The following is a 111,907-nucleotide window of genomic DNA, read 5'->3' on the forward strand; positions in this document are numbered from 1 at the left end:
GTTGAGTTCTCAAGGAACGGACGCTTCCTTTGTACTCACCCGAGAGACTCTCTCAGGCTTTCCTCCGGGCAGTTTCCCTTCGGTCTTGCGTTTCCAACTCTACCAGATCCGTTTTCCGTTCCGTTTCCGGTTCGGAATTCATTTCCGGTGGCCGTTGGGGGCCTTTGCCTTTCGGCGTGTCCACTACGTTAGCGGATTTCCCTTGAGCCTCATAATCGAGTCTCGCGGATTCGAATTCGGGCATGCAGGCACGCCGAATAAGCCCCCGCTGAGGGGAAATCGTAGGTAGTGGTTTGGCCGCCTTCGGCTACTGGCAGATTGCCGTAACCGGGTCAAGCGGCTCGGGCTACATTACGGATCCCCCAGGGGCCAGTCAAGTTGAACGGCGGCGTGGCGCGTGCGGCCGATACGGGCTCACCGTCGGGTCGTTGACGGTCCAGTAGCGCCAGGGGTGGACGCCGCCCTCGCCGGCCACGCCCGTGCGCGGACCGTTCCGTACCTGGTCGCGTGGCGTGGGGGTGCCGGAGAGGATCGCGAGCGGGGAGTCCGGGGAGGCGCAGACGTCGGTGCCGTTCAGTGCGCGGTCCACGTCCAGGGCCGTGGCCAGGCGCGCCGGGCCTTTGGCCAGTTCCTTGTCGTTGCGGGCCGATAGTCGACGTTTACGCGCGAGGTCGGAGCCCTTCGTGATCTCGCCGGCGCGGAGCAGGACTCCGCTCGCGGTGCCTTCCGGGCCGCACACCAGATTGAGGCAGTGCCACATGCCGTAGGTGAAGTAGACGTACGCGTGTCCGGGCGGACCGAACATCACGTCGTTGCGGGCGGTACGGGAGCGGTACGCGTGGGAGCCGGGGTCGTTCGGGCCGTCGTAGGCCTCGACCTCTGTGAGGCGTAGCTCGATCGGGCCTTCCGCGGTGTTGCGGACGAGGACGCGCCCGAGGAGATCAGGAGCGACCTCCAGTACGGGCCGGTCGAAGAACTCCCGTGGGAGGGGCGTACGGTCAGGGGCCGCGATCATGGCGGCCGAGCGTAGTCCAACGGAGAAGTGACGGAGAAGTGCGGCCGATCGGCGTGGACGGGTAGCCCTCGGGCCCCGTTGCTTGCCAGGGTGAGCCGCGCGGAACCGGTCACCGGTCTATCGCGTTGGTAGAGATCAAGGATCGCGACAGGAAGACACGGGCCACGGGTGTGGCACGGGGAGGAGTGGAGTCATGGGGTTCAAGCGGCTGCTGGCGAGTCTCGGTGCGGGCGGTGCGTCGGTCGAGACGGTGCTGACCGAGGTCAATGTGGTGCCGGGTGGCGTCGTCCAGGGTGAGGTGCGGATCCAGGGCGGATCCGTGGACCAGGACATCGAGGGTCTGTCGGTCGGTCTGCAGGCGCGCGTCGAGGTCGAGGGCGCCGACCAGGAGACCAAGCAGGACATCGAGTTCACGAAGCTGCGCCTCGGCGGGGCGTTCCAGCTGCAGGCGAACGCGGTGCACGCGGTGCCGTTCGGGCTCGAGATCCCGTGGGAGACGCCGGTCACGACGATCGACGGGCAGCAGCTGCGCGGCATGAACATCGGTGTGACGACGGAGCTGGAGATCGCGCGCGCCGTGGACTCCGGTGACCTCGACCCGATCAACGTGCACCCGCTGCCGTCGCAGCAGGCGATCCTGGACGCCTTCATCGGGCTGGGCTTCCGGTTCAAGAGCGCGGACATGGAGCGCGGGCACATCCGGGGGACGCGGCAGAAGCTGCCCTTCTACCAGGAGATCGAGTTCTTCCCGCCGCAGCAGTACCGCGGGCTCAACCAGGTCGAGCTGAGCTTCGTGGCGGACGACCGCGAGATGGACGTCGTCCTGGAGATGGACAAGAAGCCGGGGCTCTTCAGCGAGAGCAGTGACACGTTCCGGTCGTTCGTCGTGGGGCACAACGACTTCCAGGGGACGGACTGGTCGGCCTATCTGCACCAGTGGGTGTCCGAGGTCGGCAGCAAGCGCAACTGGTTCTGACCCCGGTGCGTCGGCCGGTGGCGGCGCCGTCCACTGCCGGCCGGGCGGGGCATAGGCTCGGCACCGAGAGTTTTCGCCGATCAGGAGGTGCCGACGTGACCGACCTCAAGAGGCCGCCGCTTCCCCATGACTTCCATCCGCAGGTGCCGTCGTTCACGGTGGTGAGCGAGGACTTCGAGGCGGGTGCGGTACTCAAGGACGCTCAGGTCTACGCGGCCGGGAACACCTCGCCGCAGCTGCGGTGGGAGGGCTTCCCGGCCGGGACGAAGAGTTTCGCCGTGACGTGCTTCGACCCGGACGCCCCGACGGGCAGTGGGTTTTGGCACTGGACCGTGTTCGACATCCCGGTTTCGGTGACCGAGCTGCCGGCCGGCGCGGGCAGCGGCAAGTTCGAGGGGCTGCCCGCCGGCGCGGTGCAGGTGCGCAACGACTACGGGACGAAGGACTTCGGGGGCGCCGCGCCCCCGCCCGGTGACCCGGCCCACCGTTACGTCTTCACCGTGTACGCGGTGGATCAGGAGAAGCTGGGTCCCGACTCGGACGCCTCGCCGGCTGTCGTCGGGTTCAACCTGCGCTTTCACGCGCTGGCGCGTGCGCAGGTGATCGCTGAGTACGCGGCTTCCGCCGATAGCTAGCGTTCATCGTCTGTTTGCCCGTTCCCGGTCATGGAAGTGATCGGGGACGGGCATTTTTATTGCGTTGTCCATCTCGGCGCGCCCGGCCAGAGTTGATCCAAGCCCGCCACGGGGGTGGGCCGGGGACGTACGGGAGGTGGGCGAGATGCGGGACACGCTGGTACTGAACGCCAGCTTCGAGCCGTTGTCGACGGTGACGCTCAACCGGGCCGTCGTGCTGGTGCTGCAGGACAAGGCCGTCGTCGAGCAGGCCCACCCCGGACTCCGTGTGCGTGCGGCCGCCGTGGACATACCGGTGCCGCAGGTGATCAGGCTCTGCAGGTATGTACGGGTGCCTTTCCGAAGACAGGCTCCGTGGTCGAGGCGGGGTGTGCTGGTGCGTGACCAGCACCGGTGCGCGTACTGCGGGCGGCGGGCGACGACGGTGGACCACGTGGTGCCGCGGTCGCGTGGTGGTGCGGACTCCTGGCTGAATACGGTCGCCTCGTGCGCGGAGGACAACCACCGCAAGGCGGACCGGACTCCGGAGCAGGCGGGGATGCCGCTGCTGCGGGAGCCGTTCGAGCCCACGCCGGCCGACGCGATGCTGCTGACGCTCGGGCAGTCCGAGCGGAACGCACTGCCGGCTTGGCTGGCGCGTACGGCGGCGTAGGCGGGGATGCGGTGACGCACGGAAAGGCCCGCCTCCGGGGTGCCGGGGCGGGCCTCTTCGTCTGCGGGGCGGGGCGGTCGGGTCAGGCGGTCAGTCGATGGGGGGCTGTTCGCGGCGCTCGGCGCCCGCGGGGGCCGAACCGCCGCCCATCGGGCCGAAGTTGCCCATGGCGCCGGAGAGTCCCTTGAGTGCGTCGCCGATCTCGCTGGGCACGATCCAGAGCTTGTTGGCGTCGCCCTCGGCGATCTTCGGGAGCATCTGGAGGTACTGGTAGGCGAGGAGCTTCTGGTCGGCGTCGCCGGCGTGGATGGACTCGAAGACCGTACGGATGGCCTGGGCCTCGCCCTCTGCGCGCAGGGCGGCGGCCTTGGCCTCGCCTTCGGCGCGCAGGATCGCGGACTGCTTCTCACCCTCTGCGGTGAGGATCTGCGACTGGCGGATACCTTCGGCGGTGAGGATCGCGGCGCGCTTGTCGCGGTCGGCGCGCATCTGCTTCTCCATCGAGTCCTGGATGGAGGTGGGTGGCTCGATCGCCTTGAGCTCGACGCGGTTGACGCGGATGCCCCACTTGCCGGTGGCCTCGTCGAGGACGCCGCGCAGGGCCGCGTTGATCTCTTCGCGGGAGGTCAGGGTCCGCTCGAGGTCCATGCCGCCGATGATGTTGCGCAGGGTGGTGACGGTGAGCTGCTCGATGGCCTGGATGTAGCTGGCGACCTCGTAGGTCGCGGCGCGGGCATCGGTCACCTGGTAGTAGATGACGGTGTCGATGTTCACGACCAGGTTGTCCTGGGTGATCACCGGCTGGGGCGGGAAGGGCACGACCTGTTCGCGCAGGTCGATCCGGTTGCGGATCGAGTCGATGAACGGGACGACGATGTTCAGGCCCGCGTTCAGCGTGCGGGTGTAGCGGCCGAAGCGTTCGACGATCGCCGCGCTTGCCTGCGGGATGACTTGAATGGTCTTGATCAGGGCGATGAAGACCAGCACCACCAGAATGATCAGGACGATGATGATCGCTGACATCGCGTCTCCCGTGCCCTTCGTGCCGTCGTCGTTCCAGCGGGTCCCGCCGGAAGATCTTGAGGATCTTGCTGGTCGAGTCTGTCAGAACGGGCCCTGCGGCGTGGGGAGTTCAAGCCACCTCCCCGATCAGGTCACCATGATCACACAACGATCGCGGTGGCTCCCTCGATGTCGACGACGTCGACCTGACGGCCCGGCTCGTAGCTCGCGGAATCGTCGAGCGAGCGGGCGGACCAGATCTCTCCGGCCAGCTTGATGCGGCCACCGCTGCCGTCGACGCGTTCGACGACGACGGCCTGTTTGCCCTTCAGGGCCTCGATTCCGGTGGCGAGCACGGGCCGCCCGGCGTTGTGGCGGGCCGCGATGGGCCGTACGACGGCGATGAGCGCGACCGAGACCGCGGCGAAGACAAGGACCTGCATCACCATCCCGCCGCCGAGGCCGGCGGTCACGGCGCCCGCGACGGCGCCGGCGGAGAGCATGCCGAATTCGGGCATCGCGGTGATGACGAGGGGGATTCCGAGCGAGGCCGCCCCGATCAGCCACCACACCCATGCGTCGATGTCTGCCACATGGTCATGGTAGGACCGGGGTTACCTCCGGGGACAGGGTGCCGTGGGGGCGGCCCGCGCCGGGTCAGCCCAGCGGGAGGCCCTGCGCGCTCCAGCGTTCGCCTCGCTGCTCGACGACGAGCGGGAGGCCGAAGCAGAGGGAGAGGTTGCGGGAGGTCAGCTCCAGCTCCAGGGGGCCTGCGGCGAGGACCTTGCCCTGGCGGATCATGAGGACGTGCGTGAAGCCGGGGGCGATCTCCTCGACATGGTGCGTGACCATGATCATCGAGGGGGCGATGGGGTCGCGGGCGAGGCGGCCGAGGCGGCGCACGAGGTCCTCGCGGCCGCCGAGGTCGAGACCGGCGGCGGGCTCGTCGAGGAGGAGGAGCTCGGGGTCGGTCATCAGGGCGCGGGCGATCAGGGTGCGCTTGCGCTCACCCTCGGAGAGCGTGCCGAACTTGCGGTCCAGGAAGTCGCTCATGCCGAGGCGGTCGAGGAACGCGCGGGCGCGCTGCTCGTCGATGTCCTCGTAGTCCTCGTGCCAGCCGGCGGTCATGCCGTACGCGGCGGTGAGGACCGTCTGCAGGACGGTCTGGCGCTTGGGGAGCTTCTCGGCGAGCGCGATGCCGGCGACGCCGATGCGCGGGCGCAGCTCGAAGACGTCGGTGCCGGGCTTGCCGAGGGTCTCGCCGAGGATCGTGGCGGTGCCCTGGCTGGGGAAGAGGTAGCTGGAGGCGACGTTCAGGAGGGTCGTCTTGCCGGCGCCGTTCGGGCCGAGGATGACCCAGCGCTCACCCTCCTTGACCGACCAGGAGACCTGGTCCACCAGAGCCCGGCCCTCGCGGACCACGGATACGTCCACCAGCTCCAGTACATCGCTCATGAGCGCGTTGTCTCCCATTGCAGTCTCGGCAGTCACGTGCGTCTTGTGGACGCATCCCCATGGGAAAACCTACGCCACCGGTCGACCGGTCCAATCCATCGGCCGGTCTTTAGGGTGGAGCCCATGCTTTCGGAACCACGCTCAGGTCGGCTGGCCTCATGGGGAAATGCCCTTTTGGCCGGGTTTGTTGCTCCCGATGACGCCGCGCTCGCCATAGTCGGTGAGGATGCGGTGCACCGGGTGGAGGGGCTGCCGGGCGAGTCGGGGCCGGTTGGCCTGACACTCGCCATGGGGCGGCTGCGCACGCTGGGCGCGACGGGGCTGCGGGTGGCGCTGCCCGCGCCTGGCCATCCGCTCGGCCTGAGCGGTCCTCCCGAGTTCAACGCGCGCGCCCTCGACGCGGAGGAGGCCGTCGTGTGCCAGGGGGCCGCGCTCGGGCTCGTGCCCGAGGTGTACGAGGCCGGGCCCGCCGGCGACGTCCATGTCGACGTCCTGTGGCACTGCCTTCCCGTCCGGGAGGCGCCCCCGGCGGACGTGCCCTCGCTCGGTGAGGCCGAGCGGGAGCTCGCGGAGGCGCTGCGGGACGCGACGGCTGTGCTCTCGCGGCTCGACGTGGCCGGGTCGGGGCCGGTGGCCGAGGCGGCGGTGGACGCGTACCGGGCGCGGGCGGAGCGGGGGCGCGAGGTCCTCGCGCCGGGTTATCCGCCGCGCGCGGTAAGGGTGTTGGAGCTGGCGCAGCGCGTCGGGCTGCTGATCTCGGTGGCGCACGAGAGCGGGCACGGCGGGGCCATGAGTGCCTCGGAGATGGCGGCGCGGTCGGAGGCGCTGCGTCCGGTGGAGCGGACGGCCCGTCGGGCGCAGGTCGCGGCGTACAACGCGTTCGTGGAGGAGCGGGAGCGCGGGGGGCGGTGAGGTCGGGGTGCGCGTGGGGGCGGGGCGCAGAGCGCGGTGCGCGGGAGCTGGATGTGCGCCGGGCGCCGGAGCCGAGGACGCCGGAGCGCCGGAGCGCCGGAGCCGAGGTTGCCGGAGCGCCGGAGCTCGGTAGCGGCGTAACGCGCGCCTGAGTCGGGGCGCCGCAGCGCAGGCCGCTCCGGAGTCGCGCAACTCGCCGGAAGGGCCCCGCGGATCCGTGTCCGTGGGGCCCTTCCCGGGGGGTGTGTCAGTTGTTCTCGGAGGCGTTGCCGAACGTCGGGTTCAGCAGGCCGATCACGTTCACGGTGTCTGCGGTGGCGTCGACCCGCGACGGCGACGGTCAGGGCGGGGTCGGCGATGGCACGTACGGATCAACTGGCCCCCGGCCGGGCCGGAAACGGGACCGGCCCCCGGGGATACCCGGGGGCCGGTGGTCACTGGTGGACCCGATGCGTACGTCAGTGGTTGACGCCGAGGTTGCCGAAGGCCGGGTTGAGCACACCGATGACGTTCACGGTGTTGCCGACGACGTTGACCGGAACGTGGACCGGAGCCTGGATCACGTTCCCGGAGACGACGCCCGGCGAGTGCACGGCCTGGCCGTCCGCGTGCGCGTCGGTGGCGGAGGCCATACCGGCACCGGCGGCGACGAGCCCACCGGCGACCATCGATACGGCCGCGACCCTCTTCAGCTTCTTCACTTCTTGACCCTCCTAGGCGATCACTGCGACGAGCCGCCGCAGCACGCACTGGAGAACGCGGGAGCCTCGCGCAGGATGCGCCATCCGGGGGACATACACACGACAGTATGAATCTCAGCCCGGAGCGGAACCATCCGAATTGCCGTCCCCCTCGTCCGGCCAGGCAGAGCCGCATACCGTCCCGCAGCCGCGGCACGGTTCAGCCGGCCGCCCCATGGCGTACGGCCCACAGGGCGGCCTGGGTGCGGTCCGCCAGGTCGAGCTTCATCAGGATGTTGGACACATGGGTCTTGACCGTCTTCTCGGACAGGACGAGGGCGCGGGCGATCTCGCGGTTCGAGCGGCCGTCCGCGATCAGGGCGAGCACCTCGCGCTCCCGCTCGGTCAGGGAATTGCCTCTCCCCTGCCCGCCATTGGTCTCCTCCTGCGAGAGCAGGGCGCCGGCCACCTCCGGCTGGAGCAGCACATGTCCGGCGTGCACGGAGCGGATGGCGCCGGCCAGGGCGTCCGGGTCGACGTCCTTGTAGACATACCCGGCGGCGCCCGCGCGCAGGGCGGGGACCACGGTGCGCTGCTCGGTGAAGCTGGTGACGATGAGCACGCGCGCGGGGTTGGCGAGCTCGCGCAGCTTGCGCAGGGCCTCCACGCCGTCCATGACGGGCATCTTGACGTCCATCAGGACGACGTCGGGCTTCAGCTCCTCGGTGAGGGCGACGCCCTCGGCGCCGTCGGACGCCTCCCCCACGACCTCGATGTCGTCCTGGACCTCGAGGAACGTGCGCAGCCCCCGGCGGACGACCTGGTGGTCGTCGACCAGCAGCACCCGGATCCTGTTGTCAGCCACCGGGGACCTCCATCTCGATCGTGGTGCCCTTGCCGGGCTCCGATTCCACCGTCAGACGGCCGCCGACGCCACTGGACCGGTCGCGCATCGAGACCAGGCCGAGGTGGCGTCCCGCGTGCCGGACTGCCTTGGGTTCGAAGCCGCTGCCGTCGTCGGTGACGCGCAGGACGGCTCCGGGGCCTCGCTTGTCGAGCGTCACGCGGACGTGCTCGGCGCCGGAGTGGCGCAGCGCGTTGTGCAGCGCCTCCTGGGCGACACGGAGCATGGCCTCCTCCTGGGCGGCGGGCAGGGCACGGATGCCGCCGCACTCGAAGGTGACGTGGGCCGAGTGGGCGCGGTCGAGGACCTGGATCTGCGTGCGCAGCGTGGCGATCAGGCCGTCCTCGTCGAGCGCTGCGGGGCGCAACTCGACCACCGCGGCGCGCAGTTCGTCGGCGGCTTCGGCGGCCAGCTCGGCCACATGCTGCAACTCGCCCTTGGCGCGGGACGGGTCGCGGTCGACGAGGGCCGCGGCGGCCTGGGCGGTCAGGCGCAGGGAGAAGAGCTTCTGGCTTACGGCGTCGTGCAGTTCATGGGCGAGGCGCGAGCGCTCCTCGGCGATGGTGAGCTCGCGGCTGCGCTCGTACAGGCGGGCGTTCGTCAGGGCGATGGCCGCGTGCTGGGCGAGGATCGTCAGCAGCTCCTCGTCCTCCAGGGTGAAGCCGCAACCTCCTTGCGGCTTCGGGCACTTCTTGTTGGCGAGGAAGAGGGCGCCGATGACCTCGTCCCCGTCCCGGATGGGCAGGCCGAGGAAGTCGGACATGTCGGGGTGTGCGGACGGCCAGCCCTCGAAGCGCGGATCCTCGCGCACGTCGCCCAGGCGCTCGGTCTTCGCGTCGCGCAGCATCGCGGCGAGGATGCCGTGCTGGCGCGGGAGCGGGCCGATGGCCTTCCACTGCGCGTCGCTCACACCGTCGACGACGAACTGGGCGAAGCCTCCGTGGTCGTCCGGCACGCCGAGGGCCGCGTACTCGGCGTCGAGCAGCTCGCGGGCCGACGCGACGATCGTCTTGAGGACGTCGCGCACCTCGAGGTGTCTGCTCATGGCCAGCAGCGCGGAACTCACCGCGGAGAGGCCGGATCGTGGGCCGTGACTCATGACCTCAAGGTACCGGCGGGGTGTGACAGCGCGTATCGGGCCTGTGGCGGCCGCCTTCTGGTCCGGTGGACGTAGGGCGAAGGGCCCTCGTGAGGTGCGGCCCGCGGACGAGGCGCCGGGGGCTGGTCGGTTCCTACGTTGGAGGCGGATCGAAGCACGTAGGCAATAGGGCGGCCCGACGGGCCCGAGGGGACGGATGTCATGCCGGTGGCGATCATCACGGGGGCTTCGAAAGGACTCGGTCGCGCGCTCGCCGTGGCTCTCGCGCGGCGCGGCTGGGATCTGGTGCTCGACGCCAGGTCCGCGGCGGTGCTGCGGGAGGCGGCGGACGAGGCGGGGACGTACGGGACGCGGGTGGAGGCGCTACCTGGGGATGTCACGGACCCGGCGCACCGCGCGGAGCTGGTGGCGGCGGCGCGCGGTCTCGGGGGTCTCGATCTGCTGGTGAACAACGCGAGCGCGCTGGGGGCCGAGCCGCTGGTGCGTCTTGACGCCCTGCCGGTGGAGGGGCTGCGGCGTGCCCTTGAGGTCAATGTCGTGGCGGCGCTCGGTCTGGTGCAGGAGGCGCTGCCGCTGCTGCGCGGGTCGGCCGGGGGCGCGGTCGTGTCGGTGAGCTCGGACGCGTCGGCGGAGGCGTACGAGACGTGGGGCGGTTACGGCGCCTCGAAGGCCGCGCTCGACCAGCTGTCCGCGGTCCTCGCGGTGGAGGAGCCGGGGCTGCGGGTGTGGGCGGTGGATCCGGGCGACATGCGCACGGATCTCTACCGGGCGGCGGCGCCCCTGGACGACGACTCGGACCGGCCGCTGCCGGAGACGGTGGTGCCGGCGTTCCTGCGGCTGCTCGACGAGCGGCCGGACAGCGGGCGGTATGCCGCCCCCTCTCTTCTCCTGGAGGCACGGTGACGGTCGCGGTGCGGGTGCCGGAGGAACTGTCCGCCCGGGTGCCGGCGGAGCAGCGTGGGCCCGGCCTGGACCGGGACGCGGTGCGGCTGCTCGTTTCGCGCGGCACGGACGTCACGCACCGGGACTTCGCCGAGCTGCCGGGAGAGCTGCGGGCCGGGGATCTGCTCGTGGTCAATACGTCGCCGACGCTGGCCGCGGCGGTCGACGGGCGGATCGGGCACGCGCGCGTGGTGGTGCACTTCTCCACGCGTGGCGATGACGGTCGCTGGGCCGTCGAGTTGCGGGACCCGGACGGGCATGGCACCACGCGCCCGCGTGCGGGCGGTCCGGAGGGGACGGTGGCTGTGCTCCCCGGAGGCGTACGTCTCATCTGGGAGGAGCCGCTGGCGGGCGGCGGGGCGCGGTTGTGGTGGGTGCGGGTCGCGGGGGATGTGCCCGCGCTGCTGCGGCGCCACGGCAGACCCATCCGCTACTCCTATACGGAGCGCGATCAGCCGCTCTCCGTCTATCAGACGGTGTTCGCGCTGCCGTACGCCGACGGGGCGGGCAGTGCGGAGATGCCGAGTGCGGCGCGTCCGTTCACGGCGCGGCTCGTGGCGGAGCTGGTCAGCAGGGGGGTGCAGTTCGCGCCGATCACGCTGCATACGGGGGTGGCGTCGGCGGAGTCCCACGAGCCGCCGTATCCGGAGCGGTTCGAGGTACCGGAGGCGTCGGCGCGGCTGATCAACGCGGCGAGGGCCGGGGGCGGGCGGGTGGTGGCGGTCGGTACGACGGCCGTACGGGCCGTGGAGTCGGCCGCGGGGCCGGACGGGGCGGTGCGGGCGGCCTCGGGCTGGACGGATCTCGTGGTGACGCCCGAGCGGGGGGTGCGGGTGGTGGACGGGCTTCTCACGGGGCTGCACGAGCCTGAGGCCTCACATCTGCTGATGTTGGAGGCCATAGCAGGAGCCGAGGTAATTACCCGTACATATGCGGAAGCATTGGGACATTTTTACCTGTGGCACGAGTTTGGGGACCTCAACCTCATACTTGGCGATGAATCCGGTCACGTAGCGCGTTGCAGTGGCAACGCTTGGTGAGTTTGTTGCGTGCCCGATGTGAGCCCGCGCATAGGACGCACGTCACGTACGAAGGCGGCTAGGAATGAGCTGTGGGCGGCGACACCGGGGCAGGAGGGGCGAAACGGACCTCTACGGGGGCCCTGATCCACTACCTGGCTTCGTACGTCACATGATTGCCACGCAATTTTGCGGCCGCTAACAATGGCTCTCGTTGCTCGACAGCGTGGGCCACTACCCACAGCGTTCATGACCGAAACATGAGCGGTCCTGCTCTGGACCGGTGAGCGACTTCCCCGATTCGAAGAGGTCCTCCATGTCCAAGCTCAGCTTCTCCGGTCATAGTCCCCTGACGAAGACCCACAAGTACTCGATCGCCGGTATCGCCACGCTCGGCGCCGCTGCCCTCGCGTTCACGCTGGTGCCGGGCAACTCCCACGCGGAGGCCGAGACGATATCGGCGGCTCCGGTCGCCTTCGAGGTGGCCGCCGGCAAGCCCCAGATCAAGGACGTGCACGCCAGCGTCACCAACCAGCTGGCCACCGCCGACCAGCAGGCCAAGAACGCGGCCGCCAAGCTGAAGGCCACGCAGAGCGCCGCCGCGAAGGTCGACGCAGCTGCAAAGGTCAAGGCTGAGGCCGCCGCCAAGGTGAAGGCCGAGAAGGACCGTGCGGTCAAGGAGGCCGCCAGCCGCGCCGCCGCCCGCAAGCCCGTCTACGCGAACAACCTGGACGGCTGGATCCGCGAGTCCCTGGACATCATGAAGTCCAAGGGCATCCCCGGCTCCTACGAGGGCCTGCACCGCAACATCCTGCGCGAGTCCTCCGGCAACCCGAAGGCGATCAACAACTGGGACATCAACGCGATCAACGGCATCCCCTCGAAGGGTCTGCTGCAGGTCATCCCGCCGACCTTCACCGCGTACCACGTCCCCGGTACCTCGTGGAACATCTACGACCCGGTCGCCAACATCACCGCCGCCGCGAACTACGCCGCGGACAAGTACGGCTCGATGGACAACGTGAACAGCGCTTACTGAGACTCTCCCTGGACCTCAGGGTTTCTGTGAACGCCGAAGGGCGGCACCCCGCGCGGGGTGCCGCCCTTCATCCGTGCGCGGGTCGCGCTACTTGCGCATGACCTCCGGCTCGTGGCGGCGCAGCAGGCGCGCGACCGCGAAGCCGCAGACGACACCGAGCGCGATCAGGATCGCGAGGTTGATGCCCCACTGGCTCACCGAGTGCTCCCACAGCGGGTCCAGGTCGTTCGGGTGCGCCTGGTCCCACGGCGGCATGAGGTGCGCGAGGTCCAGCGTCGAACCGGCGCCGGCGATGGCCCAGCGCGACGGCATCAGCCAGGCGAACTGCTCCAGGCCCGGCGAGCCGTACACCTGGAACAGGATGCCGGTGAAGACGACCTGGACGATCGCGAACATGACCAGGAGCGGCATCGTCTTCTCGGCGGTCTTCACCAGCGAGGAGATGACCAGGCCGAACATCATCGACGTGAAGCCCAGCGCGATGATCACGATGCACAGCTCGACGGCCGGCGGCATCATCAGGCCCTCGGCGGGCAGGTCCCGCGGGAAGAAGCCGATGGCGCAGATGATCACGCCCTGGAAGGCCGTGACGACGCCGAGGACGATCACCTTCGACATCAGGTACGCCGAGCGGGAGAGGCCGGTGGCCCGCTCCCGTTCGTAGATGACGCGTTCCTTGATCAGCTCACGTACGGAGTTGGCCGCGCCCGAGAAGCACATGCCGACCGCGAGGATCAGCATGATCGTGCCCGCGTCGCCGTTGAACCGGGACGGCGGCTTGGGCGGTCCCAGGCCGAAGTCCGCGGGAATCACCGTGCTGACCACGCCGAGGACCGCCGGCAGGATCACCATCAGGCCCAGGAAGCCCTTGTCGGACGCGATCACCGACGTGTAGCGGCGGATCAGGGTCCACAGCTGCGAGCCCCAGCCCTGCGGCTTGGGCGGCTTCATCGCCTGCGGTGGCGGCATGTGTACGGACTGTGCGGCGACGGCGTCGATGTCCGCGGCGTACATCTGGTAGTGCTGCGAGCCCTTCCAGCGGCCCGCCCAGTCGTAGTCGCGGTAGTTCTCGAAGGCGGAGAACACGTCGGCCCAGGTGCTGTAGCCGAAGAAGTTCAGGGCCTCCTCGGGCGGACCGAAGTACGCCACCGAACCGCCGGGCGCCATCACCAGGAGCTTGTCGCAGATCGCCAGCTCGGCGACCGAGTGCGTGACGACGAGGACCGTGCGGCCGTCGTCGGCGAGACCGCGCAGGAGCTGCATGACGTCGCGGTCCATGCCCGGGTCGAGGCCGGAGGTCGGCTCGTCCAGGAAGATCAGCGACGGCTTGGTGAGCAGCTCCAGGGCGACGGAGACGCGCTTGCGCTGGCCACCGGAGAGGGAGGTGACCTTCTTCTCCTTGTGGATGTCCAGCTTGAGCTCGCGCAGCACCTCGTCGATGCGCTGCTCGCGCTCCTGCTCGCTGGTGTCCGAGGGGAAGCGCAGCTTGGCCGCGTACTTGAGGGCCTTCTTGACGGTCAGTTCCTTGTGCAGGATGTCGTCCTGCGGGACCAGACCGATGCGCTGGCGCAGCTCGGCGAACTGCTTGTACAGGTTCCGGTTGTCGTAGAGCACGTCGCCCTTGTTGGCGGGCCGGTAGCCGGTGAGCGCCTTGAGCAGGGTGGACTTGCCGGAACCCGAGGGGCCGATGACCGCGATGAGTGACTTCTCCGGGACGCCGAAGGAGACGTCCTTGAGGATGTCCTTGCCGCCGTCGACCGTCACCGTCAGATGACGGGCGGAGAAGGAGACCTCACCCGTGTCGACGAACTCCTCGAGACGGTCGCCGACGAGGCGGAACGTCGAGTGGCCGACGCCGACGATGTCGTTCGGGCCGAGCAGCGCGGAGCCGCCCTTGGCGATCGGCATACCGTTGACGTACGTGCCGTTGTGCGAGCCGAGGTCGCGGATCTCGTAGCGGCCGTCGGGCGTCGCGTGGAACTCGGCGTGCAGACGCGAGACCTGGAGGTCGGAGACCACCAGCTCGTTCTCGAGCGCACGGCCGATCCGCATCACACGGCCGAGGGCCAGCTGGTGGAACGTGGTGGGGCTGCGGTCGCCGTAGACCGGCGGAGCCCCCGCGACACCGCCGGGCCCCTGCTGGGGCGGGATGTTCTGCGCCTGCTGCGGCTGCTGCCAGCTCTGCTGGGCGGGCACCTGCTGCTGCGGCGGCGCGTTGTGTGCCCAGCCGGCGTCACCGCCCTGCGGCTTCTGGACCGGTACCTGCTGCGGGCGGGCCTGCTGCTGGGCCTGCTGCTGGGCCGCGGGCACGGCCGCGCCGGAGGCGCTGCCCGAGAGGTTGACCCGCGGACCGTCCGTCGCGTTGCCGAGGTGCAGCGTCGAGCCCGGGCCGATCTCCATCTGATGGATCCGCTGGCCCTGCACGAACGTGCCGTTGGTGGAGCCGTGGTCCTCGATGACCCAACTCCGGCCGCCCCAGCTGATCGTGGCGTGTCGCCAGGAAACCCTGGCATCGTCGATCGCGACGTCCCCCTGCGGATCACGTCCGAGGGTGTATGGCCTGGACGGGTCGAGCGTCCAGGTCCTTCCATTCAATTCCAGTACGAGTTCCGGCACTCCATGCCCCACTGAGTTGTCCCCCGAGCTAGCCCCCATCTTGGGGAGTCTAGGGATGTCGAACATCGTGGGGAACTATTTCAGGCGGAGCCCCCTGACCGAAAGTCGGGCCTTGCGGTGGGCCTTGTGAAGACTGCCTGCGCGCCTTCGCGCCCGCCCCGTTGACGGCGCCGAAACAGCCCCGGAGAGTAGTAAGCGCCCACAAGTGCCTACGGATCACGCGCGAATGGGACATCCGATACATCACGGCGCGGATCGGGGGCCCTGATGGAGACCGTTGTGCGGCGGAGCGGGCGCGAGGGCGTGCACTGGGGCGACGTACTGCTCTCCGCGGTCGCCTCCGTGAGCTGGGCGTTCATCGGGATGGCCGCGGTCGCCGCGGCCGGCCTCCATCTGCTCGGTGCGGATTCCGCGGGCCCGCTCGGCCCGATGACGGCCGCTGTGGTGGCACTTGGGGCGGGTGGGAAAGTCACGCCGTCGGGAGACGTCTCAGCCTTTGGACTGGAGGGCGCGCAGGCCCACACCGCGATCGATATCGCGCCGCTCGGCGTGGCTCTCACGGGCGCGTTGCTGCTCAGCTGGTTCTTCCTGCGATCCTTGCGTGGGGCGGGAGTTGAGGTCACGCCGGCCGAACTCGCGGCGCGCGTGGGGAGCGTGGTCGCGCTGTTTCTGGCGATGCTCGCAGGGCTTGCCTGGGCGGGTCACGACCTCATCACGATTGACGGCGGGAAGCTCGGACTCGACCGGATACCGGACGGGGACCTGCCGGGCGGCATCAAGGACAAGCTGCCGGGCGGCCTCGACCTCGGAGGGCTCCTGCCGGACCACATCGGCGGCCTCGTGGACGCGAAGGCGACCGTCGGGTTCACCGTCGAGACCGGAGCCTCACTGCTGGGCGGCGCCGCGTGGGTGATCGGCGTCCTGCTGATCGCCCTGCTCGCGTCGCGACGCACGCCGCTCCCGCGCTCCCTGGACGCGGTGCACCGGGTGGTCCGTCCCGCTGCTTCGTCGCTGGTCACGGTGTTACTGGTGGCTGTCGCCGCGGGGCTCGCGGCGGCGGCGTACGCGGTGATCGGCGACGACCATCCACGGCGGATCGTGGGCGCCGCGCTGCTCGGGGCACCCAACGGGGTGTGGCTCGGCATTCCCCTCGGCCTCTTCGTCCCCTGGGACGGCAAGGCGACGGGCGCACTCGCGCAGGCACTTCCCCATCCGGTCGACGAGCTGCTGCGGATGCGCGCGAACGAGCCGGTGACCCTGAGCCGTCTTGCCGAACTGGACGGCAGGGTATGGCTGTTGGCGTTCGCGATGGTTCTGATGATGGTGCTCGCGGGCGTGCTGACCGCCGTACGGACACCCGCGGCGGCCGGCGGGCCCGGATCGCCGCCGATGGGGGTCGTCGGCTTCGCCGGGAGGTGCGCGCTGCGGCTCGGGGCCGTCACGGCGCTCGGCCTGCCGCTGCTCGTGCGGCTGACGGACGTATCGGCGGACGCCTCGCTGTCCGTACTCGGCTTCGACGCCTTCGGGGCCGGGATCGAGCTGCACGGACATCTCGGCATGGCACTGCTGCTCGGGGCCGCTTGGGGAGCGGGGGCGGGTGCGGTGGGGGCGCTGCTCGCTTACGGGGCGGGGGCGGCGGGGCGACGAGCCGCTCCGGCCGCGCTGGGCGGGGGCGGCGTGGAGCCGGAGGGGCGGGCGGGGGCGCCGGGGGACGGTGCCGTCCGGACCGTCCCCCGGCGCCCCGTGCCGCCTCAGGAGGCAGGGCCGTATCGGCCGAGTACTCCGTACCGGGGGTCGCCGGACGGGACCAACCCTTATCTGAAGCCGCCCGACGAGCGGGCGGGCAATCGGCAGGACGATCTGCCGGACGATCTGTACGGGGCGCCGACGATGGTGGGACCGGTCAGGCCCCCGGTGCCGCCTCGTCCGCGGGGGCGGCCCGGGTCCGGCAAGGGCGGATGGCCCGTGCCGCCGCCTCCTCCTCCCCCGCCGCCACTTCCGCACTCGCCGCCGCCGTCGTCGCCATCTCCGTCGTCGCCGGAGGAAGAGGGGCCGCCGCCACCCCGGAGGGGCCCGCGCGGCTGAGCCGAGTGCGGGCGGTGGACGGCGAACCGGCCGGTCGGACTGGGCGTCGCACATGTCCGCCACGCGGACCATCGCCGCGCCGCGCGACGCGGGCCGGATAACGTGGGACCACCATGAGTGCTTCGCAGCCCCGCCACCCCGCTGATGTCCCGGTCGCAGTTCCGGACGACGTCCCGACGCTCCTCGTCAAGATATTCGGCAAGGACCGCCCCGGTATCACCGCCGGGCTCTTCGACACCCTCGCCGCCTACTCCGTCGATGTCGTCGACATCGAGCAGGTCGTCACCCGGGGGCGCATCGTGCTGTGCGCCCTGGTGACGGAGCCGCCCCCCGGTCTCGAGGGCGATCTGCGGTCCACCGTCCACAGCTGGGCGGAGTCCATGCGGATGCAGGCCGAGATCATCTCGGGCATCGGCGACAACCGTCCGCGCGGGCTCGGCCGCTCCCTCGTCACCGTGCTCGGCCACCCGCTGACCGCGGAGACGACGGCCGCCATCGCCGCCAGGATCACCGGCACCGGCGGCAACATCGACCGTATCTTCCGGCTCGCGAAGTACCCCGTCACCGCAGTCGAGTTCGCCGTTTCCGGCGCCGAGACCGAGCCCCTGCGCACCGCGCTCGCGACGGAGTCGGCGGCGCTCGGCGTCGATGTCGCGGTCGTCGCGGCCGGGCTGCACCGGCGCGCCCAGCGCCTCGTCGTGATGGACGTCGACTCGACGCTCATCCAGGACGAGGTCATCGAGCTCTTCGCGGCGCACGCGGGCTGTGAGGACAAGGTCGCCGAGGTCACCGCGGCGGCGATGCGGGGCGAGCTGGACTTCGAGCAGTCGCTGCACGCGCGGGTCGCGCTGCTCGCCGGGCTCGACGCGTCGGTCGTCGACAAGGTCCGCACCGAGGTGCGGCTCACGCCCGGCGCGCGGACCCTGATCCGCACGCTGAAGCGGCTGGGCTATCAAGTGGGCGTCGTCTCGGGCGGGTTCACGCAGGTCACGGACGATCTGCAGGACCGGCTCGGGCTCGACTTCGCCCAGGCCAACACCCTGGAGATCGTCGACGGCAAACTGACCGGCCGGGTCACCGGCGAGATCGTGGACCGCGCGGGCAAGGCGCGGCTGCTGCGCCGGTTCGCCGCGGAGGCCGGGGTGCCGCTCGCGCAGACCGTGGCGATCGGCGACGGCGCCAATGATCTGGACATGCTGAACGCGGCGGGGCTCGGCGTCGCCTTCAACGCGAAGCCCGTGGTCCGCGAGGCCGCGCACACCGCGGTGAACGTGCCGTTCCTCGACACCGTCCTCTACCTCCTCGGCATCACCCGTGAAGAGGTCGAGGCGGCGGACGCCCACGACGACTGACTCCGGCCGACGCGGACAGTCACTGATGCGGCGGGCCCCGGTACCCATGCGGTACCGGGGCCCGTCGGCGTATCAAGGGTCCGGCCGCCGGCCGACGGGTCACTTGGACGGTGCCCAGTAGTCGATGAGGGTGGCGGTGCCCGGTTCGAGGGACTTCCAGGAGCCGGTGAAGGACAGGACCGCGAAGGCGGAGGTCGGGAAGCCGCGCCGGGCCATCCGCTCCCCCGCGTCGCCCTCGGCCTGCCCGGAGAGGATCTCGGTGAGGCCCTGGATCCCGGGGTTGTGGCCGACCAGCAACGCGCTCCGCACGTCGTCCGGGGTCTCGTTCAGCACGGCGATGAGCTCACCGGGCGAGGCCTCGTAGATCCGCTCCTCGTACACCGTCCTGGGCCGGTGGGGCAGCTCGTGGACGGCGAGCTTCCACGTCTCGCGGGTCCTCGCGGAGGTCGAGCAGAGGGCCAGGTCGAGGTCGATACCGGAGTCGGCGAGCTTGCGGCCGGCGACGGGGGCGTCCTTTCGGCCCCTCTCGGCGAGCGGCCTCTCGTGGTCGGAGACCTGGGGCCAGTCCGCCTTCGCATGCCGGAAAAGGACAATCCTGCGGGGTTCTGCGACGCTCATGGGTCCCAGCTTCGCATGAAACCGGCCACGGGGCGCAGGGAGTTGACGCGCTCTACCGGCATGGGTGACGCGCCGTGCGGGCTGCTCACGGGGCTGTGCGCAGCACCGCCTGCTGGATGCGGTCGAGGAGCTGGCCGACCGCCGGGTCGCCTGTCGCGGCGTGCGCGTCGGCCGGGTTGGCTATCAGGAGCAGGAGCACGGCGAAGGTGATCGCGGGCAGGGCGATCGCCCACCACGGGAGCCTGACGTCGACGCCGCCCGCTGGGGCCGGGTGGGGCCGGGTGTGCGTAGGGGCCGACATGACGCCTCCGGGGTCCTCGAGATGCTCGGTGCCGTGGTCCGCGGTGCTCGCGGTCACATCTCGAATTTACGGAAGGTCAGGCCCTCAACCCATCAGGTGATCCACCCAGTTGACCCTGACACTGACCCCCTAGGGGTTGGTGGTGCCAGCACCACCGACGCCGGCCGCGAACAGGCCAGGGACCGCTGTCACGGTGAGGCGACGACCACGGTGCCGACCATGATCACGGTGAGGCGATGACCGTGATGATCACGGTGAGGCGATCGACGCGATGACCGCGATGATCACGGTGATGGCCAGCATCGCGCCGAGCACGATGAGGAGCTTCTTCTGGCCGTTCTGGGGGTTCGGGTCGAGCACAGGCGACATGCGGTCAGTCTCGCACCCTTTGCCCCGGCTCGCGGAGCCGGGGTGGGCCATGGCCGAAGTCAGACCGCCGCGGCCGGAGCGGCCTCGTCCTCGACCGTGCGGTTGCGTCCCGCGATGACGCCCACCACGATCTGCGGCACCATCAGCGCCGCCATGAGCGCGATCGGGACGCCCCAGCCGCCGCTGTGCTGGTAGAGCACGCCGACGAGCAGCGGGCCGGGGATGGAGATCAGATAGCCGGTGCTCTGGGCGAAGGCGGAGAGCTTGGCGACGCCCGTGCCCGTCCGTGCCCGCATGCCGACCATCGTCAGGGCGAGCGGGAAGGCGCAGTTGGAGATGCCGAGGAGGACGGCCCACGCCCAGGCGCCGCCGGCCGGGGCGAAGTAGAGGCCCGCGTAACCGGCGAGGCCGCACATGCCGAGGGCGATCACGATCGGGCCCTGACTGGGCAGGCGCGTGGCGAGTCGCGGGATGACGAAGGCGAGCGGTACGCCCATCGCCATGGTGACGGCGAGCAGCACGCCCGCGGTGCCCGCGGAGACGCCGGCGTCCCGGAAGATCTGCGCCATCCAGCCCATGGTGATGTAGGCGGCGGTGGCCTGGAGGCCGAAGAAGACGGCGAGCGCCCAGGCGGTGCGGCTGCGGGTGATGCGCAGGCCGTCGTCCCGCTGCGGGGTGCCGGCGGTGGCGCCGCCCTCGGTGCCCCGTTCGCGTGCGAGCGGGACCCACGGGACGACGGCGGCCACGGCGAGCGCGGCCCAGAGGGCGAGTCCGGTCTTCCAGCTGCCGCCGAGCGCGTCCGTCACGGGCACGGTCACGGCCGCCGCGAGGGAGGTGCCGAGCGCGAGGGCCATCGAGTAGAGGCCGGTCATGGAGCCCACGCGGTCGGGGAACCAGCGCTTGACGATCACCGGCATGAGGACGTTGCTGACCGCGATGCCCATGAGGGCGAGGGCGCTGGCGACGAGGAATCCGACGGTGGTGCCGGTGAACGGGCGGATGACCAGACCGGCGGCGATCGCGGCCATGCCGGCGCACACCACGGCGCCGGGGCCGAAGCGGCGGGCGAGCCGGGGCGCCATCACTCCGAAGATCGCGAAACAGAGCGGGGGTACGGAGGTGAGGAGGCCGGCGACGCTGCCGCTCATGCCGAGCCCGTCGCGCACCTCTTCGAGGAGGGCGCCGAGGCTGGTGATGGCGGGGCGCAGGTTCAGAGCCGCGAGGACGATGCCCACGATCATCAGGCGCACGGCCCACGCGCGCGTGGGGGCAGTCTTCGCTTCGGGTGCGCTCTCAGTGCGTATCGGGGTCTGCGTCATCGTCGGGGTTTCCTCACTGGCCATGACCCCATCTTAGAATCATGGGATGATTGGGTGTCCAATCGGTTTGCGTCACACTTGGCGCGACGCACCGCCCGCCCGCGCCCCTTCCCTGCCCGCCCCAGTCATCGAACCAAGGACCGTCATGCCGCTGACCTCCCCCAGGCGCTCGGCTCTCTCCGAACAGGTCATCGCCGGCCTGCGCGCCCAGATCTCGTCGGGCGAGTGGCCGGTCGGCTCCCGCATCCCGACCGAGCCCGAGCTGGTCGAGCAGCTCGGCGTCGCCCGCAACACGGTGCGCGAGGCGGTGCGCGCGCTCGCCCACAACGGCCTGCTCGACATCCGGCAGGGCTCGGGCACGTACGTCGTCGCTACCAGCGAGCTGGCGGGCGTGATGCAGCGCCGGTTCGCCGATGCCGACCCCCGGCACATCGCCGAGCTGCGCTCGACCCTGGAGTCCAGCGCCGCGAGCCTTGCCGCGCAGCGCCGTACGGAGCGCGACCTCAAGCAGCTCGACGCGCTGATGGTGCGCCGGGAGGACACATGGGCGTCGGGCGACGCGGAGGCGTTCGTGGCGGCCGACGCGACCTTCCACCTGGCGGTCGTGGCCGCGTCCCACAACGACGTCATGACAGCGATGTACGCGGACCTCGGCGAGGTCCTGCGGGACGTCCTGCGCGTGGACGTGGGCGAGGAGCTGAGGCCCGAGAACCACATGGACCACACGGGTCTGCTCGACGCGATCCGCGTGGGCGACGCGGAGGCCGCCGCGGCGGAGGCGGCGCGCTATCCGTTCCTGTGCCTGCCGGGCCAGCCCGCCGCTCACTGAGCGGAATCCCGAGCCGGGGTCCAGCGCTCAGCCGTCGACCTTGGCGTGGCTGATCCAGGCCGAGCGGACCTCTTTCCAGCACCGGCCGGTGAGCCGCACGGTCTCGGCGGCCTCGGCCGGGACCTGCCCGCCGTCGCTGTCTATGTCCCACCAGCGGTCGCACTCGACATGGAGGCTGACCGCGTCGGTCGCCGGATACGGGTTGTGGCAGTACGCCGTCACGTCCGAACCGGAGACGGTCACCCGGCAGTCCGCTCCGAAGGGTTCGGTCCTGCGGTCGTCCGGGCTGCCGGGCACGCGCGCGTGGGGCGCGGTCCGGACGGGGTGGGAAGTGGCGTCGTACGGCACCGCGAAGAGGAGTACGAGGGCTGCGAGTACCGGGGTACCGCGCTGAGAAAGGCGCACAAGGGGACCTCCTCGGCCGTACGGGAGAGGGGGAACGAACGCCTTCCCAGCCTGCGTGCTCTCCCGTCGCTCCCGCCCGGTCAGTAGGCCGAACGGGTGACGCCCCGCCCCCCGCGCGCTGCGGGGAACGGGGCGTCGGCCACGTACGGGTGATCAGGCGCCGATCGCGTGCAGACCGCCGTCGACGTGGATGATCTCGCCGGTGGTCTTCGGGAACCAGTCGCTCAGGAGAGCGACGACGCCCCTGCCTGCCGGCTCCGGGTCCTTGAGGTCCCACTCCAGGGGGGCGCGGTCGTCCCAGACGGCGGCCAGCTCGCTGAAGCCCGGGATGGACTTGGCGGCCATGGAGCCGAGCGGGCCCGCCGAGATGAGGTTCGAGCGGACGTTCTGCTTGCCGAGGTCGCGCGCGAGGTACCGGTTGGTGGCCTCGAGGGCGGCCTTGGCGGGGCCCATCCAGTCGTACTGCGGCCAGGCGTACTGGGCGTCGAAGGTGAGGCCGACGACCGAGCCGCCGTTCTGCATCAGCGGCAGGCAGGCCATGGTCAGCGACTTCAGGGAGAAGGCGGAGACGTGCATGGCCGTGGCGACCGACTCGAACGGGGTGTTGAGGAAGTTGCCGCCGAGGGCGTCCTGCGGCGCGAAGCCGATGGAGTGGACCACGCCGTCGAGGCCGCCGAGCTCCTCGCCGACGACCTCGGCGAGGCGGCCGAGGTGCTCGTCGTTGGTGACGTCGAGCTCGATGACCTTGGTGGGCTTGGGGAGCTTCTTGGCGATGCGCTCGGTCAGCGTGGGCCGCGGGAAGGCGGTGAGGATGATCTCCGCGCCCTGCTCCTGGGCCAGCTTCGCGGCGTGGAAGGCGATGGAGGACTCCGTCAGCACACCGGTGATCAGGACGCGCTTGCCCTCGAGAATTCCGCTCATGGTGATCAGTGACCCATGCCCAATCCGCCGTCAACGGGAATGACGGCTCCAGTGATGTACGAGGCGTCGTCCGAGGCGAGGAACCGCACCGTCGCGGCGATCTCCTCGGGCTGCGCGTAGCGGCCGAGGGGCACCTGCTTCACGATGCCCTCGCGCTGCTCGTCGGTGAGCGCCTTGGTCATGTCGGTGTCGACGAAACCGGGCGCGACGACGTTGAAAGTGAGGTTGCGCGACCCGAGCTCACGGGCGAGGGAACGCGCGAAACCGACCAGACCCGCCTTCGACGCGGCGTAGTTCGCCTGTCCCGCGGAGCCGAGGAGGCCGACCACGGAGGAGATCAGCACGACGCGGCCCTTCTTGGCGCGCAGCATGCCGCGGTTGGCACGCTTCACGACGCGGAAGGTGCCGGTGAGGTTGGTGTCGAGGACCGACGTGAAGTCGTCCTCGGACATGCGCATGAGGAGCTGGTCCTTGGTGACGCCGGCGTTGGCCACGAGGACCTCGACGGGACCGTGCTTCTCCTCGATCTCCTTGTAGGCCTGCTCCACCTGCTCGCTGTCGGTGATGTCGCACTTGACGGCGAGGAAGCCGGCCTTCTCCAGCTCGGCCGCGTCGCCCGAGCGGTACGTGATCGCGACCTTGTCGCCGGCGTCGGCGAATGCACGGGCGATGGCGAGGCCGATGCCCCGGTTTCCTCCGGTGACGAGAACCGAGCGGCTCAACGGATCACCCTTTCCCTAGCGGTCTGGTACATCGAAAACCTATCGGTACCGCCCTGGATACGGAGAATCGACCACCGACAGTGGCGCAGGAGAGTCGCTGTCGGGTCCCTACAGAAAAGTGTGGCCGCGGGGGCCGCGGACGCGACATGATCGGGGCCGGCCGGTGCCCGCACTCGGGAGCGGCCGGTGCCCGAGGCTCCTGACAGCGCTGACGACAGCGTCTCCGACAGCAGGGAGAACATCCGTGCCCCATTCGATCGATGAAGCCTTCACGGCGCTGCCGCTGCGGGCCCTCGCCGATGCCGCGCTGGCCCGCGCGCGGGCTCTCGGCGCCGACCACGCGGACTTCCGCCTGGAGCGGGTGCGCAGTGCGGAGCGGCGGCTGCGGGACGCGCGGCCCGCGGGCTCGTCGGACACCACGGACCTGGGGTACGCGGTACGGGTCGTGCACGGCGGCACGTGGGGCTTCGCGTCGGGCGTGGATCTGACGATGGACGCGGCCGCGAAGGTGGCGTCGCAGGCCGTCGCGATGGCGAAGCTGTCGGCGCAGGTGATCAAGGCCGCGGGTTCGGACGAGAGAGTGGAACTGGCCGCCGAGCCGGTGCACGAGGACCGGACGTGGGTGTCCTCGTACGAGATCGATCCGTTCTCCGTGCCGGACGAGGACAAGGCCGGGCTGCTCGCCGACTGGAGTGCGCGGCTGCTCGGGGCGGACGGCGTCGACCATGTGGACGCCTCGCTGCTCACCGTGCACGAGAACAAGTTCTACGCCGACACGGCGGGAACGGTCACGACGCAGCAGCGCGTCCGGCTGCATCCGCAGCTGACGGCCGTCGCCGTGGACGGGACGAGCGGCGAGTTCGACTCGATGCGGACCCTTGCGCCGCCGGTGGGCCGCGGCTGGGAGTACCTCACCGGGACCGGCTGGGACTGGGACCGCGAGCTGGCCGAGGTCCCGGAGCTGCTCGCCGAGAAGATGCGGGCGCCCAGCGTCGAGGCCGGCCTGTACGACCTCGTGGTCGACCCGTCCAACCTGTGGCTGACCATCCACGAGTCGATCGGCCACGCGACCGAGCTGGACCGTGCGCTCGGCTACGAGGCGGCGTACGCGGGCACCTCCTTCGCCACGTTCGACCAGCTCGGGAAGCTCAGGTACGGCTCCGAGATCATGAACGTGACGGGTGACCGCACCGCCGAGCACGGCCTCGCGACCATCGGGTACGACGACGAGGGCGTGGCCGGGCAGTCCTGGGACCTGGTCAGGGACGGGACGCTCGTCGGCTATCAGCTGGACCGCCGTATCGCGAAGCTGACGGGCTTCGACCGGTCGAACGGGTGCGCCTACGCGGACTCGCCCGGCCATGTGCCCGTCCAGCGCATGGCGAACGTGTCGCTGCAGCCGGACCCGGGCGGACTGTCGACCGAGGACCTGATCGGGGGCGTCGACCGCGGGATCTACGTCGTCGGCGACCGGTCCTGGTCGATCGACATGCAGCGCTACAACTTCCAGTTCACGGGGCAGCGGTTCTACCGCATCGAGAACGGACGGCTCGCCGGGCAGCTGCGCGATGTCGCCTACCAGGCCACGACCACCGACTTCTGGGGTTCGATGGCGGCGGTCGGCGGCCCGCAGACGTACGTGCTGGGCGGCGCGTTCAACTGCGGAAAGGCCCAGCCGGGGCAGGTCGCGGCGGTGTCGCACGGCTGCCCGTCCGCCCTCTTCAAGGGCGTGAACATTCTGAACACCACGCAGGAGGCCGGACGGTGAGCCCTATGAGTCCTCGGACGAACAAGCCGCACGAGATCGTCGAGCGTGCCCTCGCGCTGTCCTCGGCGGACGGCTGCGTGGTCATCGCCGACGAGACGTCCACCGCGAATCTGCGCTGGGCGGGCAACGCGCTCACGACGAACGGCGTGACCCGCGGGCGCACCCTCACCGTCATCGCGACCGTCGACGGCAAGGAGGGCACGGCCTCCGGGGTCGTCTCTCGCTCGGGAGTGACCGCGGCCGACCTCGAACCCCTGGTGCGGGCCGCCGAGGCCGCGGCCCGGGGCGCGGCGCCCGCGGAGGACGCCGGGCCGCTGGTGTCCGGAGTGCCGCACTCCGGCGACTTCACGGACGCGCCCGCCGAGACCTCGTCGGCCGTCTTCGCGGACTTCGCGCCGGCCCTGGGCGAGTCGTTCGCCCGCGCCCGGGCCGGCGGCCGCGAGCTGTACGGCTTCGCCAACCACGAGCTCGTATCCAGCTATCTCGGTACGTCGACGGGCCTGCGCCTGCGGCACGACCAGCCGAACGGGACGCTGGAGATGAACGCGAAGTCGCCGGACCGGACGCGTTCCGCGTGGGCCGGACGCTCGACGCGCGACTTCAAGGACGTCGACCCGGGCGCGCTCGACGCCGAGCTGGCGCAGCGCCTCGACTGGGCGCTCCGCCGCATCGAGCTGCCTGCCGGCCGCTACGAGACGCTGCTGCCGCCGACCGCGGTCGCCGATCTGCTGATCTACCAGCTGTGGTCGGCCGCGGCCCGGGACGCCGCCGAGGGCCGGACCGTCTTCAGCAGGCCCGGCGGCGGCACGCGCGTCGGCGAGCGGCTGACGGAGCTGCCGCTGACGCTGCGCAGCGACCCTAACGAGCCGGGCCTGGAGTCGGCGCCGTTCGTCCTCGCCCATGCCTCGGGCGACAGCGCCTCCGTCTTCGACAACGGTCTTCCGCTGACGGCGACGGACTGGGTGCGCGAGGGCGAGCTGGCCCATCTGACGACGACCCGGCACAGCGCGGGTCTCACCGGCCTCCCGGTGGCGCCGGCGATCGACAACCTGATCCTGGACGGGGGCGAGGACCGCTCCCTGGACGAGATGGTCGCGGCCACCGGGCGCGGGCTGCTCCTGACCTGCCTCTGGTACATCCGCGAGGTCGATCCGGCGACACTGCTCCTGACCGGTCTGACCCGGGACGGGGTGTACCTCGTGGAGGACGGCGAGGTGGTGGGCGAGGTGAACAACTTCCGGTTCAACGAGTCGCCCGTCGACCTGCTGGGGCGCGCGGTGGAGGCCGGACGGACGGAAAAGACGCTGCCCAGGGAATGGAGCGACTGGTTCACCAGGGCTGCGATGCCCGCCCTGCGGGTGCCGGACTTCAACATGAGTTCGGTCAGCCAGGGCGTCTGACCCCCATAGACTCGGCCATACACTGGCGAGTACTCACCAGCACTGTTCGACCCATCAGCACTGTTCAAGGAGACACACGACCGTGACGGACATCGTCGACGAGCTGAAGTGGCGGGGACTCTTCTCCCTGTCCACCGACGAAGATGCACTGCGCAAGGCGCTCGCGGACGGTCCCGTCACGTTCTATTGCGGCTTCGACCCGACCGCGGCCTCCCTGCACGTCGGCCACCTGGTCCAGGTGCTCACCGTCCGCAGGCTCCAGCAGGCGGGTCACCGTCCGCTGGCGCTCGTGGGCGGGGCCACCGGCCAGATCGGTGACCCCCGGCCGACCGCCGAGCGGACGCTGAACGACCCGGAGACCGTCGCGAACTGGGTGTCCCGGCTGCGCTCCCAGATCGAGCCGTTCCTGTCCTTCGAGGGCGAGAACGCCGCGACGATGGTGAACAACCTGGACTGGACCGCGGGCCTGTCCGCGATCGAGTTCCTGCGCGACATCGGCAAGCACTTCCGCGTCAACAAGATGCTCACCAAGGACTCCGTGGCCCGCCGCCTGGAGTCCCAGGAGGGCATCAGCTACACGGAGTTCAGCTACCAGCTCCTGCAGGGCATGGACTTCCTGGAGCTGTACCGGCGTTACGGCTGCACGCTCCAGCAGGGCGGCAGCGACCAGTGGGGCAACCTCACCGCGGGCATCGACCTGATCCACCGCATGGAGCCGGACGCCGTGGTGCACGCGCTGGCGACGCCGCTGATGGTGAAGGCGGACGGCACCAAGTTCGGCAAGTCCGAGAGCGGCGCCGTCTGGCTGGACCCGGAGATGACGACGCCGTACGCGTTCTACCAGTTCTGGCTGAACGTGGACGACCGGGACATCCCGTCGTACATGCGGATCCTGTCCTTCAAGTCCCGCGCGGAGCTGGAGGAGCTGGAGAAGGTCACCGAGGAGCGGCCGCAGGCGCGCGCCGCTCAGCGGGCCCTCGCCGAGGAGCTGACGACGCTGGTGCACGGCGCCGACCAGTGCGCCGCCGTCATCGCGGCGTCCAAGGCGCTGTTCGGGCAGGGCGACCTGGGTGAGCTGGACGAGGCGACCCTCGCGGCCGCGCTCTCCGAGCTGCCGCACGCGAAGGTCGACACGCTCGGCCCGGTCGTGGACCTGCTCGCCGAGGTGGGCCTCGTGGCGAGCAAGTCGGCCGCCCGGCGCACGGTGAAGGAGGGCGGCGCGTACGTGAACAACGTGAAGGTCGCCTCCGAGGACGCGCTGCCTGCCGCGGACGAGCTGCTGCACGGGCGCTGGCTCGTGCTGCGCCGCGGCAAGAAGAACCTGGCGGCGATCGAGGTCGTCGGCGCCTGAGCGCACAGGACTGAAGTCACGGCCGGAAGGGCGGCGCCGCACCTGGTGCGGGGCCGCCCTTCCGGCTGTGTCAGGCTCGCTGTTTGTTGCCTCGCATGGCCACCCAGGCCATGTCTCCCAGCCACACGATGACCACGGCTCCGGCCAGTTGGAGCAGGTGCCGGGTCCAGTCGATCCCCTTGGTGTCGTTGACACCGATCCAGGTGGCGACCGAGTTGCCCAGGACGCTGCCGATGATCCCGAAGACCACCGTCAGCCACAGAGGGATCTGCTGCTTGCCCGGAAGGATCGCCTTCGCGATCAGTCCGAGCACCAGACCCACGATGATCGCCCACAACCAGCCCATGTCGTCGCCTCCTCTGTGGCGCCCTGTGCGCATCTGCGCCCAGTCTCGGCTTATCCGCCATACGGCGCATGTCGGGCGCATCCGTACGCGGTACGGCGCAGCAAGTACGCGCAGGCCGGGCCCGCCCCGGTCTCGAACGCGGAGGAAGCCGGGCGTACCGTGGAGGCAGTCCGGACCGGGGAGAGTCCGGCATGGCAGGCAGGCGGTGGAATGTGATGCGGAAGCAGAGCAGCGGCGAGGTCTTCCGGATCACCGGGGCGAGGCAGGGCCTCGCCGACGACGTCCGCGGCAGGCAGCGCCGCTATGTCATCTCGATGTCGGTCCGCACCCTCGCCGTGATCCTCGGCGCGGCCCTGTGGAACGTGGAACGCCCGGTCGCGATCGTGGCCCTGGTACTCGGCCTGCTGCTCCCCTACGTCGCCGTGGTCATCGCCAACGCGGGCCGGGAGAACGTCCCTTCACTGCCGTCGACGTTCGTCACCGCGCCGATGCGGCCGATGCTCACACCGCCCGCCGCCACCACCCCCGCGGAATCCGTTCCGCAGGACCACACCGGCGCGCACGGTGAGGAGCGGCGTGATCATTCGGGCGACCGCGGCTGACCACCGGCGATCCGCAAAGCTCAAGAAAAGCTCAGATCAATCATGTAGTTCCGGTGCCGGTCGGCCGGTCCCCCATGACATACTTCGTACGCGCTCCGCATCCCCCGTCGGAGCGACGGACCGACGCCGGGCAGCTCCCCCCGTGGCTGCTCGGCGTCGCCTTTGTTTGGGCGCGTAAGTGTTTGGGGCGGTACCTGTGAGTGACGAAAACCCGATCTGTTCCGCCAAGGGCTGCCGCGTCGACGCGGTCTGGGTGCTCGCCTGGAACAACCCGAAGCTGCACACGCCGGAGCGGCGCAAGACGTGGCTCGCGTGCGACGAACACCGCGAGCATCTCTCCCAGTTCCTCGGCGTGCGCGGCTTCCTGAAGGACGTCGTCGCGCTGAAGGACTGGGAGTCCGGGGACCGAGAGGGCTGAGCGCCCCGGCTCAGCCGCCGATCGCGGACATCGGGCGCTCGGGCTGGAGGAACTTCGGGTCGTCCAGGCCTGAGCCGGCCTTCTTGCCCCACATGGCGAGCTTCCATATGCGGGCGATCTCCTCGTCCCCGCTGTCCGAGCGCAGGGCCGCGCGCAGGTCTGTCTCCTCACTGGCGAACAGGCACGTGCGCACCTGTCCGTCGGCGGTGAGCCGGGTGCGGTCACAGGCCGAGCAGAACGGGCGGGTGACGGAGGCGATGACGCCGACGCGCTGCGGCCCGCCGTCCACGAGCCAGCGCTCCGCGGGGGCGGAACCCCGCTCGTCGGAGCCCTCGGCCGTGAGGGCGAAGCGCGTGCGCAGGGACGCGAGGATGTCACCGGCGGTGATCATGCCGTCGCGCTTCCAGCCGTGCTGGGCGTCCAGCGGCATCTGCTCGATGAAGCGCAGCTCGTAGTCGTGCTCGACGGCCCAGGCCAGGAGGTCGGGCGCCTCGTCGTCGTTCAGCCCCGGCATCAGCACGGAGTTGACCTTGACGGGGGTGAGTCCGGCGTCACTGGCGGCTTCGAGGCCGGCGATGACGTCCTTGTGGCGGTCACGCCGGGTGAGCGTCTTGAAGACGTCGGGGCGCAGGGTGTCCAGCGAGACGTTGACCCGGTCGAGGCCGGCCTGCTTGAGGGCGGCGGCGGTGCGCTTGAGTCCGATCCCGTTCGTCGTCAGGGACATCTGGGGGCGGGGCTCCAGCTGGGCCACCCGCTCCACGATGCCGACGAGGCCGGGGCGCAGCAGGGGCTCGCCGCCGGTGAATCTGATCTCCGTGATGCCGAGCTGGGTGACGGCGATCCGGATGAGCCGGACGATCTCGTCGTCCGTGAGCAGATCGGGCTTGGCCAGCCATTGCAGGCCCTCTTCGGGCATGCAGTACGTACACCGGAGATTGCACCGGTCGGTCAGCGAGACGCGGAGGTCGGTGGCCACTCGGCCATAAGTGTCAATCAGCACGTGGGCCCCCTCTCCGATGCGGTCTGATAGAGCGAGCCTACGTGATGGGCCTGACATCAGGGGGCTCCCGATCCCACGGGAGCGGGACGGCCGCATCGTAGATCCATACGAGGGTCTGCGACGCGGCCGTCCGAATCCCGAGGTCAGTGGGCTCCCGTACCGGTGAGGGAACGGACTTCGAGCTCCGCGTACTTGCCGGCGTCCGCCTTCTCCTTGGACAGCACGGTGCCCAGCCAGCCGAGCACGAAGCCGACCGGGATCGAGATGATGCCCGGGTTCTCCAGCGGGAACCAGTGGAAGTCGACGCCCTTGAACATGGACGTCTTCGGGTTCCCGGAGACGACCGGCGAGAACAGCACCAGGAAGACCGCCGCGAAGAGGCCTCCGTAGATCGACCACAGCGCGCCCTGGGTGGTGAAGCGCTTCCAGAAGAGGCTGTAGAGGATCGTCGGCAGGTTGGCGGAGGCGGCGACCGCGAAGGCGAGCGCGACCAGGCCGGCCACGTTCAGGTCGCGGGCGAGGGCGCCGAGGCCGATGGAGACGACGCCGATGAAGACGGTCGCCCAGCGGGCCGCCTTCATCTCCTGTTTCTCGGAAGCCTTGCCCTTCTTGATGACGTTCGCGTAGATGTCGTGCGCGAACGAGGAGGACGAGGCGAGGGTCAGGCCCGCGACGACCGCGAGGATCGTGGCGAAGGCCACCGCCGAGATCGTCGCGAGGAGGATCGCACCCCACGACGAGTCGACCCCGCCGAGGTGCAGCGCGAGGAGCGGCGCCGCGGTGTTGCCCGCCGGGTTGGACGCGATGATCTCTTCCGGCTTGATGAGGGCGGCGGCGCCGAAGCCGAGCGCGATCGTCATCAGGTAGAAGGCGCCGATGATGCCGATCGCCCAGTTCACGGACTTACGGGCGGCCTTGGCGGTGGGGACCGTGTAGAAGCGGATCAGGATGTGCGGCAGTCCCGCGGTGCCGAGGACGAGCGCGATGCCGAGCGAGATGAAGTCGATCTTCGACGTCGAGGTGGCGCCGTACTTGAGTCCGGGCTCCAGGAACGCGGCGCCCCCTCCGCTGTTGGAGGCCGCCTTGCCGAGCAGGTCGGAGATGTTGAAGTTGAACTTCAGCAGGACCAGGAAGGTGAGCAGGAGCGTGCCCGCGATCAGGAGCACCGCCTTGACCATCTGGACCCAGGTGGTGCCCTTCATGCCGCCGATGGTGACGTACACGATCATCAGGACGCCGACGAGGGCGACGATGCCGACCTTGCCCGCGTCGGACGTGATGCCGAGCAGCAGCGAGACGAGGACGCCCGCGCCCGCCATCTGCGCGAGCAGGTAGAAGATCGAGACGACGATCGTGGAGGTGCCCGCGGCGGTGCGGACCGGGCGCTGGCGCATCCGGTAGGCGAGGACGTCGCCCATCGTGTAGCGGCCGGAGTTGCGCAGCGGTTCGGCGACCAGGAGCAGGGCGACGAGCCAGGCGACGAGGAAGCCGATGGAGTAGAGGAAGCCGTCGTAGCCGAAGAGGGCGATGGCTCCGGCGATGCCGAGGAACGAGGCCGCGGACATGTAGTCGCCGGAGACGGCGAGTCCGTTCTGGAAGCCGGTGAACTGGCGCCCGCCCGCGTAGAAGTCGGAGGCGTTCCTCGTCTGGCGGCCCGCCCAGACGGTGATCACCAGGGTGGCGAGGACGAACACCGCGAACAGGGAGATGATCAGCGGCCGGTGCTCGCTCGCCTCACCCGCGGCGATGACCTGCGTGACTGCGGAGCTCATGCGCCGCCCTCCATCCGGGACTTGATCGCCTCGGCCTTGGGGTCCAGCTTGGTGGCGGCGTGGCGGGAGTACCACCAGGCGATGAGGAACGTGGTCAGGAACTGGGCGAGGCCAAGGACCAGCGCGACATTGATGTTGCCGAAGATCTTGGTGCCCATGAAGTCGCCCGCGTAGTTCGACAGCAGTACGTACAGCAGGTACCAGGCGATGAAGGCGACGGTCAGGGGGAAGGCGAACGAGCGGTGCGCGTGTCGCAGTTCGGCGAACTCCGCGCTCTCCTGCTCCGCGATGAATTCCTCCGTGGAGGGCGGTGCGGGTCGGGTGCTGGAGCCGCTTTTCGACGGTGGCGGTGTATCGGTGGCCACGGAGTCTCCTCGCGGTGCGGGTGCGGCGGGTGAAACGGACATGTGGTTCTCAGACCTCACAGTGATCTGGATCACCTGGGCCGGGAGGCGATGCTAGGGCCACCCGGCATGATCCGACAGGGGGCCGGGATCGTGTGCATGCCCCCTGCTCAACGTCACGGGGGCACGCGCGCACCGGTTCAACCGCGTTGCCCAGTCATGCGTTTTCTTTGGGATTTCATTGCTGGCCTGCGAGGACCCGGGATACGTTCACCCGAGCACCACGCGTCATGTACTTGCCCGGGCACCAACTGTGTTCGGGCTTTTCCATATACGACGGATGATGTGGAGATCCCATGGCTCATCTGCGCTCCAGACGCCGGCTGGCGTTCACCCTGCCGCTCGGCCTCGCGCTCACCGCGTCCCTCGGCTTCCTGCCCGGCGCCGCGTCGGCCGCACCCGCCGACTCCCGTGCCGCCACGGCCGGTTCGGCCACCGCCGACGCCGGAGCACTCGCGTACGTCGTGAACACCGGGACGGACCACCGCACCCTCGCGTCCGTGAAGAAGGCGATCGCCGAGGCCGGCGGGACGGTCGTCGTCGCGTACGACAAGATCGGTGTGATCGTCGTCCACTCGTCCGCCGCCGACTTCGGCAAGCGGATCCGTGCCGCCAAGGGCGTGACCTCGGCGGGCGCGACGCGTACGTCCCCGCTCAAGGCGGCCGGCACGACGGACGAGGGCGCCGCCCAGGTCCTGTCGAAGGACGAGGTCAAGTCCCTTGCCGCGCAGGCCGCTTCAGGTGACGAACCTCTCGAGGCCGACCAGTGGGACCTGCGGGCGATCGGCGCCGACAAGGCCGCGAAGATCAACCCGGGCAGCCGCGACGTCACTGTCGGCGTCATCGACACCGGCGTCGACGACACCCACCCCGACCTCGCCCCGAACTTCTCCGCCTCGCAGTCCGCGAACTGTGTCGGCGGCAAGGCGGACACCACGCCCGGCGCATGGCGTCCCTACAACCCGGCCGAGGACTACCACGGCACGCACGTCGCCGGTGAGATAGCCGCGGCCCGCAACGGCATAGGCGTCGCCGGGGTCGCTCCCGGTGTGAAGGTCGCGGGCATCAAGGTCAGCGACCCCAACGACGGCCTGTTCTACCCGGAGAACGTGGTCTGCGCCTTCGTGTTCGCCGCCGACCACGGCGTCGAGGTCACCAACAACAGCTACTACGTGGACCCGTGGCTCTACAACTGCATGGACGACCCTGACCAGAAGGCCATCGTCGACGCGGTCAACCGGGCCCAGCTGTACGCCCAGGGCAAGGGCACCGTGAACCTCGCGTCCGCCGGAAACTCGGGCGACGACCTGGACTCCGACGCGATCGTCGACGAGTCCAGCCCCGACGACGCGACGCCGGTCACCCGGACGATCGACCCGCACACGTGCTTCGACGTGCCGACGCAGCTGCCGGGCGTCGTCACCGTCAGCGCCACCGGCGTCACGAACCTCAAGTCGTACTACTCCAGTTACGGCAAGGGCGTCATCGACATCGCCGCCCCGGGCGGCGACAAGTACGTGAGCCCCTCGGACACCCCGTCCAAGAACGGCCGCATCCTGTCCACGCTGCCGGGCGGTCAGTACGGCTTCCTCCAGGGCACGTCGATGGCGTCCCCGCACGCCGCCGGTGTGGTCGCCCTCCTGAAGTCGGCGCACCCGAAGGCCACCCCGGCGCAGCTCCAGGCCCTCCTCAAGGCGCAGGCCGACAACCCGGGCTGCCCGGACAAGCCGTACGACTGGGACGGCGACGGCAAGGTCGACGCCACCTGCGCGGGCGGCAGCCGCGTCAACGGCTTCTACGGCTTCGGCATCGTCGACGCGCTCGACGCCGTCAAGAAGTGACGTACCGACCCGCCGCCCCGCACCCCCGAACGCAACGAACCCAGGAGACACCATGACGGCGCCTCTCGCGCGCTCCCGTTCCATCCGCCGTTCGATAGCCGTCCCGGCCGGGATGGCCATGGCCACGGCGCTCGCGTTCCTGCCGAACGCGACCGCGTCGGCCGCGGGTCAGGCCCCGCAGGCCCCTCAGGCCCCGGTCGCCACGGACGGCCCCTCGCTCAGCTATGTGGTCAACGTGCGTTCCGGGCACGGCACTTCGGCCGCCGTGCAGAAGGAGATCACCAAGGCCGGCGGCACCGTCGTCGTCGCGTACGACAAGATCGGTGTCATCGTCGCGCACTCCTCGAACCCGGACTTCGCGAAGACGATCCGCAAGGCCGGCGGGGTCGATTCGGCGGGTGCCACGCGCACCGCTCCGCTGCCCGCCCAGTCCACGGCCGACCTCGGCACCCCGAAGGCGCTGACCGCCGCCCAGCTGGCCGCCACGGCCGGTCAGGCAGCCGCCGGACAGGACCCGCTGGAGCCGTTGCAGTGGGACCTGCCCGCCATCAAGGCGGACAAGGCGCACGAGAAGTCGCTCGGCAGCAGCAAGGTCACCGTCGCCGTGATCGACACGGGCGTCGACGACACCCACCCGGACATCGCGCCGAACTTCGACCGCGGGGCGTCCGCGAACTGTGTGTCGGGCAAGCCGGACACGACGGACGGCTCCTGGCGTCCCAGCGCCTCGGAGAGCCCGCACGGCACGCATGTCGCGGGTGAGATCGCGGGCGCCAAGAACGGCCTCGGCATCACGGGTGTCGCGCCCGGCGTGAAGGTCTCGGGCATCAAGGTGGGCAACCCGGACGGCTTCTTCTACACGGAGGCCGTGGTGTGCGGCTTCGTGTTCGCGGCCGAGCACGGCGTGGACGTCACCAACAACAGCTATTACACCGACCCGTGGTACTTCAACTGCACCGACGACCCGGACCAGAAGGCCCTGGTGAAGGCCGTCGCGCGGGCCTCGCAGTACGCGGAGAAGAAGGGCGCCGTGAACGTCGCGGCGGCGGGCAACGAGCGCTACGACCTGGCGTCCGACGAGATCACCGACCCGTCGAGCCCGAACGACACGACGCCGGGCGACCGGGTCGTCGACCCGTCCAAGTGCTTCGACATCCCGACGCAGCTGCCGGGTGTCGTCACGACCGCGGCGACCGGGGCGAAGGGCCTCAAGTCGTCGTTCTCCAACTACGGCCTGGGCATCATCGACATCGCGGCCCCGGGCGGCGACTCGACGGCGTACCAGACACCGGCGCCGCCCGCCACGAGCGGCCTGATCCTCGGCCCGCTGCCCGGCGGCAAGTGGGGCTACATGGCCGGTACGTCGATGGCGTCCCCGCACGTCGCCGGTGTCGCCGCGCTGATCAAGTCGACGCACCCGCACGCGTCCGCGGCGGCCGTGAAGGCGCTCCTGTACGCGCAGGCCGACGCCACGCCGTGCACCGACCCGTACGACATCAACGGCGACGGCAAGGTCGACGCGGTGTGCGAGGGCGGCAAGAACAAGAACGGCTTCTACGGGCACGGCATCGCCGACGCCCTGGACGCGGTGACCAAGTAACCACGTAGGCAGAGCAGTTCAGGTGGGCCGGACGGCTGCGTCCGGCCCACCTGTTTCGTTCCGCGGGCCGTGCGCGATAGTGCCCGCATGACACATGCACCGGTGGGTGAGGGAACGCGGACGGCCTGGACGGCTCTCGGCGGCGACCCGGCCCTGACCTCGCACATCGCGTCCGTCGTACGCGAAGGGGCACTGCCCGCGCGGCTGCCCGTGATCGACCTGGCGCGCGCGTGCGTGGGCGCGTGCTCGCTGGCCGCGGCCGAGCTGGCCGCACGGCGCTCCGGACGGCCGCTGCCGCGCGTGGTCCTCGACGACGGGGCACTGGCCACCGCGTTCGTCAGCGAGCGGCATCTGCTGATCGACGGGCGCGCGACGGTCGGCTTCGCGCCGCTGTCCCGGTTCTGGCGCACGGCGGACGGATGGCTGCGCACCCACGCCAACTATCCGCACCACCGCGCGCGCCTGCTGGCCGCCCTCGGGCTCGGCGACGACGCGTCCGTGGAGCGGGTCGCCGCGCTGCTCGCGGAGCGCTCGGCCGCCGAGGCCGAGGAGAGGGTGTATGCCGCCGGTGGCCTGGCCGTAGCCCTGCGGACCATGAAGGAGTGGGCAGCGCACCCCCAAGGGAAGGCGGTCGCCGGACGGCCGCTGCTCGACCGGGAGCGGCTCGACGACGCGGCGCCGCGGTCGCTGTCCCCGCTCACGGGGAACCCGCTGCTGCCCGCGTCCGGGCTGCGCGTCCTCGACCTGACGCGGGTCACCGCCGGTCCCGTCGCCACCCGCACCCTCGCCCTGTTCGGCGCGGACGTGCTGCGCATCGACGCCCCGCAACTGCCGGAGGATCCGGAGGCCCACGCGGACACCGGATTCGGGAAGCGGTCCACGCGGCTCGATCTGACGGGTGCGGCGGACCGGCGCGCCTTCGACGACCTCCTCGCGGGCGCGGACGTCGTCGTGACCGGCTACCGGCCCGGCGCGCTCGACCGGTTCGGCCTCGCTCCCGAGGCGCTGGCCGCCCGCAGGCCCGGGCTCGTGGTGGCGCAGCTGTCCGCGTGGGGCGCGTACGGGCCGTGGGGCGAGCGGCGCGGCTTCGACAGCGTGGTGCAGGTGGCCACGGGCATCGCGGCCGTCGAGGGGTCCGGGGAGCGGCCGGGGGCGCTGCCCGCGCAGGCCCTGGACCACGGCACGGGCTATCTCCTCGCCGCGGCCGTCCTGCGCGCCGTCACCGAGCAGCAGGACGAGGGCGGCACGCGCGCGTTGCGGCTGGCGCTCGCCCGGACCGCGCACTGGCTGACGCGGGAACTCCCGCACGGGCCCACCGCGGCCACAAAGGCGTACGACGCCGAGGACCCGGGGCACTGGCTCACGGAGACCGACAGTCCCGCGGGGCGGCTGCGCCACGCGCTGCCGCCGGCCGGTTTCGCCGGAGGGCCCGTCAACTGGGCCCGCCCGTCCGGACTTTGGGGTGCCGACTCGCCCGAGTGGCGCCCTGGCTGAAGCCGGCCGCTCGGCGGAATGCCACTGCACCAGTTGTTTTCCCGGCCTTGCCCGGATCTGTCACAGCTGGCGAAGATCTCGAGGTGAGTTCCCCGCGACCGACCACCGAGGTGCCCTCCCCCGCCGGGGACGCCACCGCCCCTCACGCCCGACGGCCCGCCGCCGGGCGGGCCGTCGCCGTGCTCGTCCTCGTGGCCGCCGCCGCGGTGATACCCCTGTTCGGGCCCTCCGCCGTCCTCGACGGCACGGGTGAGGCGGCGGCGCCCGGGGTCACCGGTGTGGCGCTCCTTCGAACGCTCCTGTTCGCCGCCCTCTGTGTGCAGCTGGGCGAGGTGTTCGCGGCGCGGCTGGCCCGGCGGGTGCCCGGGGCGCCGCCCGGGGACGGGCCGCGCAGCTGGTCGGCGTACGCGCCCTGGGCGGGGTTCCTGGCCGCGCTGGGACTCGCGTCGATCGTGGCGAACGGCAACCTCGTGCCGCATGCGCTCTCCGACCTGGACATCGCCGGGCTCTACGGGACCAGGGACGGCACCCTCGCCCTCCTTGAGGTCAACGCCTTCGTGGTGGCGGCCTTGTGCGCCCGCTCACGCCGCCCGGCGACCGCGCTCGCGCCACTGGCCGCCGTCGTGGTGGGCGAGGCGCTGCGCGTCCACCCGCCGGCCGAGCGCACGGCGTACCTGGGTTCTGCCCTGACCCTCGTCCATCTGACGTGTGCCGCGCTGTGGGCGGGCGGTCTGCTGCACGTCCTGCGGACGCTGCGCCGCTGGCGTACGACGGCTCCTGAGGCGGGGGCCGCGCTGCTGGGGCTCTACGCGCGCGTGGCGGCCGTCCTGCTCGCCGCCATCACCGCTACGGGCGTGTGCAGCACGCTGCGGCGGATGCCGGTGAGCACGGTCCTCGACCAGCTGGTGACGACGGCCTACGGGCGCACCCTGCTGGCGAAGGTGATCCTCGTGGCCGTCGTCTCCGTGCTCGCCCTGGTCGCGCGGGGCCGGCAGCGCCAGGGCGCCGCGTACGCGCCCGCGCGCGCGGAGGTGGCGGTCCTGGGCGTGGTGGTCGCGGTGTCGGCCGTCCTGACCGCGCTGCCGCTCCCGATCCGCTGGTCGTGAACCCCCGCGCGCGGGGCGTCAGTTGGTGACGAGCACCTTGAGCGCGGTGCGCTGGTCCATCGCCTTGTAGCCGTCCGGGACTCCTTCGAGGCCGACGGTCAGGTCGAAGACGGGTGACGGGTCGATCGTGCCGTCGAGGATGTCGGGCAGCAGCTGCGGGATGTACGTGCGCACGGGCGCGACGCCGCCCCGCAGGGCGATGTTCCGGTCGAACATGACGCTGAGGTCGAGACCGGTGCCGCTGCCGTGCGGCACACCGACGAAGCCGATGGCGCCGCCGTCGCGGGTGATGTTCACGGCCGTGCTCATGGACTGCTCGGTGCCGACGGCCTCGATCACGGCGTGGGCGCCCTGACCGCGGGTCAGCTCGCGGACGGCCTCGATCGCGGCGTCCCCGCGCTCGGCGACGACGTCGGTGGCGCCGAAGCGGCGCGCGATGTCGGTACGGACCTGGTGGCGGCCGAGCGCGATGATCCGCTCGGCGCCGAGCCGCCTGGCCGCGAGGACGGCGCACAGGCCGACGGCGCCGTCACCGACGACGGCGACCGTGGCGCCCGCGCGCGCACCCGCGCCGAGCGCGGCGTGGTGGCCGGTGCCCATGACGTCGGAGAGCGTGAGCAGCGCGGTCAGGAGGTGGTCGTCTGAGGCGGCGTCGGCGGGCAGCTGGACGAGGGTGCCGTCGGCGTACGGGACGCGGACCGCTTCGCCCTGGCCGCCGTCGTAACCGACCGCGCCCCAGAAGCCGCCGTGCTCGCAGGAGGTGGTGAGGCCCTCGGTGCAGTAGTCACAGACGCCGTCCGACCACATGAAGGGGGCTACGACCAGGTCGCCGCGCCGGACGCCGCTCACCTCGGAGCCGGTGTCCTCGACGATGCCGAGGAACTCGTGTCCGATGCGCTGGCCGGGCTGGCGCACCGCCTCGCCGCGGTACGCCCACAGGTCGCTGCCGCAGATGCAGGCCCGCAGGACCCTGACGACGGCGTCGGTGGGGAGCTGGACGACGGGTTCCGGCACGTCCTCCACGCGCATGTCGAACGGGGCATGGATGGTGGTGGCGCGCATGAGTGGGGGTCCTTCGTGCTGGTCACAGGCGCCGCTGACGGATCGCGTGCGGGGCGCCTCAGGAGATGGTCGTGCGCTTTTCACGGTACGCCGCCACCCGTGTCGCCCGCGCATCGAGGGGGCGCCCGAGCACGCCGCGCGCCAGCAGGTACTGGGCGGCCACGTAGGTGAGCATCACCCAGAAGTCGGGCCGCGGGAGCTGCGGCCAGTCGGCGACGCCCGTCGCGATGAGCGTGTCCGACAGCAGGAAGAGCGCGCCGCCCCACCCCGCCGTGCGGCCCATGCGCGAGGAGCCGTACGCCATGGCGGTCAGGAGCAGGCTGTAACCGGCGACGGGCCCGCGCATGTCGGCCGGCAGGTCGCGCCACAGGAGCGCCACGGTCGTCACGAGCGCGAGGCCGTACGCGGCCGCGAGCAGCCCGCCACGCGCGCGTGGCGTGCCCGCGCGCTTGAAGAGCACGAGGTAGCAGACGTGTCCGGCGGCGAAGGACCCCATGCCCGCGAGGAACGCGGCATCGGCGTCGAAGAGCAGCAGCAGGTCGCCGCCCCACCCGAACAGCAGCGCGGCCGTCAGGAGCCGGGGGCCGCCGCGCACGACGACCGACGCGGCGAGCAGCGGCATGAGGAGCGGTTTGGCGACGGTGTGGACGAGGTCGGTCCCGGCGAGCAGGGCGATCAGGTCGACGGCGGCCGCCACCGCGAAGGCGGCGAGCAGGAGGCGGGCCGCGCGTTCACGAGCGGATGCGGGCGCCTCCCCGGGCGCCGGGGCCGGAGTCGGCGTCACGCGGCGCCCTCGGCTGCCTGCTCAGTGGTCTGACCCGCAGCGGGGGCCGGGACCGGCGTGGGCGCGTCCTTCGGCTGCCACCCCGGCCCGCCGAACACCCGGCCGCCCCGCTCGCGCCAGCTGCCGGCCGCCTTCACGTCCCTGGCGATGGCCGCGTACTCGTGCGTGGCCACCCGCAGCGGGTTGTACGTGCTGATGTTCTTGGTCAGGCCGAACACCGGGCGCTCGACCTCGGGCACGAACGACCCGAAGAGGCGGTCCCAGACGATCAGGATGCCGCCGAAGTTGCGGTCCAGGTAGCCGCCCTGGGAAGCGTGGTGGACGCGGTGGTGGGAGGGCGTGTTGAGGACGAACTCGAAGGCGCGCGGCAGCTTGTCGATGCGCTCGGTGTGGATCCAGAACTGGTAGACGAGGTTCACCGACGAGCAGAACGCGAGCGCGGCCGGGTGCACGCCGCACGCGATGAGCGGCAGATAGAACGGCCACACCGTCAGGCTCGTCCACGGCTGGCGCAGCGCGGTCGACAGGTTGAACTTGCGGCTGGAGTGGTGCACGACGTGGCACGCCCACAGGATGCGGATGACGTGGTGCCCGCGGTGCGACCAGTAGTAGAAGAAGTCCTGCGCGAGGAGCATCAGCGGGATCGTCCACCACAGGATCGGCACGCGCAGCGGCGTCAGCTCGTAGACCGCCGTGTAGATCGCGACGATCGGGATCTTCCACAGGAAGTCGAAGACGAGGCTGCCGAGCCCCATGCCGATGCTCGTCGCGGCGTCCTTGGTCTCGTAGCCTGCGGCGTCGTCATCGGGATGGATGCGCACGCTCACGATCTCGACGACGGTGAGCAGCACGAAGGCCGGGATCGACCAGAGCACGACATCGGGCAGGTTCGGCGACATGCCTGCACCGTAGAGCCACGGACGGGCCACGGCTAGACGGTGTTACCGACAAGTATTACCAGTGGTAAGACTCTTGTTGTTGGTGCCTTCGCCCATTGATCTCCGCCGGTTCCCGCGCGTTCACTCAGACCCCGGCCGCCCCCAGGAGCGACCCCGCCCCGTACGTCACGGCCATCGCGAGCGCCCCGCCCGCCACGTTCCGCCACACCGCGGGCCGCGCCGCCGCCGAGCCCATCCGGGCGCTGCTCCAGCCGGTGAGGGCGAGCGCCGCGAGCACGGAGACCACGGTGACCGGCAGCCGCCAGGCGCTCGGCGGCAGGACGATCGCGAGCAGCGGGAGCAGCGCGCCCACGGTGAAGGCGAGGAAGCTCGCCCAGGCCGCGTGCCACGGGTTGGTGAGGTCGTCGGGGTCGATGCCGAGCTCCACGCGCGCGTGCGCCCGCAGCGCGTCGCGCGAGGTGAGCTGCTCCGCGGCCTCCCGCGCCACTTCGGGGCTGAGCCCGCGGTCCTCGAGCAGTCCCGTCAGCTCCACGAGTTCGGCTTCCGGATACTCGCGCAGTTCCCTCTTCTCCTGCGCGAGCGCCGCCTTCTGCGAGTCGCGCTGCGTGGACACGGAGACGTACTCCCCCGCGGCCATCGACATGGAGCCGGCGAGCAGCCCGGCCAGGCCGGCCGTCAGGAGCGTGCCGCGGTCCTCGGTGGCGCCCGCCACGCCGACGACCAGCCCTGCGGTGGAGACCACGCCGTCGTTGGCGCCGAGCACGGCGGCGCGCAGCCAGTTGAGCCGCGCTCCGAGCGCGCCGCCGTGGGACTCCTCGTGCGGTGCGTCCTGCACATCGTCAGTCACCCGACGAGCATCGCACCGTCGGTCACCAGATCCGGACCGACCCTCCCCGGGCGAACACAGGACTTGTCGCGTCCTTCGGCGCCTCGTCGAGGGGTTCGTCCAGTTCCTGGACGGTCGGTCCGACGCGGGCCGCGATCGGGTCGAGCAGACCGAGGTCGAAACCGTAGACCCGGGCCGTGTTGCCGCCGACCATCGCGGCGACCTCGCCCTGCGGCAGTCCCGCGTACGCGATCCGCAGCCCTTCGCGCGTGTACGGGTACGTGCCCTCGTCGTGCGGGTAGTCACTGCCCCACATGATCTTGTCGAGGCCGATGCGGTCGCGCAGCGGCACCTCGTGCGGGCGCATGAAGCTGGCCCCCACGTAGCAGTTCTCACGCCACACCTCGGACGGCCCCTTGCCCATGGAATCGGCGAGCCCCGCACCGAACTTGGACTCCGCCGTGTTCGCCCGCGTCGCCGCCGCCACCAGTCGCCCGTGGTAGTAGTCCAGCATGTCCAGGACCCCGGGGATCCAGCCCGAGCCCTGTTCGGTGAGGACCAGCTTCAGGCCGGGGTGGCGGCGGAACGCGCCGCCGAACACCAGGTGCCACAGGGCCCGGTGCGAGAACCACGTCGTCTCCACCATGAACACGGCGCGCGCCGCCGGTTCGTCGCCGAGCGGCGGGGACGCCGAGCCCGCGTGGTGGTTGACCGGCACACCGAGCTCGGCGCAGGTGGCCCAGATCGGGTCGTACGCTGCTGAGTACAGCTCGGGAAGGCCCGAGCCCGGCGGTGTGCCGGGCAGCAGCAGGCCGCCCTTGAGCCCGGCGGCAGCCGCCCACCTGATCTCCTTGACGGCCTCGTCGACGTCGTTGAGGAGGATCTGGAAGACGCCCGCCCTGCGCCCCGGGGCGGCGGCGCAGAAGTCGGCGAGCCAGCGGTTGTGGGCACGCAGCCCCGCCCAGCGCCGCGTGAACTCCTCGGGGGTCGGGGCCGGGGCCATCAGGGACGCGGACGGGAAGAAGGGCGGGATCGTGTTCGGGAAGACGACCTCCGCGACGATCCCGTCCTGTTCGAGCTCGGCGATGCGCCGGTCCGAGTTCCAGTTGCGGTCGGCGGTGTCCGCGAGCAGGTCGGCGTACGGATTGACATAGCTCGCCGCCCACGCGTCGAACGCGTCGTGGTGGCGGGACTCCAAGTAGGGCCGGTAGTCGAGGAGGTCGGCTCCCGCGTGGCAGTCGGCCGAGATGACGGTGTAGCGCTCTTCGGTCATGTCTGGGCTCCCAGTACCGGGAAGTCGTGGTCCGTCAGCCAGTGGCGGCCCACGTCGCGCGAGCGCGCCCAGGACGCCTCGACGGCCGACTGGTCGGTGTCCTGGCCGAGATCGGCGGGGGTCGGTCCGATGCGGGCGGCCAGCGGAGCCAGTTTCCCGGTGTCGAAGCCGAAGACCTCGGCGGCGGCGAGGCCCAGCATGCGCCGGGTCTCCGCCACCGGGATGTCGTGGAAGGTCTTCCTCAGCCAGGCGCGCGTGTCGGGCCAGGTGCCCTCGGGGTGCGGGAAGTCGCTGCCCCAGAGGATGTTGTCGACGCCGATCTCGTAGCGCTGGGCGAGTTCGCGGCGCTTGGTGTTGGTGGCGCAGATGAACACCTGGCGGTCCAGGTACTCGTGCGGGGAGCGCTTGAGCTCGGCGAACGGCGAGAGCTTCTTGCCGCCGTGCGCGCCCAGGTAGAGGCGGTCCATGAACCACAGGAGGTTGGGCAGCCACCAGCAGCCCGACTCCGCGACGCCGAACCTCAGACCCGGGTGGCGCTCGAAGACGCCCGACCAGAGCATGAACCACAGTGGTCGCGCCGGCCACCACGTCACTTCGGAGACATAGATCCCGAGGTGGTCGCCGTACTCGTGGCGGGGCGCCGCCCCGGAGTGCGTGACCACGGGCATCGCGCACTCCGCCGCCGCGGCCCACACGGGGTCGTAACGCCGGTCGTGGTAGGGCGCCTTGTCGACCCACATGGAGGGGATCATCAGCGCGCCGAGCCCCGACTCCTTGGCCCGGTGGACCTCGGCGACGACGCGGTCGACCTCGCCGGTGATGGGCAGCAGGGCGACACCGCAGTGCCGTTCGGGGTGTTCGGACACGAAGTCGGCGAGCCAGCGGTTGTGCGCCTGAGCGCCCGCCATGCCGAGCTCCGGGTCCTGGTCACCCGAGAGCCCGAGACCGACACCGAAGGGCGCCGCCGTCCGGCTGTCCACGGCGTCCGCGTCGGGGAAGACGACCTCGGCGGCCACCCCGTCGCCGTCCAGCTCCTTGAGGCGCTGCGCGGAGTCCCAACCGCCGCGCAGGCCTTTCGAGTTGTCGGCGAACCATTTGGCGGCGAACGCGTCGTTGCGGATGCCGAGCCGCGTCGCCTCCTCGCGGCGGGCACCCCGCTCGCCGAGGAACTCGTCGAAGGCGCGATGGAAACGGCTGTCCAGATAGGGCCGGTACTCCTCGGTGGGCAGCCCGGCGTGGCAGTCGGAGGAGATGATGAGGTAGGGATCCTGGTCGGTCATCACATGCCCTTCAGTCCAGAATGAAGCTCTCCAGGTACGCCGGGTTCGCGCGCTCCAGCATCGAGGCGGACCTGGCCTTGATCTGCCGGTCGCTGTGCTCGCTCTCGGGCAGCAGCCAGAAGCGGCCGGCACCGATGCCCTCGGCGACGAAGTCAGCGACCTCCTCGACCGGCGTGAACTCCACCTCCCGGCCTGCTTCCTTCATCGCGGACTCCCACTGGCCGAGGCTGCGGTACGGGGTCCTGCGCGGCCTCTCCTTGGCGTACCGCTCGGGCCGGTTGCGGTGCGACTCCCACAGCCCGGTGCGCAGCATGTGAGGTCCGGGGAAGAGCACGGAGGCGCCCACGCGCGCGTGCTCCGCCTTCAGGTGCGCGTACAGGGACTCGGTCATCGTCACGACGGCCGCCTTGGTGACCGCGTACACGGAGGCGGTGGGCAGCGGGGCGATGCCGCCGTCGCCGGAGGACGTGTTGACGACGTGGCCGGGCGCGCCGCCCTCGATCATGCGCGGCACGAAGGCCTGGATGCCGTGGAAGACGCCCCACACGTTGACCTCGAAGGCCCACTTCCAGTCGTTCGGTTCGTGCTGCCACATGCGGCCCTCGGCGCCCGAGCCGACGCCCGCGTTGTTGCACAGGACATGGACGGCGCCGAACCTCTCGTACGCCGCGTCCGCGAGGGCGAAGACCTGGCCGCGGTCCCCGACGTCGACCACGCGCGCGTGCACGGTGGCGCCGTCCTCGCGCAGGCCGGCGGCGGCCTTCTCCAGGGCGGACTCCTCGACGTCCGCGAGCACGACCTTCAGTCCGTCGGCCGCGAACCGCCGTGCCATGGCAAGCCCGATGCCGCTCGCCGCGCCCGTGACGACGGCGACCTGTCCCGCCTGCAGCCGCATCAGACGCTCCCCTCGGGCGGCCCGTCGAGGATCTGCTGCGGGTCGTCGTAGCGCTGGTGGATGTACGGCAGCAGGGCCTGCGCGCTGACGCGTTCGACGACCCTGCCCTTCTGGTCGGTGGTCTTCTCGCCGATGGTGAGCTCGACGAGGGCGCGCACCGGCAGGTCGGCGACCGGGTCGTACATCGACTCCCGCAGGACCACGTCCCCGGTGATCCGCTCCAGCTTGCGCACCTTCTCGTTGCGCTGACAGTGCACGAGCACCGGCTCCACGTCGAAGCCCGAACCGTCCACCGCGGGAAGGAACTTGAAGTAGAAGTCCGTCTTCAGCGCCGGCTCGGGCAGCGGCAGCGCGCCGCTCACCGCGCCGCGCACCTCCACGAAGGCGATGCCGTGCCGGGCGAGCGCCGCGCGCACCACGAGGCCGTCGCGCTCGACGCTCACCTCGCCGAGCTTCTTGGGCTCACCGAAGACCTCACGGCCGCCGGTCAGGGCGCGCTCGTGCGTCATCGGCATGACGAGCGGATACCAGCCCTCGACGCCGCCGTGCTCGGCGGCGACGGCGACCGAGCCGGCGCCCAGGGGGTAGCCGGGCAGGTCGACCTTGCTGATGTTGGCCCGCACCAGCGGGCGTCCGGTGGGCTTGAGCGGGGGCGGAAGTACCGCGGCGACCGCGTCCGGGTCGCTCTCCCAGACGGCCACCACCCCCGTGGACCAGATGTCGGGGAGCTTCGAGCTCGCGGTGCGCGCGGCGGAGATCTCCGCCTCCGTGCGTGCTCCGTATCGAATGCGTGCCATGTCGTACCACCCTTCGTCGGCGCGGACTTGCCTGGACGGGCGTGCACTTGCGGATGCTCTGTAACACAGTTACAACAGCTTCCGTGAAGGGTAAAGACACGCGCACACATCTCGACCGGGAACAGGTACTCGCCGCCGCCTCGAAGCTGGTGAAACAGCAGGGCCCGCAGTCCCTGACGATGCGCAAGCTCGCCGCCGAGCTCGGCACCGCCGTCACCTCCATCTACTGGCACGTCGGCAACCGCGAGTCGCTGCTCGAAGCTCTCGTCGAGCGCACCGTCGCCGACCTCGGCGAGATCCGCCCCCGCGGCGCCACACCGCAGGCGCGCGTGGTCTCCGTCGCGCGCGCCCTGCGCCGGCAGCTGCGCGACCATCCCCACCTCGTCGCGATGGTCCACGAACGCGGCCTGACCGAGCGGATGTTCCTGCCCGCGCAACAGGTCCTCGTGCGCGAGGTGCACGCCGCGGGCCTGCGCGGGACCCGCGCCGCCGGGGTCGTACGGGCGGTGCAGTTCCATGTCGTCGGCCATGTCCTGGTGGAGCGTCAACGCGAGCGCGCGCCCGTGCAGCGGCCCGGCGAGGAGGAGCTGTGGGGCGCGCGGCCGGCGGAGGGCGACGCCACGCTGGCCCGCGCGCTCAGCCTTCCGGCCGACCCGGAGAAGGTGTTCGACGTCTCCGTCAGGGCTCTGGTGTCAGGCCTGTTGCGGACATAACGGACGTGGTTCCGGGGCCGGGCGACGGAGGTGTCGGTCGTGGCCCGTATCCTCATGGACCATGCTCGAAGACCAGACGACCGCCGCGTCCGCCGCTCCGTGGCCGGCCGCGTATCCGCAGGGATACGCGGTCGTCGACGTGGAGACCACCGGCCTTTCCCGGGACGACCGGATAATCTCCGCGGCCGTCTACCGGCTCGACGCGCGCGGCGAGGTCGAGGACCACTGGTACACGCTGGTCAACCCCGAGCGCGACCCGGGCCCCGTCTGGATCCACGGTCTGACGAACGACGTACTCGAAGGCGCGCCCCTCTTCAAGGACATCGCCGAGGAGTTCGCGACCCGGCTCGACGGCCGCGTGCTCGTCGCGCACAACGCGGTCTTCGACTGGTCGATGATCGCCCGCGAGTACGCCCGCGCGCAGAGCACCGCCCCCGTCCGCCAGCGCCTGTGCACCATCGCGCTGTCCAAGGAGCTCGGGCTCCCGCTGCCCAACCACAAGCTGGAGTCCCTCGCCGCGCACTTCGGCGTCGTCCAGCGCAACGCGCACCACGCTCTCGACGACGCACGCGTGCTCGCCGAGGCGTTCCGGCCGAGCCTGCGGGCCGCCGCGAGCGGCGGGGTGCGCCTGCCCCTGCTCGAGTGCAGGCCGCTCACGGAGTGGACGGACGGCGCGGCACGGATCGGCCGCCAGGGCTCGGCCCCGTCGTCGCCCTCGTACGGGGGCGGCGGGACGTGGCGCCCCTCGCGCAAACGGCAGCCGTGCCCGTACCCCAACCCCGGACGGTACGAACCGGGCAAACAGCTCAAGCAGGGCATGCGGGTGGCGTTCTCCGGAGACACCTCGGTGGACCGCGAACTCCTGGAGGACCGCGCCGTCGAGGCCGGACTGCACATCGCGACGAGCCTGTCCCGGCTCACCAGCGTCCTCGTCACGAACGACCCCGACTCGTACACGTCGAAGGCCGTCAAGGCGAAGCAGTACGGGACACCGGTCATCGACGAGGCGGCCTTCGGTCAGCTCCTGCGGGACGTGGCCCCGGCGTCAGACGGGTGATTGCGCGGCGACTCGCCCGCCCGCCGCTCGCCCCGCGCGACCGCGACGCCCACCCTGTGGCGCATGGCACGTTGTGAGGTCTGCGGAAACGACTACGGAATGTCCTTCGAGGTGCACGCGCAGGGCGCGGTGCACGTGTTCGACTGTTTCTCCTGCGCCATCCACCGCATGGCACCGATCTGCGAGCACTGCCGGTGCCGCATCGTCGGGCAGGGAGTGGAGGTCGACGGGCACTGGTACTGCGGGGCGCACTGCTCCCGCGCGGAGGGGAAGGTGGGGATCGTCGACAAGGTCTGACCCCTCGGGCACACCCCCGTGATGTCGCCCCACGACCGAGTTGTACGGTCGTGGGGTGTACCGCTTCCTGTTGTCCCGGCAGTGGGTGATCCTCACCCTCATCACCCTTCTCCTCATCCCCACGATGATCGAGCTGGGCTTCTGGCAGCTGCACCGTCACGAGCACCGCGTCGCGCAGAACCAGCAGATCGGTGACGCGCTCTCCGCGAAGCCGCTGCCCGCCGAGCGGCTCACCTCCCCCGGGAAGCCCGTTCCCCAGGCCGAGATCCACCGCCGGGTCTCCGCGAAGGGGACGTTCGACACCGCACACGAGGTCGTCGTGCGGCGCCGTACGAACACAGACGACGAGGTCGGCTTCCATGTCCTGACCCCGTTCGTCCTCGACGACGGCAAGGTGCTCCTGGTCAACCGCGGCTGGATCCCGGCCGACGGCGCGCAGACCACGTTCCCGAAGATCCCGGCACCCGCGCGCGGCGAGATCACCGTCACCGGCCGCCTCATGGCCGACGAGACGACCGCCGCGAGCGGCATCAAGGACATCAAGGGCCTGCCGGACCGTCAGATCATGCTGATCAGCAGCGGTCAGCAGACCAAGGCGCTGGGCAAGCAGGTCCTCGGCGGGTTCATCGAGCAGACGTCGCCCGAGCCGAAGCACAACACCCCCCAGCTGATCCCGACGCCCAACCACAGCGACATCGGCCCGCACATGGCGTACGCGGTCCAGTGGTGGCTGTTCGCCGCGGCCGTGCCCGTCGGCTTCGTCGTCCTTGTCCGGCGCGAGCGCCGCGACCGCGCCGAGGCGGCGACGGCGGAAGAGACCCCGGCCGGCCCCGAGCCCGCCACCGTGTAGGCCCGGGCCCACCCCCGCACGCGCCTTCGCCCTCACCCGCCCGGCCCCCGGTGGGATTGGCGGCCCCGTCCGCCGGGAACCCGGCTCACGTGCACCGACCCCTTGAGGACTACGCGCTCATCGGCGACCAGCAGACGGCCGCCCTCATCTCCCGTGGCGGCTCCGTCGACTGGCTCTGCCTCCCGCGCTTCGACTCGGCGGCGTGTTTCGCGGCGCTCGTGGGCAAGGAGGAGAACGGCCACTGGCGGCTCGGCCCGAAGGACGGGGGCGACTGCACACGCCGCTCCTACCGCCCCGGCACCCTGATCCTCGACTCGGAGTGGGACACCGACGAGGGCAGCGTCCGGGTCACCGACCTGATGCCGCAGCGCGACCAGGCCCCCGACCTCGTGCGCATCGTCGAGGGGGTCCGGGGCCGCGTCACGATGCTCAGCACTCTGCGTCTGCGCTTCGACTACGGGTCGATCGTGCCGTGGGTGCGCAGGTCCGACGGCCACCGCGTGGCCGTCGCGGGGCCCGACTCGATGTGGCTGCGCAGCGAACCCCCCGTGCGCACCTGGGGCAAGGACCTCACCACGCACTCCGAGTTCACCGTCGAAGAGGGTGAGTCCGTCGCGTTCGTGCTGACCTGGCACCCGTCGCACGAGCCGCGCCCGGGCCTCATCGACCCGTTCGAGTCCCTGCGCGGCTCCCAGGAGGAGTGGGAGCAGTGGTCGGCGCAGTGCCGCTACGAGGGCCCGCACAAGGACGCGGTCCTGCGCTCCCTGCTCACCCTGAAGGCGCTCACGTTCGAGCCGACCGGCGGGATCGTCGCCGCGCCGACGACCTCGCTGCCGGAGGAGCTCGGCGGCGTGCGCAACTGGGACTACCGCTACTGCTGGCTGCGCGACTCGACGCTCACGCTGGGCGCGCTCGTGTCGGCGGGCTATCTGGACGAGGCCATGGCGTGGCGTGACTGGCTGCTGCGCGCGGTCGCGGGCGATCCCGCGGACCTGCAGATCATGTACGGACTCTCGGGCGAGCGCCGGCTGCCCGAGATCGAACTCCCGTGGCTGACCGGATACGGCCGCTCCGTCCCCGTACGCGCGGGCAACGACGCCGCGCACCAGCTCCAGCTCGACGTGTACGGGGAAGTGATCGACTCGCTCGCCCTGGCGCGGCTGGCGGGCATGCCGTCCGAACCGCACGCGTGGCGGCTGCAGCTGGCCCTCGTGGGGTTCCTGAGCACCGCGTGGCGCCGGCCCGACCAGGGGATCTGGGAGGTCCGCGGCCCGCGCCGGCACTTCGTGCACTCCAAGGTGATGGCGTGGGTGGCAGCCGACCGTATCGTCTGCGCCCTGGAGGAGGAGCCCGGCCTTTCGGGCGATCTCGACGCCATAAGGCAGCTGCGCGACGACATCCACCGTGACGTGCTGGCGCGCGGATACGACCCGGAACGCAACACGTTCACCCAGTACTACGGCTCGACCGCGCTCGACGCCTCGCTGCTGCTCATTCCCCGCGTCGGCTTCCTGCCGCCCGACGACCCGCGCGTCGTCGGCACCGTCGAGGCGGTCCGCGAAGAGCTCTCCCACGACGGCTTCATGCGCCGCTACAGCGCCGAGGCGACCGGCCTCGACGGACTCCCCGGCCGCGAGGGCACGTTCCTCGTCTGCTCGTTCTGGCTCGCCGACGCGCTGCATCTGACGGGGCGTACGCAGGAGGCCCGCGAGCTGTTCGACAAGCTCTGCGGGATCGGCAACGACGTGGGGCTGCTCTCCGAGGAGTACGACCCCCTGTCGGGGCGCCAGCTCGGGAACTTCCCGCAGGCGTTCAGCCATATCGGCCTGGTGGGGACCGCCCTCACCCTGTTCGGGACCGGCGAGGCAGGATAGGACCCATGGATCTTGGACTGAAGGACCGTGTCTACGTCGTCACCGGAGCCACCCGTGGCCTGGGCAACGCCGCCGCGCGTGAGCTCGTCGCCGACGGCGCGAAGGTGATCATCACCGGGCGGGACGAGAAGCGGGTGGCCGAGGCCGCCGAAACGCTCGGCGAGAACGCCGTTGGCGTCGCCGCCGACAACGCCGACCCCGATGTCGCCCGGCGCCTGATCGAGGCCGCGCGCGAGAACTTCGGCGGCTTCGACGGCGTACTGATCAGCGTCGGCGGGCCGGCCCCCGGCTTCCTGGCGGACAACACCGACGAGCAGTGGGAGTCGGCCTTCGAGTCGGTCTTCCTCGGCGCCGTGCGGCTCGCCCGCTCGGCCGCGGCCGAGCTCGGTGAGGGCGGAGTCATCGGCTTCGTGCTCTCCGGCTCCGTGCACGAGCCGATCCCCGGCCTGACCATCTCCAACAGTCTGCGCCCCGGTCTCGCCGGCTTCGCGAAGTCCCTCGCGGACGAGCTGGGTCCGCTCGGCATCCGCGTCGTCGGGCTGCTCCCGGCGCGCATCGACACGGACCGGGTCCGCGAGCTCGACGGCCTGTCCGCCGACCCGGAGGCGACCCGCGCCGCCAACGAGGCGCGCATCCCGCTGCGCCGCTACGGCCGGCCGGAGGAGTTCGGCCGCGCCGCCGCGTTCTTCCTCTCGCCCGCCGCGTCGTACCTCACGGGCGTGATGCTCCCGGTGGACGGCGGCTCCCGACACGGCTTCTGAGCAGTCGGCCTCTGAGTTACGGGTCCGGGTTACGGGTTCTGCGTCACGGGGTCCGAGTCACGGGCTCAACTCACGCGCTCCGCGCGGTGCTTCACCGCGCGGAGCCGCACCTCGGCCGGCAGGGCGGCGAGCCCGGCGGAGTCCCGCGCGTGGCCCAGGGCCTCCTCGCTGATCTTCTGGAGGGCCGCTCCCGGCTCCGCGTGCGGTTCGAGGAGCAGGCCCATGCGTACCTGGGGTGCGGAACGCCGCCCGGTCAGGACGACCCCGGCGCTCTCCACGCCGTCGAGCGACTCCGCCTCACTGGCGAGGACCCCTTCGAGCGCGCGGCCGCGCAGCAGCGCGCCCTCGCCGTCCCCCGTGTCGACGAGGACCTCGGAGAGCCGGCGCCGGCGCAGCTGGGCGACCAGCCACCACAGGGCGAGCAGCACACAGACGGCGAGCACGGCGATGACGACCGGCCACCACCAGCCGTCGTCGCGCCACCGGTAACGGTCCGCCTTGCTCAGCAGCACGTCGTGCCGGCCGTCGTAGATCCACCAGGACGGCGGGGGCGCGCCGAGTCCGACGGCGAGCACGGACCCTGCGAACACGGCGAGGATCAGTCCGGCGAGGCCGACGACGACCCGGTTCACGGTCCTGAGCACGGGGCTCATCCCTTCTTTCCGGGCCGCGCCACGTGCACGGAGAGGCCGGGCGTGGAGGTGAGACCGAGACCCTCGACGGCCTCGCCGATCACGGCGTCCAAGTCGGCGCGTACGTCGTCGAGTTGACGGAAGTGCGACAGGGCCCGCACCTCGACCTTGGAGCGCTTCATCCGGACGCGTACGGACTGCACGCCCGCCACCTCCATGGCCCGGTCGCGCAGGACCATGGCGGCCGCGTCGCGGTGCAGTCCGGCGCGTACGTCGGTGTGGGTGCGGCGCATCGGCAGGACGGCGCGAAGGCCGGGCGTCGCGGCGAGCACGATCAGCCACAGCCCGAGCGCGGCGGCCACCCCGGCGCCGACCAGCACCCACACGTTGTCCAGGGGCCGCTCGGCGAGTTCACGGGCGAGGGCGCGCCGCCAGTGCATCGCCGAGTGACCGGCGCGCACGGCGGCGATGTCGTACAGCAAGATCCCGGAGGCACCGAGGAGGACGACCGCGACCAGTGCGGCGGGGATCCGGCGCTGCGACCAGAAGCGGCCGCTGCCGTGCCCGCCCTCCGGCGTGGGCAGCGCCTTGTACGTGGCCGCGGATCCCGACTGGCCGAACCGGTCGAGCTCGTCCTGCCCGCGTTCGACGACGGGCAGGGGCTGTGTGGGCTCGCTCATCGGATCCTCCGCTGTGCCGCGCCGCGATCGTGCTCCGAGTGCAGCCGCTCCACCTGGACGGCCACCTCGGGCACCTCCATCCCCGCCAACGCCTTTACCCGCTCAGCGACCCGGCGACGCACGGCGCCGCACCGCGTCCCGATGTCGCCGGGGTAGTCCAGCTCGAGACTGATGCGCACATGGGCGATGTCGTGGCGCACGGAGACGGTGGCGTGCGGGGCGCTGCCGCCCGTGGGAACGGCGGGGAGCGCCTCACGCGCCGCCTGTGCGGCGATCTTCGCGACGACCCGGTCGGCGATCCGGGTCGCGCCGCGCTCGGCGGGCGCGACCTGCGTCGCCACCGGTCACCGCCGCCGGTCGCCGCGCGTGCGGAAGAAGTCGCCGGGTTCCAGGTCCCCCTCGAGGAACCGGCCGACGACGAAACCGACGGCGCCGAGCGCCGCCACCAGCAGGAAGGCCCCGAAGCCGCCGAAGTATCCGGCGAATCCGAGAGCCATTCCGGCGATCATGCCGATCACGGCCAGGTGCATCGAGCGCTCCTCCTCAAGGGCAAGCTCGCGAGCGGATGGTTACTGAAGCCGGGACTCCGGCTCCTCGTCCTCTTCGTCGGGCAGCTTCACATCGCTCACCGCGATGTTGACCTCGACGACCTCGAGGCCGGTCATGCGCTCGACGGCCGCGACCACGTTCTCGCGCACGTCGCGGGCGACGTCGGCGATCGACACCCCGTACTCCACGACGATTTCCAGGTCGAGCGCCGTCTGTACCTCGCCGACCTCGGCCTTCACCCCGCGCGACACGGATTTGGTGCCGCCGGGCACCCGGTCGCGTACGGCTCCGAAGGTGCGGGACAGGCCACTGCCCATCGCGTGCACGCCCATGACGTCCCGCGCGGCGAGACCGGCGATCTTCTCCACCACACCGTCGGCGATGGTGGTGCGCCCTCTCGTCCCGGCGGACCCCCCGCCCCGCTTGGTCACACTGGCCCTGCTCCCGGTCGCTTCGCCCGGCTTCTCTGTGGTGTCGCTCATCGCGGGTCGTCCCTTTCGAAGAGGTTCTCTCAGACCGTTCTCTGGGAGTCACTGCTCTTTCGCCCACACTAAGTGCGGTTGCCCGGTCGCGCGCCAGGGATGCGGCAGGCTGGGGCAATGAGCGCTGACCGATGGACGCAGGCAGTACGGAACCAGCTCGGACTCGGCAGGCTGGTACCGCTCGGAGGGCCGCGCGACGGGTGCTGGCTGGCCGAGTCGGCGGCGCGGTCGGCGTTGCGCCAGGCAGTCCGGTCGGTGCACGGGGTGCGGCTGGGAAGCCTGCGCGTCGAGCTCGCCGACCCCGACGGTTCCTACGAGTCCGCGGTGCCCGCGCCGCCGAGTGCCCTGCCGCCGGGGCCGCTGAGGATTGTCGCGGAGTGTGCGGCGGCGGCGGACGAACCGCTGCCCACGGCCGCGTCCCGGCTGCGCGCGGCCCTGGACGGCGCGGCGTCCGACAGGCTCGGGCTCGCGGTGGCGGAGGTGGACCTGCGGGTGACGGCGCTGCTCGACGACGGTCCGGAGGCCGAGACCGCCTCAGGGGATACGGAGCCGGATATCGCGGACGGCGGGCAGGCGAAGGCCGACAGTGACGAGGAACGGGCCGGACAGGCCGCGCTCTCCGTGCCGGGGGTGGCGCGGCTGACCGGTTCGCTGGGCGGCCTGGGGCGCGCGGTGCACATCGGGGAGCGTCCCGAGGGTGCGGCCACGCTGCCGCGCCGCCATGTGCGGATCGAACTGGCCGTGTCGGGCCGGCGGCGGGTGCTCGACGTGGCGCGGGACGTGCGGACGGCGGTCACCGAGGCCCTTGCGGATGGTCCGTCAGTGGCCGTTCTGGTGACCGCCGTGAGCTGAGGGCCGTCCGGCCCGGGTCATGCGCGGGTCGCGTCAGTCGCCGAGGCCCGCGAGGTCCCGGAGCCGGCGTCCCTGTGCGGCGCGCTCGGCGGTGCGCTGCTCCTCGTACGAGCGTCCACAGACGCCCTGGAGCAGGGCCTTGGTCTCGATGACGGCGTCGCGGGGCGCGGCGATGAGTGCGCCGGCGAGGTCGCGCGCGGCGGCGTCGAGCTGTTCGGCGGGCACGACGAGGTTGGCCAGGCCGATGCGGCCGGCCTCGTCGGCATGGACGTAGCGGCCGGTGACGCAGATCTCCAGGGCACGCGCGTATCCCACGAGGGAGACGAGGGGGTGCGTGCCGGTGAGGTCGGGCACCAGACCGAGGCTGGTTTCGCGCATCGAGAACTGCACGTCCTCGGCGGCGATCCGCAGATCGCAGGCGAGGGCGAGCTGGAAGCCGGCACCGATCGCGTGTCCCTGCACCGCGGCGACCGTGATGAGGTCGCTGCGCCGCCACCAGGTGAACGCCTCCTGGTACTCGGCGATGGTGTCGTCGAGCACGTCGTCGGAGCCGCGCGCCAGATCGATGAAGGACGGCTCGCCGTCGAAACCCTCGGGCGTGAACGCCTGACGGTCGAGGCCCGCGGAGAACGAGAGTCCCTCCGCGCGCAGCACGACGACGCGCACGCTGCCCGGCAGGGACTTCCCGGCGTTGGCCAACGCCCGCCACAGAGCGGGACTTTGGGCGTTGCGCTTGTCCGGGTTGGTCAGCGTCACCGTGGCGATGGAGCCGTCGACGGTGAGGCGGACCCCGTCCTTGTCGAGTACCGGTGCGATCTTGCCGGATCCGGTGTCGAGCGAAGCCATGCGTGCCTCCGATGGTGTGCGCAGTGAGACAGGGCCGCGCGACGCGTGATGTGTCGACGCCCTAAAACTACTGCACAGTAACCAACCGGCCGGTCGGCGGACCGACCGGGTGGTCACCATCGAAGCGTGTGCACTGCCCGGGTCAGCCGGCCGCGGTCGCCTTCTTGCCGCGTGTAGCCCCGCCGCGACCCCGCAGCGTGACTCCCGACTCACTGAGCATCCGGTGCACGAACCCATACGAGCGGCCGGTTTCCTCGGCCAGCGCTCGGATGCTCGCACCGGAGTCGTACTTCTTCTTCAGGTCTGCCGCGAGCTTGTCGCGCGCGGCGCCGGTTACCCGGCTGCCCTTCTTCAGAGTCTCGGCCACCCGTGCCTCCTCATGGGAAGTGCGCTCTGGACTTCTCATGATCACCCCTCCCGGGCTTCCTGGCCACCCATTCGGCAAGGTCCGTACGACGAGCTTGTGCGGCCGGGAAGCGGCCGACACGAGTGGAACGGAGGGTTCCGGGCGCACCCGGGCGGGGCCGGAAACGGGGTTCCCCACGAAGGTCCAGGTCAGCGCCTTGCCAGGCGGCACAAGAGCTTCGGCCGGCATGCGGCGACGGAATGCGTGTAGGACACACCGCGGTACGAGGAGATCTCACTCAGATGATGGATCACGGATCGGCCGAATGATCCATACCGAGTGGATCAGCCTTTCGATCAAGCCGTGCTGACGGCCGACCGTGATCGTGCGCGCCCGGAAGCGGGCGCAGAAGCGGACGTGGGCGGGTCAGGCGAGGCTGACCAGATCCGCGTAGTCCTGGCCCCAGAGGTCCTCGACGCCGTCGGGCAGCAGGATGATCCGCTCCGGCTGGAGCGCGTCCACGGCGCCCTCGTCGTGGGTGACGAGGACGACGGCGCCCTTGTAGGTGCGCAGCGCGCCGAGGATCTCCTCGCGGCTGGCCGGGTCGAGGTTGTTCGTGGGCTCGTCGAGAAGCAGGACGTTCGCGGAGGACACGACGAGCGTCGCGAGCGCGAGGCGGGTCTTCTCGCCGCCGGACAGGACACCGGCCGGCTTGTCGACGTCGTCCCCGGAGAACAGGAACGAGCCCAGCGTCTTACGCACCTCGACCAGGTCCAGGTCGGGGGCGGCGGAGCGCATGTTCTCCAGGACCGTGCGCTCGGGGTCGAGGGTCTCGTGCTCCTGCGCGTAGTAGCCGAGCTTGAGGCCGTGACCCTCGATGACCTCGCCGGTGTCCGGCTTCTCGGCGCCGCCGAGCAGCCGGAGCAGGGTGGTCTTGCCGGCGCCGTTGAGGCCGAGGATGACGACGCGCGAGCCCTTGTCGATGGCCAGGTCGACGTCGGTGAAGATCTCCAGGGAGCCGTACGACTTCGACAGGCCCTCGGCCATCAGCGGCGTCTTGCCGCACGGCGAGGGCTCGGGGAAGCGCAGCTTGGCGACCTTGTCGGAGACGCGGACCGCCTCGAGCCCGGCGAGCAGCCGGTCGGCGCGCTTGGCCATGTTCTGCGCGGCGACGGTCTTGGTCGCCTTGGCGCGCATCTTGTCGGCCTGGGAGTTGAGGGCCGCGGCCTTCTTCTCGGCGTTCTGGCGCTCGCGCTTGCGGCGCTTCTCGTCGGCCTCGCGCTGCTGCTGGTAGAGCTTCCAGCCCATGTTGTAGACGTCGATCTGGGAGCGGTTCGCGTCCAGGTAGAACACCTTGTTGACGACCGTCTCGACGAGGTCCACGTCGTGGGAGATCACGATGAAGCCGCCGCGGTACGTCCTGAGGTAGTCCCGCAGCCAGACGATGGAGTCGGCGTCGAGGTGGTTCGTGGGCTCGTCGAGGAGCAGGGTGTCGGCGTCCGAGAAGAGGATGCGGGCCAGCTCGATACGGCGGCGCTGACCGCCGGAGAGCGTGTGCAGGGGCTGGCCGAGCACGCGGTCGGGCAGGTTGAGCGCGGCGGCGATGGTGGCGGCCTCGGCCTCGGCGGCGTATCCGCCCTTGGTGAGGAACTCCGTCTCCTGGCGCTCGTACTGCTTGAGGGCCTTCGCGCGCGTGGCGCCCGTGCCGTTGGCGATGCGCTGCTCGTTGTCCCGCATCTTCTGGATCAGGGTGTCCAGGCCGCGCGCGGACAGGATGCGGTCGCGGGCCAGGACGTCGAGGTCTCCGGTGCGGGGGTCCTGCGGGAGGTAGCCGACCTCTCCGGAGCGGGCGATCGTGCCGCCGGCCGGGGTGCCTTCACCGGCAAGGCACTTGGTGAGGGTCGTCTTGCCCGCGCCGTTGCGTCCGACCAGGCCGATGCGGTCGCCCTTGGCGATACGGAAGGTGGCGTTCTCGATGAGGATGCGGGCGCCGGCGCGCAACTCGATGGCCGAAGCGGTGATCACGGACAGACTCCTGAGCAGGGATTGGACGGCGGAAGGGCTACTGAGGGCGATGAGCCGTCTAGTGCGTGCGGAGAATGGCCATGGGCCAAGTCTAACGGGGCGATGCAAACAGTTTTCCGCCGTGCTGTTCCGGGGCCGGGGGGCAGACCGCCATGAAGTGTCCGATAGTGGGCGTTGGGCGGCGGGCCGCCGCCCCTGACGTGCGGCAGAGGGCGGTGCGGCCATGCAGTTCGACGACGACGCCGACCTGGACACCTCCGAGGTCCAGGACAGGCGCCGGATCCCCGGCGGCCGGCGGACCGTCGGCGGCGGCCTCGCGGGGCTGCTCGCCCTTCTGGTCGCCCTCTTCTTCGGCACCGACGAATTCGGCCTGTCCTCCGGCGGCGGCGAACCCGACACCACCGTCTCGTCCGCGGCCCAGGTCAGCCAGGACTGCCGTACGGGCCAGGACGCGAACAACAAGGAGGACTGCCGCATCGTGGCGGTCGTCAACAGCGTCCAGGACTACTGGCGTCAGGAGTTCCGCGACCGCAGGGGCACCTACTCCCCCGCGCAGACCGTGTTCTTCACCGGCCAGGTCCAGACGGCATGCGGCACGGCGACGTCGGCGGTCGGGCCGTTCTACTGCCCGGGCGACCGCAAGGTCTATCTGGACCTGGGCTTCTTCAACGACCTGCGCACCAAGTTCGGCTCCAGCGGCGGACCCTTCGCGCAGGCGTACGTGGTGGCGCACGAGTACGGACACCACGTCCAGAACCTGATGGGGACGCTCCAGCGCTCCCAGGACGGGCGTACGGGCCAGAACAGCAACGCGGTGCGGGTCGAGCTCCAGGCGGACTGCTACGCCGGGGTGTGGGCGCACCACGCGACGACGACGCCCGACGACAAGACCGGCAAGCCGCTGATCACGAACCTCACCGACGCGGACATCCGCGACGGCCTGGACGCGGCGGCGGCCGTCGGCGACGACCGGATCCAGGAGAAGTTCCAGGGCCGGGTGACGCCCGAGTCCTGGACGCACGGCTCGTCCCAGCAGCGCCAGGAGTGGTTCTACCAGGGCTACCGCACCGGCGACATGGCGCAGTGCAACACGTTCCGGTGAGTGCGGCCGGCTCTCCGGGCGGATTGTCAGTGCCGGGTGCCAGTCTGGATTCGGCAGTACAGTCCCGACCGGTGACGAAGGAGTGGGCACAGTGAGCGGTACGAAGGGCGAGGGGCGCGCGACTTTCTACCCGTCCTTGCTGTACGCCGACGCGAAGGCCGCGGTCGAGCAGCTGACCTCGGCGTTCGGCTTCACCGCCGCGGCCGTGTACGAGGGCGAGGGCGGCTCGGTGATGCACGCCGAGCTGACGTACGGGAACGGCGCGGTGATGCTCGGCTCGAAGGGCCGCGGCGGCCGCTTCGACGAGGCCATGAAGGGCGCGGGCCCGACCGGGATCTATGTCGTCGTGGACGACGTCGACGCCCATCACCGCCGGGCCGTCGAGCACGGCGTGGAGATCCTGATGCCCCCGACAGACCAGGACTACGGCTCCCGGGACTACATGGCCAAGGACGCCGAGGGCAACGTGTGGAGCTTCGGGACGTACGCGCCGCAGATACCGGCCTGATCGCCGGGGCGCGGCGTCACGCGCCTCCGGTGTGCACCTGGAAGGCGGCCCGGCGGACTGCCTTGGCGAGCGCCGGGTCCGGGTGCGCGGCGGCCAGCGCGACGAGGACCTGGACCGTGCGCGGGTGCCCGACCGCCCGGACCTCGTCGAGGAGGGCCGGCACCGTGGGCTGCACGGCGGACTCCAGGTGGCGTACGAGGAGCTGAGCCTCGCCGTGGTCCGCGACGGCCGCCGCGGTGTCCACCCACAGCCAGGTCGTCTCCTCGCGGGTCAGCACCATGTGGACGTCCTCGGGATCGGCTCCCTCGTACTCGGCGAGCCACAGCAGCGCGTAGGGGCGCAGGGGCGGCTCGTCGGCGACGGACCGCACGACGGGCTCGGCGGGGGCTCCGACGACGCGCAGGGCCTCGAATGCGAGCCCGCGCAGCAGGGCGTCCTCGCCGCGGGCGGCGGCGATCAGCTCGGTGACGGCGCTGCCGACGGGGCGGGCGGCGAGCCAGGCGCGGTATTCGGCGCGGGCCGCGTTCGGGCGCAGCCGTGCGCAGCCTCTGAGCATGGCGTCGGCGGACTGCTCGATGTTGCCCGCCGGGGACTGGGCGGCCACGCAGATCTGCTCCAGCTTGACCCAGACCGCCCAGCTGCCGAGCGGCGTGAGGGTGGCCTGGCCGTCGGCGTAGGTGAGGGCGCCGACGGCGGCGAGGCCGTGCAGGGCCCAGTCGAGGAGCGGGGGGAGGGGGGTGCCGGTGGTGGCGGTCGCGGTGTCGGCGGGCTCGGGCTGCGGGCCGTAGGGGATCTCGCAGCGTTCCGTGCGCAGTTCCTCGACGCGCTGGCCGAGCAGATCGAGGAGCTGCGGTACGGGGACCGGGCCGGCCGAGAGCTGGAGGAGGGAGAGCACCTGGGGCATCGCCGAGACGACCTCGGCGACCGCGGCGGCCTCCAGGCTCTCGCCGGCGGGGTGGGCCAGGGACCAGGCGTCGAACAGCGCGACCCAGCCGCGCAGCACGGCGGTGTCGTCGCGGTCCCAGGCGCGCAGGCGCCAGCCGGGGCGCGCGCTGTCGCCGTGCACCTCGACGAGGCCCGCGAGGCGTGCGGTGTCCCAGTCGGCGCGGACCTGTCGCGGGGTCAGGTCCAGGTCGGCCGCCGCGCGTTCGGCGGTGGGGCGGGACAGGGCGCCCCTGCCGTCGGGGGTGCCGTGGCCGCTGCCGGGGCTGAGGACGGCGTCGGCCCAGCGGGCCACGCGGACGGCGTCGGCGAGGCCGCGGCGGGCCATGCGGGCCAGTTCCGCCGGGGGTGGGGTGCCCTCCGGCGGGCGGGGCGCCGGGCGGGGCGGGCGTGCCTGGGTCACCACTCCGTCGGTCCGCACGGGGGCGGCGGCGAGGGTGCGCGGGCGGACGAGTCGGAGCCTGGAGTCGCGCGGGATACGGGACGTCACGGGGGCAGTCTTCCGGTTGACGGTCCGAAAACCCAAACGGAATCGTTTCGGGGCTCTTTGCGGGCGTCGCGGGAGGGTCCGCGGACCGGCGTGCGCCGGGGGTCTACGCGGGCCTTCCTGCACATCTTTCCCGCGCGTAAACGGAGCCGTGAGGAGCTACATGAGGGGGGTGAGGAAGCGGCGGAGCGTCTCCTCGTACGTCTGCGGGTCGGCGTTCCACATGGCTCCGTGCGGGGCATCGTCCACCGTGTGCAGCGAGACCAAGTCGGGGCGCCGGGCGGCCAGTTCGCGGGACAGGGCCCAGGGGGCGATCTCGTCGCCGGGGCCGTGCACCACGAGCGTGGGCACCTTGAGTGCCTCGGGGTGGGCGGCGGTGTCGAGGCGGTCGCCGTGCAGCCCGGTGCGGCCCTGGGCGGCGCGGACCGCGAGGGGCAGCAGGGGCCCGGGGACACGGCGGGCCCCGGCGAGGGCACGCAGCGTCACGTCCCAGGCGAGGACGGGTGAGTCGAGCACGAGCCCGCGGATGCGGTCGCGCAAAGCGGAATGGGACGCCGCGTGCAGGGCCATGGCGGCGCCGGTCGACCAGCCGTGCACGATGACGCGTTGCGCGCCGTAGCGCACGGCATAGCGGATCGCGGCGTCCAGGTCGCGCCACTCCGTCTCGCCGAGGTGGCCGAGGCCGTCCGGGGAGCGGGGAGCTCCGAGGTCGCCGCGGTAGGCGAGGGCGAGCACGGGGAAGCGGTGGCGGTGCAGGAAGTCCATGAGGACCATGGGGTGCTCGCGTGTGGTGCCCAGGCCGTGGACGGTGATGACCCAGGTGTCGCGGGCTCCGGGGAGGAACCAGGCGGGGAGCGCGCCCAGTTCGCCGGGGATATCGATATCGGCGTGGTCGAGGCCGAGTGCCGCCTTGGGGTCGCCGATGTGGACCTGGGGGGTGAGCCATGCCTTGGCGCCGGGTTCGAGGGAGCCGTGGGTGACGCGCTCCAGGCGGCGCACGACGGCGTCCGCCGCGTGCGGGGCTGACTCGAGTACGGGCCCGACCACGGCGTGGAATCCGTCGCCGCTCAGGCCGTACGTGCCCGGGCGCAGGGAGGCCAGGTCGCGGGTGAGCGTGATCTGGCCCGCGGCGGTGGCGTGGACGGTGAGGCGTGGCTCGGTGGGCAGGGGCCGGCCCGCGGGCGCCTTGAGGGCGGCATCGCTGGCGAACCGGCCGACCGCGATCGCGGCCGCGCCGGCACCGATGACTGCGGTGACGGCAGCGGCCGTCGCTCTGGCGGTGCGCACCGTCCCAGTGTCCGCGCCCGGGCTCCGACCGGCCAGTGGGGCGGGGCCGGCGGGCCGACGGGTGCCGGTTCAGCCCGGCTGCCCGTACCCCCGCAGCTTCTCCTCCACCTCGCGCACCTGGTCGCGGGTGAGGAGCGTCGGCGTGTGGTGGGGATGGGCGCTCGCGGTGAGCCAGACGCGGCACAGCCATTCGAGCTGGGCCGTGCGGTCGTAGGCGGCGGCGAGGGTGTCGCCGTAGGTGAGGGTGCCGTGGTTCTGGAGCAGGCAGCCCGTCCGCCCCTTGAGAGCGTCGAGCACGTTCTCGGCCAGCCGCTCGGTGCCGTACGTCGCATACGGGGCAACCCGGACGGGTCCGCCGAGGGCCGCGGCCATGTAGTGGATGAGCGGGAGCTCGGGCACGAGGGTGGAGACGGCGGTGGCGTGGACCGCGTGGGTGTGCACGACGGCGCGGGCGGGCGTCGCGCGGTAGACCGCCAGATGCATCGGGAGTTCGCTGGTCGGGGTCAGGGTTCCGGCGCGCTGCCCGCCGTCGAGGCCGACGGCGACGAGGTCGTCCGGGGTGAGCTCGTCGTAGGGGACCCCGCTGGGCGTGACGAGGACGGTGTCGCCGATGCGCACCGAGACGTTTCCCGAGGTCCCGACGACGAGGCCATCGGTGACGGTGCGCCGGGCCGTCGCCACGAGCGCGCTCCATGCCTGCGCGAGTCCGTCCGCGCCCTGCCCTGTCTCGACCGGTTCCTGCGCCATGCCCGCATCCTGCCAGCCGCCCGGCGGGCCGGTGCGGATCGTGGCGCCCGGGCACTTTAGTGCGGAGCCGAGGAGTCCGGAAGCGCACGAATGGGCATGAATGCCCGCCTGGAAACGATTGGCTGGAGATCGACGGGCTCAGGGGGATCTTCCGGTAGCCTCCGGTGGGATTTGTCATGCACGTCGCCATTCCGGGGGGAAATATGGCTCGTGGTCACAAACCGTCCCGTCGCCGCGCGCACATCGCGACCGCGACATCACTCGCCGCCCTGACGTTCGGGGGGACCGCTCTCGCACAGGCTCCGGCGTCCGCGGCGGGCGGCACCAAGGGGCACGACGTCTCGTCGCACCAGAAGAACGTCAACTGGCAGAAGGCCAAGAGCAAGGGCGCACGGTTCGTCTACGTCAAGGCGACCGAGTCCACCACCTATCTCAATCCCTACTTCAGCCGGCAGTACAACGGAGCGCGCAGCGCGGGCATCATCCGCGGCGCGTACCACTTCGCGCTCCCGAACAAGTCGTCCGGCCGGACGCAGGCCTCGTACTTCGTGCGCAACGGGGGCGGGTGGCGGGCGGACGGCTGGACGCTGCCGCCGGCGCTCGACATCGAGTACAACCCGTACAGCTCGAAGAAGTGCTACGGCCTGAGCAAGGGGAAGATGATCTCCTGGATCAGGTCGTTCAGCGACGAGGTGCGGCGCAGGACGGGCCGCCGGCCGGTGATCTACACCAATTACCACTGGTGGAAGAAGTGCACGGGCAACAGCACCGCCTTCGCAGGCAACCACGCGCTATGGCTCGCCCGCTACGACGAGTCCGCCGGGGCGCTGCCGTCGGGCTGGTCGTACTGGACGTTCTGGCAGTACGACAACAGCGGCGGACTGCCGGGTGACCAGAATCTCTTCAACGGTTCACAGACCCAGTTGCGGAGGTTCGCCCGCGGCTAGCGGAAGGCCTACTTCCGCTTGATTGAGCCACCGTTCCGCTTCACGAACGGCCCCGCGCCGCCACCCCGCTTCCAACGGAGTGGCGGCACTCCGCTTCGAGTCACCGCACCGCCCGCCCCAGTTCATCTTCCGTTCACTCAGGTTGCCTACGTTCACCGAGCCACTGACGTCCAACAGAAGCCTGGGTAAATGGAACACATCACGCTTCTCCTCGGGATCGTGATCGTCACCGCTCTCGTGTTCGACTTCACGAACGGTTTCCACGACACAGCCAACGCGATGGCCACCACCATCTCGACCGGCGCTCTCAAGCCCAAGACGGCGGTGGCCATGTCCGCCGTGCTGAACCTCGTCGGAGCCTTCCTCTCCGTGGAGGTCGCCAAGACGATCTCCGGCGGCATCATCAACGAGGACGGACTGAAGACCGAGGTCATCTTCGCCGCGCTGGTGGGCGCCATCCTCTGGAATCTGCTGACGTGGCTGGTGGGCCTGCCCTCCAGCTCGTCCCACGCGCTCTTCGGCGGCCTTATCGGCGCCGCCGTCATGTCGATGGGCTGGTCGTCGATCGACGGCGGCACGGTCGTCACCAAGATCCTCCTGCCGGCCGTCGCCGCGCCGCTCGTGGCGGGCATCGCCGCGACGCTGGCCACCCGGCTGACGTACAAGATCGGCAGCAAGACCGATCAGAAGGCGACCGCCAAGGGCTACCGCGCCGGGCAGATCGCCTCCGCGGGCCTGGTCTCGCTGGCGCACGGCACGAACGACGCACAGAAGACGATGGGCATCATCACGCTCGCCCTGATCACGGGCGGCGTCCTCAACCCCGGTGCCAACCCCCCGATGTGGGTCATCGTCTCGGCGGGTACGGCCATCGCGCTCGGTACATACCTCGGCGGCTGGCGCATCATCCGCACCATGGGCAAGGGCCTCACGGAGCTCGCGCCGCAGCAGGGCTTCGCCGCCCAGACCAGTGCCGCGACCGCGATCCTCGCCTCGTCGCACATCGGCTTCTCGCTCTCCACGACGCAGGTCTGCTCCGGCGCCGTGATGGGCGCGGGCCTCGGCCGCAAGGGCGGCGTGGTCCGCTGGTCGACCGCGACCCGCATGTTCATCGCCTGGGGCCTGACCCTGCCGGCCGCCGGCCTGGTCGGCGCGGGCGCCGAGTTCCTCACCAAGCAGGGCACGTGGGGCGTCGCCGTCACCGCGCTGCTCCTGATCGCCGGCGCGGGCACCATCTGGGCGCTGTCCCGGCGCAACTCGGTCGACCACACGAACGTGACGGACGACGACACCGAGGTTCCGGCGGAGCCCGCCGGCGTCGTGACCACCGCGATCGCGGCCGTCACCCCGCCGCCCGCCGGCACGGTCGCGGACCTCGGCACCGACGTGAAGACCACCATCCCCGCCCCGCCCGCCCCGCCCTCGGCGGAGTCCGCGCGACCGGCCACGGTCTAAGGAAGCAGCAGCGCTATGCACATCGACTGGGCAGCACTCGGCTCCGTGTTCGGAGTCAGCCTCGTGATCACGGTGGCCCTCGTGGGCCTGTTCACCCTCGGCATCGTCGGGCTCACCAAGCGGGAGTCGGCGGCGGCCCAGGGCGGTTCGGCGGGGCTCGCCGTCTCCGGCGCGTACGCCTGCTTCGCCCTGTGCGCGGCGGCCGTCGGCTACGGGATCTTCCTGATCGTCGCCTGACCGGAGGTAACCGGCAGGAGAGCGGGGTGCGGGACGCGAAGGCGTCCGGCACCCCGCTTCGTGTGGGCCTCAGCACACTCTCCCTTCGCAGGTCAACGGCAAGTTGACGGGCGTTCGCGGGGCGTGGTGGACTTCCGGGGCCATCTACGGCAGCAGGAGAGGAAGCCGGTGCGAATCCGGCGCGGTCCCGCCACTGTCACCGGGGAGTGATCCCCGCGAGCCAGGAACTCTCGCCGCCGGTCTCTTCCAACCAGGGCGTGGACACCCTGAGTGAGGACATATCGCCATGCGCGGCTGCCAGTTGCGGGTGCTCCCGCCCAGAACGAGTACAAGGGTTCCCCTCGCCGTAGCGGCGGGCTGACCGTGCGGGCCGAGCGCGTCTTCGCGTACGGCAGCGCCGCCGGACTCCTCGGCGACCTCCTGATCGGCGATCCGCGCCGCGGGCATCCGGTCGCCGCGTTCGGGCGGGCCGCGGGCGCCGTCGAGCGCGTGCTGTGGCGTGACCACCGCGGGTGGGGCGCCGTGCACACCGCCGTGTGCGCCGGGGGCGCCGCCGTCGCCGGCGGCCTCGCCGCGCGCGCCGTGCGCCACTCCCCCGCCGCCTCCGCCGCGCTGACCGCCGCCGCCACCTGGGCGGTCGTCGGCGGTACGTCGCTGGGGCGCGAGGCGCGCGCCATCGGGGGCGCGCTGGCCGCCGGTGACGTGGACGCGGCGCGCGAGCGGCTGCCGCATCTGTGCGGGCGTGACCCGCAGGCCCTGGACGCGGACGGGATCGCGCGGGCCGTCGTCGAATCCGTCGCCGAGAACACCTCCGACGCCGTCGTGGGCGCGCTCGTGTGGGGCGCCGTCGCCGGCGTCCCCGGGCTCGTCGCGTTCCGCGCCGTGAACACGCTGGACGCCATGGTCGGGCACAAGTCGGCCAGGTACCGCCGCTACGGCTGGGCCTCCGCGCGCCTCGACGACGTGGCGGGCTGGCCGGGAGCGCGGCTGACCGGCGTGCTCGCCGCGGTCGCCGGCGGCCGTCCGCGCGGCGCGCTCACCGCGTGGCGCGAGGACGCGCGGCTGCACCCGAGCCCCAACGCCGGTGTCGTCGAAGCCTCGTTCGCGGGGGCGCTCGGGGTGCGGCTCGGCGGGACTCTGTCGTACGGCGGGCGGGTCGAGCACCGGCCCGTACTGAACGCGTCGGGCCGGGCCGTGGAGACCGCCGACGTCGAGCGGGCGGCGCGGCTGTCGCGCCGCGTGAGCTGGCTGGCCCTCGGCGTGTGTGTCGCCGGGCGGGCACTGTTGCGGAGGGGGAAGTCGTGAGTGGTGGCGGACTGCTGGTGGCAGGGACCACGTCCGATGCCGGGAAGAGCGTCGTCACCGCGGGGATCTGCCGGTGGCTGGTGCGGCAGGGGGTGAAGGTCGCGCCGTTCAAGGGGCAGAACATGTCCCTCAACTCCTTCGTCACGCGCGAGGGAGCCGAGATCGGGCGGGCGCAGGCCATGCAGGCGCAGGCCGCCCGCGTCGAGCCGAGCGCCCTGATGAACCCCGTGCTGCTGAAGCCGGGCAGTGACCGGAGCAGCCAGGTGGTGCTCATGGGCAAGCCGGTGGGCGAGTTGAGCGCTCGGGGCTACCACGGGGGACGGCAGGCGGCACTTCTGGACACCGTCGTGGGATGCCTGGAGGAACTCCGGGGCAGCTATGACGCCGTGATCTGTGAAGGGGCGGGATCGCCCGCCGAGATCAACCTGCGCCGCACCGACATCGTCAACATGGGGATCGCCCGGGCCGCGCGGCTGCCCGTGCTCGTGGTCGGCGACATCGACCGCGGCGGCGTCTTCGCGTCGTTCTTCGGCACGACGGCGCTGCTCGCGCCCGAGGACCAGGAGCTGCTCGCCGGCTATCTGGTCAACAAGTTCCGCGGGGACGTCTCGCTCCTCGAGCCCGGCCTCGACATGCTCAAGGACCTGACCGGGCGCCCCGCGTACGGGGTTCTCCCCTTCCGGCACGGCCTCGGCATCGACGAGGAGGACGGGCTGCGCGTGTCGCTGCGCGGTTCCGTGCGCGAGTCGCAGACCACGGCCCCGGTCGGCGAGGACGTGTTGCGCGTCGCCGTCTGCGCCGTCCCGCTGATGTCGAACTTCACCGACGTGGACGCCCTGGCCGCGGAGACGGGCGTCGTCGTGCGGTTCGTCGACCGGGCCGAGGAGCTCGTCGACGCGGACCTGGTCGTCGTGCCGGGAACGCGCGGCACCGTCAAGGCACTTCAGTGGCTGCGCGAGCGCGGCCTCGCCGGCGCCCTCGCGCGCCGGGCCGCCGAGGGCCGGCCGGTCCTCGGGATCTGCGGCGGCCTCCAGGTGCTCGGCGAGCGCATCGAGGACGACGTCGAGTCGCGCGCGGGCGCCGTGGACGGGCTCGGGCTGCTTCCCGTACGGGTGCGGTTCGCGCGCGAGAAGACCCTCGCCCGGCCCGTCGGCGAGGCGCTCGGCGAGCGCGTCGAGGGCTACGAGATCCATCACGGGGTCGCCGAAATCACGGGCGGAGAAGCCTTCTTGGACGGGTGCCGCGTCGGCTCCGTCTGGGGCACGCACTGGCACGGCTCGCTGGAGGCGGACGGCTTCCGCCGGGCGTTCCTGCGCGAGGTCGCGGCCGCCGCGGGCCGCCGTTTCGTGCCGGCGCCCGACACGTCGTTCGGCGCGCTGCGCGAGGAGCAGCTCGACCGGCTCGGCGATCTGATCGAAGAACACGCGGACACGGACGCGCTGTGGCGGCTCATCGAGTCCGGCGCTCCGTCAGGACTGCCTTTCATTCCACCGGGAGCGCCCGCATGAGCACAGTGTTGTTGTTGTCGACCGCAGACACCGATCTGCTGGCGGCCCGGGCCTCCGGCGCCCCCTACCGGATCGGGAACCCGACCCGCGTCGACGTGCAGAGCGAACTGCCGGAGCTGCTCGACGGCGTCGACATCGCCGTCGTACGGCTCCTCGGCGGCAAGCGCGCCTGGGAGGACGGACTCGCGGCGCTGAAGGCTTCCGGGGTGCCGACGGTCCTGCTCGGCGGCGAGAGCGTCCCGGACGCGGAGCTGATGGCCGAGTCGACCGTGCACGCGGGCGCCGTGGCCGAGGCGCTGCGCTATCTCGTCGAGGGCGGTCCCGGCAACCTCGTCGAGCTGGCCCGCTTCCTCGTCCAGGACGTGCTCCTCAACGGGCACGGCCGGGCCGGTGACGCGCAGGAGCGGCACAGCGCCGAACCGCAGAAGATGCCGGAGTACGGGGTGCACGGCCGCCGTGCCCGCGTCGAGGGCCGTCCGACCGTCGGCGTGCTCTTCTACCGCGCCCACGAGCTGTCCGGGAACACCGCGTTCGTGGACACGCTGTGCGACGCGATCGAGGCGCGCGGCGTCAACTCCCTCCCGGTGTACTGCGGTTCGCTGCGCGGCGCCGACCCCGGCCTGTACACGCTCCTCGGCGAGGCCGACACCCTGGTCGCGACCGTGCTCGCGGCGGGCGGTGCACACGCCTCGCAGGCGTCCGCGGGCGGCGACGAGGAGGCCTGGGACATCGGCGCGCTCGCCGACCTCGACATCCCCGTCCTCCAGGGTCTTTGCCTCACGTCGTCGAAGGCGGCCTGGGAGGCGTCGGACGCCGCCCTGTCGCCGATGGACGCGGCGATGCAGGTCGCGATTCCCGAGTTCGACGGCCGGATCGTCACGGTGCCGTTCTCCTTCAAGGAAGAGGGCCCCGACGGCGTCCCGGTGTACGCGGCCGACCCCGAGCGCGCCGCGCGCGTCGCCGGGATCGCCGTGCGCCACGCGCGTCTCGGCCACAAGCCGAACGGCGAGAAGAAGCTCGCCGTCGTCTTCACCGCCTACCCGACCAAGCACTCGCGGGTCGGCAACGCGGTGGGCCTCGACACGCCCGCCTCCGCCGTCCGTGTCCTGGACGCGCTGCGCGAGGCCGGTTACGGCGTCCACGGCTACCCGGACAACGGTGACGAGCTGATCCACCGGCTCATCGAGGCGGGCGGCCACGACGTCGAGTGGCTCACCGAGGACCAGCTGGCGTCGGCGCCCGCGCGCGTGCCGCTCGCCGACTACCGCGCCTGGTTCGACAAGCTGGCGCCCGAGCTGCGCGAGGCGATGCTGGAGGCGTGGGGCGAGCCGCCGGGCTCCCTCTACGTCGACGGCGACGACATCGTGCTCGCGTCGCTCCAGTTCGGCAACGTCGTCGTGATGATCCAGCCGCCGCGCGGCTTCGGCGAGAACCCGATCGCGATCTACCACGACCCGGACATGCCGCCGTCGCACCACTACATGGCCGCGTACCGCTGGCTGGAGAACAGCTTCGGCGCGGACGCCGTCATCCACATGGGCAAGCACGGCACCATGGAGTGGCTTCCGGGCAAGGGCCTCGGCCTGAGCGGGAGTTGTGCGCCCGACGCCGTCCTCGGCGAGTTGCCGCTGATCTACCCGTTCATCGTGAACGACCCGGGCGAGGGCACGCAGGCCAAGCGCCGCGGGCACGCCACGGTCGTCGACCACCTGGTGCCGCCGATGGCGCGCGCCGACACGTACGGCGACCTCGCGAAGCTGGAGCAGCTCCTCGACGAGTACGCGCTCGTCTCGGACCTGGACCCGACGAAGGCGCCGGCCGTGCGCGCCCAGATCTGGACGCTGGTCAAGGCCGCCGAGCTCCACCACGACCTGCATGTCGACGAGCAGCCGGACGACGGCGACTTCGACGAGTTCGTGATGCACATCGACGGCTATCTGTGCGAGATCAAGGACGTGCAGATCCGCGACGGTCTGCACATCCTGGGCGGCGGGCCGGTCGGCGAGCCGCGGGTGAACCTCGTGCTCGCCGTGCTGCGCGCCTCGCAGGTGTGGGGCGGCACCGCGAACGCGCTGCCCGGCCTGCGGGCCTGCCTGGCCGAGCACTTCGGCCTGGTCGAGAAGGAGCTGCTGGGCGAGCCCGGCGCCCCCGTGAAGGTGCCGGCCGAACTGACGGGCCTCGTCAGCGGTCCCGCCCGCAGCGCCGCCGACGCGATCGACCTCCTGGAGCAGCTGTGCCGGCGCGCGGCCGAGGGCATGGAGGAGCGCGGCTGGGACGCCGCGGCCGTCCCCGCGCTCGTCCGGGACGTCGTCGGGACCGAACTCCCGGACGCCCTGGCCGTGTTGGAGTTCGCGTGCCGTGAGGTCGTGCCGCGGCTCGCGCGTACGACGGACGAGATCGGGCACATCCTGCGCGCGCTCGACGGCGGATACGTGCCCGCGGGACCGTCCGGGTCGCCGACGCGCGGCCTGGTCAACGTGCTGCCGACGGGCCGCAACTTCTACTCCGTCGACCCGAAGGCGATTCCGTCGCGGCTGAGCTGGGAGGTCGGGCAGGCGCTCGCCGACTCGCTGGTGGCGCGCTACCTCGCCGACACCGGCGAGTACCCCAAGTCCGTGGGCCTGACGGTGTGGGGCACCTCCGCGATGCGTACGCAGGGCGACGACATCGCGGAGATCCTCGCGCTGCTCGGCTGCCGCCCGGTGTGGGACGACGCCTCGCGCCGGGTCACCGGCTTCGAGATCGTGCCGGCCGCCGAGCTCGGGCGCCCGCGCATCGATGTGACGGTCCGTATCTCCGGCTTCTTCCGCGACGCGTTCCCGCACGTCGTGGGCCTGATCGACGACGCCGTGCAGGCCGTCGCCGCGCTCGACGAGAGCGCCGAGCACAACTACGTACGCGCCCATGTCGAACAGGACGCCGTCGAGCACGGCGACCGGCGGCGGGCCACGGCCCGCATCTTCGGGTCGAAGCCGGGCGCGTACGGCGCCGGGCTGCTGCCGCTGATCGACGCCCGCAACTGGCAGTCCGACGCGGACCTCGCCGAGGTGTACGCGGTGTGGGGCGGTTACGCGTACGGGCGCGGGCTCGACGGGCGGGCGGCGCGCGGCGACATGGAGACGGCGTTCCGCCGCATCAACGTGGCGGCGAAGAACGTCGACACGCGCGAGCACGACCTCGTCGACGCCGACGACTACTTCCAGTACCACGGCGGCATGGTCGCCATGGTGCGGCATCTGACGGGCGCCTCCCCCGAGGCGTACGTCGGCGACTCCGCCGTGCCCGACCAGGTGAAGACCCGCACGCTCGGCGAGGAGACCCACCGGGTGTTCCGGGCGCGTGTGGTCAACCCGCGCTGGATGGCCGCGATGCGCCGCCACGGCTACAAGGGCGCCTTCGAGATGGCCGCCACCGTCGACTACCTCTTCGGGTACGACGCGACGGCCGGCGTGGTCGACGACTGGATGTACGAGAAGCTGTCGGCCGAGTACGTCTTCGACGCGGAGAACCAGGACTTCATGAAGAAGTCCAACCCGTGGGCCCTGCGCGGCATCACCGAGCGGCTGCTCGAAGCGGCCGAGCGCGGCCTGTGGGCCGAGCCGGACGCGCAGACGCTGGAGCGGCTGCGGGCCACGTATCTGGAACTTGAGGGCGACTTGGAGGGCGACGACCAGTGAGTACCCCCTATCCGTTCACCGCGCTCGTCGGGCAGGACGACCTGCGGCTCGCGCTGCTGCTGAACGCGGTCAGCCCCGCCGTCGGCGGGGTGCTCGTGCGCGGCGAGAAGGGCACGGCCAAGTCGACGGCCGTACGCGCTCTTTCGGCGCTCATGCCGGAGGTCGAGGTGGTCGCCGGGTGCCGTTTCTCGTGTGCGCCCGACGCGCCCGACCCCGCGTGCCCGGACGGGCCGCACGAGACCGGACCCGGCACCTCACGTGCCGCGCGCATGGTCGAGCTGCCCGTCGGCGCGTCCGAGGACCGGCTCGTCGGCGCGCTCGACATCGAGCGGGCGCTCGCCGAGGGCGTGAAGGCCTTCGAGCCCGGACTCCTCGCCGACGCACACCGCGGGATCCTGTACGTCGACGAAGTGAACCTGCTGCACGACCACTTGGTGGACCTGCTGCTGGACGCGGCCGCGATGGGCGCCTCGTACGTGGAGCGCGAGGGCGTGTCCGTGCGGCATGCCGCACGCTTCCTGCTCGTCGGCACCATGAACCCCGAAGAGGGCGAGCTGCGGCCTCAGTTGCTCGACCGGTTCGGCCTCACCGTGGAGGTCGCCGCCTCCCGCGAACCCGACCAGCGCGTCGAGGTCGTCAAGCGGCGCCTCGCCTACGACGACGATCCCGAGGGCTTCGCCGGGAAGTGGGAGCAGGAGGAGTCCGCCGTGCGGGCCCGGATCATCGCGGCACGCGAACTCCTTCCGTCCGTTCGGCTCGGCGACGCCGCGCTGCGGCAGATCGCCGCGACGTGCGCCGCGTTCGAGGTCGACGGGATGCGCGCGGACATCGTGATGGCGCGTACGGCGACGGCGCTCGCGGCGTGGGCGGGCCGCACGGATGTGCTGGCCGAGGACGTGCGGCAGGCCGCGCTCCTGGCTCTGCCGCACCGCAGGCGCCGCAACCCGTTCGACGCGCCGGGGCTCGACGAGGACAAGCTCGACGACACCCTGGAGGAGTTCGGCAGCCAGGATGACGAACCGGATCCGGACGGTGACGGTGACGGTGACGGCGGCGGGGACGGGCCCGGTGGCGGGGGCGGGCAGCCGCCCCAGGACGCGCCCGAGGGCAGCGGCTCCGACACGGGCGGCGACCAGGCCGCCGACATCCCTGCGCAGGGCGAGCCCTCCGAGAGCGGCGAGCGGAAGGCTCCCGCGGGCGGCGGCGAGCAGGCGGCCGCCCGGGCCTGCGAGCCCTTCCGTACGAAGATGCTGAGCGTGCCCGGACTCGGTGAGGGTGCCGCCGGGCGGCGCTCGCGGGCCCGCACGGAGCACGGGCGTACGACGGGTGCGCGGCGTCCGCGCGGCGCGCTCACCAAGCTGCACCTGGCGGCGACCGTGCAGGCCGCGGCCCCGCACCAGCGGGCGCGGGGGCGTTCCGGCCCCGGGCTCGTGGTGCGGCGTGACGATCTGCGGCAGGCGACCCGGGAGGGCCGCGAGGGCAACCTCGTGCTCTTCGTGGTCGACGCCTCCGGGTCGATGGCGGCGCGGCAGCGGATGAGCGCCGTGAAGGGCGCTGTCCTGTCGCTGCTCCTCGACGCGTACCAGCGGCGGGACAAGGTGGGGCTCGTGACGTTCCGCGGGTCCTCGGCCGATGTGGCGCTGCCGCCGACGTCCTCCGTGGACGCGGCCGCCGTACGGCTCGAGTCGCTGCCCACCGGTGGACGTACACCGCTGTCCGCGGGGCTCCTCAAGGCGCACGACGTGCTGCGCGTGGAGCGACTGCGGGACCCGGCGCGCCGGCCGCTCGTCGTCGTGGTGACCGACGGGCGCGCGACGGGCGGTCCTGAGCCGGTGGCGCTCGCGGGGCGTGCGGCGCGGCTGCTCGCCGCCGAGGGAACGGCGTCGGTCGTCGTGGACTGCGAGTCGGGTCCGGTGCGGCTCGGGCTCGCCGGTCAGCTGGCGGGCGAGCTGGGCGGGACGGCGGTGACGCTCGACGAGCTGCGGGCCGACTCGATCGCCGGGCTCGTGAAGGACGTACAGAGTGGGCAGTCGAACAGCAGGAGGGTCGCGTAATGCCTCAGGGACAGCCGAGTGTCGTGCCGGACGACGGGCTCACGACGCGGCAGCGGCGCAACCGGCCGCTCGTCGTCGTCCACACCGGCATCGGCAAGGGCAAGTCGACGGCGGCGTTCGGACTCGCCCTGCGCGCCTGGAACCAGGGCTGGCCGATCGGGGTGTTCCAGTTCGTCAAGTCGGCGAAGTGGAAGGTCGGCGAGGAGAACGCGCTGCGCGTCCTCGGCGCGAGCGGCGAGGGCGGGAGCGTCGACTGGCACAAGATGGGCGAGGGCTGGTCCTGGGTCCAGCGTGACGCGCAGATGGACAACGAGGAGAAGGCCCGCGAGGGCTGGGAGCAGGTCAAGCGTGACCTCGCCGCCGAGACGTACCAGCTGTACGTGCTCGACGAGTTCGCCTACCCGATGCACTGGGGCTGGATCGACACGGACGAGGTCATCTCCGTGCTGCGGGACCGGCCCGGGACCCAGCACGTCGTGATCACCGGGCGCAACGCCCCCGGGAAGCTGGTGGACTTCGCCGACCTGGTCACCGACATGTCCAAGGTCAAGCACCCGATGGACGCGGGCCAGAAGGGCCAGAGGGGCATCGAGTGGTGAGTTCGTCCATGCCTCGGCTCGTCATTGCCGCGCCCTCGTCGGGCAGCGGCAAGACGACCGTCGCGACGGGTCTGATGGCGGCGTTCGCCGGGCGCGGGCTCGCCGTGTCGCCGCACAAGGTCGGGCCCGACTACATCGACCCCGGCTACCACGCCCTGGCCACGGGGCGCCCGGGGCGCAACCTCGACGCGTACCTGTGCGGGCCCGAGCTGGTGGCGCCGCTCTTCGCGCACGGGGCACGGGGGTGCGATCTCGCCGTCGTCGAGGGCGTGATGGGACTTTTCGACGGGGCATCCGGTCAGGGGGAGCTGGCGTCGACCGCGCATGTCGCGAAGCTGCTTCGGGCGCCGGTCGTGCTCGTGGTCGACGCGTCGTCCCAGGCGCGGTCCGTGGCCGCGCTCGTGCACGGTTTTGCGTCGTTCGATCCTGAGGTGCGGCTCGCCGGGGTGATCCTCAACAAGGTGGGGTCCGAGCGGCATGAGGCGATCCTGCGGGAGGCACTGGACGAGTCGGGGGTGCCGGTTTTCGGCGCCTTGCGCCGGGGGGCCGAAGTGGCTACTCCCTCGCGGCATTTGGGGCTTGTGCCGGTGGCTGAGCGGGGGGCGGAGGCGGTTTCGGCTGTCGCCGCGATGGCTGAGTTGGTCCGCGTTGGGTGTGACCTGGACGCGCTGTACGCCGTGGCGCGTAGTGCTCCCTCGCTGGTCGGTGCGGCTTGGGATGCGGCTGAGGTATTGGGGGGTTCTCTCCCCAAGCCCGCCCCTTCCCTGAACCGGGGCTCTGCCCCGGACCCCGGTCCTCGAACACCGGACGGGCTGAATAGGCCGCCCGCTCTGGATGTGACGGACGGGATGGATGAGCCGCGACCCGTCGTCGCTCTCGCCGGTGGCGCCGCCTTCAGCTTCTCCTATGCCGAGCACAGTGAGCTGCTCCGCGCCGCCGGGGCCGAGGTCGTGGCCTTCGATCCGCTTCGGGACGAGCAACTCCCGGACAGGACACGGGCGTTGGTCATCGGCGGTGGTTTTCCGGAGGTGTACGCCTCCGAGCTGTCCGCCAATGAACCGCTGCGCAAGGCCGTCGGGGAGCTGGCGCGGTCCGGGGCTCCCGTCGTCGCCGAGTGTGCGGGGCTGCTGTATCTGGCGCGGTCCCTGGACGGGCAGCCCATGTGCGGGGTTCTGGACGCCGACGCGCGGATGTCGGAGCGGCTGACGCTCGGGTACCGGGAGGCCGTCGCCGTGTCCGACAACGTGCTGGCCGCGAACGGGACGCGAGTGCGCGGTCACGAGTTCCATCGCACCGTCGTCGAACCCGGGGCCGGCGCCTCCCCCGCGTGGGGCGTCACGCGTCCCGGGCGGCGCGTCGAAGGGTTTGTGCAGGGCGGGGTGCACGCCTCGTACCTGCATGTGCACTGGGCCGCCGTGCCCCAGGCGGCGCGGCGCATCGTCGCGCAGGCAACCGAAGCCGCGCGGGCAACCGAAGGAGTCACCCCGTCATGACCAGCAGCACCACGCACCGGCTGACCGGCGTCGGCGTGGGTCCCGGTGACCCCGAGCTCGTGACCGTGAAGGGCGTGAACGCCCTGCGCGAGGCCGCCGTCGTCGTCGTACCGGTGATGGCCGCGGCCGACGGGACCGATGGCGGCGAGCCCGGCCGCGCCGAGGCGACCGTCCTGCACTACGTGCCCGCCGGCAACGTCGTCCGCGTCGTCTTCGCGCTCAACGAGCGCTCGGACCGGGCCCGGCGCGAGGCCGCCTGGGACGCGGCCGGCGAGCGCGTCGCGGCGCTCCTGCGGGAGCACGGCACGGTCGCGTTCGCCACGATCGGCGACCCGAACGTGTACTCCACGTTCACGTACCTCGCGCAGACCGTCGGGGAGCTCGTCCCGGGGACCAGCGTCGAGACCGTGCCCGGTATCACCGCCATGCAGGACCTCGCCGCGCGGTCCGGTGCCGTGCTCACAGAGGGCACCGAGCCGCTGACGCTCGTGCCGGTGACCGCCGGTTCGGCCGTGCTCAAGGAAGCGCTCGCCGGGCCCGGCACCGTGGTGGCGTACAAGTTCGGGCGGCTCGCGGGCGAGGTCGCCGCGGCGCTGCGCGAGACCGGGCGGACGCAGGACGCCGTGTGGGGGTCCGCGCTCGGGCTGCCCGAGGAGTCCATCAGGCCCGCCGCCGAACTGGAATCCGACGCCGCGCTGCCGTACCTGTCGACGCTGATCGCGCCCGCTCGGCGCGACGGCGGACGGGGCGGGAAACTGTGAGCCGCCGGGGGGTGGAGCAGGCGCCAGGGCCTGTTCCGGGTTCCCCGTCGTCCGCGTGGCGCGCGGGCGACGCGGTGTTCGGTGCGTGCCATCGGCGTGCGGTGTCGCAGGCGCGGAACGCGGAGCAGGCCCTAGTCCCCCGACGCGCCGATCACCAGCCACATCAGGGCTGCGCCCGCGATCGTGCACAGGAGCGTGGAGCGCGCCGGGTGGTGGTGGCTGGCCTCCGGCAGGATCTCCGCGGCCGCGATGTACAGCAGAACGCCGCCGAAGAACCCGAGGTAGCAGGCGAGGGCCTGCGCCGGAATGGTGAACAGCAGCGTCGACGCGGCGCCCGCCACCGGGGCGAGCGCGTCCGCGCCGACCATCGCGAGTGCCTTGCGGCGGGCGTTCCCGTAGGCGCGCGTGATCGTGTACGTGTTGAAGCCGTCGGCGAAGTCGTGCGTGATCACGGCGAGCGCGACGGTGTACCCCATGGTGCTGCTCACCTGGAACGAGGCGCCGATCGCGACGCCGTCCGCGACGCTGTGCCCGACCATCGCGGCGGCGGCGCCGAGGCCGACCTGGGGCACCTGTTCCTCGCCCTCCTGCGCCCCGTGCGCGGCCTGGCGCATCGCGAGCAGCCGCTCGACGACGTGCGCGGCGAGGAAGCCCGTGACGAACAGGAGCAGCGCGGCCGGCACTCGGTAGATCTCGTTGCCCGCGCCGTGCAGGGCCTCCGGAAGCAGGTCGAAGCCGACCACGCCGAGCATCAGGCCGCCGGCGAATCCGAGCACCAAGTGGCGCCGGTCGGTGACGTGGTGGGCGGTCCAGCCGCCGACGAGTGTCATCACGAACGAGCCAAGTGCGACGAGGACGGCCATGGTCCCTTGCTAGCGGATCGGTACTGTCCGCGCACGCCCGGGACCGGCTGAGCCGCACCTTCCGACCCGTCCGATACCGCTCCCGTACCTCCGTACGACCGAACCGTGTACGACCGCGTGATCCTCACGCGTACGACGTCCATCCCCGAGAGGACCCCAGTCATGCCCGAAGCAACCACCGGCAAGGTGACCTTCGTCGGTGCCGGGCCCGGCGCCGCCGATCTGCTCACGTTCCGCGCCGCGCGCGCCATCGCGGACGCCGATGTCGTCATCTGGGCGGCCAGCCTGGTGCAGGAGGAGGTCCTCGACCACGCGCGCGAGGGCGCCGAGATCCTGGACTCGGCGACGATGTCGCTGGAGGACGTCGTCGCCGTGTACGAACGGGCGCACCGCGACGGGCTGCGGGTCGCGCGCATCCACTCCGGGGACCCGGCGCTGTGGGGCGGCACGCAGGAGCAGGTCGACCGGTGCGCGCGGCTCGGTATCGCGACGGAGGTGATCCCTGGTGTCTCGTCGTTCTCGGCGGTGGCCGCGCTCGTCCAGCGCGAGCTGACGATCCCCGAGGTCGCGCAGTCCGTGATCCTGACGCGGCTCGGCGGCGGCAAGACGCCGATGCCTCCGGGCGAGGAGGTGCGTGAGTTCGCGCGGCACGGCACGACGATGGCGCTGTTCCTTTCGGCGGCGCGCAGCGGCCAGTTGGTGCGTGAGCTTCTGGAGGGCGGCTACCCGACGTCGACGCCGGTCGTCGTCGCGTACCAGGCGACCTGGCCGGAGGAGCTGATCGTGAAGTGCACGATCGGCACGCTGGAGGAGACCGTCAAGGAGCACAAGCTGTGGAAGCACACGCTGTTCCTGGTCGGCCCGGCCCTGGACGCGGAGGGCACACGTTCGCACCTCTACCACCCGGGCCACTTCCACGGTTTCCGCAAGGCCGACCCCGAGGCGCGGGCGGCGCTGCGGGCCGGGAAATCCGCACAGGCCCAGTCGTGATCACGGTCTTCGGTACGGGGACGGGGGCGCCGCTGTCCCCGGATCCGGCCCTGTCGTCCGCCGCTCTTGTCGTCGGCGGGCGGCGTCATCTCGACGCGGCCGGGGCGCTGCTGGCTCCCGGCGCGGAGCGGGTCGTGCTCGGGCCGCTGGCTCCGGCGCTGGACACGGTCGAGCGCTACATCGAGAACGAGAACGAGAAGGGGCAGGGCGTCGCGGTGCTGGCGTCCGGCGACCCGGGGTTCTTCGGCGTCGTGCGGGCGCTGGCCGAGCGGTTCGGGCCCGCGGCGCTCGACGTGCGGCCGGGGGTGTCTTCGGTGGCGACGGCGTTCGCGCGCGTCGGCCTTCCTTGGGACGACGCGGCGGTGGTCAGCGCGCACGGCCGTGACCTGCGGGCCGCGGTCAACGTGTGCCGCGCGCACCCCAAGACCGCGGTCCTGACGGGTCCCGGCGCGGGCCCGGCCGAGCTGGGCGCCGAACTCGCGCACAGCGGCGCCGACCGCGTCCTCGTCGTCGCGTCCCGCCTCGGCGACCCCGAGCACGAGAGCCTTGAACGCGTCACGCCGTCGGAGGCCGCCGCCCGTGACTGGGGCGACGCGGTGAGCGTGGTGCTGTGCCTGGACGAGAAGCGGGCGCTCGCACCGGTGCGCACTCTCGCGGGTCCCGGCCGGTCACCGTCCCGATGGGCCCTGGACGAGGGCGAGTTCGAGCACCGCGACTCGATGATCACCAAGTTCGAGGTGCGGGCGCTCGCGCTCGCGCGGCTCGGGCCGCGCCCGGGCGACCTGGTGTGGGACATCGGGGCCGGTTCCGGCTCGGTCGCCGTGGAGTGCGCGCGGTTCGGTGCCGCGGCCGTGGCCGTGGAGAAGACCGTGGACGGTGTGGCCCGGATCCGGGACAACGCCGCCGCCCACGGTGTCGACGTGCGCGTCGTGCACGGCGCGGCGCCCACCGTCCTGTCCGATCTCTCCGACCCCGACGCGGTGTTCATCGGCGGGGGCGGGCGTGAGCTGACCGCGATCGTGACGGCGTGCGCGCGGCGCACGCGACGGTCCGTGGTGGTGGCCGTGGCGGCGGTGGACCGGGTGGGCGCGGTGCGGGACGCACTCGGCGCCGCCGGGTTCGTCACCGACGGGGTGCTGCTGCAGTCGTCCCGGCTCGCGCCGCTGCCGGGCGACGTCTCGCGCCTCGCCGCGGCCAATCCGGTGTTCCTGGTGTGGGGCGTACGGCCCGATACGCAGAGCGCCGCTTCCGCGGCTTCCTTGACTTCGGTGACTTCCGTGACTTCCGTGACTTCCTTGAACGAAGGAGTAGTTGAGTGATCGGCCTGATTTCCGCCACGGCGGCCGGGGCGGTGTCCCGCGACCGGCTCGCGTCGGCGTGGCCGTCGCGTACGCGCGTGTACGAGGGTTCTGTGGGGGACGCCGTGCGGCGCGCGTTCACGGAGTGCGAGCAGGTGGTGTGCTTCCTGGCGACGGGGGCCGTGGTCCGGCTCGTCGCGCCGCTGCTGCGGGACAAGCACGCGGACCCGGGCGTGGTGTGCGTCGACGAGGCCGGGCGGTTCGCGGTGTCGCTGCTCGGCGGGCACGAGGGCGGGGCGAACGCGCTCGCGCGCGAGGTGGCCGCCGTCCTGGAGGCCGAGCCGGTGGTGACCACGGCGACGGACGCGGTGGACGTGCCGGGGCTCGACACGCTCGGCCTGCCCGTCGAGGGGGATGTCGCCGCAGTCACCCGGGCGGTCCTCGACGGTGAACCGGTCGCCCTGCACGCCGAGTTGGCCCACCCGCTGCCCGCTCTGCCGGGAAATGTCGCGCCGGACCAGGTGGCCGCGCACACGATCCGCGTCACCGACCGCGCCGTGGAGCCCGCCGACCGCGAGGTCGTCCTGCGGCCTCCGTCGCTCGTCGTGGGCGTCGGCGCCAGCAAGGGCGCGCCGGTCGACGAGGTGCTCGGGCTCGTGCGCGAGACGCTGCGGGACGCGGGGCTCTCGCCGCTGTCCGTGGCGCGGCTCGCGACCGTCGACGCCAAGGCCGGTGAGCCGGGCATCGTCGGGGCCGCCGAGCAGTTGGGCGTGCCCGTCGTGACCTACGGCGCCGACACCCTCGCCGCGGTCGCCGTGCCGAACCCGTCCGACGCGCCGCTCGACGCCGTCGGCACGCCCTCCGTGGCGGAGGCCGCCGCGCTGGTCGCCGGCGGTGAACTCCTCGTACCGAAGCGGAAGTCGGTGCGCGCCGACGGGAAGCCCGCGATGGCGACGTGCGCCGTCGTGCGCACCGCGCCGCGCGGCCGGCTCGCCGTCGTCGGGCTCGGTCCCGGCGCCCGTGACCTCGTGACGCCGCGCGCCCGCGACGAGCTGCGCGCCGCGTCCGTACTCGTCGGCCTCGACCAGTACGTCGACCAGATCAGGGACCTCCTGCGGCCCGGCACCCGGATCCTGGAGTCCGGGCTCGGCGCCGAGGAGGAGCGGGCCCGCACGGCGGTCGCCGAGGCCCGCAAGGGGCAGGCCGTCGCGCTGATCGGCAGCGGGGACGCGGGCGTGTACGCGATGGCGTCGCCCGCGCTCGCCGAGGCGTCCGACGACATCGACGTGGTGGGCGTACCGGGTGTGACGGCCGCACTCGCGGCGGCCGCGATCCTGGGCGCGCCGCTCGGCCACGACCATGTCTCGATCAGCCTGTCCGACCTGCACACGCCGTGGGAGGTCATCGAGCGGCGGGTGCGTGCGGCGGCCGAGGCGGACATCGTCGTCACGTTCTACAACCCGCGCAGCCGGGGCCGTGACTGGCAGCTGCCGAAGGCCCTCGCCGTCCTCGCCGGGCACCGCGAGCCCGGTACGCCCGTCGGCGTGGTGCGCAACGCGTCCCGCGCCGACGAGTCGAGCCGGCTGACCACGCTCGGCGAACTCGACCCGGCCTGGGTCGACATGATGACCGTCGTCACCGTCGGCAACACGGCCACGCGGCGGATCGCGGGCCGCATGGTCACCCCGCGCGGCTACCGCTGGCAGCAGCCGGCCGCCGCCGCTCCCGACCACACCACCGGCACCACCCAGAAGGAGTCCTCGTGACCACCCCGCCCGCTCTGCTCATCGCCGGACACGGCACCCGCGACGAGGCCGGTGCCGAAGCCTTCCGCGACTTCGTCAGGGAGCTCGGCCGCCGCCGTCCCGACCTGCCCGTGGCGGGCGGCTTCATCGAGCTGTCGCCGCCGCCGCTGACGGAGGCGGTGGGCGAGCTCGTGGAGCGCGGGGCGCGCCGGTTCGCGGCGGTCCCGCTGATGCTGGTGTCGGCGGGGCACGCCAAGGGCGACATCCCGGCGGCGCTCGCCCGTGAGAAGGAGCGGCACCCGGGGATCTCCTACACGTACGGGCGTCCGCTGGGTCCGCACCCGTCGCTGCTCCAGGTGCTCGAGCGGCGTCTCGACGAGGCGCTGGGCGGCGGGGCGCGCACGCCTCAGGACCGGGCCGATGTGACGGTCCTGCTGGTGGGCCGCGGTTCGACGGACCCGGACGCCAACGCCGAGGTGCACAAGGCGGCGCGGCTTCTGTGGGAGGGCCGCGGTTACGCGGGCGTGGAGACGGCGTTCGTGTCGCTGGCCGCGCCGGACGTGCCGTCGGGCCTCGACCGGTGCGTGAAGCTCGGCGCGCGGCGCGTCGTCGTCCTGCCGTACTTCCTGTTCACGGGGATCCTGCCGGACCGGGTGCGGCAGCAGACGGAGGGCTGGGCGTCGGCCCACCCGGACGTCGAGGTGCTCTCCGCCGACGTGATCGGCCCGGAGCCGGAGCTGATCGACCTGGTCATGGAGCGGTACGAGGAGGCCGTCCGCGGCGATCTGCGGATGAACTGCGACACCTGCGTGTACCGGATCGCGCTGCCGGGCTTCGAGGACAAGGTGGGGCTCCCGCAGCAGCCGCACTTCCACCCGGACGACGACGGCGACCACCACGGTCACGGGCACTCCCACGGTCACGGGCACTCCCACTCGCATGCGCACTGACGACGGTCACGATCTGCGCCACCACGGCGACGCGGAGGTCCGCGGCACGGGCGCGGATCTCACGGATCTCGCGGTGAACGTCCGCTCGGGCACTCCCCCGGTGTGGCTGCGCGAGCACATCGCTTACTCGCTCGGCGGGCTCGCCGCGTATCCGGACGGGCGGGCGGCCCGCGAGGCGGTGGCCGGCCGGCACGGGCTTCCCGTGGAGCGGGTGCTGCTCACGGCGGGGGCGGCGGAGGCGTTCGTGCTGCTCGCCCGCGCCCTGAAGGTCCGTCACCCGGTGGTCGTGCACCCGCAGTTCACGGAGCCGGAGGCGGCGCTGCGGGACGCGGGGCACGCCGTGGACCGGGTGCTGCTGCGCGAGGAGGACGGCTTCCGGCTCGACCCGGCGGCCGTGCCCGAGGACGCGGACCTGGTGGTGATCGGCAATCCGACGAACCCGACGTCGGTCCTGCACCCGGCCGCGCTCATCGCTCAACTTGCCCGTCCTGGGCGGGTGTTGGTGGTGGACGAGGCGTTCATGGACGCGGTCCCCGGCGAGCGGGAGGCCCTCGCGGGCCGGAGCGACGTGCCGGGGCTCGTGGTGCTGCGCAGCCTGACGAAGACGTGGGGGCTGGCGGGGCTGCGGATCGGCTACGTGCTGGCGGAGCCGGACACGATCGCGGAGCTGGAGCGGGCGCAGCCGCTGTGGCCGGTGTCCACGCCGGCGCTGGCCGCGGCCGAGGCGTGCGTGTCGCCGCGTGCCCTCGCGGAGGCCGCGCACGCGGCGCACCGGATCGCGGCCGACCGGGCCCATCTGGTCGCGGGGCTCGCGGAGTTCGCGCCGGAGGTCGTGTCGGTGGCGGGTCCCGCGGAGGGTCCGTTCGTACTCGTACGGGTTCCCGGTGCGGCGGCGCTGCGCGCGCGGCTGCGGGAGCGGGGTTTCGCGGTGCGGCGCGGCGACACGTTCCCGGGCCTCGGCACGCAGTGGCTGCGTCTCGCGGTGCGGGACAGGGCGACGACGGGCCGGTTCCTCCAGGCGCTCGACCAGGCGCTGACGGGCGCCTGACGGGGACATGCGGAGGGGCGGGAGCCCCCGGCTCCCGCCCCTCCGCTCCCCTCCGGTCCCCCCTCGGGCCCTCGGGTCAGGAGCGCCCGCGCCGAGCGACGGCGACGGCCCCGCCACCGGCGACCAGCAGCACGACGGCGCCGCCCGCGATGTACGGCGTCATCGAGTTCCCCCCGGTCTCCGCGAGGTCCGCCTTGGCGGCGGGCTCGGCGATCGGCTTCGCAGCGCCGCCCTGCGGCTTCACGTCGTCGGCCGGCTTGGCCGGGGGCTTCTGCGCGGGCGCCGCCTTGGGCGTCTCGCAGGTCGCGCCGGCGAGGGTCACCGTGCCCTCCACCTCGGCCACGTTCAGCTTGAGCGGGTTGACGGACACCTTCAGTTCGAGCGCCGAGGCGGCAGCCGTACGGGATGTGGTGTGCGTCTTCGAGAGGTCGAGCCGGACCTCGCCCACGCCCGGGACCTTCACCTCCGTGGTGCCGCCGGCCGACAGGGTCACCTTCTTGCCGAGCACCGTGACCGCGCCCAGGACGTTCGACTCGGCGACGGGCCGCTTGCCCGTCTCGCAGACCGCCTTCGACGTGACCTGGCCGACCTCGATGAGCGAGAGCAGCGGCAGGCCCGGGATGTGGACCTTGGCGTGGGCGAGGTTGCTGTATCCCTGAGCCTTGTGGTCGTCGACGGTGGCCTTCGCGGTCGCCACGTCCGCCCGCAGGACGCTGAACGGCCGCCCGCCGTCGACGCCGTCCAGCTTCACGGTGAGGGCGGTCTTCTCGGCACTGGCGGGGGCCTGCACCTCGTTGAGCGTGGCCGTGAGCGGGACGTTCACGGTCTTGTTGAGCAGGGAGACGTCCAGGCCGGTACGGAGGACGACGGCGCTCGACCTGCCGCCGTGGCCGCCCGTCGCGTGCGCGGTGCCCGCGGTGGCGAGGAGCGCCGGGGCGACGGCCAGGGCCGTGGCGGCGGCCGACGCGGCGAGGCGGCGTGCGGGCACGCGAAAGGTGGTGCTGGGCATGCTGATGGGACCCCCACAAGAGAAATGGAGCCGTCGGCCCCGCCCCGCCATGGGGGACATCGCTGGGCGCGCCGTCGGCCTCGATGGAGGGAATCTTTACGCACCGAGAGTGAACGGGCAGCAACCTGACGTGAGTTCACTCCAAAGTGGGGTTTCCGATCTGGTCTTCGAGTCTCTGGGCTCGGTTGTTCCCTGTTGCCCCACTGTTGTCACCCGGTCGACCGGCGCATCCCGAAGGTGCCGGTCGGCCGCGCGGGCGCGCACGAGTGGTGTGCAACGAGCGGGCGGGCGTCGGCGTCACGTTCCGTCAACCCGCGTCCGCCGGCGGCCGGTTCAGCCCACGATGCGGCCGCGCAGCACCACGCGCCGGGGCGAGGCCAGGACCCGTACGTCGGCGCGGGGGTCCGATGCGTAGACCACGAGGTCGGCCGAGGCGCCCTCCTCGAGGCCGGGGCGACCGAGCCAGGCGCGGGCGCCCCACGCCGTCGCGGAGAGCGCGTCCACGGCCGGGAGTCCGGCCTTGAGCAGTTCGGCGACCTCCCCGGCCACCAGGCCGTGCGCGAGCGAACCGCCGGCGTCGGTGCCGACGTAGACCGGCACCCCGGCGTCGTACGCCGCGCGCACGGTGTCGTAGCGGCGCTCCCACAGGCGGTTCAGATGGGCCGACCAGCGGGGGAACTTGGACTCGCCGGCCGCCGCGATCTGCGGGAACGTGGCGATGTTGACGAGGGTCGGGACGATCGCGACGCCGCGCTCGGCGAACAGCGGGATGGTGTCCTCGGTGAGGCCCGTCGCGTGCTCGATGCAGTCGATGCCCGCCTCGACGAGGTCGCGCAGCGAGTCCTCGGCGAAGCAGTGCGCGGTGACGCGGGCACCGAGGCGGTGCGCCTCGGCGATGGCGGCCTCGACCTCTTCGCGCGGCCAGCACGCGGTGAGGTCGCCCGCGTCCCGGTCGATCCAGTCGCCGACGAGCTTCACCCAGCCGTCGCCGCGCTTCGCCTCCCGCGCGACGTAGGCGACCAGCTGGGGCGGCTCGATCTCGTGCGCGTAGTTGCGGATGTAGCGGCGGGTGCGGGCGATGTGCTGCCCGGCCCGGATGATCCTCGGCAGGTCCTCGCGGTCGTCGATCCAGCGGGTGTCGGAGGGGGAGCCCGCGTCGCGGATCAGAAGCGTGCCGGCCTCACGGTCGGTGAGGGCCTGCTTCTCGGCGACGTCGGCGGGCACCGGGCCGTGCGTGTCCAGGCCGACATGGCAGTGCGCGTCGACGAGTCCGGGCATGGCCCACCCGTCGACGGTGGTGATGTCGAGGCCGGGCCCGGCAGGCCGGTCGTACGTCACCCGCCCGCCCACGACCCACAGCTCGTCCCTGACGTCGTCGGGCCCGACGAGGACCCGTCCCTTCACGTGCAGCATCGCGCGCTCACTCATGTCAGAAGCCTATGAGGCCGGTGGGTACGCTCGGAACGGCAGCCCGCCGTACGAACTCGTGAACGAAGATCACGGGCGACGAGAGCGAAGAGAGCACGATCGTGACCCACCCTTTTCTTGACCTGGCCCCCCTGAGCGCCGAGCACTTCGCCTCCGTCGAGCGGCGCGTGGCCGGGCTGCTCGACACCTCGCAGGACGTCGTGATCATGCAGGGCGAGGCGCTGCTGCCCCTCGAAGGCGCGATCCGCGGCACCGCGCGCCCCGGCACCGTGGCCCTGAACATCATCACGGGCCCCTACGGCCAGACCTTCGGCGACTGGCTGCGGGACAGCGGCGCGACGGTGTACGACCTGGCGGTCCCGTTCCACACCGCCGTGACGGCCGCGCAGGTGCGTGAGGCGCTCGCCGAGCACCCCGAGACCGACTTCGTCTCACTCGTGCACGCGGAGGCCGCGACCGGCAACACCAACCCGGTCGCCGAGATCGGCGAGGTGGTGCGGGAGCACGGCGCCCTGTTCTACCTGGACGCGGTGGCGTCGATCGCCGCCGAGCCGGTCCTGCCCGACGCGTGGGGCGTGGACCTGTGCGTGATCGGCGCGCAGAAGGCCATGGGCGGCCCGGCGGGCGTCTCCGCGGTGTCCGTCAGCGCGCGGGCGTGGGAGCGGATGGAGTCCAACCCGCAGGCGCCGCGCCACTCGTACCTGTCGCTGCTCGACTGGAAGCACCGCTGGATCGACGGCGGGCGCAAGGCGCTGCTGCACGCTCCGGCACAGCTGGAGATGCTCGCCCTCGAGGCGTGTGCCGAGCGCATCGAGGCGGAGGGCCTCGACGCCGTGACGGCCCGTCACGCCGGCGCCGCCGCGGCCACGCGGGCGGGCGCGCTCGCGCTGGGCGGCGGCATCGAGCCGTACGTGTACGAGGCCCGCGACGCGGCGCCGGTCGCGACGACGCTGCGTGCCCTGGCGGGGATCGACGCCTCGGAGCTGGTCGCGCGGGCGCTGGCGGTGGACCCGGTGCTGCCGCTGGTGGCCGGCGGCGGGGCGCTCGCCAAGGAGATGATCCGCGTCAACCACTACGGCCCGCAGGCCACCCGGGGCGTCGTGCAGTCCTCGCTCGCGGCGCTCGGCGGCGCGCTCGCCGAGATGGAGGGGTCCGGCGCGCCGGTGGACCTGGAGGGCGCGCGCAGGGCCGTCGCGGCGGCCTGGGTGCAGCCCCTGTAGTCCCGCGACTTCACAAAGCGAGGCGCCGCCCCTTCAATGGGGTGGCGCCTTCTTTTATTTTCCGAGTCAATTCTCGCGCATTTCTCAGCGCAGCTTCCCATATTCGTCTGCCCGCTTTCCGGGGACGTAAACACTAAGATTTCAACAACGGGAAACGGCGTAATTCGGACGCGTCTCGCCCCGGTTACGCCTCTGTGACGCACTCCACATCGTACGCGATTTACGTGCTTTGCCCCAGTCAAATCGTCACATACCTATCGGATCTCGCGTGCGCGCCCCCACCCGCGCGATAACACAGGATGCGCGTTTACGTAACCCTCTCCCGCGATGCAATCCCCGAACTTGCTCGGTAAATTGAATTCACATGACCGCGCAATTCCTGGAAATGCCCGAGAGCTTGCGGATCGACCGGCCCGACGTGGCCGACGGAGCCGCAATCTGGCGCATCGCCCGCGACTCGAAGGTGCTCGACCTCAACTCCTCGTACAGCTATCTGCTGTGGTGCCGGGACTTCGCCGCCACGTCCGTCGTGGCGCGGGACTCCGCCGGCTCCGTCGCCGGGTTCATCACCGGGTACATCCGGCCGGAGAACCCGCGCACCCTCGTGGTGTGGCAGGTGGCCGTCGACCATGCGCACCGGGGGCGCGGTCTGGCCGGGGCACTGCTCGACGGGCTCTGGGCGAGGGTCGCCGCCGACCGCGCGACAACCGTGCTCGAGACGACGATCTCGCCCGACAACACCGCTTCGCAGCGTCTGTTCGCCTCGTTCGCGCGCCGCAACGGCGCGCAGGCCGCGCAGACGGTGCTGTTCGACGCGGGCCTCTTCCCGGACGACGGGCACGAGCCCGAGGTGCTCCACCGCATCGGGCCGATCGCCTGACCCACGACCGGTCCCTCAGCACTTCTCGTCACCGCAAGTCCGCATCACCGCATGACTGCTTGACCTTCCAAGCCACCCCCACCCCCATCTCCCAGGAGATTCGCTGTGACCATCACCCAGCCGGACCTGAGCGTCTTCGAGACCCTTGAGTCGGAGGTGCGCAGCTACTGCCGCGGTTGGCCCACCGTCTTCGACCGGGCGCAGGGCAGCCGCATGTTCGACGAGGACGGCCACGACTACCTCGACTTCTTCGCGGGCGCGGGATCGCTCAACTACGGGCACAACAACCCTGTCCTCAAACGCGCCCTGATCGACTACCTGGAGCGCGACGGCGTCACGCACGGCCTGGACATGTCGACGACGGCGAAGCGCGCCTTCCTGGAGTCGTTCCAGAACATCATCCTGCGCCCGCGCGACCTGCCGTACAAGGTCATGTTCCCGGGCCCGACGGGCACCAACGCCGTCGAGTCGGCCCTGAAGCTGGCCCGCAAGGTCAAGGGCCGCGAGTCGATCGTGTCGTTCACGAACGCCTTCCACGGCATGTCGCTCGGCTCCCTCGCGGTGACCGGCAACGCCTTCAAGCGCGCGGGCGCCGGCATCCCGCTGGTGCACGGCACCCCGATGCCGTTCGACAACTACCTCGACGGGCAGACCCCGGACTTCATCTGGTTCGAGCGCCTCCTGGAGGACTCCGGCTCGGGCCTGAACACGCCCGCCGCCGTGATCGTCGAAACGGTGCAGGGCGAGGGCGGCATCAACGTCGCCCGCGCGGAGTGGCTGCGCAAGCTGGCCGATGTCTGCGAGCGCTGGGACATGCTCCTGATCGTCGACGACATCCAGATGGGCTGCGGCCGCACCGGCGCGTTCTTCTCCTTCGAGGAGGCGGGCATCACACCGGACATCGTGACTGTTTCGAAGTCCATCAGCGGGTACGGGCTCCCCATGTCCCTGTGCCTGTTCAAGCCGGAGCTCGACATCTGGGAGCCGGGCGAGCACAACGGCACGTTCCGCGGCAACAACCCCGCGTTCGTGACGGCCGCCGCCGCCCTCGAGGCGTACTGGACCGACGGCCCCGCCATGGAGAAGCAGACGCTCGCCCGCGGCCAGCAGATCGAGGAGGCCCTCGGCGCTCTTCGCGACGAGTTCCCGGGCGACACCGTCGAGTACCGCGGACGCGGCCTGGTGTGGGGCCTGGAATTCCGCGACAAGGACCGGGCGGACAAGGTCGCCAAGCGCGCCTTCGAGCTCGGACTGCTCATCGAGACCTCCGGCCCCGAGAGCGAGGTCGTCAAGCTGCTTCCGGCGCTGACGATCACGCCCGAGGAGCTGGAAGAGGGACTGCGCACGCTCACCCGGGCCGTGCGCGAGACCGCCTGACTTCCGCTCAAGCGGGCAGGCGCCCCCTCACCACGTAGAAAAGAAAGGCAGCAACTCACCGTGATCGTCCGTTCGTTCAAGGAGATCGAGAACACCGACCGGCATGTGAAGTCGGCGACCGGCACCTGGGAGAGCAAGCGCATCGTCCTTGCCAAGGAGAAGGTCGGCTTCTCACTGCACGAGACGATCCTCTACGCCGGCACGGAGACCGACATGTGGTACGCCAACCACATCGAGGCCGTGCTGTGCGTCGAGGGCGAGGCCGAGCTCACCAACAAGGAAACCGGCGAGAAGCACTGGATCGAGCCGGGCACGATGTACCTCCTGAACGGCCATGAGCGCCACACCCTGCGCCCCAAGACCGACTTCCGCTGCGTGTGCGTGTTCAACCCTCCCGTGACCGGACGGGAGGACCACGACGAGAACGGCGTTTACCCGCTGCTGACCGAGGAGGCCTGACCCTTATGAGCACGGAGACACGTACCGACCTCTACCCGACCCGCGGCGTCTCCGAGGTGGCGACGCCGCGCGTCGACCCCGTCGTCTGGTCTGCGCCGGGCGCGCGCGGTCCGATCCGCCAGTCGGACCTCGAGGGCTTCGAACGGGACGGCTTCCTGGCGATCCCCGAGCTGATCGGGCCGGACGAGATCGGCGTCTACCAGGCCGAGTTGAACCGTCTGGTCACGGATCCGGCGGTCAAGGCCGACGAGCGTTCCATCGTCGAGCCCACGTCGCAGGACGTGCGGTCCGTCTTCGAGGTGCACAGGATCAGCGAGGTGTTCGCGAAGCTGGTGCACGACGAGCGGGTCGTGGGCCGGGCGCGGCAGATCCTCGGCTCGGACGTGTACGTCCACCAGTCACGGATCAACGTGAAGCCGGGCTTCGGGGCGAGTGGCTTCTACTGGCATTCGGACTTCGAGACCTGGCACGCGGAGGACGGCCTGCCGAACATGCGGACCGTGTCCGTCTCGATCGCGCTGACCGAGAACTACGACACCAACGGCGGCCTGATGATCATGCCGGGGTCGCACAGGACGTTCCTGGGCTGCGCGGGCGAGACGCCGAGGGACAACTACAAGAAGTCCCTCCAGATGCAGGACGCGGGCACGCCGTCGGACGAGGCGCTCACCAAGTTCGCGGACCGGCACGGCATCCGCCTGTTCACGGGCAGCGCGGGCTCGGCAACGTGGTTCGACTGCAACGCCATGCACGGCTCCGGGGACAACATCACCCCGTATCCGCGCTCGAACGTCTTCATCGTGTTCAACAGCGTGGAGAACACGGCGGTGGAGCCGTTCGCGGCTCCGGTGCGACGGCCCGAGTTCATCGGGGCGCGGGACTTCACCCCGGTGAAGTGACCTTCTTACACGCACAGTTGGGGCGGCTCCCGGTCGGGGGCCGCCCCAGCTCGCGTATGCGGAGGCGGTCGGACGGAAGGGATCAGGCGGTGAGCGCCGGGTAGTCCGTGTAGCCCTTGGCGTCGCCGCCGAAGAACGTGGCCGGGTCCGGGGTGTTGTACGGACCCTGCGTCTTCAGGCGGGCCGGCAGGTCGGGGTTGGCGAGGAAGAGCGCGCCGAACGTGATGATGTCGGCGATGCCGTCCTCGATCACCGAGAGGTCGCCGTGCCCGGTGGGCCCGTCGCTGAGGACGTTGATGACGAACGTGCCCGAGAACTGCTTGCGCAGCGCCAGGGTCAGCTCGCGGATGTCGGAGCTCTCGAGGACGTGCAGGTAGGAGATGCCGAGCGGCTCGATCTCCTTGACCAGCGCGGTGTACGTCGGCGCCGGGTCGCTCTCCTCGATGGAGTTGTACGGGTTCCCGGGCGAGATCCGCAGCCCGGTCCGCTCGGCACCGATCTCGGCGACGACGGCCTTGACGACCTCGGCGGCGAAACGGATGCGGTTCTCCACGCTGCCGCCCCACTCGTCGTCGCGCAGGTTGGTGTTGGGCGCGAGGAACTGGTGGATGAGGTAGCCGTTGGCGCCGTGCAGCTCGACGCCGTCGAAGCCGGCCTCGATCGCGTTGCGGGCGGCGGTGGCGTAGTCGGCGATGGTGGCGCGGACCTCGTCGCCGGTCAGCGCCCGCGGCGTGGTGAAGTCCTTCATGCCCTCATGCGTGAACCCCTGGCCCGCCGGGGCGACCGGGGACGGGGCGACCGGGGTCTCCCCCTCGGGCAGCAGCACGGGGTGGCTGATCCGGCCCGCGTGCATGATCTGCGCGTAGATCTTGCCGCCCTTGGCGTGCACGGCGTCGGTGACCTTGCGCCAGGAGGCGATCTGCTCGTCGCTGTGCAGGCCCGGGGTCCATGCGTAGCCCTGCCCGACGGCGGACGGCTGGATGCCCTCGGTGATGATCAGGCCGGCCGAGGCGCGCTGCGCGTAGTACTCGGCGGTCAGGTCGGTGGCGGTGCCGCCCTCGCCGGCCCGGCTGCGGGTCATCGGGGCCATGGCGATGCGGTTGGCGAGCTGGACGCCGGAGAGGTCGATCGGGTCGAAGGCGGTGGTCATGGCTACTCCATCCAAGGGCGGGCAACGTAACGCCGACCAATATGTGGTCGGCCAAGTAATCGAGCCGTGTGCCACTGTAACCCATTCATTGGCCGACCAAGGTAATCTCTACGTGAAGACCGAAACCCCGTGGAGAGACCGGACTCCACGGCGAGGCCGGAACCGATCAGGAGTCGCCATGACGGACGAGCCAGCCTGTAGTGAGCACCTGCCCGAGGCCGCCCGCTGCGGTCCCGTCAGTCATGCGCTCTCCCGCGTGGCGCGGCTGCACCGGATCACCGCGGGCAAGCTGCTGCGCGGGCTCGGCCTCTATCCGGGCCAGGAGTTCCTGATGATGCACCTGTGGGACAGGGGGCCCCTGCGCCAGTCGGAGCTCATCAAGGCGGTCGACCTGGACCCCTCCACGGTGACGAAGATGCTCCAGCGGCTCGAACAGGCCGGTCATGTACGCCGCTCCCCCGACCCGCGCGACCGGCGGGCCGTGCTCGTGGAGACGACGGACGCCAGCTGCGGCCTGCTCGGCGACGTGCAGCACAAGTGGGGCGACCTGGAGGACCACACGCTGCGCGGCCTCGACAAGGAGGAGCGGACCGAACTCCTGCGGCTGCTCGCCAAGGTCGAGGCGAATTTGTGCACGGACGCGGCGAGCTGCCCGGGGGCGGAGCCTGCCGACGGGTGATCCGGGGACCGCGGGCGGGCCTGCTCCGGATGGGTGGCGGAGGCCGGAGCGGCCCGACGGGCAGGGTCGGCCCGGAGGGTTCAGCCCGACAGCGCCTCGAGGAGCCGGTCGACGTCGGACTCCGTGTTGTACAGGTGGAAGGCCGCCCGCAGGTTGCCCGCGCGGTGGGAGACCTCGATCCCGGCCCGGCTCAGCTCCGGCTGCCGTACGCCGAGGCCCGGGACGGAGACCATGGGCGAGCCCGGCGCGGGCACGGGCTCGTGGCCGAGTGTGGTGAGGCCCGCGCGGAAGCGCTCCGCCAGGGCGAGGTCATGGGCGCGGATCGCGTCGACGCCGAGTTCCTCGATGAGCGCCAGGGAGTGCCGCGCGCCCGCGTACGAGAAGAGGCTGGGGCTCTCGTCGAACCGCCGTGCGGAGTGGGCGAGTTCCTCGACGGGTCCGTAGCAGCTGTCCCACGGGTGCTCGCCCGCGACCCAGCCCGCGAAGACCGCGCTGAGGGATCCCATGTCCTGCGGGACGACGAGGAAGCTCACGCCGCGCGGGCACAGGAGCCACTTGAAGGCGACGGTGGACGTGTAGTCCTGCGCGTCCGCGTCGACGGGCAGCCAGCCCGCGGCCTGGGAGCAGTCGACGTAGGTGCGGGCGCCGTGGGCGCGAGCCGCCTCGCGGATCGCGGGCAGGTCGGCGACGCGTCCGTCGGCGGACTGGGCCGCGCTGACGGCGACCAGCGCGGTGCCGGACCGGACGGCGTCGGCGATCCCCTCCAGGGGCGCGGTGCGGACCTTGAGATCGCCGCGTACGTAGAACGGGTTCACGGTGGAGCTGAAGTCGTCCTGCGCGGTGAGGACCTCGGCGCCCGCCGGGAGCGAGGCGGCGATGACCCCGGTGTAGACGGCCACCGAGGCGCCGGCCGCCACCCGGTCGGCCGGAACCCCGGCAAGCCGGGCGAAGGCGGCGCGGGCGGCCTCGACGTCCGCGAACATGTCGGCGGGACGGCCGGCCGCGACAGAGGCGACCGCGTCCGTCATGGCCGCCACCGTGCGGGACGGGAGCAGCCCCGTGCTCGCGGTGTTCAGATAGCTGGTGACGGGTGCGAACTCGGCGCGCACGAGCGCGTGATCGAGAGTCTCCATGAGTCCACTGTGCCGCCTGGCCAACTATCGGTCCATTGCGCGTTGTTGAGCAGTACCCCTAAGCGCCTCTTATAAATGCTGCTCCCGGGGCTGCGTGCCGCTCCCGCGGCCCGTGTCAGTTCTGCGGGACCGCGCATCCGTCCGGGCCGCAGGCCTCGGCGTCGCCGCTGTCGATGACCTGGAGCGGCGAGCGGCTGCCCCACGCCTGCTCCAGGGCCTGGGCGAAGACCTCGGCGGGCTGGGCGCCGGAGACGCCGTACTTGCGGTCGAGGACGAAGAAGGGCACGCCGTTCGCGCCGAGCTCGGCGGCCTCGCGCTCGTCGGCGCGCACGTCGTCCGCGTAGCGGGCGGGGTCGGCGAGGACGGCGCGGGCCTCGTCGGCGTCGAGTCCGGCCTCGGCGGCAAGGCCGACCAGGTACTCGTCGGCGTCGGCGAAGACGGACCGCTCGTCGGCGAAGTTCGCTCGGTACAGGAGGCCGATCAGCTCGTCCTGACGGCCCTGCTCCTTCGCGAAGTGGAGGAGGCGGTGCATGTCGAAGGTGTTGCCGTGGTCGCGGCCCTCGGTGAGGTAGGTGAGGCCTTCGGAGGCGGCGTTCTCGCCGAGGTTGCGCTCGGCGGCCTGCGCCTGGTCCTCGGTCATGCCGTACTTCTGCGCGAGCATCGGGATGACGAGTCCGCTGTCGCCCTTGGCGCGCGTCGGGTCGAGCTCGAAGGAGCGGTGGACCACCTCGACGCCGTCACGGTGCGGGAAGGCGGCCAGGGCCTTCTCGAAGCGGGCCTTGCCGACGTAGCACCAGGGGCAGGCTATGTCGGACCAGATCTCGACGCGCATGGGGGTCACTCCAGATTCGTACGGCGCAGGGTCTGCCCTGCGACCCCCTTCAACGCCCGGCTCCGGCGGCTCATTCCCCGGGCCGGGCGTCAGGTGCCCCTGGGTTCCCGAGGGGTCAGGAACCGTCCTTCAGGCCCTGTGGCCAGCTCGGGCGGAACTCGATGGCCTCGTACGTGACGACGCAGCCGTCACCGACCGGGGCCTGCGCCATGAAGCCGACCAGGGCCGCGCCCGCTGACTCCTCGTCGCCCAGCGAGAAGATCCGGACGAAGGTCCACTTCTCGCCGTCCGGCGAGGCGTGGAAGGCGAACGCCGAACCGGTGCGGCTGATGCGCAGCCACACCGTGCTGCCGCCCACGACGAACGCGTTCGCGTCGTCGGAGCGGCCGCGCGTGACGACGGTGCAGACGGTCGGCTCGTCGGGCGAGCGCTCCAGGCAGAGCTTGGCCCACTCGCGCTCGCCGACGTGCAGATAGAGCACCCCCGCGTCGAAGGCGGCGGTGAAGCCGACCGTGACCCGGGCGAGCAGCTGGAAGTCGCCCTTCGGCGCCCCGAGCAGGCGGGGCGCGTCGGACGCCGGGTCCAGGGCCGTGCCGGTGGGCGGCACGAAGCGGTCCTGGCGGGGTCCGGCCCAGCCGGTGAGGACCCCGTCCTCGTACGACCAGTGCCCGTCGGGGCCGTAGGTGCGCAGCGGGAACGGGAGTTCGGGGAGTTCGATGTCCATCGGGTCAGTTTTCCAGGTGCGGGTCGGGCTGCCCGGTGAGGGTCGGGCGGTTCAGAGTTCCTGGCGGCCTTCGTAGCGGCGCGGCAGGCCCAGCGGGTTGTCGTCGCGCAGCTCCGGCGGCAGGAGCGCCTCGGGGGTGTTCTGGTACGCGACCGGGCGCAGCCAGCGCTCGACGGCGGTGCCGCCCACGGACGTCGAGGTGGACGTCGTGGCCGGGTACGGGCCGCCGTGGTGCTGGGCGGGGGCGACGGCGACGCCGGTGGGCCAGCCGTTGACCAGGACGCGGCCCGCGAGCGGGGTGAGCTCGGCGAGGATCTCGGCGCCGCGCCCCTGGCCCGCGGCCTCGCCCTCGGACAGGTGGACGGTGGCCGAGAGGTTGCCGGGCAGCCGCGAGAGCACGGAGGTGACCTCGGCGTCGTCCTCGTAGCGGGCGACGACCGTCACCGGGCCGAAGCACTCCTCCAGGAGGAGGTCGTGGTCGCCGCCCTCGGTGGCCAGGCGCTGGGCCGGGACCGTGAGGAAGCCGGGGCTGACGGTGTGCTCGCTGCCCGCGCCCGGGGTCACGGGGGCGTCCACGTCGGGCAGCTCCGCGCGCTCGGCGACGCCCGCGACGAAGTTGTCGCGCATGCGGTGGTCGAGGAGCACTCCCGCGTCGGTGTCGCTGACGGCGTCGGTGAGGGACTTGAGGAGGCGGTCGCCGTCGGCGCCGCTGGGCGCGAAGACAAGGCCGGGCTTCACGCAGAACTGGCCGACGCCGAGCGTCATGGAGCCCGCGAGCCCGGCGCCGATCTGCTCGGCGCGCTCGGCCGCGGCCTGGGCCGTGATGACCACGGGGTTGAGGGAGCCGAGTTCGCCGTGGAAGGGGATCGGCACGGGGCGGGCGGCCGCCGCGTCGAACAGGGCGCGCCCGCCCCGTACGGAACCGGTGAATCCGGCGGCCGAGACCAGCGGGTGCTTCACGAGCTCGACGCCCGCCTCGAAGCCGTGGACCAGGCCGAGTACGCCCTCCGGAATACCGTGCTGGGCGGCGGCCCTGCGCAGCACCGAGGCGACCAGTTCGGAGGTGGCCGGGTGGTCGGGGTGGGCCTTGACGACGACCGGGCAGCCCGCGGCGAGCGCGCTCGCGGTGTCGCCGCCGGGCACGGAGAAGGCGAACGGGAAGTTCGACGCCGAGTAGACGGCGACGACGCCCAGCGGCACCTTGTAGCGGCGGAGGTCCGGGATCGGCGGGGTCGCCGAGTCGTCGGGGTGGTCGATGACGATGCCCAGGAAGGCGCCCTCGTCGACGATGTCCGCGAAGGCCCGCAACTGGTAGCAGGTGCGGGCGAGTTCACCGGTGAGGCGGACGGGACCGAGCGCGGTCTCCGCGTCCGCGGCCTCCACCAGATGGTCCTTGGAGGCGTCGAGGAGCTCGGCGGCGCTGCGCAGGAACGCGGCGCGCACGGTGCGGTCCGCGAGGGCGCCCGTGGCGGCGTGCGCGGCACGGACCGCCTGGTCCACCTCCTCGGCCGTGGCTTCCACCGCAACCTGCTCCCGCTGCTTCCCGGTTCGGGGGTCGACACTCCAGACTGGTGCTGCTGCCACCGCGGGTTCCTCCAGATTTGTGCCGCTCACCTGACGACGAACAGCAGCTGTTCGATATGCTGAACACTGTCCCTGATGATGAATACGCTACGGACTCAGGACACTAATTCTGGTCGAACGAAGGGGTCAAGGGAATGTCGGCAGGTGAGACGGGCGGCGGGGCCCAGGTCAAGTCCGCGGTACGGACCGTGGAATTGCTCGAATACTTCGCGGGCCGGCCCGGAATGCACTCCCTGGCGGCCGTCCAGGAAGCGGTCGGTTACCCCAAGTCCAGCCTGTACATGCTCCTTCGCACGCTCGTCGAACTGGGCTGGGTGGAGACGGACGCGACAGGCACGCGGTACGGCATCGGCGTACGCGCCCTGCTCGTCGGCACGTCGTACATCGACGGCGACGAGGTGGTGGCCGCGGCCCGCCCCACCCTCGACCGGCTCTCCGACGACACCACGGAGACGATCCACCTGGCGCGCCTCGACGGCACGAACGTCGTCTATCTCGCCACGCGCCAGTCGCAGCACTACCTGCGGCCCTTCACCCGCGTCGGCCGCCGGCTGCCCGCGCACTCCACGTCCCTCGGCAAGGCACTGCTCGCGACCCACACCGACGAGCAGGTCCGCAAGATGCTCCCCGAGACGCTCCCGGCGCTCACCGAGCACACCATCACCGACCGCGAGAAGCTCATCGAGGAGCTGCACACGGTGCGCGAGCAGGGCATCGCGGTGGACCGCGAGGAGAACACGCTGGGGCTTCGCTGCTTCGGCGTCGCGATCCCGTACCGCACACCGGCGCGCGACGCGATCAGCTGCTCGGTGCCGGTGGCGCGCCTGACCCCCGCGCACGAGCAGATGGTGAAGGACGCGCTGTTCGACGCCCGCGACCGGCTGACGCTGGCGACGCGCCGGCTCTGACGCGCGGGCTCCACGAGGGGCGGCCCGTCTCCCCCGCGCGGCGGAGGCGGATCGCCTGCCGGCCCGTGACACGGATCTCATGATGAGGATTCACTGAGAAACCGGGCCGGAACGGAACGATTCGCTCTCCGTCGCTCGTCTTCTGTGCGGGATGAACAAGACGATCAGACGCGCCTCGGTCTTCTGTCTGCTCCTCGTGCTCGCTCTGCTGGTGAGGGCGACGTGGGTGCAGTTCTACGACGGCCGGGCCCTCGCGGACAACAAGGACAACCGGCGGAACGTGATGGAGCAGTACGCGTATCCCCTGGGCGACATCGTCGTGGGCGGCGAGGCGGTCACCGGTTCGAAGAGAACGGGCGACGGCAGCGACCTCGCGTACAAGCGCACGTACAAGGACGGCGATCTCTATGCGGGTGTGACGGGCTTCAGTTCGCAGGTGTACGGCCAGACGCAGCTCGAGGGCATCTACCAGGACATCCTCGACGGCACGGACACCCGGCTCAAGAACCCCGTCGACGCGGTCACCGGCAAGCACACCGAGCCGGGTGACGTGGTCACGACCATCGACCCGTCCGTGCAGAAGGCCGCGTACCGCGCGCTCGGCGACAAGAAGGGCGCGGCCGTCGCGATCGACCCGAAGACCGGGAAGGTGCTCGGCCTCGTCTCGACGCCGTCGTTCGACCCGTCGAAGATCAGCGGCTCGGACTCGTCCACGGACGGCAAGGCGTGGACGGCGCTGTCGAAGGACAAGGACCAGCCGACGCTGAACCGCGCGATCAAGCAGGCGCTGCCGCCCGGGTCCACGTTCAAGCTGGTCGTGGCGGCGGCCGCGCTGGAGGACGGGCTCTACTCGTCGGTGGACGCGAAGACCGACAGCCCGAACCCGTTCCGGCTGCCGGGCACGACCACCGACCTGAAGAACGAGAGCGCGTCCGCGCCCTGCGAGGACGCCTCGATCCGTACGGCGCTGCGCTACTCCTGCAACAACGTCTTCGGGAAGATCGCCGTCGACCTGGGCCAGGACAAGGTCAGGGCGATGGCCGAGAAGTTCGGCTTCAACGACGCCGAGCAGGACATGCCGGTCAGGGCCTCGCAGAGCGTGTACCCGAAGGACATGGACAAGGCGCAGACCGGTCTGTCGGGCATCGGCCAGTTCGATGTGACGGCGACGCCGCTGCAGATGGCGATGGTCTCGGCCACGATCGCCAACGGCGGCCAGCAGGCCTCGCCTCACATGGTCTCGCAGGTCACGGACGCCGACGGCAACGCGATCAAGAGCTTCGCCGACGGCGACAACACGCGCGTGGTCAGCGGCTCCACGGCCTCGCAGCTCCGGTCGGCGATGGAGACGGTCGTGGAGCAGGGCACCGGTACGAACGCGCAGATCGCGGGCGCGACGGTGGGCGGCAAGACGGGTACGGCCCAGCACGGCGAGAACAACAGCAAGACGCCGTACGCCTGGTTCACGTCGTACGCGAAGGACGACTCCACCGGCAAGGAGGTCGCTGTGGCGGTCGTCGTGGAGCAGTCGGACGCGGCCCGCTCGGAGGTGAGCGGCAACGGTCTCGCGGCGCCGATCGCGAAGGCGATGATGTCGGCGGCGCTGAAGGGGTAGCCGGGATCACGACACCGGGGCACCCGAGGCAGGCGGGTGCGCGGCGGGGCCGTTACGCGGGCGCCGGCCCCGTGCCCGTACCACCACGGTCGCCACGACCGGCACCAGTGCCCCGATCACCAGCCCCACCGCGAAACCGAACCCGTAGCCGAGGCCCGTGGTCGCGGCCTGGGCCACCGCCGCCGCGGCGGCGAGGACCAGGAAGATGCCGAGCAGCACGGTGCTGCGGCGGCTCACGGGACGCAGGAGCGTGGCGCGCGGCGGGACCGGCGGCGGCTCGGGGAGCCCGTGAGCCGAGCCGCCCGCGCCCGCCGCCTTCGGCCGCTTGAACCAGGCGTGCACGACCCAGTCGCCGCACGGCTCCCAGCCGTCACGCGCGAGCCGCTCGTCGAGGCCCTCGCGCTCCCCGGTGACCAGCTCACGCCGGTACTCCCAGCGCCGGGGCCGCTCGGGGTCGCGGTGGCTGACGAAGCGGCCGAGCGGGTCGACCCGCTCGACCTCCCAGCCCTCGTCGCCGAAGCGGTTGAGGAGATCCTCGTCGGCGTAGGTGTCGGCGAGCCAGCGCCAGGTCTCCAGGTGCTCGTCGGCGGGGGCGTCGGACCCGGACGGAGCGAGGCGCCGGGCGAACGCGTCGACCGGGCCGAACGCGTCCTGCGGATCCGCTCCCCCGGACCGCGCGAGATGCGCCGCGAGATCGGCGACGACATCCGCGACATGGTCCGGCACAAGCCCGTACTGCTCGCGCAGCAGTTCGGCGAGACGGTCCAGATACGCGGTCACCGCACCACGGTAGATCACCCTCTACTTGACGCCGAGCAGTTGCTCCACGGGGTCGATCGCGAAGTACACGAGGAAGAGGGCGCCGGCGCCCCAGAGCAGCCAGTGCACCTCGCGCGCCTTGCCGAGGACGGTCTTGATGACGACGTACGCGAGGAATCCGGCGCCGATGCCGTTGGTGATCGAGTACGTGAACGGCATCACGGCGATGGTCAGGAAGGCCGGCACCGCGATGTCGTACCGGTCCCAGTCGATGTGCTTGACCTGCGTCATCATCAGGAAGCCGACCGCGACGAGGGCCGGGGCCGCGGCCTGGAGCGGCACGATGGTCAGGAGCGGGGACAGGAAGAGGGAGAGCGCGAAGAGGCCGCCCGTGACGAGGTTGGCGAATCCGGTACGGGCGCCCTCGCCGACCCCGGCGGCGGACTCGATGTAGGTGGTCGAGGAGGAGGCGGAGGCCGCGCCGCCCACGGCAGCGGCGGCACCGTCGATGAACAACACCCGCCCAAGATTGGGTACTTGGCCCTTCTCGTCCAGCAGCCCGGCTTCAGCCGTGATCCCGACGACCGTACCCATCGTGTCGAAGAAGTCCGACAGGATGAGGGTGAAGACGAGCAGGATCACGGTGAGGGCGCCGGTCTGGCCGAACGCGCCGAAGACGCTGAAGTCGCCGAGCAGCCCGAAGTCGGGCGCGGCGAAGACGTCGTCCGGGATCTCGGGCGTGGTCAGGCCCCAACTCTTCACATCGGCGACGGAGTTGATGATGACGGCCACGACCGTCATCACGACGATGCTGATGAGGATGGCGCCCTTCACCTTGCGCGCGAGCAGCCCGACGGTCAGCAGCACGCCGAGACAGAACACGAGGACGGGCCAGCCGGAGAGAGTGCCCGTGCCGCCGAGCTGCACCGGCACGGTGGAGTTGGCGATGTCGGGGATCCGGGTCACGAACCCGGCGTCGACGAAGCCGATGAACGCGATGAACAGTCCGATGCCGACGCTGATGGCCTGTTTCAGCGGCTGGGGTATCGCGCGCATGACGGCCTCGCGCAGCCCGGTGACGACGAGGACGCAGATCAGCAGCCCCTCCAGGACGATGAGCCCCATCGCGTCGGGCCAGCTCATGAGCGGGGCTATCTGGAAGGCGACGACGGCGTTGAGGCCGAGGCCCGCCGCGAGGGCGAGCGGCAGATTGCCGCCGACACCCATGATGACGGTCATCACGGCGGCCACGAGGGCCGTGGCGGTGACGAGTTCGGCCCCGTCGAGCTGATGCCCGAACTTGTCCTTCGCGCTGCCCAGGATGATCGGGTTCAGGACGAGGATGTAGGCCATGGTGAAGAACGTGGCGAATCCGCCGCGCACTTCGCGCACGTACGTGGATTCACGTGCGGTGATACGGAAATAACGGTCCAACGGGGCGAGCATGACGGGCTCCTCGGGTCAGCCGTGGCGAGTGGTGGCTGGATTGTTCCCCCGAGGAGCCCGTTTCAGGTTTTCGCCGTGTTACAGAATGCGGGCGCGGAAGGCCGTGATCACTCGACGAAGTACGTCGGGTTCGGGAACTTGTACGTCCGGTCGGCGTGCCCGCCCTCGAGGTCCGAGTACTGGTCGCCGAAGTTGGCGACGACGTCGTAGCCGAGAGACTCGATGTGCTTGCGGGTGCCCGACTTGTACTGCACGGTGGTGCAGTTCCAGGCACTGGCGGTGGCGCAACTACTCAAGTACGCGGGCGGGTTGGCCTTGTCCTTGAGAAACATGTGGGCGGCGTCGAGGTTGACGTCGATGCCGACCTTCTTGAGGTTCTCCACGGCGGCGCCGCGCTGCGCCTCGCCCAGCCCGGAGTTGTAGAAGACCTCGACACCCTTCCCCTGCGCGTACGCGATGAGATCGGGCGTCCCGAACACGGCGGGCCGGTTCGCCTTGGCGACGTACTCCTTCCACGTGGCGTCGTTGTAGACGTAGTTGGTCTTCTTCTCGTAGTCGAGACTGAGAAGAAGGGTGTCGTCGATGTCGAAGACGACGGCGGGCTTGTCGCCCTTGTGGTGGCGCCCGGCGGCAGCCTGGGCGATCTGCTTCTTCGCACCCGCCTCGATGCGACCGAGGTCCTGGGCGTACTGGCTGGACGGGGACGCCTGGTAGACACCGTTCGCGTCGAGGGAGGTGCCGTAGTAGGAGTCGATCTCCTTGACGAGCTGCCCGATGTTGTGGGGCTCGGCGGTGGTGTGCGCCGACTCTCCGCCGGCGTTCGCGACACCGGTCCCGTAGAGGGCGGCGCCGGCGAGGGCACAGGATGCGGCGGCAACGGCCGCGATACGTAGGGGCTTCTGCATGACACGCTTTCTACGCGCGTCACACCGGCGGGCGCGAGGTCCTTTGCCCGATCGATATCTGATCCACAGCCGAACCCGCGGCCACGAGGCCCGGACACTTCTCACTGACCCACAGATGATCAGCCCATGACCTCCCCTTGACCCGCCTCGCCCAGGGTCATGGATCGCACACGCGAGAGTCGGGAAGGCAGTTGCACCCAGGGAGGGGCGGGCCGACCGACTCGTGTCCTTCAGCCGGGAACAGATCGAGCCGACCGGGCGGGACCGAAAACGTGAAGATTACTACCGGCCCCGGTTCTTACCGCTGGTCCCATCAAGGGAAAAGACAATGACTGCAGCCCTCACCTTCGCCTCCGGGACCCACGCACCCTCGGTCGTGCTTCTGGCCGTCTTCGCCCTCGGAGGGCTCGTCGCCCTCTGGTGCGGCGCGAGTTGGGCGTTCGACGTGCGCGGGATCACCACCCGGCGGTCCGAGCGGATTCGGCGGAAGAATGCTGATACCTGGGCGGCCATGGGGCTGCTCGACGCGGCGCCCAGCGTTTTCGGCACGCCCGGGTACCTGCGGTTCCTGGGCGTGCTCATGGCGTTCGCCGGGCTCGTCCTGCTGATCGCCTCGTACGCCCTCTGGCACCTCAACTGACGTCAGGCAGCCGGCTTCCAGCCGGGGTCGCGGCCGCTCAGGCCGATGGCCCGGTCGAGCAGGGGCGCGGAGTCCTCCACCTGGACCACCGGGCCGAAGATGTCGGGGCGGGGGCCCTCGGCGGACTGGAGCAGGAAGGTGTGGGCGGCGTGCAGGGCGGCCTCGTCAGGGACGTAGTCCTGACCCGTCGCCTTCGCCAAGTCCCAGCTGTGTACGACGAGTTCGTCCAGAGCGACGAACGCCGCCACCCCTCCGGGCAGGTCGACCCCGCCCGCCCGGGTCATCCCCTGCCAGGCCGCCGGGTCGCGCCAGGCCTCCGTGAGGTCGTCGAGCGCCTTGGCCAGCGCGTCGCGCCAGCCGTCCGTGATGTCGGGCAGGGACGCCGTCGGGCTCGTGTCCGTCGTCGGGCCCAGGTTCTTGCGGGCGGCGTCGCCGAAGGCGACCGTCAGTCCGAGGATGTGCCCGAGCAGGTTGCGCACCGCGTACTCCGGGCACGGGGTCGTCAGGTTCAGCTGGTCCTCGCCCACCTTGTCCGCGAGGCGCGCCGCGATCCGCGTCTGCGGGCCGAAGTCCACCATCTGCTGCGCCGTCCGGTCGGTCGCGTCGGGCATGTCGGGCTCCTTGCTTGTTTTCAGGACTCACGAATCCAGGACTCGCATTGCGTATGTACCTGTAGACCCCGGCTCCGCCCGAAAGTCATCGGCGCATCCGCCTAGGGCATCCTCCCGATCCCCCGCCGGGGGCCTTAGCACCACGATGACCTGGCATGACGTTCACTTCTACCGCCACACGGGGCGGTTCCCCGCTCCTCCTGGCCGGCATCGTCGTGTCCGGGTTCGGGACCTCCGCCATGTGGCTGGCCGCCGGGATCTGGGTGAAGGACCTGACCGGCTCGGACAGCCTCGCCGCGCTGTGCGCCTTCGCGCTGTGGGCGCCCACGCTCGCCGGGCCCCTGCTCGGCACGGTCGCCGACCGCACCCGGCGACGGCCCCTCCTCGTCGCCGCGAACCTGGGTCTCGGCCTGCTGCTCCTGTCGCTGCTCGCCGTCGACTCGGCGGGCCGGCTGTGGATCCTGTTCGCGGTCCTCGTCGCGTACGGGACATGCGGCGTCGTCACCGACGCGGCCGAGGCCGCCCTCGTACCGGCCGTCGTCGGCAAGGACGCGCTCGGTGACTTCAACGGGCTGCGGATGACGGCCGACGAGGGCATGAAACTGGTCGCCCCGCTCGCGGGCGCGGGCCTCTTCGCCGTGTACGGAGGCGGCGGCGTGGCCCTGCTCGACGCCGCGACCTTCGCCGCCGCGGCCGGGCTGTACGCGCGGCTGCGGGTCCGGGAGCCGGCGCCCGCACGCCAGGCCACGGGTGTGTGGGCGCGCACCGCGGAGGGCGTACACGCGCTGTGGCGGCAGGAGCGGCTGCGCCCCCTCGTCCTGGCCGCCGCGGCCACCATGCTGCTGGCGGGCCTGAACGGCGCCGCGCTCTACGCGGTCGTCGACGGCGGCCTCGGCCGCTCCCCCTCGTACGCGGGGGTCCTGTACGCCGTGCAGGGCGCCGGTTCGGTCCTTTCCGGGCTCGCCGCGGGAGGGCTGCTGCGGCGGCTCGGCGAGCGCCGGTTCGCGGCGGCGGGGATCGCCCTGTTCGCGGCGGGCGCGGGCCTGCGCGCGCTCCCGTACGACGCCGTGGCACTCGGGTGCAGCGCGGCGATCGGCATGGGCCTGCCGTGCGTCCTGATCGCGGCGCTCACCGCGGTCCAGCGCGAGACCCCGGACGCGTTCGTCGGCCGCGCGGTGGCGAGTGCGAACACGCTGGTGTTCGCGCCGAACGCGGTGGCCCTCGCGATGGGCGCGGGCCTCATCGCGGTCGTGGACCACCGCGTCCTGCTGCCGCTGCTCGGCGCGGCCGGACTCGTGCTCGCGTGCGCTACTGCACGCCGGCCCAGCGCTTGACCGTGGCGACAGCCCTGGCCTGCTCGTCCGCGGGCAGCTTGGCGATGGACGCGCCGTGGTTGGAGCCGGGCACGACGTAGCGGTACGAGTCGTGCCCGCTCGGGGTGAACCTCTCGGCGCTCCACGGGTCGTTCTGTCCGTAGACGAACATCATCCGCTCGCCGTGTGTCCTGACCCACCTGTCGACGCCGGAGATCGCGGAGCCGTCGTACGTACCGCGCATCGCCGCGGGCAGGACCGAGTTGGGCTGGTAGATGTCCGGGTAGTGGCGGACGTCCTTGAGGTGCTTGAACTCCAGGTCGGCCCAGCCGAGTTGGGTGGCGGCCTGCCGGTAGTAGGGCCCGGTGCCGTTCGTGCCGAGGGTCTCGTCCTGGTACACGCTGAAGCCGTGGCCCTTGGACCAGGTGTAGAGCTCGTCGTCGGTGGCCTTCTTGGCGTCGGGCACGGTCGGGCAGTCGTCGATCGTGCCGCTCTGCCAGAAGTTCCAGACCTGGTCGAGCACGGCGAACTCGTAGGCCCTGTCGGTGGTTCCGAGGGTCTCCTCGAACGTGTCCCCGGCCGCCGCCGCGTCGGCCTCGAACTTGGGGATGAGGGCGTCGCGGCGCACCAGCATCTCGCGCTGGACGGCGTTCAGGGCGGCGCGGCACTCGGGCGTGCCGACCGTCTTGAAGAAGTTCTCGTAGCCGCTGTCGTCCTTGTTGTCGGCGTCATTCGGGGCGACGAACGCGACGACGGCGTCGAGGTCCTTCGGGTAGAAGCGCTCGTGGTACGTGGCGGTCATGCCGCCCTTGCTGCCGCCCGTGCCGAGCCACTTGCCCTTCTCGATGGTGCGCAGGGCCTGCGTGACGCGGTGCTCGTCGCTGGACTCCTGCCAGACCGTGAGCTTGGACCAGTCGTCGCCCGCCGCGCCCTTGGGGCGGGACTCGGCGAAGTAGCGGTGCTCGATGGAGACCTGGTTGGCGTCGAGCAGCTTGGTGATCTCGCGCGTACTGGAGGAGAGGGTGTAGCCGCCGGTGTAGAAGACGGTGGGCTTGGCGGCCGCCTTGTGCCAGAGCGTGAGGCGCTGGGTGAACGTGCCGGCCTTGGGGTTGCGGTGGTCGACCGGCTGCGCGTACGTGAGCGTGTAGAAGGGGTAGCCCTCCTTGTCGGTCACCGAGACGACCGTCATGCCGGGAATGGCCGCCAACTGCGCCTGGATGTCCTCTTGTTGGGCGGCATTTCCGGCGACGTCCCCCTGCGCCGCCCCGGCGGGGACCGTCCCGCCGAGCACCGCCGCACCCGCCATCATCCCCGCGCACAACAGCGCGGCCGTCCCCCGGCCACGCCCCTGGTTGTGCCCCCGTCTACGACCCTGGTTACGCACGCGCACCTCGTGTCCCCTCCGTAGGAAGCGTCGATTGTGGTGCGCGGATGGTAACCGCTTTCAGGTGAGGTCCGACAGGCCCTCCGCGATCAGCTTCAGATCGCTGTCCGACGCCAACCCCACGTGATAGAGCCGCAGTTCGTTCGCGCCCAGCTCGGCCGCGCGCCGGGCGTCGGCGGCGAGCGTGGCCGGGCTCCCGCCCATCCCGGCGACCACGGTGAGGTTGGCGGCCACCACTCCCCTGCCCTGAGCGGCGAAGGGGGCTGCCGGCTCCGCGCCGCCGGTGCACGGCACGATCACGCCGTCCGCGACGGCGAGGATGTGCGCCGGGTCCACGCCCGCGTTCGCCCCGCAGTGGTACGACACCGGGTCGGCGTGCAGCAGGATCCGGAATCCGTCCGGGGCCTGCGCGCGGACCGCGGCGACGGCTTCCTCCTGAAGGCTATGGGCGACGCCGTCACGCCACGCGCGCGTGCCCGCCGCCGTGCGCGCCCCGAGCAGCTTCTCCACCGCCTCCCAGCCGCCGTCCGGGGCGCCGTCCCCGCGCCACACAGGCTCCAGCGCGCGCCGGACGTCACCCGCCAGCTCCACGGCGTCCAGCCCTTGCCGGCCGTAGCCGTCGCGGCACGACGGGCAGAAGCAGAGCGACATCAGGTACTGGCCCGCGTCGCCGAGGCCGACGCCCGCGGTCTTGTCGTGGGCGTGCAGATGCGCGAGCCCGTACCAGCCGAGGGATTCGAGTTCGGTGCCCCGCGCGCCGGGCCGCACGGCCGCCTCCGCCGCCAGGTCGACGAGGTACGCGCGTGTGGCGGGCTGTGCGATGCAGGGGGCCCACGGGTAGCGGTCGCCGTAGGCGTTGACGACGGAGGTGTCCGGATGCTCCGCGCCCAGACGGGAGTTGTGCGCGAGGACGACCCAGGTGTGGACGTCGAGCCCGGCGCCCGCGAGCGCCTCGGCGGCCTCGCCGAAGGCGTCGCCGGGAGCCCAGTCCCCCGCCTCGTACGGCCGCAGGTCCCGGCCCTGCCAGCGGTCGCCCGGCGGGTAGAGGACCGCGGCGTGTTCTGCCGTGACGACGCGGTGGCGCGGGTGACGGGGCGTCAGGGAGCGGGTGGAGTGGTAGGCGGAGGCCAGGGTGACCTGCTGGACGCCGAGGCCGGCGATGCGGTCGGCGGCTTCGGGGTCGCCGTTGACGTCCCAGGGGTAGACGAAGGCCGACGCCCTCACGCCTGGTCCCCCGTCTCGGCCAGGAGCGCGCGGCCGCGCTCGACGATGCCGGCGAGCCGCTTGACGTGCTCGTCGGTGGGCTCGTGCAGGGGCGGGCGGACCTCGCCGACGTCGAGGCCGGCGAGCCGGACCCCGGCCTTGACGAGGGAGACGGCGTAGCCGCGGCCCTCGTTGCGGAGTTCGACGAGCGGCCGGTAGAAGCCGTCGAGGAGACGGTGGGCCGTGGCGTCGTCGCCGGTGCGCAGGGCCGTGTGGAAGGCGAGGGCGATGTCGGGCGCGAAGCAGAACACGGCGGACGAGTAGAGGCCGACACCGATGCCGCGGTAGGCGAGGCCGGTGAGCTCGGCGGTGGGCAGGCCGTTGAAGTAGAGGAAGTCGGTGAGTCCCTCGGCGCGTACGGCGCTGATGGTGCGCTGGAGGAGGTCGAGGTCGCCGAGTCCGTCCTTGAGGCCGAGGATCTTGGGGTGGCGGGCGAGGGCGACGACGGTCTCGGGGGTGAACACCGCGTTGTCGCGCTGGTAGACGACGACTTCCAGGGAGGTCGCGTCAGCCAGCTCCGAGTAGTGGCGCAGCAGGCCTTCCTGGCCGGCCACGACGAGGTAGGGCGGCATCGCGAGGAGCCCGTCGGCGCCGGCTTCCTCGGCGAGGCGCGCGTAGCGCACGGCGAGGGCCGTGCCGTACCCGGACCCCGCGACGACCGGTACCCGTCCCGCGGTCTCCTCCACGGCCGCGGCCACGCACGCCTGGAACTCCTCGGGGGTCAGAGCGTGGAACTCGCCCGTTCCGCAGCACGCGAAGACCGCGGCGGCCCCGGCCTCGACGCCCTGGCGCACATGGGTGCGGAAGGTGTCGAGGTCAAGGGTGCCGTCGGATCCGAAGGCGGTGACCGGGAAGAACAGCGGCCCGCTGGGGATGCTGAGTCGAGCGGCGAGAGGGGCTGACGTCACGGGCTCTCCCTTGGCGTGCACGGTTCTGATTTGCGTCTATATTTCTGAACTCGCTCACGCTAATCCGCCCCCGGGGCACGGGTCAAGCACGCTAACTCGCATCCTGGCAGCGGATTTCGAGCCTCCGCGGGAGACTTGACTACCCCTGGCGGCAATCTTTAGCGTGTCCACGGATGTGAATGCCGTGCATGAATGCGGCCATCTGGCTGACTATTCGAGGAGACTCCCGCATGCCTGCTCCCCGCACCGTCCTGCTCACCGGAGCCGCCGGCGGCCTCGGCACCCTGATGCGCGGGCTGCTTCCGGCCTACGGGTACGAGCTGCGCCTCCTCGACGCCCGGCCGATCGAGGGCGAGCCGGACGCGATCACGGCCGACCTCGCGGACCGGGACGCCCTGCGCGAGGCCGTGCGCGGCGTCGACGCGATCATCCATCTCGCGGGCATCTCCCTGGAGTCCGGCTTCGACAAGATCCTCAAGGCGAACATCGAAGGGCTCTACAACCTCTACGAGGCCGCGCGCGAGGAAGGCGTGCGCCGCATCGTGTTCGCCTCGTCGAACCACGCGATCGGCTACACGCCCCGCCCCGCGGACGGCGACCCCCGCGTTCCCATCGACACGCCCCGCCGCCCCGACACCTACTACGGCCTGTCCAAGTCGTTCGGCGAGGACCTCGCGCAGTTCTACTGGGACAAGTTCGGCCAGGAGACCGTGTCCGTGCGCATCGGCTCGTGCTTCCTGGAGCCGACGAACGTACGCATGATGTCGGTGTGGCTGAGCCCGGGCGACGGCGCGAGGCTCTTCGACGCGGCGATCAGGGCCGAAGGCGTCGGGCACACGGTCGTCTACGGCTCGTCCGACAACACGCGCGTGTGGTGGGACCTGTCCTCCGCGCGGGCACTCGGTTACGAGCCGCAGGACGACTCGGAGCAGTACGCCGAGAAGCTGATCGCCGAGTTCGGCGAGCTGGACCCGGCCAACCCCGACCACACGCGGATGGGCGGTCACTTCGTGACGAACCCGCCCGTCTGGCCGTACTGAGGCGGCAGTTCAGAGCCCTGCGTCGCGGCTCCTGACGTCCTCGGCCGACTCGCGGGGCACCAGCAGCCTGGCCCGCCCGTCCGCCACGGCGACGACGGGCGGCCGCCCCACCAGGTGGCGGCCGGACACCGTCGACAGGTGGCAGGCGCCCGCCACGGGCACGGCGAGAAGATCTCCGGGCCGAACGTCGTCCGGCAGCGGCACCTCCGAGGCGAGGACGTCGCCCGCCTCGCAGTGCCGCCCGACGACCGTGACGGGGCGCTCGGCCGCCGTGGAGCGCCTGCCGACGAGGCGGGGCACGCAGCGGACGCCGTGGAACGCGGCCCGCGGGCTGTCGCTCATGCCTCCGTCCACGGCGACGAAGACGCGGGCGCCGGTGCGCTGCACGGCGAGCACCCGGTAGAGGGCCACGCCCGCGCGGGCGACGACGGCCCGCCCCGGCTCGACGGCGAGGCGCGGCACGGGAAGGTCCGACTGGGCGCAGGCGTCGGCCAGTTCCCGGCGCACACGGCGGGCCAGCTCGGGCACGTCGAGCGGGTGGTCGCCGGGCCGGTGGGCGACCGCGTGGCCGCCGCCGATGTCGAGCTCGGGCAGCGCGATCCCGTGCCGGTCGCGGATGCGGGCCATCAGGCCGACGAGGTGCCGTACGGCGATGACGTACGGCTTCACGGTGTCGATCTGTGAGCCGATGTGGCAGTGCAGTCCGGTCAGTTCGAGCCCCGGCTGCTCGACGAGGCGGGTCACGGCGTGCATCGCGGAGCCGTCCGCGATGGACAGGCCGGACTTCTGGTCGTCCGTCCCGGTGCGGCTCGCGGCTCGCCCGCCCGCGGCGACGCCCGGCACGACGCGGGCCATGACGCACTGCCGGGTGCCCCGGGGGACGTACGCGGCGAGGCGGGCGATCTCGGAGGTCGAGTCGACGACGATGCGCCCCACGCCGTGCCGCAGGGCCGCGCGCAGGTCGTCGGGGCTCTTCGCGTCGCCGTGGA

General features: G+C 71.6%; 108 protein-coding genes, 1 pseudogene and 1 riboswitch (1 of these 110 cut by a window edge). Of the genes and pseudogenes, 54 read left to right on the top strand and 55 right to left on the bottom strand.

Annotation, left to right across the window (positions count from 1 at the left end):
• Positions 1-373: 373 nt before the first annotated feature.
• The gene (locus ACWIGU_RS19345) at positions 374-1,015 is read right to left on the bottom strand and encodes a DNA-3-methyladenine glycosylase (protein WP_454402425.1); all 642 of its coding nucleotides are present in this window, start codon (positions 1,013-1,015) and stop codon (positions 374-376) included.
• Between the two features lie 193 nt (positions 1,016-1,208).
• Here ACWIGU_RS19345 and ACWIGU_RS19350 point away from each other — a divergent pair, with 193 nt between their 5' ends.
• The 3 genes from ACWIGU_RS19350 to ACWIGU_RS19360 all read left to right on the top strand — a co-directional run bounded on the left by ACWIGU_RS19350 (position 1,209) and on the right by ACWIGU_RS19360 (position 3,278).
• Entirely contained in the window at positions 1,209-1,991 is a 783-nt protein-coding gene (locus tag ACWIGU_RS19350; protein ID WP_454402427.1) for a sporulation protein, read from the top strand.
• Positions 1,992-2,086: 95 nt separating this feature from the next.
• The gene (locus ACWIGU_RS19355; protein WP_454402429.1) at positions 2,087-2,626 is read left to right on the top strand and encodes a YbhB/YbcL family Raf kinase inhibitor-like protein; all 540 of its coding nucleotides are present in this window, start codon (positions 2,087-2,089) and stop codon (positions 2,624-2,626) included.
• Between the two features lie 145 nt (positions 2,627-2,771).
• Positions 2,772-3,278 (top strand): HNH endonuclease, encoded by a 507-nt coding sequence (locus ACWIGU_RS19360; RefSeq protein ID WP_454402431.1) that lies wholly within the window; start codon positions 2,772-2,774, stop codon positions 3,276-3,278.
• Between the two features lie 90 nt (positions 3,279-3,368).
• On the opposite strand, the gene ACWIGU_RS19365 is transcribed toward ACWIGU_RS19360, so the two are convergent.
• The 3 genes from ACWIGU_RS19365 to ACWIGU_RS19375 all read right to left on the bottom strand — a co-directional run bounded on the left by ACWIGU_RS19365 (position 3,369) and on the right by ACWIGU_RS19375 (position 5,735).
• The gene (locus ACWIGU_RS19365; protein ID WP_100592537.1) at positions 3,369-4,301 is read right to left on the bottom strand and encodes an SPFH domain-containing protein; all 933 of its coding nucleotides are present in this window, start codon (positions 4,299-4,301) and stop codon (positions 3,369-3,371) included.
• Between the two features lie 140 nt (positions 4,302-4,441).
• Positions 4,442-4,873, bottom strand: a complete 432-nt coding sequence (locus ACWIGU_RS19370; protein ID WP_454402434.1) for an NfeD family protein — start codon at positions 4,871-4,873, stop codon at positions 4,442-4,444.
• Positions 4,874-4,937: 64 nt separating this feature from the next.
• Positions 4,938-5,735 carry an ABC transporter ATP-binding protein gene (locus tag ACWIGU_RS19375; protein WP_326776447.1) on the bottom strand — a complete coding sequence of 266 codons (798 nt, stop codon included), beginning with the start codon at positions 5,733-5,735 and terminating at the stop codon, positions 4,938-4,940.
• 123 nt (positions 5,736-5,858) lie between these two features.
• Here ACWIGU_RS19375 and ACWIGU_RS19380 point away from each other — a divergent pair, with 123 nt between their 5' ends.
• On the top strand, positions 5,859-6,647 hold the full coding sequence (locus ACWIGU_RS19380) for a hypothetical protein (RefSeq protein ID WP_454402436.1): 789 nt from the start codon (positions 5,859-5,861) through the stop codon (positions 6,645-6,647).
• A gap of 247 nt (positions 6,648-6,894) precedes the next feature.
• On the opposite strand, the pseudogene ACWIGU_RS19385 reads toward ACWIGU_RS19380, so the two are convergent.
• The 4 genes and pseudogenes from ACWIGU_RS19385 to ACWIGU_RS19400 all read right to left on the bottom strand — a co-directional run.
• Positions 6,895-6,963, bottom strand: a pseudogene (locus tag ACWIGU_RS19385) (chaplin family protein); the annotation flags it as partial.
• A gap of 142 nt (positions 6,964-7,105) precedes the next feature.
• Complete coding sequence (locus tag ACWIGU_RS19390) at positions 7,106-7,348, bottom strand: chaplin (protein WP_100592533.1); 243 nt, start codon at positions 7,346-7,348, stop codon at positions 7,106-7,108.
• Between the two features lie 199 nt (positions 7,349-7,547).
• Positions 7,548-8,192: a response regulator transcription factor gene (locus ACWIGU_RS19395; RefSeq protein WP_356290576.1), complete on the bottom strand. Its 645-nt coding sequence runs from the start codon at positions 8,190-8,192 to the stop codon at positions 7,548-7,550.
• A complete protein-coding gene (locus ACWIGU_RS19400; RefSeq protein ID WP_454402438.1) occupies positions 8,185-9,330 on the bottom strand; it encodes a GAF domain-containing sensor histidine kinase in 1,146 nt (381 codons plus the stop codon). The genes ACWIGU_RS19395 and ACWIGU_RS19400 overlap by 8 nt, the downstream gene beginning before the upstream one ends.
• 201 nt (positions 9,331-9,531) lie before the next feature.
• Between ACWIGU_RS19400 and ACWIGU_RS19405 the strand changes: the two genes are divergently transcribed.
• The 3 genes from ACWIGU_RS19405 to ACWIGU_RS19415 all read left to right on the top strand — a co-directional run bounded on the left by ACWIGU_RS19405 (position 9,532) and on the right by ACWIGU_RS19415 (position 12,330).
• Positions 9,532-10,233, top strand: coding sequence for an SDR family NAD(P)-dependent oxidoreductase (locus ACWIGU_RS19405; RefSeq protein WP_454402440.1), 702 nt, complete (start codon positions 9,532-9,534; stop codon positions 10,231-10,233).
• On the top strand, positions 10,230-11,312 hold the full coding sequence (locus tag ACWIGU_RS19410; RefSeq protein ID WP_454402442.1) for an S-adenosylmethionine:tRNA ribosyltransferase-isomerase: 1,083 nt from the start codon (positions 10,230-10,232) through the stop codon (positions 11,310-11,312). Before ACWIGU_RS19405 ends, ACWIGU_RS19410 begins: the two co-directional genes overlap by 4 nt.
• 295 nt (positions 11,313-11,607) lie before the next feature.
• Complete coding sequence (locus tag ACWIGU_RS19415) at positions 11,608-12,330, top strand: transglycosylase SLT domain-containing protein (protein ID WP_454402444.1); 723 nt, start codon at positions 11,608-11,610, stop codon at positions 12,328-12,330.
• Positions 12,331-12,417: 87 nt separating this feature from the next.
• On the opposite strand, the gene ACWIGU_RS19420 is transcribed toward ACWIGU_RS19415, so the two are convergent.
• Positions 12,418-14,946: an FHA domain-containing protein gene (locus tag ACWIGU_RS19420; protein WP_454402446.1), complete on the bottom strand. Its 2,529-nt coding sequence runs from the start codon at positions 14,944-14,946 to the stop codon at positions 12,418-12,420.
• 267 nt (positions 14,947-15,213) lie between these two features.
• On the opposite strand from ACWIGU_RS19420, the gene ACWIGU_RS19425 reads away from it, so the two are divergent.
• Both ACWIGU_RS19425 and serB read left to right on the top strand, forming a co-directional pair.
• On the top strand, positions 15,214-17,031 hold the full coding sequence (locus tag ACWIGU_RS19425) for a streptophobe family protein (RefSeq protein WP_454402448.1): 1,818 nt from the start codon (positions 15,214-15,216) through the stop codon (positions 17,029-17,031).
• A gap of 113 nt (positions 17,032-17,144) precedes the next feature.
• Entirely contained in the window at positions 17,145-18,383 is a 1,239-nt protein-coding gene (gene serB / locus ACWIGU_RS19430; protein WP_454402449.1) for a phosphoserine phosphatase SerB, read from the top strand.
• A 99-nt stretch (positions 18,384-18,482) separates the two neighbouring features.
• Here the strand turns inward: serB and ACWIGU_RS19435 are convergent, their stop codons facing one another.
• The 4 genes from ACWIGU_RS19435 to ACWIGU_RS19450 all read right to left on the bottom strand — a co-directional run bounded on the left by ACWIGU_RS19435 (position 18,483) and on the right by ACWIGU_RS19450 (position 21,014).
• On the bottom strand, positions 18,483-19,001 hold the full coding sequence (locus ACWIGU_RS19435; RefSeq protein ID WP_454402451.1) for a SixA phosphatase family protein: 519 nt from the start codon (positions 18,999-19,001) through the stop codon (positions 18,483-18,485).
• Positions 19,002-19,086: 85 nt separating this feature from the next.
• Positions 19,087-19,302 carry a hypothetical protein gene (locus tag ACWIGU_RS19440; RefSeq protein ID WP_454403072.1) on the bottom strand — a complete coding sequence of 72 codons (216 nt, stop codon included), beginning with the start codon at positions 19,300-19,302 and terminating at the stop codon, positions 19,087-19,089.
• A gap of 249 nt (positions 19,303-19,551) precedes the next feature.
• Complete coding sequence (locus ACWIGU_RS19445; RefSeq protein WP_454402453.1) at positions 19,552-19,671, bottom strand: SGM_5486 family transporter-associated protein; 120 nt, start codon at positions 19,669-19,671, stop codon at positions 19,552-19,554.
• A 59-nt stretch (positions 19,672-19,730) separates the two neighbouring features.
• Positions 19,731-21,014 carry a CynX/NimT family MFS transporter gene (locus ACWIGU_RS19450; protein WP_454402455.1) on the bottom strand — a complete coding sequence of 428 codons (1,284 nt, stop codon included), beginning with the start codon at positions 21,012-21,014 and terminating at the stop codon, positions 19,731-19,733.
• Positions 21,015-21,135: 121 nt separating this feature from the next.
• Here ACWIGU_RS19450 and ACWIGU_RS19455 point away from each other — a divergent pair, with 121 nt between their 5' ends.
• Positions 21,136-21,819 (top strand): FadR/GntR family transcriptional regulator, encoded by a 684-nt coding sequence (locus ACWIGU_RS19455; RefSeq protein ID WP_453780489.1) that lies wholly within the window; start codon positions 21,136-21,138, stop codon positions 21,817-21,819.
• Between the two features lie 27 nt (positions 21,820-21,846).
• On the opposite strand, the gene ACWIGU_RS19460 is transcribed toward ACWIGU_RS19455, so the two are convergent.
• From ACWIGU_RS19460 to fabG, 3 genes are all read right to left on the bottom strand, one after another.
• Positions 21,847-22,224 (bottom strand): hypothetical protein, encoded by a 378-nt coding sequence (locus tag ACWIGU_RS19460; protein ID WP_454402457.1) that lies wholly within the window; start codon positions 22,222-22,224, stop codon positions 21,847-21,849.
• Between the two features lie 153 nt (positions 22,225-22,377).
• The gene (gene fabI, locus ACWIGU_RS19465; RefSeq protein ID WP_454402459.1) at positions 22,378-23,145 is read right to left on the bottom strand and encodes an enoyl-ACP reductase FabI; all 768 of its coding nucleotides are present in this window, start codon (positions 23,143-23,145) and stop codon (positions 22,378-22,380) included.
• 5 nt (positions 23,146-23,150) lie between these two features.
• Positions 23,151-23,867, bottom strand: a complete 717-nt coding sequence (fabG, locus tag ACWIGU_RS19470) for a 3-oxoacyl-[acyl-carrier-protein] reductase (protein ID WP_116502852.1) — start codon at positions 23,865-23,867, stop codon at positions 23,151-23,153.
• Positions 23,868-24,111: 244 nt separating this feature from the next.
• On the opposite strand from fabG, the gene ACWIGU_RS19475 reads away from it, so the two are divergent.
• The 3 genes from ACWIGU_RS19475 (at position 24,112) to tyrS (ending at position 28,386) form a co-directional block, all read left to right on the top strand.
• A complete protein-coding gene (locus tag ACWIGU_RS19475) occupies positions 24,112-25,635 on the top strand; it encodes a TldD/PmbA family protein (RefSeq protein WP_454402461.1) in 1,524 nt (507 codons plus the stop codon).
• A 5-nt stretch (positions 25,636-25,640) separates the two neighbouring features.
• On the top strand, positions 25,641-27,035 hold the full coding sequence (locus tag ACWIGU_RS19480) for a metallopeptidase TldD-related protein (protein WP_454402463.1): 1,395 nt from the start codon (positions 25,641-25,643) through the stop codon (positions 27,033-27,035).
• 82 nt (positions 27,036-27,117) lie between these two features.
• Entirely contained in the window at positions 27,118-28,386 is a 1,269-nt protein-coding gene (tyrS, locus tag ACWIGU_RS19485; RefSeq protein ID WP_454402465.1) for a tyrosine--tRNA ligase, read from the top strand.
• A gap of 70 nt (positions 28,387-28,456) precedes the next feature.
• Here tyrS and ACWIGU_RS19490 read toward each other — a convergent pair whose 3' ends face one another.
• Positions 28,457-28,732, bottom strand: coding sequence for a GlsB/YeaQ/YmgE family stress response membrane protein (locus ACWIGU_RS19490; protein ID WP_454402467.1), 276 nt, complete (start codon positions 28,730-28,732; stop codon positions 28,457-28,459).
• A gap of 191 nt (positions 28,733-28,923) precedes the next feature.
• Between ACWIGU_RS19490 and ACWIGU_RS19495 the strand changes: the two genes are divergently transcribed.
• Positions 28,924-29,334, top strand: a complete 411-nt coding sequence (locus tag ACWIGU_RS19495; RefSeq protein ID WP_454402469.1) for a DUF3099 domain-containing protein — start codon at positions 28,924-28,926, stop codon at positions 29,332-29,334.
• A gap of 196 nt (positions 29,335-29,530) precedes the next feature.
• Positions 29,531-29,752 (top strand): hypothetical protein, encoded by a 222-nt coding sequence (locus ACWIGU_RS19500; RefSeq protein WP_100592515.1) that lies wholly within the window; start codon positions 29,531-29,533, stop codon positions 29,750-29,752.
• 10 nt (positions 29,753-29,762) lie between these two features.
• Here ACWIGU_RS19500 and moaA read toward each other — a convergent pair whose 3' ends face one another.
• The 3 genes from moaA to ACWIGU_RS19515 all read right to left on the bottom strand — a co-directional run bounded on the left by moaA (position 29,763) and on the right by ACWIGU_RS19515 (position 32,889).
• On the bottom strand, positions 29,763-30,752 hold the full coding sequence (moaA, locus tag ACWIGU_RS19505; protein ID WP_454402471.1) for a GTP 3',8-cyclase MoaA: 990 nt from the start codon (positions 30,750-30,752) through the stop codon (positions 29,763-29,765).
• A 143-nt stretch (positions 30,753-30,895) separates the two neighbouring features.
• On the bottom strand, positions 30,896-32,524 hold the full coding sequence (locus tag ACWIGU_RS19510) for a solute symporter family protein (protein WP_454402473.1): 1,629 nt from the start codon (positions 32,522-32,524) through the stop codon (positions 30,896-30,898).
• Entirely contained in the window at positions 32,521-32,889 is a 369-nt protein-coding gene (locus ACWIGU_RS19515; protein ID WP_454402475.1) for a DUF485 domain-containing protein, read from the bottom strand. The genes ACWIGU_RS19510 and ACWIGU_RS19515 overlap by 4 nt, the downstream gene beginning before the upstream one ends.
• A 335-nt stretch (positions 32,890-33,224) precedes the next feature.
• Here ACWIGU_RS19515 and ACWIGU_RS19520 point away from each other — a divergent pair, with 335 nt between their 5' ends.
• From ACWIGU_RS19520 to ACWIGU_RS19535, 4 genes are all read left to right on the top strand, one after another.
• Positions 33,225-34,769, top strand: coding sequence for a S8 family peptidase (locus ACWIGU_RS19520; protein ID WP_454402477.1), 1,545 nt, complete (start codon positions 33,225-33,227; stop codon positions 34,767-34,769).
• Between the two features lie 52 nt (positions 34,770-34,821).
• The gene (locus ACWIGU_RS19525; protein WP_454402479.1) at positions 34,822-36,369 is read left to right on the top strand and encodes a S8 family serine peptidase; all 1,548 of its coding nucleotides are present in this window, start codon (positions 34,822-34,824) and stop codon (positions 36,367-36,369) included.
• 87 nt (positions 36,370-36,456) lie between these two features.
• Positions 36,457-37,863 carry a CoA transferase gene (locus tag ACWIGU_RS19530; protein WP_454402481.1) on the top strand — a complete coding sequence of 469 codons (1,407 nt, stop codon included), beginning with the start codon at positions 36,457-36,459 and terminating at the stop codon, positions 37,861-37,863.
• 83 nt (positions 37,864-37,946) lie between these two features.
• Positions 37,947-38,969 carry a CopD family protein gene (locus tag ACWIGU_RS19535; protein WP_454402483.1) on the top strand — a complete coding sequence of 341 codons (1,023 nt, stop codon included), beginning with the start codon at positions 37,947-37,949 and terminating at the stop codon, positions 38,967-38,969.
• 18 nt (positions 38,970-38,987) lie between these two features.
• On the opposite strand, the gene ACWIGU_RS19540 is transcribed toward ACWIGU_RS19535, so the two are convergent.
• The 8 genes from ACWIGU_RS19540 to ACWIGU_RS19575 form a co-directional block, all read right to left on the bottom strand.
• Entirely contained in the window at positions 38,988-40,031 is a 1,044-nt protein-coding gene (locus ACWIGU_RS19540) for a zinc-dependent alcohol dehydrogenase family protein (RefSeq protein ID WP_454402485.1), read from the bottom strand.
• Positions 40,032-40,089: 58 nt separating this feature from the next.
• Positions 40,090-40,815, bottom strand: a complete 726-nt coding sequence (locus ACWIGU_RS19545) for a lysoplasmalogenase (protein WP_454402487.1) — start codon at positions 40,813-40,815, stop codon at positions 40,090-40,092.
• Complete coding sequence (locus ACWIGU_RS19550; protein WP_454402489.1) at positions 40,812-41,714, bottom strand: sterol desaturase family protein; 903 nt, start codon at positions 41,712-41,714, stop codon at positions 40,812-40,814. Before ACWIGU_RS19550 ends, ACWIGU_RS19545 begins: the two co-directional genes overlap by 4 nt.
• Before the next feature lie 124 nt (positions 41,715-41,838).
• A complete protein-coding gene (locus tag ACWIGU_RS19555) occupies positions 41,839-42,561 on the bottom strand; it encodes a VIT1/CCC1 transporter family protein (protein WP_356289645.1) in 723 nt (240 codons plus the stop codon).
• A gap of 22 nt (positions 42,562-42,583) precedes the next feature.
• Positions 42,584-43,813, bottom strand: coding sequence for an amidohydrolase family protein (locus tag ACWIGU_RS19560; protein ID WP_454402490.1), 1,230 nt, complete (start codon positions 43,811-43,813; stop codon positions 42,584-42,586).
• Positions 43,810-45,093: an amidohydrolase family protein gene (locus ACWIGU_RS19565; RefSeq protein ID WP_454402492.1), complete on the bottom strand. Its 1,284-nt coding sequence runs from the start codon at positions 45,091-45,093 to the stop codon at positions 43,810-43,812. Before ACWIGU_RS19565 ends, ACWIGU_RS19560 begins: the two co-directional genes overlap by 4 nt.
• Before the next feature lie 10 nt (positions 45,094-45,103).
• Positions 45,104-45,988 (bottom strand): SDR family NAD(P)-dependent oxidoreductase, encoded by an 885-nt coding sequence (locus ACWIGU_RS19570; protein WP_454402494.1) that lies wholly within the window; start codon positions 45,986-45,988, stop codon positions 45,104-45,106.
• On the bottom strand, positions 45,988-46,785 hold the full coding sequence (locus tag ACWIGU_RS19575; RefSeq protein ID WP_454402496.1) for an acetoacetate decarboxylase family protein: 798 nt from the start codon (positions 46,783-46,785) through the stop codon (positions 45,988-45,990). The genes ACWIGU_RS19570 and ACWIGU_RS19575 overlap by 1 nt, the downstream gene beginning before the upstream one ends.
• Before the next feature lie 83 nt (positions 46,786-46,868).
• On the opposite strand from ACWIGU_RS19575, the gene ACWIGU_RS19580 reads away from it, so the two are divergent.
• The 6 genes from ACWIGU_RS19580 (at position 46,869) to ACWIGU_RS19605 (ending at position 52,337) form a co-directional block, all read left to right on the top strand.
• The gene (locus ACWIGU_RS19580; protein ID WP_454402498.1) at positions 46,869-47,498 is read left to right on the top strand and encodes a TetR/AcrR family transcriptional regulator; all 630 of its coding nucleotides are present in this window, start codon (positions 46,869-46,871) and stop codon (positions 47,496-47,498) included.
• A gap of 61 nt (positions 47,499-47,559) precedes the next feature.
• A complete protein-coding gene (locus ACWIGU_RS19585) occupies positions 47,560-48,555 on the top strand; it encodes a DEDDh family exonuclease (protein WP_454402500.1) in 996 nt (331 codons plus the stop codon).
• Positions 48,556-48,618: 63 nt separating this feature from the next.
• A complete protein-coding gene (locus ACWIGU_RS19590; protein WP_100592621.1) occupies positions 48,619-48,852 on the top strand; it encodes a hypothetical protein in 234 nt (77 codons plus the stop codon).
• Between the two features lie 55 nt (positions 48,853-48,907).
• Positions 48,908-49,702 carry an SURF1 family cytochrome oxidase biogenesis protein gene (locus ACWIGU_RS19595; protein WP_454402502.1) on the top strand — a complete coding sequence of 265 codons (795 nt, stop codon included), beginning with the start codon at positions 48,908-48,910 and terminating at the stop codon, positions 49,700-49,702.
• Positions 49,703-49,791: 89 nt separating this feature from the next.
• Positions 49,792-51,576, top strand: a complete 1,785-nt coding sequence (locus ACWIGU_RS19600; RefSeq protein WP_454402504.1) for a glycoside hydrolase family 15 protein — start codon at positions 49,792-49,794, stop codon at positions 51,574-51,576.
• Positions 51,577-51,581: 5 nt separating this feature from the next.
• On the top strand, positions 51,582-52,337 hold the full coding sequence (locus ACWIGU_RS19605) for an SDR family oxidoreductase (RefSeq protein ID WP_454402506.1): 756 nt from the start codon (positions 51,582-51,584) through the stop codon (positions 52,335-52,337).
• A gap of 65 nt (positions 52,338-52,402) precedes the next feature.
• On the opposite strand, the gene amaP is transcribed toward ACWIGU_RS19605, so the two are convergent.
• From amaP to ACWIGU_RS19630, 5 genes are read right to left on the bottom strand one after another with little or no spacing between them, the layout of a single operon-like run.
• Positions 52,403-52,990, bottom strand: coding sequence for an alkaline shock response membrane anchor protein AmaP (gene amaP / locus ACWIGU_RS19610; RefSeq protein WP_454402508.1), 588 nt, complete (start codon positions 52,988-52,990; stop codon positions 52,403-52,405).
• Entirely contained in the window at positions 52,987-53,649 is a 663-nt protein-coding gene (locus ACWIGU_RS19615; RefSeq protein WP_454402510.1) for a DUF6286 domain-containing protein, read from the bottom strand. Before ACWIGU_RS19615 ends, amaP begins: the two co-directional genes overlap by 4 nt.
• On the bottom strand, positions 53,646-53,990 hold the full coding sequence (locus tag ACWIGU_RS19620) for a hypothetical protein (RefSeq protein WP_454402511.1): 345 nt from the start codon (positions 53,988-53,990) through the stop codon (positions 53,646-53,648). Before ACWIGU_RS19620 ends, ACWIGU_RS19615 begins: the two co-directional genes overlap by 4 nt.
• 3 nt (positions 53,991-53,993) lie before the next feature.
• The gene (locus tag ACWIGU_RS19625; RefSeq protein ID WP_454402513.1) at positions 53,994-54,179 is read right to left on the bottom strand and encodes a hypothetical protein; all 186 of its coding nucleotides are present in this window, start codon (positions 54,177-54,179) and stop codon (positions 53,994-53,996) included.
• 39 nt (positions 54,180-54,218) lie between these two features.
• Complete coding sequence (locus ACWIGU_RS19630; RefSeq protein ID WP_454402515.1) at positions 54,219-54,680, bottom strand: Asp23/Gls24 family envelope stress response protein; 462 nt, start codon at positions 54,678-54,680, stop codon at positions 54,219-54,221.
• Positions 54,681-54,797: 117 nt separating this feature from the next.
• Between ACWIGU_RS19630 and ACWIGU_RS19635 the strand changes: the two genes are divergently transcribed.
• The gene (locus ACWIGU_RS19635) at positions 54,798-55,532 is read left to right on the top strand and encodes a nucleopolyhedrovirus P10 family protein (RefSeq protein WP_454402517.1); all 735 of its coding nucleotides are present in this window, start codon (positions 54,798-54,800) and stop codon (positions 55,530-55,532) included.
• A gap of 33 nt (positions 55,533-55,565) precedes the next feature.
• Here ACWIGU_RS19635 and ACWIGU_RS19640 read toward each other — a convergent pair whose 3' ends face one another.
• The 3 genes from ACWIGU_RS19640 to ACWIGU_RS19650 form a co-directional block, all read right to left on the bottom strand.
• The gene (locus ACWIGU_RS19640) at positions 55,566-56,378 is read right to left on the bottom strand and encodes an enoyl-CoA hydratase/isomerase family protein (RefSeq protein ID WP_454402519.1); all 813 of its coding nucleotides are present in this window, start codon (positions 56,376-56,378) and stop codon (positions 55,566-55,568) included.
• 142 nt (positions 56,379-56,520) lie between these two features.
• Positions 56,521-56,745: a helix-turn-helix domain-containing protein gene (locus ACWIGU_RS19645; protein ID WP_189492003.1), complete on the bottom strand. Its 225-nt coding sequence runs from the start codon at positions 56,743-56,745 to the stop codon at positions 56,521-56,523.
• Between the two features lie 405 nt (positions 56,746-57,150).
• Positions 57,151-58,749 carry an ABC-F family ATP-binding cassette domain-containing protein gene (locus ACWIGU_RS19650; protein WP_454402521.1) on the bottom strand — a complete coding sequence of 533 codons (1,599 nt, stop codon included), beginning with the start codon at positions 58,747-58,749 and terminating at the stop codon, positions 57,151-57,153.
• 223 nt (positions 58,750-58,972) lie between these two features.
• Between ACWIGU_RS19650 and ypfJ the strand changes: the two genes are divergently transcribed.
• Positions 58,973-59,851: a KPN_02809 family neutral zinc metallopeptidase gene (gene ypfJ / locus ACWIGU_RS19655; RefSeq protein ID WP_454402523.1), complete on the top strand. Its 879-nt coding sequence runs from the start codon at positions 58,973-58,975 to the stop codon at positions 59,849-59,851.
• 91 nt (positions 59,852-59,942) lie between these two features.
• Entirely contained in the window at positions 59,943-60,359 is a 417-nt protein-coding gene (locus tag ACWIGU_RS19660; RefSeq protein ID WP_454402525.1) for a VOC family protein, read from the top strand.
• Positions 60,360-60,375: 16 nt separating this feature from the next.
• On the opposite strand, the gene ACWIGU_RS19665 is transcribed toward ACWIGU_RS19660, so the two are convergent.
• The 3 genes from ACWIGU_RS19665 to ACWIGU_RS19675 form a co-directional block, all read right to left on the bottom strand.
• Positions 60,376-61,791 carry a hypothetical protein gene (locus ACWIGU_RS19665; RefSeq protein WP_454402527.1) on the bottom strand — a complete coding sequence of 472 codons (1,416 nt, stop codon included), beginning with the start codon at positions 61,789-61,791 and terminating at the stop codon, positions 60,376-60,378.
• A 156-nt stretch (positions 61,792-61,947) separates the two neighbouring features.
• Positions 61,948-63,075, bottom strand: coding sequence for an alpha/beta hydrolase (locus ACWIGU_RS19670; protein ID WP_454402529.1), 1,128 nt, complete (start codon positions 63,073-63,075; stop codon positions 61,948-61,950).
• A gap of 69 nt (positions 63,076-63,144) precedes the next feature.
• Positions 63,145-63,822, bottom strand: a complete 678-nt coding sequence (locus ACWIGU_RS19675; protein ID WP_454402531.1) for a class II aldolase/adducin family protein — start codon at positions 63,820-63,822, stop codon at positions 63,145-63,147.
• A 203-nt stretch (positions 63,823-64,025) separates the two neighbouring features.
• Between ACWIGU_RS19675 and ACWIGU_RS19680 the strand changes: the two genes are divergently transcribed.
• From ACWIGU_RS19680 to cobI, 10 genes are all read left to right on the top strand, one after another.
• Positions 64,026-64,769: a lysozyme gene (locus tag ACWIGU_RS19680; RefSeq protein ID WP_454402533.1), complete on the top strand. Its 744-nt coding sequence runs from the start codon at positions 64,026-64,028 to the stop codon at positions 64,767-64,769.
• 189 nt (positions 64,770-64,958) lie between these two features.
• On the top strand, positions 64,959-66,224 hold the full coding sequence (locus tag ACWIGU_RS19685) for an anion permease (protein WP_454402535.1): 1,266 nt from the start codon (positions 64,959-64,961) through the stop codon (positions 66,222-66,224).
• Between the two features lie 15 nt (positions 66,225-66,239).
• Positions 66,240-66,461: a hypothetical protein gene (locus ACWIGU_RS19690; RefSeq protein WP_356289598.1), complete on the top strand. Its 222-nt coding sequence runs from the start codon at positions 66,240-66,242 to the stop codon at positions 66,459-66,461.
• Between the two features lie 110 nt (positions 66,462-66,571).
• Positions 66,572-66,713: riboswitch (cobalamin riboswitch) on the top strand.
• A gap of 111 nt (positions 66,714-66,824) precedes the next feature.
• Complete coding sequence (locus ACWIGU_RS19695) at positions 66,825-67,766, top strand: cobalamin biosynthesis protein (protein WP_454402537.1); 942 nt, start codon at positions 66,825-66,827, stop codon at positions 67,764-67,766.
• Complete coding sequence (locus ACWIGU_RS19700) at positions 67,763-69,274, top strand: cobyric acid synthase (protein WP_454402539.1); 1,512 nt, start codon at positions 67,763-67,765, stop codon at positions 69,272-69,274. Before ACWIGU_RS19695 ends, ACWIGU_RS19700 begins: the two co-directional genes overlap by 4 nt.
• Positions 69,271-72,951, top strand: coding sequence for a cobaltochelatase subunit CobN (gene cobN / locus ACWIGU_RS19705; protein ID WP_454402540.1), 3,681 nt, complete (start codon positions 69,271-69,273; stop codon positions 72,949-72,951). The genes ACWIGU_RS19700 and cobN overlap by 4 nt, the downstream gene beginning before the upstream one ends.
• Positions 72,948-75,005 carry a putative cobaltochelatase gene (locus tag ACWIGU_RS19710; RefSeq protein ID WP_454402542.1) on the top strand — a complete coding sequence of 686 codons (2,058 nt, stop codon included), beginning with the start codon at positions 72,948-72,950 and terminating at the stop codon, positions 75,003-75,005. Before cobN ends, ACWIGU_RS19710 begins: the two co-directional genes overlap by 4 nt.
• Complete coding sequence (gene cobO, locus ACWIGU_RS19715) at positions 75,005-75,604, top strand: cob(I)yrinic acid a,c-diamide adenosyltransferase (RefSeq protein WP_454402544.1); 600 nt, start codon at positions 75,005-75,007, stop codon at positions 75,602-75,604. The genes ACWIGU_RS19710 and cobO overlap by 1 nt, the downstream gene beginning before the upstream one ends.
• Before the next feature lie 8 nt (positions 75,605-75,612).
• The gene (locus ACWIGU_RS19720) at positions 75,613-77,097 is read left to right on the top strand and encodes a cobyrinate a,c-diamide synthase (RefSeq protein ID WP_454402546.1); all 1,485 of its coding nucleotides are present in this window, start codon (positions 75,613-75,615) and stop codon (positions 77,095-77,097) included.
• Entirely contained in the window at positions 77,094-77,858 is a 765-nt protein-coding gene (gene cobI, locus ACWIGU_RS19725) for a precorrin-2 C(20)-methyltransferase (protein ID WP_454402548.1), read from the top strand. The genes ACWIGU_RS19720 and cobI overlap by 4 nt, the downstream gene beginning before the upstream one ends.
• 131 nt (positions 77,859-77,989) lie before the next feature.
• Here cobI and ACWIGU_RS19730 read toward each other — a convergent pair whose 3' ends face one another.
• Positions 77,990-78,721, bottom strand: a complete 732-nt coding sequence (locus ACWIGU_RS19730) for a ZIP family metal transporter (RefSeq protein ID WP_454402550.1) — start codon at positions 78,719-78,721, stop codon at positions 77,990-77,992.
• A gap of 162 nt (positions 78,722-78,883) precedes the next feature.
• Between ACWIGU_RS19730 and cobM the strand changes: the two genes are divergently transcribed.
• From cobM to cobC, 5 genes are read left to right on the top strand one after another with little or no spacing between them, the layout of a single operon-like run.
• A complete protein-coding gene (gene cobM, locus ACWIGU_RS19735; RefSeq protein ID WP_454402551.1) occupies positions 78,884-79,711 on the top strand; it encodes a precorrin-4 C(11)-methyltransferase in 828 nt (275 codons plus the stop codon).
• On the top strand, positions 79,708-81,030 hold the full coding sequence (cbiE, locus tag ACWIGU_RS19740; RefSeq protein WP_454402553.1) for a precorrin-6y C5,15-methyltransferase (decarboxylating) subunit CbiE: 1,323 nt from the start codon (positions 79,708-79,710) through the stop codon (positions 81,028-81,030). The genes cobM and cbiE overlap by 4 nt, the downstream gene beginning before the upstream one ends.
• Positions 81,027-82,775 carry a precorrin-3B C(17)-methyltransferase gene (gene cobJ, locus ACWIGU_RS19745; RefSeq protein ID WP_454402555.1) on the top strand — a complete coding sequence of 583 codons (1,749 nt, stop codon included), beginning with the start codon at positions 81,027-81,029 and terminating at the stop codon, positions 82,773-82,775. The genes cbiE and cobJ overlap by 4 nt, the downstream gene beginning before the upstream one ends.
• Positions 82,772-83,704, top strand: coding sequence for a sirohydrochlorin chelatase (locus ACWIGU_RS19750; protein ID WP_454402557.1), 933 nt, complete (start codon positions 82,772-82,774; stop codon positions 83,702-83,704). The genes cobJ and ACWIGU_RS19750 overlap by 4 nt, the downstream gene beginning before the upstream one ends.
• On the top strand, positions 83,694-84,752 hold the full coding sequence (cobC, locus tag ACWIGU_RS19755; protein ID WP_454402558.1) for an Rv2231c family pyridoxal phosphate-dependent protein CobC: 1,059 nt from the start codon (positions 83,694-83,696) through the stop codon (positions 84,750-84,752). The genes ACWIGU_RS19750 and cobC overlap by 11 nt, the downstream gene beginning before the upstream one ends.
• A gap of 76 nt (positions 84,753-84,828) precedes the next feature.
• Here cobC and ACWIGU_RS19760 read toward each other — a convergent pair whose 3' ends face one another.
• Both ACWIGU_RS19760 and ACWIGU_RS19765 read right to left on the bottom strand, forming a co-directional pair.
• The gene (locus tag ACWIGU_RS19760; protein WP_454402560.1) at positions 84,829-85,761 is read right to left on the bottom strand and encodes an SCO1860 family LAETG-anchored protein; all 933 of its coding nucleotides are present in this window, start codon (positions 85,759-85,761) and stop codon (positions 84,829-84,831) included.
• 333 nt (positions 85,762-86,094) lie between these two features.
• Positions 86,095-87,174 (bottom strand): amidohydrolase family protein, encoded by a 1,080-nt coding sequence (locus ACWIGU_RS19765; RefSeq protein ID WP_454403074.1) that lies wholly within the window; start codon positions 87,172-87,174, stop codon positions 86,095-86,097.
• Positions 87,175-87,290: 116 nt separating this feature from the next.
• Between ACWIGU_RS19765 and ACWIGU_RS19770 the strand changes: the two genes are divergently transcribed.
• From ACWIGU_RS19770 to thpD, 5 genes are all read left to right on the top strand, one after another.
• A complete protein-coding gene (locus tag ACWIGU_RS19770) occupies positions 87,291-88,409 on the top strand; it encodes a pyridoxal-phosphate-dependent aminotransferase family protein (protein WP_454402562.1) in 1,119 nt (372 codons plus the stop codon).
• Between the two features lie 385 nt (positions 88,410-88,794).
• Positions 88,795-89,289, top strand: coding sequence for a diaminobutyrate acetyltransferase (ectA, locus tag ACWIGU_RS19775; RefSeq protein ID WP_454403076.1), 495 nt, complete (start codon positions 88,795-88,797; stop codon positions 89,287-89,289).
• 105 nt (positions 89,290-89,394) lie between these two features.
• Positions 89,395-90,666: a diaminobutyrate--2-oxoglutarate transaminase gene (gene ectB / locus ACWIGU_RS19780; RefSeq protein WP_454402564.1), complete on the top strand. Its 1,272-nt coding sequence runs from the start codon at positions 89,395-89,397 to the stop codon at positions 90,664-90,666.
• A gap of 60 nt (positions 90,667-90,726) precedes the next feature.
• Positions 90,727-91,125: an ectoine synthase gene (locus ACWIGU_RS19785; RefSeq protein ID WP_100592467.1), complete on the top strand. Its 399-nt coding sequence runs from the start codon at positions 90,727-90,729 to the stop codon at positions 91,123-91,125.
• Positions 91,126-91,130: 5 nt separating this feature from the next.
• Complete coding sequence (gene thpD / locus ACWIGU_RS19790; protein ID WP_454402566.1) at positions 91,131-92,024, top strand: ectoine hydroxylase; 894 nt, start codon at positions 91,131-91,133, stop codon at positions 92,022-92,024.
• A gap of 82 nt (positions 92,025-92,106) precedes the next feature.
• Here thpD and ACWIGU_RS19795 read toward each other — a convergent pair whose 3' ends face one another.
• A complete protein-coding gene (locus ACWIGU_RS19795) occupies positions 92,107-93,174 on the bottom strand; it encodes an alkene reductase (protein ID WP_454402568.1) in 1,068 nt (355 codons plus the stop codon).
• 178 nt (positions 93,175-93,352) lie between these two features.
• Here ACWIGU_RS19795 and ACWIGU_RS19800 point away from each other — a divergent pair, with 178 nt between their 5' ends.
• Positions 93,353-93,853 carry a MarR family winged helix-turn-helix transcriptional regulator gene (locus ACWIGU_RS19800; RefSeq protein ID WP_454402570.1) on the top strand — a complete coding sequence of 167 codons (501 nt, stop codon included), beginning with the start codon at positions 93,353-93,355 and terminating at the stop codon, positions 93,851-93,853.
• Positions 93,854-93,933: 80 nt separating this feature from the next.
• Here the strand turns inward: ACWIGU_RS19800 and ACWIGU_RS19805 are convergent, their stop codons facing one another.
• The 4 genes from ACWIGU_RS19805 to ACWIGU_RS19820 form a co-directional block, all read right to left on the bottom strand.
• The gene (locus ACWIGU_RS19805; protein ID WP_454402572.1) at positions 93,934-94,986 is read right to left on the bottom strand and encodes an aminotransferase class V-fold PLP-dependent enzyme; all 1,053 of its coding nucleotides are present in this window, start codon (positions 94,984-94,986) and stop codon (positions 93,934-93,936) included.
• A gap of 115 nt (positions 94,987-95,101) precedes the next feature.
• A complete protein-coding gene (locus ACWIGU_RS19810) occupies positions 95,102-95,818 on the bottom strand; it encodes a DsbA family oxidoreductase (RefSeq protein ID WP_454402574.1) in 717 nt (238 codons plus the stop codon).
• A gap of 115 nt (positions 95,819-95,933) precedes the next feature.
• Positions 95,934-96,542 (bottom strand): DUF1349 domain-containing protein, encoded by a 609-nt coding sequence (locus tag ACWIGU_RS19815; protein WP_454402576.1) that lies wholly within the window; start codon positions 96,540-96,542, stop codon positions 95,934-95,936.
• 51 nt (positions 96,543-96,593) lie between these two features.
• Positions 96,594-98,126, bottom strand: coding sequence for an aldehyde dehydrogenase (NADP(+)) (locus tag ACWIGU_RS19820; RefSeq protein ID WP_454402578.1), 1,533 nt, complete (start codon positions 98,124-98,126; stop codon positions 96,594-96,596).
• A 134-nt stretch (positions 98,127-98,260) separates the two neighbouring features.
• On the opposite strand from ACWIGU_RS19820, the gene ACWIGU_RS19825 reads away from it, so the two are divergent.
• Both ACWIGU_RS19825 and ACWIGU_RS19830 read left to right on the top strand, forming a co-directional pair.
• On the top strand, positions 98,261-99,034 hold the full coding sequence (locus ACWIGU_RS19825; protein WP_100592459.1) for an IclR family transcriptional regulator: 774 nt from the start codon (positions 98,261-98,263) through the stop codon (positions 99,032-99,034).
• A 151-nt stretch (positions 99,035-99,185) separates the two neighbouring features.
• Positions 99,186-100,649 carry a peptidoglycan D,D-transpeptidase FtsI family protein gene (locus ACWIGU_RS19830; protein ID WP_454402580.1) on the top strand — a complete coding sequence of 488 codons (1,464 nt, stop codon included), beginning with the start codon at positions 99,186-99,188 and terminating at the stop codon, positions 100,647-100,649.
• A 6-nt stretch (positions 100,650-100,655) separates the two neighbouring features.
• Here ACWIGU_RS19830 and ACWIGU_RS19835 read toward each other — a convergent pair whose 3' ends face one another.
• From ACWIGU_RS19835 to ACWIGU_RS19845, 3 genes are all read right to left on the bottom strand, one after another.
• Positions 100,656-101,429, bottom strand: a complete 774-nt coding sequence (locus ACWIGU_RS19835) for a hypothetical protein (protein ID WP_454402582.1) — start codon at positions 101,427-101,429, stop codon at positions 100,656-100,658.
• Between the two features lie 21 nt (positions 101,430-101,450).
• The gene (locus ACWIGU_RS19840) at positions 101,451-102,854 is read right to left on the bottom strand and encodes an NCS2 family permease (protein WP_454402584.1); all 1,404 of its coding nucleotides are present in this window, start codon (positions 102,852-102,854) and stop codon (positions 101,451-101,453) included.
• A 107-nt stretch (positions 102,855-102,961) separates the two neighbouring features.
• Positions 102,962-103,759, bottom strand: a complete 798-nt coding sequence (locus tag ACWIGU_RS19845; protein ID WP_454402586.1) for an HAD family acid phosphatase — start codon at positions 103,757-103,759, stop codon at positions 102,962-102,964.
• A gap of 328 nt (positions 103,760-104,087) precedes the next feature.
• Between ACWIGU_RS19845 and ACWIGU_RS19850 the strand changes: the two genes are divergently transcribed.
• Entirely contained in the window at positions 104,088-104,399 is a 312-nt protein-coding gene (locus tag ACWIGU_RS19850) for a hypothetical protein (protein WP_454402588.1), read from the top strand.
• A gap of 2 nt (positions 104,400-104,401) precedes the next feature.
• Here ACWIGU_RS19850 and ACWIGU_RS19855 read toward each other — a convergent pair whose 3' ends face one another.
• Positions 104,402-105,010 carry a TIGR03086 family metal-binding protein gene (locus tag ACWIGU_RS19855; RefSeq protein ID WP_454402590.1) on the bottom strand — a complete coding sequence of 203 codons (609 nt, stop codon included), beginning with the start codon at positions 105,008-105,010 and terminating at the stop codon, positions 104,402-104,404.
• Between the two features lie 155 nt (positions 105,011-105,165).
• Between ACWIGU_RS19855 and ACWIGU_RS19860 the strand changes: the two genes are divergently transcribed.
• Positions 105,166-106,344: an MFS transporter gene (locus tag ACWIGU_RS19860; RefSeq protein ID WP_454402592.1), complete on the top strand. Its 1,179-nt coding sequence runs from the start codon at positions 105,166-105,168 to the stop codon at positions 106,342-106,344.
• On the opposite strand, the gene ACWIGU_RS19865 is transcribed toward ACWIGU_RS19860, so the two are convergent.
• The 3 genes from ACWIGU_RS19865 to ACWIGU_RS19875 are packed head-to-tail and all read right to left on the bottom strand — an operon-like array spanning position 106,319 to position 109,878.
• Positions 106,319-107,707, bottom strand: coding sequence for a S28 family serine protease (locus ACWIGU_RS19865; RefSeq protein ID WP_454402594.1), 1,389 nt, complete (start codon positions 107,705-107,707; stop codon positions 106,319-106,321). The two genes, ACWIGU_RS19860 and ACWIGU_RS19865, sit on opposite strands and share 26 nt — an antisense overlap.
• 60 nt (positions 107,708-107,767) lie before the next feature.
• Complete coding sequence (locus ACWIGU_RS19870; protein ID WP_454402596.1) at positions 107,768-108,931, bottom strand: hypothetical protein; 1,164 nt, start codon at positions 108,929-108,931, stop codon at positions 107,768-107,770.
• Positions 108,928-109,878 (bottom strand): 5-dehydro-4-deoxyglucarate dehydratase, encoded by a 951-nt coding sequence (locus tag ACWIGU_RS19875; protein ID WP_454402598.1) that lies wholly within the window; start codon positions 109,876-109,878, stop codon positions 108,928-108,930. Before ACWIGU_RS19875 ends, ACWIGU_RS19870 begins: the two co-directional genes overlap by 4 nt.
• A 230-nt stretch (positions 109,879-110,108) precedes the next feature.
• Between ACWIGU_RS19875 and ACWIGU_RS19880 the strand changes: the two genes are divergently transcribed.
• Positions 110,109-110,918, top strand: a complete 810-nt coding sequence (locus ACWIGU_RS19880) for an NAD-dependent epimerase/dehydratase family protein (RefSeq protein WP_454402600.1) — start codon at positions 110,109-110,111, stop codon at positions 110,916-110,918.
• A gap of 9 nt (positions 110,919-110,927) precedes the next feature.
• Here ACWIGU_RS19880 and lysA read toward each other — a convergent pair whose 3' ends face one another.
• On the bottom strand, positions 110,928-111,907 hold the 3' portion of the coding sequence (gene lysA, locus ACWIGU_RS19885) for a diaminopimelate decarboxylase (protein ID WP_454402602.1). Its footprint extends 361 nt past the window's final position; the window shows 980 of its 1,341 coding nt (coding positions 362-1,341); its start codon lies beyond the right edge, outside the window; it ends in the stop codon at positions 110,928-110,930.

Source organism: Streptomyces sp. NPDC055400 (genome assembly GCF_053644375.1).

Coding starts and splice junctions, on each gene's coding strand:
- ACWIGU_RS19455 (WP_453780489.1), top strand. CDS start 21,136: ATGCCGCTGACCTCCCCCAGGCGCTCGGCTCTCTCCGAACAGGTCATC.
- ACWIGU_RS19560 (WP_454402490.1), bottom strand. CDS start 43,813: ATGACCGAAGAGCGCTACACCGTCATCTCGGCCGACTGCCACGCGGGA.
- ACWIGU_RS19590 (WP_100592621.1), top strand. CDS start 48,619: ATGGCACGTTGTGAGGTCTGCGGAAACGACTACGGAATGTCCTTCGAG.
- ACWIGU_RS19805 (WP_454402572.1), bottom strand. CDS start 94,986: ATGGAGACTCTCGATCACGCGCTCGTGCGCGCCGAGTTCGCACCCGTC.
- ACWIGU_RS19800 (WP_454402570.1), top strand. CDS start 93,353: ATGACGGACGAGCCAGCCTGTAGTGAGCACCTGCCCGAGGCCGCCCGC.
- ectA (WP_454403076.1), top strand. CDS start 88,795: ATGCCCGAGAGCTTGCGGATCGACCGGCCCGACGTGGCCGACGGAGCC.
- ACWIGU_RS19585 (WP_454402500.1), top strand. CDS start 47,560: ATGCTCGAAGACCAGACGACCGCCGCGTCCGCCGCTCCGTGGCCGGCC.
- serB (WP_454402449.1), top strand. CDS start 17,145: ATGAGTGCTTCGCAGCCCCGCCACCCCGCTGATGTCCCGGTCGCAGTT.
- ACWIGU_RS19375 (WP_326776447.1), bottom strand. CDS start 5,735: ATGAGCGATGTACTGGAGCTGGTGGACGTATCCGTGGTCCGCGAGGGC.
- ACWIGU_RS19690 (WP_356289598.1), top strand. CDS start 66,240: ATGCACATCGACTGGGCAGCACTCGGCTCCGTGTTCGGAGTCAGCCTC.
- cobC (WP_454402558.1), top strand. CDS start 83,694: ATGCGCACTGACGACGGTCACGATCTGCGCCACCACGGCGACGCGGAG.
- ACWIGU_RS19495 (WP_454402469.1), top strand. CDS start 28,924: ATGGCAGGCAGGCGGTGGAATGTGATGCGGAAGCAGAGCAGCGGCGAG.
- ACWIGU_RS19615 (WP_454402510.1), bottom strand. CDS start 53,649: ATGAGCGAGCCCACACAGCCCCTGCCCGTCGTCGAACGCGGGCAGGAC.
- ACWIGU_RS19570 (WP_454402494.1), bottom strand. CDS start 45,988: ATGCGGCTGCAGGCGGGACAGGTCGCCGTCGTCACGGGCGCGGCGAGC.
- ACWIGU_RS19765 (WP_454403074.1), bottom strand. CDS start 87,174: ATGCTGCACGTGAAGGGACGGGTCCTCGTCGGGCCCGACGACGTCAGG.
- ACWIGU_RS19830 (WP_454402580.1), top strand. CDS start 99,186: ATGAACAAGACGATCAGACGCGCCTCGGTCTTCTGTCTGCTCCTCGTG.
- ACWIGU_RS19530 (WP_454402481.1), top strand. CDS start 36,457: ATGACACATGCACCGGTGGGTGAGGGAACGCGGACGGCCTGGACGGCT.
- ACWIGU_RS19810 (WP_454402574.1), bottom strand. CDS start 95,818: ATGCGCGTCGAGATCTGGTCCGACATAGCCTGCCCCTGGTGCTACGTC.
- ACWIGU_RS19415 (WP_454402444.1), top strand. CDS start 11,608: ATGTCCAAGCTCAGCTTCTCCGGTCATAGTCCCCTGACGAAGACCCAC.
- cobN (WP_454402540.1), top strand. CDS start 69,271: ATGAGCACAGTGTTGTTGTTGTCGACCGCAGACACCGATCTGCTGGCG.
- fabI (WP_454402459.1), bottom strand. CDS start 23,145: ATGAGCGGAATTCTCGAGGGCAAGCGCGTCCTGATCACCGGTGTGCTG.
- ACWIGU_RS19400 (WP_454402438.1), bottom strand. CDS start 9,330: ATGAGTCACGGCCCACGATCCGGCCTCTCCGCGGTGAGTTCCGCGCTG.
- ACWIGU_RS19565 (WP_454402492.1), bottom strand. CDS start 45,093: ATGACCGACCAGGATCCCTACCTCATCATCTCCTCCGACTGCCACGCC.
- ACWIGU_RS19845 (WP_454402586.1), bottom strand. CDS start 103,759: ATGCAGAAGCCCCTACGTATCGCGGCCGTTGCCGCCGCATCCTGTGCC.
- ACWIGU_RS19365 (WP_100592537.1), bottom strand. CDS start 4,301: ATGTCAGCGATCATCATCGTCCTGATCATTCTGGTGGTGCTGGTCTTC.
- ACWIGU_RS19525 (WP_454402479.1), top strand. CDS start 34,822: ATGACGGCGCCTCTCGCGCGCTCCCGTTCCATCCGCCGTTCGATAGCC.
- ACWIGU_RS19815 (WP_454402576.1), bottom strand. CDS start 96,542: ATGGACATCGAACTCCCCGAACTCCCGTTCCCGCTGCGCACCTACGGC.
- ACWIGU_RS19575 (WP_454402496.1), bottom strand. CDS start 46,785: ATGGCACGCATTCGATACGGAGCACGCACGGAGGCGGAGATCTCCGCC.
- ACWIGU_RS19640 (WP_454402519.1), bottom strand. CDS start 56,378: ATGGCTTCGCTCGACACCGGATCCGGCAAGATCGCACCGGTACTCGAC.
- ACWIGU_RS19730 (WP_454402550.1), bottom strand. CDS start 78,721: ATGGCCGTCCTCGTCGCACTTGGCTCGTTCGTGATGACACTCGTCGGC.
- ACWIGU_RS19490 (WP_454402467.1), bottom strand. CDS start 28,732: ATGGGCTGGTTGTGGGCGATCATCGTGGGTCTGGTGCTCGGACTGATC.
- ACWIGU_RS19825 (WP_100592459.1), top strand. CDS start 98,261: ATGTCGGCAGGTGAGACGGGCGGCGGGGCCCAGGTCAAGTCCGCGGTA.
- ACWIGU_RS19850 (WP_454402588.1), top strand. CDS start 104,088: ATGACTGCAGCCCTCACCTTCGCCTCCGGGACCCACGCACCCTCGGTC.
- ACWIGU_RS19720 (WP_454402546.1), top strand. CDS start 75,613: ATGCCTCGGCTCGTCATTGCCGCGCCCTCGTCGGGCAGCGGCAAGACG.
- ACWIGU_RS19840 (WP_454402584.1), bottom strand. CDS start 102,854: ATGCTCGCCCCGTTGGACCGTTATTTCCGTATCACCGCACGTGAATCC.
- ACWIGU_RS19630 (WP_454402515.1), bottom strand. CDS start 54,680: ATGAGCGACACCACAGAGAAGCCGGGCGAAGCGACCGGGAGCAGGGCC.
- ACWIGU_RS19625 (WP_454402513.1), bottom strand. CDS start 54,179: ATGCACCTGGCCGTGATCGGCATGATCGCCGGAATGGCTCTCGGATTC.
- ypfJ (WP_454402523.1), top strand. CDS start 58,973: ATGCAGTTCGACGACGACGCCGACCTGGACACCTCCGAGGTCCAGGAC.
- ACWIGU_RS19760 (WP_454402560.1), bottom strand. CDS start 85,761: ATGCCCAGCACCACCTTTCGCGTGCCCGCACGCCGCCTCGCCGCGTCG.
- ACWIGU_RS19685 (WP_454402535.1), top strand. CDS start 64,959: ATGGAACACATCACGCTTCTCCTCGGGATCGTGATCGTCACCGCTCTC.
- ACWIGU_RS19360 (WP_454402431.1), top strand. CDS start 2,772: ATGCGGGACACGCTGGTACTGAACGCCAGCTTCGAGCCGTTGTCGACG.
- ACWIGU_RS19855 (WP_454402590.1), bottom strand. CDS start 105,010: ATGCCCGACGCGACCGACCGGACGGCGCAGCAGATGGTGGACTTCGGC.
- ACWIGU_RS19510 (WP_454402473.1), bottom strand. CDS start 32,524: ATGAGCTCCGCAGTCACGCAGGTCATCGCCGCGGGTGAGGCGAGCGAG.
- ACWIGU_RS19550 (WP_454402489.1), bottom strand. CDS start 41,714: ATGTCGCCGAACCTGCCCGATGTCGTGCTCTGGTCGATCCCGGCCTTC.
- amaP (WP_454402508.1), bottom strand. CDS start 52,990: ATGAGCCCCGTGCTCAGGACCGTGAACCGGGTCGTCGTCGGCCTCGCC.
- cobM (WP_454402551.1), top strand. CDS start 78,884: ATGCCCGAAGCAACCACCGGCAAGGTGACCTTCGTCGGTGCCGGGCCC.
- ACWIGU_RS19860 (WP_454402592.1), top strand. CDS start 105,166: ATGACGTTCACTTCTACCGCCACACGGGGCGGTTCCCCGCTCCTCCTG.
- ACWIGU_RS19450 (WP_454402455.1), bottom strand. CDS start 21,014: ATGGCCAGTGAGGAAACCCCGACGATGACGCAGACCCCGATACGCACT.
- ACWIGU_RS19445 (WP_454402453.1), bottom strand. CDS start 19,671: ATGTCGCCTGTGCTCGACCCGAACCCCCAGAACGGCCAGAAGAAGCTC.
- ACWIGU_RS19345 (WP_454402425.1), bottom strand. CDS start 1,015: ATGATCGCGGCCCCTGACCGTACGCCCCTCCCACGGGAGTTCTTCGAC.
- cobI (WP_454402548.1), top strand. CDS start 77,094: ATGACCAGCAGCACCACGCACCGGCTGACCGGCGTCGGCGTGGGTCCC.
- thpD (WP_454402566.1), top strand. CDS start 91,131: ATGAGCACGGAGACACGTACCGACCTCTACCCGACCCGCGGCGTCTCC.
- ACWIGU_RS19440 (WP_454403072.1), bottom strand. CDS start 19,302: ATGTCGGCCCCTACGCACACCCGGCCCCACCCGGCCCCAGCGGGCGGC.
- ACWIGU_RS19880 (WP_454402600.1), top strand. CDS start 110,109: ATGCCTGCTCCCCGCACCGTCCTGCTCACCGGAGCCGCCGGCGGCCTC.
- ACWIGU_RS19540 (WP_454402485.1), bottom strand. CDS start 40,031: ATGCGCGCCACCACCATCCATGCCCCGTTCGACATGCGCGTGGAGGAC.
- ACWIGU_RS19405 (WP_454402440.1), top strand. CDS start 9,532: ATGCCGGTGGCGATCATCACGGGGGCTTCGAAAGGACTCGGTCGCGCG.
- ACWIGU_RS19350 (WP_454402427.1), top strand. CDS start 1,209: ATGGGGTTCAAGCGGCTGCTGGCGAGTCTCGGTGCGGGCGGTGCGTCG.
- ACWIGU_RS19635 (WP_454402517.1), top strand. CDS start 54,798: ATGAGCGCTGACCGATGGACGCAGGCAGTACGGAACCAGCTCGGACTC.
- ACWIGU_RS19680 (WP_454402533.1), top strand. CDS start 64,026: ATGGCTCGTGGTCACAAACCGTCCCGTCGCCGCGCGCACATCGCGACC.
- ACWIGU_RS19380 (WP_454402436.1), top strand. CDS start 5,859: ATGCTTTCGGAACCACGCTCAGGTCGGCTGGCCTCATGGGGAAATGCC.
- ACWIGU_RS19605 (WP_454402506.1), top strand. CDS start 51,582: ATGGATCTTGGACTGAAGGACCGTGTCTACGTCGTCACCGGAGCCACC.
- cobO (WP_454402544.1), top strand. CDS start 75,005: ATGCCTCAGGGACAGCCGAGTGTCGTGCCGGACGACGGGCTCACGACG.
- ACWIGU_RS19520 (WP_454402477.1), top strand. CDS start 33,225: ATGGCTCATCTGCGCTCCAGACGCCGGCTGGCGTTCACCCTGCCGCTC.
- ACWIGU_RS19795 (WP_454402568.1), bottom strand. CDS start 93,174: ATGACCACCGCCTTCGACCCGATCGACCTCTCCGGCGTCCAGCTCGCC.
- ACWIGU_RS19425 (WP_454402448.1), top strand. CDS start 15,214: ATGGAGACCGTTGTGCGGCGGAGCGGGCGCGAGGGCGTGCACTGGGGC.
- ACWIGU_RS19435 (WP_454402451.1), bottom strand. CDS start 19,001: ATGAGCGTCGCAGAACCCCGCAGGATTGTCCTTTTCCGGCATGCGAAG.
- ACWIGU_RS19480 (WP_454402463.1), top strand. CDS start 25,641: ATGAGTCCTCGGACGAACAAGCCGCACGAGATCGTCGAGCGTGCCCTC.
- ACWIGU_RS19675 (WP_454402531.1), bottom strand. CDS start 63,822: ATGGCGCAGGAACCGGTCGAGACAGGGCAGGGCGCGGACGGACTCGCG.